Origin of the sequence: Streptomyces luteolifulvus, assembly GCF_008806595.1 — a bacterium.
In the GTDB taxonomy this organism is placed as follows: Bacteria; Actinomycetota; Actinomycetes; order Streptomycetales; family Streptomycetaceae; genus Streptomyces; species Streptomyces luteolifulvus.
This window is the reverse complement of the sequence record NZ_VZRB01000025.1, coordinates 1-115,343: the sequence shown is the minus strand read 5'-3', so window position 1 is coordinate 115,343 and position 115,343 is coordinate 1. Positions and strand designations below refer to the sequence as shown.

Sequence of the window (115,343 nt, the reverse complement as noted above, 5' to 3'; positions counted from 1 at the left end):
CCGTCTCAAGGACCTGATCGTCATCGACGGCCGCAACCACTACCCGCAGGACCTGGAACTGTCCGCCGAACTGTGCCACCCGGCGCTGCGGCCCGGCTGCACCGCCGCGTTCTCCGTGGACGGCGGAGTGGCGGGCGAACAGCCCGTCCTCGTCGCGGAAGCGGCCCCGGAGTCGGAGGACGAGGCCGAGCAGATCACCGATGTGATCCGCAGCGCCGTCGGCGAGGCCCACGGACTCGCCGTCCACGACGTCGTCCTGGTCCGCCCCGGCACGATCCCGAAGACGTCCAGCGGCAAGATCCAGCGCCACGCCACCCGCGCGGCCTACCTGAACGGCACCCTCGCCGCCGTCGCCGCCCCCGCCGCGAGCTGACCGGTCGCGCCGCCGGCCCACCGGCGCGCCGGCGGCCCACCGGCCGTACCCCCGGCCGCACGTTCGGACCCACGAGGCCGAATCCGCCGTACTCAGCCCGAGCCCGAGTTTCCCGAGGACACCTGCCCCGATGCCTGCGAACGAGTCCCCGAAGCAGTCTTCCGAACCGTCCGTCACCACACCGGAGAGCGTGCGGGCCTGGCTGACGTCGGCCGTCGCGGAGGCGACCGGGCTGGACCCGCTGACCGTCGACCCGGAACGGCCGATCGCCGAATTCGGTCTGGGGTCACGGCAGTTGGTGACGCTGGCCGCGCTGCTGGCCGAGCGCGTCGGCCGGCCCCTGAACCCGGCACTCGTCTTCAACCACCCCACCATCGCCGAGCTCGCCGAGGCGGTGCTCGACGACGGACCGGGCGGACGCGGCACCACGGCGCCGCAACCGTCGGCCACGCCGCCGCCACGGACCGACGACGACATCGCCATCGTCTCCATGGCCTGCCGCTTCCCCGGCGGCGCGGACGATCCCGACGCGCTGTGGCGGATGCTGGCCGACGGCGCGGAGGCCGTCACCGAGGTGCCCGCAGGCCGCTGGAACACCCACGGACTCCACGACCCCGACCCGGAGGCCACCGGCAAGGCCTACTCCCTGCGCGGCGGCTACCTCGACGGCATCGACCGCTTCGACGCCTCCTTCTTCGGCATCTCCCCGCGCGAGGCCGCCGCCATGGACCCGCAGCAGCGGCTGCTGCTGCAGACCGCCTGGGAGACGATCGAACGTGCCGGAATCGTCCCGGAAACGTTGAACGGCAGCTCCACCGGCGTGTACCTCGGCCTGTACGACAGCGGATACCTGGCCTCGGCCTCACTGGGGCAGCTCGACGGGCACGTCGGTACGGGCTCCGCGGCCAGTGTGGCCTCCGGGCGCATCGCCTACACGCTCGGCCTCCAGGGCCCCGCGGTGACCGTCGACACCGCCTGCTCCTCCTCCCTCGTCGCCCTGCACCTGGCGGCGCGGGCGCTGGCGGCCGGCGAGTGCGACCTCGCGCTGGCCGGCGGCGCGTCACTGCTGGTCACCCCGCGCGGGCATGTCGAGTTCAGCAGGCTGCGCGGGCTGTCCCCGTCCGGGCGGTGCAGCCCGTTCTCCGCCGACGCGGACGGTGTGGTGTGGGCCGAGGGCTGCGGTCTGGTGCTGCTCAAGCGGCTCGCCGACGCCCGCCGCGACGGCGACCGGGTCCTCGCGGTCGTCAAGGGGTCGGCGATCAACCAGGACGGCCGCAGCCAGGGTCTGAGCGCGCCCAACGGCCGGGCGCAGGAACGGGTGCTGCAGGCGGCCCTGGACGCCGCGGGGCTCGGGCCCGAGGACCTGGACTACGTCGAGACCCATGGCACAGGGACCCCGCTCGGCGACCCCATCGAGGGCCGGGCGCTGGCCGCCGTGTTCGGACCCGGCCGGCCGGACGGACGTCCGCTCGGCATCGGCTCGCTGAAGTCCAACCTCGGTCACACACAGGCCGCCGCGGGCATCGGCGGCGTCATCAAGACCGTGCTCGCTCTGCGGCACGAACGGCTCCCGGCGTCCCTGCACGCCGAGCACCCCACCGAGCACATCGACTGGACGCACAGCGGTCTGCGCCTGCTCACCGACGCCGAGGCCTGGCCGCGCGGCGGCGAGCGGACACGGCGGGCCGGCGTGAGCGCGTTCGGCATCAGCGGCACGAACGCGCACGTCGTCCTGGAGGAGGCGCCGCGTGACCTGACGGAGCCGGCCGTTCAGGACCTTCCCGTGCCGAGCCTCTTCCCGCTTTCCGCCCGTACCCTGCCGGCCCTCCAGGGACAGGCCGAGCGTCTTCGCCGGGCCTTCGAGGCGCGACCTGAGGTGCCGCCGGCCGCTGTGGCCGCGACGCTGGCCCACCACCGCACCCACTTCGAGCACCGGGCCGTCGTCCAGGCGGCCGACCGCGAGGAACTCCTCGCCGCGCTGCGCGGACTTGCCGAGGACCGGCCCGATCCCGACCTGACCGTCGGCCCTCAACAGGCGCTGCCCGCAGGCAAGGTGGCGTTCGTCTTCCCCGGTCAGGGCTCCCAGTGGACCGGTATGGCCCGCGATCTGCTCGACGGCGACCCCGTGTTCGCCGACGAACTCGACCGCTGCGACGCCGCGCTGCGCCCCTTCACGACCTGGTCGGCAACCGCGGTCCTGCGCGGCGACGCGGGCGCCCCGTCGCTGGACCGGGTCGACGTGGTCCAGCCCGTGCTGTTCGCCGTGATGGTGTCCCTGGCCGCCGTGTGGCGGGCCCGTGGCATACGGCCCGACGCCGTCGTCGGGCACAGCCAGGGCGAGGTCGCCGCGGCCTGCGTCGCCGGGGCACTCAGCCTCAACGACGCGGCGGCGGTCGTCGCGCTGCGCAGCCAGGCCCTGACCGGGCTGTCCGGCACCGGCACCATGGCCGTGATCGGCCTGCCGCACCCCGAGGTCGAGGCGCATCTGGCCGACCACGGCGGCCGGGTCGGTGTCGCCGCGGTCAACAGCGGCCGCTCCACCGTCGTGGCCGGTGAGGTGACGGCCGTGGACGCCCTGCTCGCCGACCTGGAGGCACGGCAGGTGTTCGTCCGCCGCCTCGACGTCGACTACGCCTCCCACAGCGCCCAGGTCGAGCCGGTCCGCGCGAGGATCCTCGACGAACTCGACGGCGTCAGCACCTTTCCGCCGTCTGTCGCCTGGTACTCCACGGTCACCGGCGAGCCCGTCACCGGGGAACTGGAAGCCGGCTACTGGTACAGCAACCTGCGCGAGCCCGTCCGTTTCGCCCCGGCCGTCGAGCGCATGGCCGCCGACGGCTACCGGTACTTCGTCGAACTCAGCCCCCACCCCTCCCTGCTCACGGCCCTGCGCACCGTCTCCGACGACAGCGGTCGCGACCTGGTCGCGGTCGGATCACTGCGCCGGGACGAGGACGGTCCCGCCTGCCTGGACCGGGCCGCCGCCGAACTCCACGTCCACGGACGGTCCCTCGACTGGCGCCGCCTGGTCGCCGACACCGGGATCGCGGACCTGCCGACGTACGCCTGGGACCAGCAGCGCCACTGGATCGAACCGGAGTCCGCCGCCGGCGCACCCGGCCTCTTCGACCGGGCCGCACACCCGCTGCTCGGCGTCCAGCTCCGCTCGGCGGACGAGACCCGCTGGACCTTCCGCAACGAGTGGTCCCCGGCCACCGCCGACTGGCTGTCCGACCACACGGTCTTCGGCCGGACGGTGGTGTCGGGCACCACGGTGATGGAGCTGTGCCGTGCCGCGCTCACCGTGGCCCGCCCGGCCGCCCCGGGCGACGTCACCGATCTGCTGCTGCTCGCGCCCCTGACCCTCCCTTCCTCCGGCACGGTCGAGGTGTCCGTCGAGGTGTCCGCCGCCGGTCCGGTGCCGGAGATCACCGTGCACAGCCGCCCGCGCGGCCGGGACGGCGCGGGCTGGACCCTGCACGCCACCGCGTCGGCGGCCGCCTCCGCTCCCGGCACGGGCGGTCGGCCGCCCGTATGGCCCCCTACGGCCGAGCAGGCGTGGAGCGAGGAGACGTACGAGCGGCTGACCGGCCTCGGACTCGATTACGGGCCGGCCTTCCGGGGCGTACGGCAGGCTGCCCTGACCGGCGACCGGGAACTGCTGGCCCGGCTGACGCTGCCGCGGTCCGCCCGCGACACGACCGACCCCTACCCGGTCCACCCCGCCCTGCTGGACGCCGCCCTGCACGTGGCCGCCGCGTTCGACGCCGCCGACCGCCGGGTGCTGCTGCCGGTCGCGGTCGGCCGCTGCGTCCTGCCGCCGGGCGGCGCCACCGATCTGATCGCCTCCGTACGGCAAACCGGCGGCTCCGGCACCGACCTGACGCTCGACGTGTTGTTGTGGGACACCGACGGCCTTCCGGCCGGCCGCCTGGAGGGCGTACGCCTGCGGGCCGTGGACCCGGCCGACCTGAGCGGCGGCTCGGAGAACGCCCGGCACCTGTACGAGGTGGCGTGGACCGCCGTGACCGCCGAACCGTCCGAGGGGCCGGGCACCAAGTGGACGGTGGTGGGCGACCCGCCCGCCCGGGACGTCGCCGAGGCGGCGGGGGCCCGGCTGGTCGAGTCGGGCGCCGACATCGTCGTACGGTTCTGGCCGCATCCCACGACGGACGCCGAACCGGCCGCAGCCGCACAGGAGTTGGCCGCCACCGCGCTGGCCGAGCTGAAGACGCTGATCGCGCTCCCGCCGGACGAGGCGCCCCCGCGGATCGTCTGGGTGACCCGCGGCGCGATCGCCGCCACCGGCACGGACACCGTCCCGGGCCTCGCCCAGTCGGCGCTGTGGGGCCTGGTCCGCAGCACCCGCAGCGAGCACCCGGACCTCGGGCTCGGCCTCCTCGACCTCGCCCCGGACCTCGACTCCCCGGATGCCGCGGCCGCGCTGACGGCGGCCCTCGTCCACACAAGCGAACCCGAACTCGCCGTGCGATCAGGTGAGTTGCTGGCCCCCCGGCTGGTGCGCGCCCGCACTCCGGACACGCTGCGGATTCCGGCAGGCGACCGTTACGAGCTGACCGGCCCGCCGGAGAACCCGGCACTGCGCCCCACGACGCCCCACCCCCTGGCAGCCGGCCAGGTGAGGATCGAGGTGCACGCCGTCGCCCTGCCCTCACCCGCGCCGGGTGACGAGCAGCCGCGTACGGTATGCGCCGGTGTGCTCAGCGAGGCCGGTCCCGGCGTCGACGGCCTCACGCCCGGCCTGCGGGTCGTCGCCCTCGCCGACACCGCGCCCGGCTCCGAGGCGATCGCCGACGCACACCGGGTGAGCGTGCTCGGGGACGAGACGCCGTTCACCGCCGCGGCGGGCGCCGCGTCCTTCGAAGGCCCGCAGACGTCCGAGATCCGCCCGCGGATCTTCCCGGTCGCCGCCGCACGCGAGGCGATGCGCTGCCGCAGCGCCTCGTCGGACCCGGTCGTCCTCGACCTGGTCGGCCGCCCCTCCCTGGCTCCCACCGACGGCACGGTGCTGATCACCGGCGGACTAGGCGCCGTCGGCCGCCACATCGCCCGGCTGCTGGCCGAACACGGCGTCCCTCGCCTTCTGCTGACATCCCGTCAGGGCGCGGCCGACCCGCGTGCCGCCGAAACCGTCACCGAACTCACGGCCCTCGGCACCCGGGCCGAAGTGGCCGCCTGCGACGTCGCCGACGAGGCGGCTCTCGCCGCCGTACTCACCGGTGTCGGGGACGAGTTGCCGCTGCGCGGAGTCGTGCACTGCGCCGGAATCCTCGCCGACCAGATGGTCGCCGAACTGACCCCCGACCGTCTGGCCCGGGTGCTGCGCCCCAAGGTGGACGGCGCCGCACATCTGCACCGGCTCACCGCCGGCCTGCCGCTCGACCTCTTCCTCCTGGTCTCCTCGGCCGCGGGAGTCGTCGGCAACGCGGGCCAGGCCAACTACGCGGCCGCCAACGTCTACCTCGACCAACTCGCCCACCACCGGCGGGCCCTGGGCCTGTCCGGCATCTCCGTCTCCTTCGGCGCATGGGCCGGCGAGGGGCTGGCCGCCGAGCACGCCGACCTGGACCGGATGGCCCGCCTCGGCCACCGCGCCCTCACCCCGGACCAGGGCCGCGACCTCGTCGAACTCGCCCTGCGGCGCGGCACCCCGCACCAGGTCGCCTGGGCCCTGGACCTGCCCCGTCTGCGCGAGACCGCGGCGGCCGGCGACAGCGCCACGACGGCACTGTGGCGCTCCCTGCTCCCCGCGGCCCCCACCGGCCCGGAGGCGGGCCGCGGTCTGGCGGACCGGCTCGCCCGGCTCGACGAGCCCGAACGTGCCACCCGCGTCCTCGCACTGGTCCGTGAGGAGGCCTCCCGGTCCCTCGGCCTCCGCTCGGCGGAGTCCGTCCCCGCCGACCGTCCGCTGCGCGACCTCGGCATGGACTCGGTGACAGCGGTCGACCTGCGCAACCGCATCAGCACCCGTATCGGCGCCAAGCTCCCCGCCACCCTGCTCTTCGACCACCCCACACCGGCCCGGCTCACCGACCACCTGCTGGCCACTGCGCTCGCGAAGGACGGGCGGCACACCGCCCCTGAGCGCGCCCGCACCACCGCGCCGGCCTCCGACGAGCCGGTGGCCCTGGTGGCCATGGCCTGCCGCCTGCCCGGCGGCGTCGGCGACCCCGAGTCCCTGTGGAACCTGGTCGCCGAGGGCCGCGACGCGGTGGGTCCCTTCCCGGCGGAGCGCTGGGACGTGGAGTCGCTCTACGACCCCGACCCGGACGCCCTCGGCAAGTCCTACGCCCGCGAAGGCGGCTTCCTCGACGACATCGAGTCCTTCGACGCGGGCTTCTTCGGGATCACCCCGAAGGAGGCGGCGGCCATGGACCCCCAGCAGCGGCTGCTCCTGGAGACGGCGTGGGAGTCGCTGGAGCGCGCCGGAATCGTGCCCGCCGACCTCGCGGGCAGCACGACCGGTGTGTACGTCGGCATGTTCGGCAGCGACTACCTGTCCGGCACCCGGCTCGACCAGCTCGACGGGTACGTCGGCACCGGTTCCGCACTGAGCGTGGCCTCCGGCCGGCTCGCCTACACGCTGGGTCTCAACGGACCGGCGCTCACCGTGGACACGGCCTGCTCGTCGTCCCTCGTGGCCGTGCACCTCGCGGCACAGGCGCTGCGCGCGGGCGAGTGCGACCTCGCCCTTGCCGGCGGTGTGACGCTGATGGTGACACCGCAGACCTTCGTCGAGTTCAGCCGGCTGCGGGGCCTGTCCCCGAGCGGCCGCTGCCGCTCGTTCTCCGACGCCGCCGACGGAGCCATCTGGGCCGAGGGCGCCGGCATGGTCGTACTGAAGCGGCTCGGTGACGCCCGGCGCGACGGGGACGAGGTGCTCGCCGTGCTGCGCGGCACCGCCGTCAACCAGGACGGCCGCAGTCAGGGCCTGTCCGCGCCGAACGGCCCCGCCCAGGAGCAGGTGATCCGGCGCGCCCTGGAGCTGTCCGGGCTGGAGCCCGCCGACATCGACCACGTGGAGGCGCACGGGACGGGCACGACGCTGGGCGACCCGATCGAGGCCAACGCCCTGGCCGAGGTGTTCGGCGCCTCCCGCCCCCAGGGCCGTCCGCTGCACCTGGGCTCGCTCAAGTCCAACGTCGGGCACACACAGGCCGCTTCGGGTGTGACCGGACTGATCAAGGTGGTGCAGTCGCTGCGTCACGAGGAGCTTCCCCGGACCCTGCACGCCGACACCCCGAGCAGTCATGTCGACTGGGCGGACAGCGGGCTGAACCTGCTGCGTGAGCCGGCCCCCTGGCCCAAGGACGGGCGCGTACGCCGTGCCGGAGTGAGCGCCTTCGGCATCAGCGGCACCAACGCCCATGTGATCGTGGAGGAGGCCCCCCGGACCGGGACCGCGTCCGCGGCACAGGACGAACCCGTCCCCGGGAAGCTGCTGTTCACCGTTTCCGGGCGCAGCGAGGAAGCCCTGCGCGGGCAGGCAGAGCGGCTGGCCGGGCATCTCTCCGAGGACACCGTGCTGACGGACCTCGCCCACAGCCTGGCCCGGCACCGCAGCCATTTCGAGTGGCGTGCCGGCGTGGTGGCCGACGGCAAGGACGAACTGCTGGCCGGGCTGGGCGCGTTGGCGAGCGGACGCACGCCCGCAGCCACGCCCCGCGAGGAGAACGCGGGCAAGGTGGCCTTCGTCTTCGCCGGACACGGCGGCCAATGGCCGGGCATGGGCGTCGAGTTGATGGCCGAGTCGGAGGCGTTCCGTGAGGAGCTGACCCGGATCGACGAGGCGGTGCTCCGGCACGCCGGCTGGTCCGTGCTCACCGCGCTGCGGGCGCCGGAGGAGATCGCCCCGCTCGGGCGGACCGAGTTCCTGCAACCGGTGCTCTTCGCGGTCAACGCGGCGCTCGCCGCCGCCTGGCGCTCGCTCGGCGTCGCCCCGGACGCCGTGATCGGACACAGCCTGGGCGAGATCGCCGCCGCGTACAGCGCGGGCGCCCTCACCCTGGACGAGGCCGTGACCGTGGTGACCGGGCGAGCCCTGGCCGTCGTACCGCTGGAGGGCAAGGGCGGCATGCTGTCCGTCGAGCTGCCGCGCGACGAGGCCGAGGACCTGCTCGCGCCGTACGCGGGCCGCCTGTTCGTCGCGGCGGTCAACAGCGCTCACTCCACGGCCGTCTCCGGTGACGCGGACGCGCTGGCCGAACTGCTTGCTCAGCTGGATCACCGCGAGATCCCCGCCCGCAGGCTGTCGACCCCGTTCGCCTCGCACACGCCTCTCATGGCTCCCGTCCGCGAGGACCTGGCCGAGCGTCTGTCCGGCCTTCGGGGCACGCGGACACCGACCCCGCTGTACTCGACGGTGCTGGCCGAGCCCGTGCCCGGGGACCGGCTGGACGCCGACTACTGGTACGCGAACCTGGGCGAGCCGGTCCGATTCGCCGACACCGTCCGGCGGATGCTCGACGACGGCTACCGCTATTTCGTGGAGATGAGCCCTCATCCCTCGCTCGGGGCGTCGATCGAGGCGGTCGCCGCGGAGGCCGGCGTCGACGCGGTGAGCGTGGCGTCGCTGCGCCGGCAGCAGGACGGCCGGGAGGTCCTGCTGCGCCGGCTGGGGGAGTTGTACACCGCCGGCCATACCCCGGACTGGACGGTCCTGTTCCCGCAGGGGCGGCGCACCGGCCTGCCCACATACGCCTTCGCCCGCGAACGCCACTGGCTGGCTCCCGCGCCCGCGACGGACGGCGGAAAGCCGCTCCTCGGCACACATGTCGAGGCCAGCGACGAGCCGGACCGGCACATCTTCCAGACCACCGTCGACCTGCGCGACAGCCGTTTCGGCTATCTCACCGACCACCGGGTCACCGGCGAGGTCTGGCTGCCCGGTGCCGCCTTCCTCGACATGGCGCTGGAGGCCGCGTCCGCGGTGCACGGCGGTGGCGAGGTGCGGCTGTCCGACGTCAGGTTCCTCCAGCCGCTGCGCCTGGACGCCGACACGCCGGTACGGCTGCAACTGGTCCTGCAGCCTGCCGAGGACGGACACCGGGACTTCATCATCGCCTCGGCGCCCGCCGGTGAACGGCGCGCTCCGTGGGAGCGCCACGTCACGGGTCGCGTCGCCACCACCGCGGCCGAGCCCGCGGTGCCCGATGCGGGCGAGAGCCTTGCGGCACTGCGCGAACTGTGTGTGCAGGAAGCCGACATGGCCGCCGTCTACGCAGGGCTCGCCGCCCTCGGTATCGACTACGGCCCCGCCTTCCGCGGTCTCCAGGAGAGTCACCGCACGCACACAGCGGCCCTCGGCCGGCTGACCGCCCGGCCCGCGGCCGGACATCTGCTGCACCCCGCGCTCCTCGACGCCGCCTTCCACACCGCCGCCCTGCCGGCCGACGCCCCCGAGGGCCGGGCGTTCGTGCCCGCCGGTGTCGGACGGCTGCGGTTCACCGCGTCGGGCTCCACGCCCGTGTGGGCGACCTGCCGACTGCGGTCGGTGGACGGCGACACCGCCACGCTGGACCTGCGGCTCTGGGACGAGAACGAGCAACTGGTGCTGGAAGCCCGGGAGTTCCGGCTCGCCGCGCTGTCCCCGCTCGACGGCGCGCTGTTCGAGACACGCTGGCAGCCACGCCCGATGGCCAAGGAGGCGCCCGGACAGGGCAGTTGGCTGATCCTCGCCGACCGGACCGGTGTGGCCGACGCCCTCGCAGAGCGGCTCGGCTTCGCGTCGGTGCCGCATGTCATCGCCCGCAGGGGCGAGACGTTCGCCGCCGAGGGCCGGGAACGAGCCGAGGGCCCGGAACGATACGTACTCGATCCTGCCGATCCGCGACAGCTGACCCGGCTGCTCGACGAGGCGTTCCCCGACTCGTTGCCCGAACGGGTCGTCCAGCTGTCGGCCCTCGACGCTCCGCCCATCGCGGACGCGGCCTCGTCCGAGGAGGCGGCCCGGCTGTGCTGCCTGAGCACCCTCCACCTGGTGCGCGCCCTCGCCGACCGCCGACAGGGCCGCTCGCCCCGTCTGTTCGTGGTGGCCAGGGGAAGCCAGGCCGCCGCGGACAGCACCCAGGTGGCCCATCCCGAGCAGGCGCTGGCCTGGGGCTTCGGACTCGCGGTGGCACAGGAGTACCCGGAACTGTCCACCACACTGATCGACCTGCCGCCCCTGGACGGCGTCGACGGTCTGTGGACGCAGCTGCACCACGCCGACGACGAACGCCTCGTCGCGGTGCGCGGGTCGGGCCGCCTCGTGCCGCGTCTGACCCGCACCCGCCCAGACGACGGCGGCCACGGCGACATCACGCCGGACGGCGTTCACCTGATCACCGGCGGCCTCGGCGGCCTCGGGCGGGTCGTCGCCGAACGGCTGGTGCGCCGAGGGTCCCGCCGGCTGGCCCTGATGAGCCGCGGCACGCCCACGCCCGAGGCCGCGCAGTGGATCGCGGCCCTGGAGGAGCGCGACGTCAGCGTGCGTCTGGTCCGCGCCGACGTCGCCGACCGCGCGGGGCTCACGACCGCCCTGGACTCCCTGCGACGCGAAGCGGGCCCCATCACCACCGTCGTCCACGCCGCCGGTGTCCTCGACGACGCCACCGTGGCGAACCTGACCGACGAGCGTGTCCTGCGCGTCCTCGCCCCCAAGGTGCTGGGCACCGCGCTGCTCACCGAACTCGTCCCCGAGGCACGTGACTTGGTCCTGTTCGCCTCGGTGGCCGGCCTGCTCGGCTCGGCCGGACAGAGCCCGTACTCGGCGGCGAACGCCTTCCTGGACGCCTGGGCCCACCACCTGTCCCGCACCGAACGCCGGGCGCTGAGCCTGGACTGGGGTGCCTGGGCGGGCGTCGGCATGGTCGCCGCCTCCGGAACCCGGGCCGCCGGGACCGCCCGGTCGGGCCTGGTCGCCTTCACCCCGCAGGAGGGCGGCGAACTGTTCGACCGGGTCCTCGCCACCTCCCGCCGCCAGCTCGCACCCGTCGCCCTGGACTGGTCGCTGCTGGCGCTCGACCCGGACGCGGCCCGCACCCGCCCGATGCTTGCCGACCTGGTCAGCGTCCCGGCGGCCGGCAGCGGCTCGGACGAACTGGTCAGGAGTGTGTTCGCGGCGACGACGGACGGAGACCGTGCCGAACGGCTCGAAGCGTATGTACGGGCCAGGGTCGGCGACGTGTCCGGCGGAGCGGTGGAGGTGTCCGCGAGCACGGCCCTGAAGGAACTGGGCCTCGACTCCCTCATGCTCGTGCGGCTGCGCAACGCCTTCTCCCGCGAGCTGGGTGTCGAACTGCCCGCCTCCGCGGTGTTCTCGGCCGCCGACATCCGCGGTCTGGCGAGGACCCTGGACCAGGCGCTGCCCGACCGTGCCGCGGCCTCGGAGGCCGCAGCGGAGCAGGGGCCGGCCGAGGTGCCCGACATCGCCGTGCGCCCCGCCACCCGCGATGTCGTACGGCTGTTGCGCAGCGCCCGCCCGGACATGCCGGACGCGGCACACGCCGTCGGGCTGGCCGTGCGGCTCAACTCGCCGACCACCCGCGAGGATCTGACCGCCATCCTCACCCGGCTTGCCGGACGCCATGCGGCCCTGCGTACCGCGATCGTCACCGGCATGGGCGATGGCACCGGCGATGGAACGGGCTCGCAGGGCGGCCGGCAGCTGCGGGTGCAGCGGGAGGTCCCTGAGCCGTTGCTGCGCTGGACGTCCGTGTCCGACGAGAACGGACCCGACGCTGACGACGGGCTGCGCCGCCTGCTGGAGCCGCCCTTCGACCTGACCCGGGCGCCGCTGTGGCGCTTCGAACTGCTGGACGGCGGTCCGCGCGGCCAGATCCTGGCGTTCGGCGCCCACCACGCGGTGAGCGATCTGCAGTCCCTGCTGCTCGTGGCGGGCGAGATCGACGCCGAGCTGTCCGGCACCCCGCTCGGCGACACCCTCACCAACCGCGATCTCGACCTGCTGGTCCAGGCCCAGGAGACGGGCGAGCCCGGGACCGTGGCGGCCGAGTGGCGCGAGGCCTTCCACGGCAGCGCCCGGCTGGATCTGACGCTCGCCCGACCGCGCCCCGACACACGGTCCTACCGGGCCGGCAGCGTCACGGTGGCCATCCCCGACGGGCTGATGGAGCGTGTCTCGCAGGCCGCGAGCCGGCTCGCCGTCACGCCCGCCGCGTTCTGCCTGGGCGCCCTGACCGTGCTGCTGGCACGGCGGCGGGAGCGGGAACGCTTTGTGCTCGCCGTCCCCGTGGACACCCGCATCCACGCCGACGCCTTCGACGCGGTGGGCTTCTTCGGCGTACCGGTGCCGTTCCCGGCCGAGGCACGGGCCGACGAGCCGGTCGCCGAGGTGCTGCGCCGCACCGACGGGCGGCTGGAGAGGATCCTCGCGAAGGGGGCCATGTTCTCCGACGTCCTGGCGACCCTCGCCAGGCAGGGGCTGTACCGGCCGAACGCGCCGCTGGTGGAGGTCTACTTCAACTACGTCCGCTTCGCGTCCGGCCGCCTGGACAACCTGGAAGTCCTGCCCGCCGGGACGGGCTGGTCCGACCTCGACCTGATGATCACCATGACCCCGGACGCGGGCCGCATCCGCCTCGACCACAACCTCGACATCCTGGACGCACGGACGGCCACCGAGCTGGGGGAGGAACTGGTGCGGCTGCTCGAGGACACGGCTGAGGATCCGACGGGACCCGTTCGTACGGTTCGCGGGGAACCAGTGCGGGCGGAACAGGTCCGTACGGACTCGCTCGCCCTCGCCGCCACCTTCGCCCTCGGCAACCTCCCCCAGCTGTGCGCCACGGCGGTCGACCACGAGATGGCGGACGGCGACGCGATGACGGTCGCGGAAGCCCCGTACCACCAGGTGCTCGCCGCCCTGCAGGACCCGTCCGGCGTGTTCGCCGACTCCTCCACGGCGGCCGGCGTGGTGCTGCTTCGGGCCGCCGACCTGCAGCGCTTCGGGCCGGTCGACGACGCGCTGTTCGCCGAACTGCGTACCGCGTACCCGGCCGCGCTACGGGCCTTGGCCGACCGCACCCGCAAGCCGCTGATCGTCGGCTTCCTGCCCACCGCCCGGCCGGAGGAGCGCTTCACGCGCTGGGAGCAGGAGATCGCCGCCGAACTCGACGAACTGCCCGGCATCGCGGTGCTGCGCCCCGACGACTGGACACGCCACCACACCGTCGAGGAACGCTTCGACGAGCGCACGGAACGCCTGGCCCACCTCCCCTTCACCCCGCACTTCCAGGCGGCCGTGGCCCTGCAACTGGCCGAGACCGTACGGGCGGTTCGCCGCCCCGCACCGAAGGTGATCGCCCTGGACGGCGACGAGACGCTGTGGGGCGGAGTCGCCGGAGAGATCGGTCCGGAGGCGGTCGACCTGACGGGCCCGCGCGCCCTGCTGGCGCGCAGGCTGCTCCAGTGGCGTGCCGCGGGCGCACTGCTCGTGCTGGTCAGCAACAACGACGAGGGCACGGTCCGGGCCGTCCTGGACCGCCAGGACAGCTCGCTGAAGGCCGAGCACTTCAGCGTGCTCTCCGCCGCCTGGGGCCCCAAGCCGACCCGGCTGGCCGAGGCGGCGCGCACCCTCAACCTCGGGCTGGACAGCTTCCTCTTCCTCGACGACAACCCGGCCGAGATCGCCAAGATGCGGTCCGCGCTGCCCCAGGTGCTGTCGGTGACCTGCCCGCCCACGGCCGGACTGGAGCCGTTCCTGGGCCGGTTGTGGCCCCTCGTGCCGGCAGCGGCCACGGCTGAGGACGCGCTGCGGGCACGGTTCTACGAGCAGGAGCGGGAACGGGACATCGCCCGTGAGCAGGCCGGGTTCGAGGAGTTCCTGGCCCAGCTGGAACTGTGCGTCGACATGCGCGCCCTGTCGGAGGCCGACGTCCAGCGTGCCGAGCAACTCGTGCGCCGCACCAACCAGTTCACCCTGCGCGCCCGCTCCGCGGACGGCGGGGACCTCGTCCGCTGGCGCGCACACGGCGAGGTGTGGACGGCCGCGGCCCGGGACCGCTTCGGCGACTACGGCCAGATCGGCCTGCTCGCCGTCCGCGCCGACGGCGGCCAACTCGACGTACTGGCCTGGCTGATGAGCTGCCGGGCACTGGGCCGGGGCGTCGAGGAACGTCTGCTCCAGTGGCTGGCCGACCGGGCCGACCAACTGGGCTGCACCAAGGTTCTGTTGACCGCGGAGCGCACTCCGCGCAACGTACCGGCACGACGCCTGCTGGCCGCGCTCGGCGGCGGTGAACAGGACGACGAGCGGCTGGAAGTCGTGGTCACGCCCGAACACCTGCGGGCGTTCCGCTCCTGGCGGCAGCAGTGACGAAAGGACCGTGCACATCGTGAAGGGCTCTCATGCGTGAGGTGAACGAGGACGCGTCGGCATACGCCCGACAGCGGGCCACCGCCGAGGCGATCGAACGGGGCGGAGGCGGCCTCGGTGTGAACGACCTGCTGGCGAAGGTCGCGCCGACCGCTCCGCCCGACCAGCCGCCTGCGGCCCCCTCCGGGGCACGCCGGCCGGACACGGCCGCCGAGGCGGCGCGTACGGCGGGCTCGGGTCCGGTTGCCGGCCCGTCGTCCGCGACCGGTTCCGGCGCGGGTGCCGCCGTTCTGCGGCCCACGGGCTCGGGTGGCGGCACGCAGTGGCCGGCCGGTCCCGACGGTGGTTTCGCTGAGCCGCCGCTGACCGGTGCCGGCGCGGATGCCGCTGTTCAGCTGCCCACGGGCTCGGGTGGCGGCACGCAGTGGCCGGCCGGTCCCGACGGTGGTTTCGCTGAGCCGCCGTCGACCGGTTCCGAGGCGGATGCGACCGTTCAGCTGCCCACCGGCTCCGGTGGCGGCACGCAGTGGCCGGCCGACTCTGACGTGGGTTCCGCCGCGCCGCCCCCGTCCGGCTCCCGTACCGCGTCGAGCGACGCTCGGCCCACCCGCTCCGATACGGCTTCCGCCCCGCCCCCGCCGACCGACCCCGCCGCGTACACCGGCGGCGGCACCCTCCCAATCCAGGACACCGGCGGCGGCACCCTCCCCATCCAGGGCACCCCCGGCCCGCTTCCCACCCAGAACGCGGAAGACCTCGCCGCCGTCATCGCCGCCATGGCCGGCCGGCATCTCCCCGAAGGCCACCTGTCGCCGGACGCGGACTTCTTCGACGCCGGAGGCAGCTCCGTCAACGCCGTCGAACTCGTCGCGGAGTTGGAGGACGAGCTGGGCATGGAGCTGGACCTCGACGAGGTCTTCGCCGACGCCCGCCCCCGCAGCCTCGCCCGGCGCTGGCTGCAGACCACCGGTGCAACAGCGCTTCCTGCGCCGCCGCTCAGGACTCCGCTTCCGCCCCCAACGGCGCCCGCAATCGTCCTCCCGCGCCCCCACGCCGCCGCTCCCCACACCACCGCCCGCCGCGAGGACCTCGACCAGATCCTGGCCGACCTGGCTCTCGCCGACCGACTGCCGTTCACCGGCTCGCCCGAACCCCTGCCCCCGCGCCGGATCCTGCTGACCGGCGCGACCGGGTTCCTCGGCAGCCATATGCTCCTGGACCTGCTGCGGCACAGCGACGCGCAGGTGTACTGCCTGGTCCGCGCGTCCGACCAGGCCGCGGCCGTGACCCGCCTCGGCGAGGCGCTGCGCAGCTACGAGCTGCCCTGGTCGTCGGAGGTCCGCCGCCGTATCACCGTGCTGCCCGGCGACATCCGCCGCCCGCACCTCGGCCTGTCGGACGACCTGTGGCACAGGCTCGCCCATGAGCTGGACAGCGTCGTGGGCGTCGCGGCGGCCGTGGACTTCCTGCGCGGCTATCCCTCGCTGCGTTCCAGCAACGTCCTCGGCGCCCTGACCCTCGCCGAGCTGGCGGCGACCGGCCGCCCGAAGCCGCTGCACCACATCTCGTCGATCGCCGTCTTCAACGAGGTCGGCATCACCTCCATGGGCGAGGAGGACCCGCTCGCGCACGTCGACCGGCTCATCGCGGGCTACGACCAGACCAAGTGGGCCGCCGAGGTCGCGCTGCGGCGGGCCCGCGACCACGGCCTCGTGGTCACGGCCCTGCGCCCGGGCGGCATCGGAGGGCACACGAAGACCGGCGCCTACAACCCCCAGGACCTCAGCAGCGGCCTGATCTCGGCCTTCGGCCGCTTCCGCACCGTACCGGCCTTCCGCTACCTCAACGCCGCCCCCGTGGACTGGGTGAGCCGTACCGCGGTGGGCGTCATCTGCGAACCGGACGCCTGGGGCTTCGACTACAACCTGACCGGCGTGCCCAACACCCTCGACGACGTCGTCCGGGACATGGCGCTCGGTGGCATGCACGTGCGCGTACAGGACTGGGACGAGTGGCGCGCCGACGCCCTGGCCCGCCTGGAGGCCGACCCGGTGCCCGAACTGACCTTCCTGGCGAGGGTGTTGCAGAGCCCCACCGCCCTCAAGCTGTGCGAGGCGACCCTCAAGGGCCCGGCGGCCACCATGGACCGCACCGCCGCGCTGACCGAGGCGCTCGGGCTCGCACCCGCGGCCCGCTACGACGCGCGGGCCCAGCTCAGGACGTTCGAGAAACTAGCCCACGACGGACTGGCCCGGCTCCCGCACAAGGACGACCAGCCCTATCTGTGGTTCTCCGAGACCACCGAGGGCGGCGTACGCCCCATCGGCACCGCGGCCCCGGCGTCTCCCTGCGCGACGGACCTCACCCTCTCCATCGCGAGCATGCACCAGCTGGTGACGGAGCGCCGGGTGGACGCGCGCGGCGAACTGCGCTGCCCGGCCGTGCACCCCGACCCGCTGACCGTGGAACGCGGTGACGTGTGGATCCGCCCCGAGGAGGGCATCCCGCAGCAGCACGGCCTGCGCCACCAACTCCTGTGCTACCGCCTGCAGTTGCGCGATGCGGACGGTGGCCGGTGGTGGCTGGAGGGCCGGAAGTACGCCCGCGCCCGCCGCGACCTGTGGCGGCAGACCCGCGCCCTGAGCATCGAGATCGGCCGCGCGGGCGAGGTGGCGAGCCTGGCGGGCGAGGTGGTCGTCCCGGCGGACTCCTACGTCCGCGACCAGATCGACGGCATCAAGGTCGACCCGCGTCTGACCAGCCAGGAGAAGCGGGCGGCCAAGCTGACCTGGCTCGCCTGGTTCGGCCTGGAGATGGGCCGAGGCCTGCTCGGCCCCTTCGCCCGGGCCGCCGCCGACCTGCTCGACCTGCGCCGCCCCCAGACCTCCACGGAGCACAACCGATGATCTTCAAGGCGACGAACTCCAGGCCCCGGCCGGCCCTGCGCAGGGTACGGACCACCACGGCCCTGCGCCCGCTGCGCCACCGCCTCCACCCGGCGGCCGTCGAGGAGATCCCGTTCCGCGCGGGCGACGGCGTGCGCCTCGGCCTGACCCGCATCGACACGGGAGAGCAGGACCGGCCCGCGGTGCTGCTCCTGCACGGCCACACGGCGTCCGCCGACATGTTCCTGCTGCCCGAGACCCGCAACCTCGTCGACGCCCTGCTCGACGGCGGCTACGAGCCCTGGCTGCTGGACTGGCGCGGCAGCTGCCGGCTGCCGTACAACGAGACCGGCCAGAAGTACACGTACGACGACGTCGCCCTGCACGACATCCCCGAAGCCGTCTCCCACATCCGCGCCCGCATCGGCGACCGGCCCCTGTTCGTCGTCGCCCACTGCATCGGCTCCCTCACCCTGTCGCTGAGCATGACGGCCGGGCTGGTGCCGGGCCTGGCCGGGGTCGTGTCGCAGGGCGTGTTCCTGACCCCGAAACTCGCCGGCCGCACCTCGCTGCGCATGTCCCTGGCCGGAGAGCTGCTGAAATCCCGCATCGACCACATCCCGGTCGACTTCCGCAAGGTCGGCCTGTGGTCGAGGTACACCCCGCTGTTCGCCCTGGCCTCCCGCAGGGCGAGCTGCCCGGACCCGACGTGCCAGATCCTGCACAACTCGGCCTGGGGAACGGGCGCCTCGCTCTTCGTGCACGAGCACCTGAGCGAGACCACCCACGGCCGGCTGGCCGAGCTCCTCGGTCCGGCCCCGCTGTGGATCCTGCCGCACCTGCGCCGTATCGAGCTGGCCCGCAGCGTGGTGCGCTGGCACGACACCGATCTGCGCTACCGCACCCTGCCGCCCAACGCGCTGGACGCGGCGGCCCGTATCGACACGCCCGTCCTGCTGCTGTCGGGCAGCGAGAACGGCCTGTGGCTGGACTCCCAGAAGCTCTGCCATCAGGTCCTGGCCCGCCGGCAGCCGCAGCTGGACGTGACGTACGCCGAGATTCCCGGCTACGGGCACCTCGACACGTTCCTCGGCCGGGGCGCCGCGCTCGATGTGTTCGGACACATCCTCGATTTCCTCGACGAACGACGGTGACGGCAGCCGGGGTGGCCGGTTAACGTACTCGGCAGTAACCGGACCGCACGCAGGAGGTCACCCATGCCGGAGCAGCTCGAAGTCGACGGCGCAGCACTGACGTACGACGACGAGGGCCCGCGCGACGGCGCCGGCGTACCCCTGGTGTTCGTCCACGGCTGGACGGCGAACCGGCACCGCTGGGACCACCAGATGGCGCACTTCGCGAACACACGTCGGGTGATCCGGCTCGATCTGCGCGGCCACGGCGACAGCAGCGGGGCGGGAGTGCGGACGATTGCGGAGCTGGCGGAGGACGTCCTCGCCCTCCTCGACCACCTGAAGGTCGAACGGTTCGTCCTGGTCGGCCACTCGATGGGCGGGATGATCTCGCAGACCATCGCCCTGGCCCACCCCGAGCGGGTCGAGCGCATGGTGCTGGTGGACTCGATCAGCCGCATGGTCTACAACCGGGGGAGAGGCCTGGTGATGGCGGCGTCGACGCTCGTCCCGTTCAAGCTCTTCGTCGCCGCCAACATCCAGCGGGCCTTCGCCCCGGGCTACCCGCGCGAGGAGATCCGCAAGTACATCCGCGCCTCCGCGGACACACCGAAGGAGGTCGTGATGACGCTGTACGGCGCCATGCGGGCCTTCGATGTCCTGGACCGGGTCGGCGAGATCCGTGTGCCCACCCTCCTGGTGCACGGCTACCACGACATCCAGCTTCCGGTCCCGCAGATGCTGCGCATGGCGAAGGCGTACCCCGACGCGGTCGTCCGCATCATCGACGCGGGCCACGAACTCCCGGTGGAGAAGCCGGCGGAGCTGACCGAGGCGCTCGACCGGTTCGTGTGAACCGGAGGCCGGTTCCGGCCACCGGCTCCGGGTCGAGAAGGGAGTCCGGGCTGCCGGAGTTCACCGCTCCGGACTGCCCGTTTCGCACACCTGCCGGGCCACCTCGCGCAGTTTGGTGTTCGTCTCCTGGGAGTGTGTGCGCAGGACGTCGAAGGCCTGCTCCTCGGTGATGTGGTGGCGGCCCATGAGGATGCCCATCGCCTCGCCGATGATGTGGCGCGTGGCGATCGCTTCCTTCATCTGGGCGTCGGTCCGGGCGCTGGACAGGGCGACCGCGGCATGGGAGGCCAGCAGCCAGCCGGCGGTCTCACTGGCGTCGGTGAAGGCGCCGGGCGCTCGCGAGTACAGGTTCAGGGCGCCGAGCTCCTCCTCCTCGGTGTAGAGCAGGAACCCCATCATGCTGCCGACCCCGAGTGCCCGTGCCTGTGGAACGAAGGCCTTCCAGCGCTCGGGGCGCTCGTTGAAGTCGTGGATGCGGAAGACCCGCTCACTGCTCTCGGGTCGCGCCGCGTCGAAGCAGGGGCCCTCCCTCAGCTGCCCCTGAAGGCGGTCGCTCTCGGTCACCATATGTTCGCTGGGTGCGAGCGACTTCACCTTGCCGCCGCGCAGGACGAGGATTCCGGCCGCATCGCAGCCCTCCACCAGCTCCACCGCGGAGCTCGTGATGCGCTCCAGCGTGTCACCGACGGTCTCCTGCGCCAGAAGATCCCGCGCCATGGAAGCCATCTGCTGCGCGAACGTCCGCCAGTCCACCGGTCCTCCTCACGCTGGCCCACCCCCACCCTTGCACACACCGCGCAGGTCGGAGCGGGAGACACTGGTTCGGTTGCGGCAGGCGGGGCACGCGGGAAGGACACGCGTCCCGTCGTACGACATCGAACCGAGGAGTGGTGTGCCGATGACCGAGTACGAACGCTCACGCACGATGCCCGCACAGCCGGAGCACGTCTTCGACCAGGCCGCCAATACCGGCCAGCTGAGCGCCTGGCTGCCGGAGGCGCTGCATGTGCGTGTGGAGGACCCGCCGGCCGTCACCGTGCACGAGGACCGCACCGACCAGGACATCCCGGCGCTGCTGCGGGCGCGCCCCGAAGAGATGCGCCTCGAATGGGGCACCCGTGAAGAGGACAGCTACACGGGCTGGCTGCAGGTCGCGGGCCTGGGCAGCGGAGCCAGCGAGGTGACGGTGCATCTGTCCTTCGTCGACGACAGCCATGACCCGGGCCGGCCGGCGGTCGACTCCGCCCTCGACAGCGGCCTGCGGCGCCTGGAGGAACAGGTGCGGCTGCGGTTCGACTCCGCGGCAGGATGACCGGCGAGTGACCGGTATTGTCTGCTGAGCCAGCGGGTTCCTACCAGGTTCCTATGAATTTCCGAGTCGGTTGAACACTGCGTCCCACGGCTCCGTATAGGGCGGGGGTATTGCATGCCCTCGCCGACCGAGACGCGCAGGAGTACTTCCGTGGGACGCAATAAGCGCAGACGCCCAACAGGCGCACGACGAGCGACCTTTGCAGCAGTGGCACTGATGCTGGGGGGCGGTGGTCTGGTGGCGGTGAACGTGTACGCCTCGGCCACCGAGGACGGTTGGGGACAAGAAGCCTCTCCCGTCTCGGGCACCGCCACGATCGACTGCCCGGACGTCGGCGCCCAGTTGACCACCGTCCCGGACGAGGCGCGGGAGGAGGTCGACAACGAACTCGCTCTTCTGGACAAGCAGATAGCCGAGGCCTACCAGCGGTTGCAGGATCCGGCGGAGGCCGGCAACCGGGACAGCAGCGCCACCGACAGCGAGATCATGAACCCGCTGAAGGAGGACCGCGCCGAGACGATCGAGCGTATAGCCGCCGCCATCGACCAGGTCGGCGACCGTCCCGAGGGCCTTGACCAACTGGCTCCCTGCACACTGCGCGAGTCGGCCGAGCAGCCCGGTGACGGCAGCGGCGGCGACGACGGTGCGCAGCCCGGCCAGGAGCAGCAGGGGGGCGGCCAGGACGGTGGACAGCAGCAGGGCAACGGCGGTCAGGCGGGCAACGGCCCCGTGGCCGCGGACTTCGCGGACATCACCGCTGTCCAGCCCAATGTGCAGTCCCCGGATCCGCAGGACGGCGCATCGACGGGCACGTTCACCACGCGCTGCGGGGTGAACGCGAACGGCCTGTTCAACTCGGACAACGTCATCGTCGCCCCGGGTGTGTCCAACGGCGCCCACCACTTCCACGACTACATCGGAAACCAGTCCAACAACGCCTTCGCGAGCGACGACGACCTGGCGAACGCGGAGACGACCTGCGAGGACCAGGGCGACAAGTCCACCTACTACTGGCCCGTGCTGCGGCTGCAGAACGGCACCCAGGAGCAGGACGCCAACTCCCCGGGCGGCGGCATCGAGGGAAACGCGGGTGAGATCGTCACGGCCAAGGACGTCACCCTCACCTTCGTGGGCAACCCGCGCAGCGAGGTCACGGCCATGCCGCGGCTGCTGCGCATCATCACCGGCGACGCCAAGGCGTTCGTCAACGGCCCGGCCAACGCCAACGCCTCATGGAGCTGCACCGGGTTCGAGGACCGGCAGCTGAAGGACAAGTACCCGCTGTGCCCGCAGGGCAGCGACGTGGTCCGTACCTTCAAGTTCCAGAGCTGCTGGGACGGTCGCAACATCGACAGCGCCAACCACCGCACCCATGTGGCGTTCGCCCAGGCCGACGGCAGCTGCGGGCAGGGTTTCACGGCCATCCCGCAGCTGGTCCAGCGCATCGTCTACGACGTGGACGCGCCCAGCCTCCAGGACGGCGGCCGGACGACCCCGCTGTTCGCGGTGGACTCCTTCCCCGAGCAGCTGCACAAGCCCGTCACCGACCACGGCGACTTCATCAACGTCTTCGACGAGAACCTGATGCAGGAGATGGCCGACTGCATCAACGAGGGCCGCGAGTGCGGGGCCGGCCAGGCGGAGGAACCGGGCGGCTCGGACGAGCCGACCGAGAACCCGGGGGAGCAGCCCACCGAGAACCCGAACGACCAGCCGACGTCTGCCCCCGAGACCCCGGGTGACGGGCAGGACGACACGGCGGGCAACGGCGGCGGCAACGACCAGGCCACCCAGGACCCGGCCGATACGCCGGGCTCCGTCCAGCCGGACGACTCCGCGAACGGCTCCGGGAGCGATTCCGCGAACGACTCCGCGAACGGTTCCGGGAACGGCTCCGGTGGCGACGAACCCAGGGTCCTCGCGACGTCGTCGCCCACCCAGCGTGCCGACGAGCCCAAGGCGGAGAACACCTCGGAGGAGATCGGCGACAGCTACACCACCAGCACCGAGACCCCGTCGACCGGTGACGGCACGCAGAACGTGGCCGCTCCCCAGGGCGGGCTGGCCGAGACCGGCGCGAACCTGTGGCCGGCGGCGGCCGGAGCCGTGCTGCTGATCTGCGGATTCGTGCTGCTGCGACGGACCAGGCGCAGCGGGAGGTAAACACGTCCCGAACGACGACAGGCGGCAGGCCCTGCTACCGGGCCTGCCGCCTTCGTCGTGCGGATTCACGCGAACGGCTCGTGCATCAGGACGGGGCTGCCGCGGTGCGGTGTGCTGGATGCATCGCCGCCAAGGGAGTCTCCTCGTGTACGAGGTGTGCGTAGGTCCGCAGACAGGAAGCACCGAGCTGGTGTGGCACGTGGTGGCCCGTCAGGGAGCCGGCAGCCTCTGCGGAATCGAGCTGTCCCCACCGGAACCCGGCGCAGCCGAGACGAACCGTCACTGTCTCCCCTGCATGAGCCGCTTTCAGCAGCTGCTGGACACCGGACGCGACGACTAGGAACCAAGTGGCCGCCGTGACCGAAAAGAGCGCTCATGTACGTCGTTTCCCGCCGCACCCGCCGCAGTGGATCCGTTGTCGCGGTGTGCGGGCTGTCGGTGCTGCTCACCGCTTCCTTGACCGCCCGCTCCGCTGCCGCCGGGCCGCCTGCCTCCGGAGGCGAGGGCACGGTCATCACGCTGACGACCGTCAAGGTCGGTGCGCCGGGCAATCCGTCGGTGGGCGTCGTCCCGTTCACGGATGCCGTGTACCGCTCGTGCGCCGACTCCCCCTCCCCGAGCACCTGTCAGACCGTCGGCGGCGTGCGCTATCCCTATGAGATCGGGCGACTCGAAGTCACCGTCGCGCAGTGGGTGGCCTTCCTGAACACGGCCGACCCCGAGGGACGCAACCGCCTCCGTCTCTACGACGAGACCGAGAGCTCGTCGGCCTGGCCGAAGTACGGCCAGATCAACTTCTCGTCGACCGCCGGCCGGGGCCGACACTACTCGGTGGCCTTCCCGGAATGGGCCGACAAGCCGTACGCCTTCTCGGACTTCCTGAGAGCGGCCCGCTTCGTCAACTCGTTGTACAACGGCCGGCTGATCTCCGAGCGGTCCAGCAGCGGCGACGGCTTCGCCTATGTCACGTACCAGGTCGCACTGTCGTCGCGGACCGAGCGCGGGATGTACGACCTGGCCCGGCCCAACACGACCCGGACCGCTCGCACGGGCTTCGTCCTGCCGAGCCAGGACGAATGGATCAAGGCGGCCTACTACGACCCGCGCGGCGGCGGCACGTACTCCTACTGGAAGTACCCGACCAACCCGGGAGTCTTCGGCGACGGCGACGCGACCGCCCCCAGCCCCACCGTTCTCAACCCGACCACCGGTGACGTCACCAACGCGGCCACCCAGCCCCTGGCCTCGTACCACGCGAGCGGAAAGCCGGCACCGAGCTGGTGCCCGGCACAGTTCCAGCCCGACGTCTGCTCCACCGTGAACCCGCTCGGACTCGACCCCATCCTCTATGCCGACGTCTACCAGGCAAGCGTGAGCACCGTCGGCGGGGCGAGGACCACCTCGCCGTGGGGCACCCTCGACCAGGGCGGCAACGCGGTCGAGTGGACCGACACGATCACCCCGCCCCCCTTCGGACAGAGCTCCCTGAGGGTCTGGCGGCGGCTGCACGGCGGAGTCTCCAACGCCCCGGCCTACCAGATGTGGCCCTCCGCGGTCGGGCTGCAACCGCAGGACAACGTGTTCTACAACCACACCTATCCCTGGCTGGGCATCCGGATCGGAGTGATCGGCGATCCGAGGCCCGGCAGCCGGCAGTGACGTTGGGCTGATTGCAGCAGCACAAAGCGCGGGCGTCAGTGCCGCCGGTGAGGCTTGACCCGCACTGACGCCCACCTTCAGGAGCCTTGATGTCCCTGCGCACCGTACGGTCCTTGCGTGCCGTGCTACGACCGCGACTGCGCACGGCGTTCGTCGTCGCGGCCGCTTCTGTGTCCGTGCTGGTCCCGGCCAGCGCGGGCACCGCCGCCACCCCCGGCCCGTCGGACGACCGTGCGCTGCAGCGTCAGATCGACCGGTTCGTCAGCGAGCCGGGCGGTCCGCCCGGAATCATCGCCCTGCTGCGCAACGGCTGGGAGAGCCGTGTCCTGCGGGCCGGGGTCGCCGACCTCGCGACGGGCCGCCGGCCCCATGTGACCGACCACATGCGGATCGCGAGCGTGGCCAAGGCCTTCAGCGGCGCGGTGGCACTGACCCTGGTCGACCGTGGTGCCCTGGATCTGGACGACACCCTCAGCGAGCGGCTGCCGAACCTTCCCGAGGACTGGGGCTCGGTCACGCTGCGGCAGCTGCTGAACCACACCAGCGGCCTGCCGGACTACACGCAGGACCCCGAGTTCATCGCCGTGTTCACGGCCGACCCGCGCCACCACTTCGACTCCCGCCGCCTGCTCGACTGGGTGGCCGACGAACCCCTGCGGTTCGCCCCGGGCAGCCGGTACGAGTACTCCAACTCCGACAACATCGCCGTCGCCCTGATGGCGGAAGCGGTCACCCGCACCCCGTACGAACAGCTGCTGCGCAGACTGGTCTACCGGCCGCTGGAGATGCGCGACACCAGCCTCCCGCAGGGCTTCCGCATTCCCGAGCCCTTCCTGCACGGGTACGACATGAGCGACCCCGACTCCCCGGAGGACATCAGCGAGGCCGTCAGCGCCTCCGGCGTGTGGGCGTCCGGAGGCATCATCTCCACCCCGGCCGACCTGACCCGCTTCATCCGCGGCTATGCCAAGGGCGCGCTCCACGGCAGGGCCGTGGTGCGGGAGCAGCGGCAGTGGATCCCGGGCGCCGCGTCCCAACCCGCCGGCCCGGGACGCAACAGCGGGGGACTGGCGATCTTCCGCTACGAGACCCGTTGCGGGGTCGTGCTGGGCCACACCGGCAACTTCCCGGGCTACACACAGCTGGCGGTGGCGACACCGGACGGCAGCCGTTCGATGACGTTCTCGGTCACCAGCCAGATCAACGAGGACACCGACCCCGCCCGGCTGGCGCGGCTGCGCGCCATCCAGGAGAACTTCGTCTGCTCCCTGCTGCGCGACGGACGGTGAGCGCCGGGCGTCCGGTGCTTCTGCAAACGCAAGATCACACCTAGGCTGGTGGGTGCCGCGCAATCAGGGGACATCGTATGGATTACTACGACCTCGGCGCCCACGGCCGCCCCGTGTCGACCGCCTCCCCGGAGGCCCAGCTGTGGTTCGACCGGGGACTGGTGTGGACGTACGCCTTCAACCACGAAGAAGCCGTCTCCTGCTTCGAAGCCGCCGCCGCGGCCGATCCCGAGTGCGCCATGGCGTACTGGGGCATCGCCTACGCGCTCGGCCCCAACTACAACAAACCCTGGGAGTTCTTCGACGAGCAGGACCTCGCCCGGACCGTCGAGCGCACCCATGCCGCCGTGGAACTCGCCCACGAGAAGGCGATGGCCGGCGCGACGCCCGTGGAACGGGCACTGATCGGCGCGCTGCGTGCCCGCTATCCGCAGTCGGAGGCCGTCGAGGACTGCTCGGTGTGGAACGCGCCTTACGCCGACAGCATGCGCGTCGTCCACGACCTGGACCCCGACGATCTCGACATCGCCACCCTGTACGCCGACGCCCTGATGAACCTCACCCCCTGGCAGCTGTGGGACCTGCGGACCGGCGAGCCGGCCGAGGGCGCCCGCACGCTCGAGGCCAAGACCGTCCTCGACCGCGCGCTCGCCACGGCTGCCGGGGAGGCTCACCCCGGCATCGTGCACCTGTACATCCATCTGATGGAGATGTCCCCGTCCCCCGAGTCGGCCCTGCCCGTCGCCGACCGGCTGCGCGGCCTGGTGCCCGACGCCGGCCACCTCCAGCACATGCCCTCCCACCTGGAGGTGCTGTGCGGCGACTACCGGCGCGTGGTGTCGGACAACAGCGCGGCGATCACCGCCGACGAGAAGTTCCACGCCCGGGCCGGGGCGATGAACTTCTACACCCTGTACCGGTCGCACAACTACCACTTCAAGATCTACGGCGCGATGTTCCTCGGCCAGTCCCGGACCGCCCTGGAGACCGCCGCCCGGCTGGAGGCGTCCATCCCGGAGGACCTGCTGCGCGTGGAGAGCCCGCCCATGGCGGACTGGCTGGAGGGCTTCCTCGCCATGCGGGTCCATGTCCTGATCCGCTTCGGCCGCTGGGACGACATCCTGCGCCTGCCCATGCCCGCGGACCCGGTCCTCCACAGCACGAGCACGGCCATGCTGCACTACGCCCGCGGCGTCGCCCTCTCCGCGACCGGCCGGATCACCGAGGCGGAGAACGAGCGCCTGCTGTTCCGGGAGGCGGTCGGCCGAGTGCCCGAGACGCGGATGCTGTTCAACAACACCTGCGCGGACATCCTCGCCGTCGCGTCCGCGATGCTCGACGGCGAACTCGAGTACCGCAAGGGCAACTACGACGCCGCCTTCGCCGCGCTGGAGCGGTCGATCGAACTGGACGACAACCTCCCCTACGACGAGCCGTGGGGATGGATGCAGCCCACCCGCCACGCATACGGAGCCCTGCTCCTGGAACGCGGGCGCGTCACTGAGGCCGAGGCCGTCTACCGGGCCGACCTGGGGCTCGACGGCACGCTGCCGCGTCCGCTGCAGCACCCGGGCAACGTCTGGTCCCTGCACGGACTGCACGAGTGTCTCGTCCGGCTCGGCAAGCCGGGGGAGGCACAGCTCCTCGCCCAGCAGCTCAAGCTCGCCACCGCCACGGCGGACGTACCGATCGAGGCCTCCTGCTTCTGCCGCCTCGAAGCAGTGTCGGGCGCCACCCACGGGGACGCCGCCGCGGACGACTGCTGCGACCCCGGTCACTGAGCCCCGCGCCGCTTGCGGAGGGCACCGGTCGCACGGCAGGGTTCGTGACGTGCCCACTTTGCTGATCGTGCATCACACGCCGTCGCCCAACTGCCAGGCGATGTTCGAAGCCGTCGTCTCCGGCGCGACGGCCCCGGAGATCGAGGACGTCCGCGTGGTGCGTCGCGCGGCCCTGGCCGCCACCGCGTCCGACGTGCTGGCCGCGGACGGATACCTGCTCGGCACACCCGCGAACCTCGGCTACATGTCCGGCGCCCTCAAACATTTCTTCGACCAGGTGTACTACCCCTGCCTGGACACGACACGCGGCCGGCCGTTCGGCTACTACGTGCACGGCGGGAGCGACGTCACCGGAGCCCTGCGCGGCATCGAGTCGATCACCACAGGCCTCGGCTGGCGCCGCACGGCCGAACCGGTCACGGTCACCGGCGAGCCGGGCAAGCCCGACCTCGAGGCGTGCTGGGAGCTGGGGGCGACGGTGGCGGCAGGCCTGACGGACTGACCACAGGGCGTCACCGAATCTCCAAGTGGCTGAAATTCCGGATGAGTTGTCGCCACTCTCGGTACCTCCTCGACCACTCGGCAAAGGGCTGCCGAACGGCACCCCCTAAGCCCCGCTCTCCGCCGCGCGGGCGAGCCTGCGGTGTGTGCGGGTCATCATCGTGCGGGCCATGAAGGGGTGGAACCACTTCACGACGCCCCAATAGAGCTTGGAGCGCAACGCCGTCGCCTTCACCGAGCTGCAGAGCGTGACGTGCTTCTCGTCGATGACGATCGAGGCCCACGCGTCCAGGCCTGCCGTGTCCACCTTCATGAGCGCCTCGCCGTCCTGCTGCGCCGCGATCGGGAAGGAGTCCCCGAGGATGCCCGTCCAGGCCGCCGGATCACGCGGCATTCCGGGCCGCAGTTCCATGGCGTAGGCGTCCTGGTAGTCGGGACGGGCCACCGCTGTCCTGATCAGCCGGGCGCCCTCGGGAAACCCCACCGCAACGGGCTTGTGCTTGTGCATCGCGTACCTCCATACGCTGGCGTATGGTCAACCGTACGGTAGCGTATGGACATGGTGCAACGGCGGCAGCAGACCAAGAAGGCCAGGCTCAGCGCGCGCGACTGGGCGGATGCCGCGCTTGCCGCCATCGGGGAGGGCGGCGGGCTCGCGGCGGTGGCGGTCGAGCCGCTCGCCGCCCGCCTCGGCGCCACCAAGGGCAGCTTCTACTGGCACTTCGGCAGCCGCGAGGCACTCATCGAGGCCGCACTCGCCCGCTGGGTGGAGACGGACACCGAGGAGATCATCGCGGCGGTGGAAGTCGAGCCGGACCCCGAGAAGCGACTGCGCAGACTGTTCACCCAGGTCACCAGGCCGGCCGGCGGCGACCCGCTCGAACTCTCCCTGCTCGCCAGCACCGACCACCCTCAGGTCGCCGCCGCCCTGCGGCAGGTCACCGAGCGCCGGATCGGCTACCTGGCCGGGCTGTTCACCGAACTCGGCTTCCCCGGCGACGAGGCGCGACGGCGCGGGCTGATGGCGTACAGCTTCTATCTGGGCCACACCCAACTCGGCCACGCCGCACCGTCGACGCTGCCCTCGCGCAAGGAGTTCCCCGCCTACTTGGAGGCGGCGATGGACGCACTGCTCCGGCGTGGGCCCCGTTCATCAGGTCATCCGTCCCGGACTATTGACTCGTAATCCACCAGTCGCGATCCTCGTCGCTAACATTGCGCCGGTCATGACAAGCCAGAGGGCTCAGGCCCCAGGACCGCCTGGCTCGTCGGCCGTGCCATCCCGCCGACCGAGGGACGTGGGTAGTGACCATGCCTGAACGCCCGTACCGCCGACGCAAACACGTCACCGTCGTGTCGCTGCTCCTCCTCGTGCTGGCCATGGCTCTCGGCCCCGCGCCGAGTTCGGCGGCCGGCACGGACTGGTGGACGCCGACCGCACGGCCCACGCCGGACTCCCAGATCAACGTCACGGGAGAGCCGTTCAAGGGCACCAACGCCAAGGGCGAGGTCCGCGGATTCGTCGACGCCCACGACCACCTGTTCTCCAACGAGGCCTTCGGCGGGCGACTCATCTGCGGCAAGGTGTTCTCCGACGCCGGGATCGCCGAGGCGCTCAAGGACTGCCCCGAGCACTACCCCGACGGCACGCTCGCGATCTTCGACTACATCACCAACGGCGGCGACGGCAAGCACGACCCGGTCGGCTGGCCCACCTTCAAGGACTGGCCCAGGCACAACTCGGTGACCCACCAGCAGAATTACTACGCCTGGGTCGAGCGGGCCTGGCGCGGCGGTCAGCGCGTGCTCGTCAACGACCTCGTCACCAACGGCGTGATCTGCTCGGTGTACTTCTTCAAGGACCGCAGCTGCGACGAGATGACGTCGATCCGGCTCCAGGCGAAGCTGACGTACGACCTGCAGGCGTACATCGACAAGATGTACGGCGGCACCGGCAAGGGCTGGTTCCGGATCGTCACCGACAGCGCGCAGGCCCGCGAGGTCATCAAACAGGGCAAACTGGCCGTCATCCTGGGAGTGGAGACCTCCGAGCCGTTCGGCTGCAAGCAGATCCTGGACATCTCGCAGTGCAGCAAGGCCGACATCGACGCCGGGCTGGACGAGCTCTACGCACTGGGTGTGCGCAGCATGTTCCTGTGCCACAAGTTCGACAACGCGCTGTGCGGGGTCCGCTTCGACTCGGGCAGCCTCGGAACGGCCATCAACGTCGGGCAGTTCCTGTCGACCGGCACCTTCTGGAAGACGGAGAAGTGCACGGGCCCCCAGCACGACAACCCCATCAACGGCGCCTCGGCAGCGAAGGCCGAGGACGATCTGCCGGCGGGCGTGGATGTTCCCTCGTACGCCGCCGACGCCCAGTGCAACGTTCGCGGGCTCACCGACCTCGGTGAGTACGCCGTGCGCGGCATGATGAAACGCAAGATGATGCTGGAGATCGACCACATGAGCGTCAAGGCCACCGGCCGGGTGCTCGACATCTTCGAGTCCGCGTCCTACCCCGGTGTGATCTCCTCGCACAGCTGGATGGACATGAACTGGACCGAGCGGGTCTACGGTCTCGGCGGCTTCATCACCCAGTACATGCACGGATCCGAAGGGTTCAGCGCGGAGGCGAAGCGCACGGACGCCCTGCGCGACAAGTACGGCGTGGGCTACGGCTTCGGCACCGACATGAACGGCGTCGGCGGCTGGCCGGCCCCGCGCGGCGCCGACGCCCCCAACAAGGTCACCTACCCCTTCAAGAGCGTCGACGGCGGCTCCCTCATCGACCGGCAGACCACGGGACAGCAGACCTGGGACCTCAACACCGACGGAGCCGCGCACTACGGCCTCGTCCCCGACTGGATCGAGGACGTCCGGCTCGTCGGCGGCCAGGACGTGGTGGACGACCTCTTCCGGGGCGCCGAGACCTACCTCGACACCTGGGGGGCCTCCGAGAGGCACCAGGCCGGAGTCAACCTCGCCAAGGGTGCCCCGGCCACGGCCAGTTCGACGGAGTGGAGCCTGTTCACGAGCTACGCGCCCGGCCGGGCCGCGGACGGCACCCGGGACACCCGCTGGGCCAGCGGCTGGAGCGACGACCAGTGGCTGCGCATCGACCTGGGCTCCACGAACCTGGTCAAGCGCGTCACGCTCGACTGGGAACGCGCGTACGGTGAGGCGTACCGCATCGAGCTCTCCACCGACGGCGTGAACTGGCAGACCGCCTGGACCACCACCTCCGGCGACGGCGGCCTCGACACCGCCCAGCTCACCGGCACACCCGCCCGTTACGTCCGCATCCACGGCGTCGACCGCGGCACGGATTGGGGATACTCGCTCTACGAGGTGGGCGTCTACAGCAGCTGACCTGCGGGTCCGCACCGGCACGAAGGACATACGGATGGCACGGATGCCGTCGGCCGAACGGCGCCGGCAGCTGACCGAAGCAGCGATCAGGGCGATGGCCCGGGACGGCGTCGCCAAGACGACGACCCGGTCCATCGCCACCGAGGCCGGGGTGTCCCTGAGCGTCTTCCACTACTGCTTCGACTCCAAGCAGGAGCTGGTCGAGTCGGTCATCACGACGATCACCGACCACTCCGTCTCCATGGTGAAGGAGGCCCTGCGGCCCAGGGCCTCACTTCAGGAGACCGTACGAGCCGGCTTCCAGGCGTACTGGGACCATGTCCGCGCCCACCCCGACGAGCACATGCTCACCTACGAACTCACCCAGTACGCCCTGCGCCAGCCAGGGTTCGAGCATCTGGCGCGACGCCAGTACGAGCTCTACGGCGAGGCTTACTCCGAGCTCATCGAAGAGCTGCGGGAGAAGATGGACCTGCGACTCCGCGTGCCCGTTTCCGTACTGGCCCGCTATCTGGGCGCCATGACCGACGGGCTGACCCTCAATTACCTCGTCCTCGGTGACGAAGCCGCCTGGTGCGCCATCCTCGACACGGTCACCACCCACATCGCAGGGCTCGTACACGAGGTCCCCCGGACGGGGAGCTGAGCGAACGCCACACCTGCCCCCTCGCCACTCTCCTGCCCGCTGCCCGGCGCGTCGCCTCGGGATCACTCGGCCGCTCTCGATAGTAATGAATGTCTCAAATGTCTATTTGTGTCGTTCGTTCGTGATCGAGGGTGCGCAGCCCGAGGAGCCCCATGCTCAACGTCAGCGTCGTCGTTCCCGTGTACAACGCCGGCCCCTACATCGACAAATGCGCGGATTCCCTGCTGAGGCAGACCATCGGACCGGACCGCTACGAGGTCATCTACGTCGACGACGGCTCCACCGACGGCTCGGCCGAGCGTCTCGACCGGCTCGCGGCGCTCCATCCTCATGTGCGGGTGCACCACCAGGAGAACTCCGGATGGCCGGGCAAGCCCAGGAACGTGGGCATGCTCATGAGCCGCGGCGAGTACGTGCAGTTCGTCGACCAGGACGACGAGCTGGGCCTGGAGGCCCTGGCCCGGCTCTACTCCCTCGCCCGGCGCAACACCTCCGACATCGTGCTCGGCAAGACGGCCGGCACCATGGCGGGCCCCAGCAATGTCTTCGCCCGCACGATCGAGAAGTGCACCGTCGGGACCCATCCGCTCTTCGAGAGCCTGACCCCTCACAAGATGTTCCGGCGGGCCTTCCTCATCGACAACGGGATCAGGTTCCCCGAAGGGCGCTGCCGGCTGGAGGACCAGCTCTTCATGGCCCACGCCTACTCGGTGGCCACGTGCGTGTCGGTCCTCGGGGACTACCCCTGCTACTACTGGATGCGCCGGGAGGACGGTAGGAACACCAGCGGCGGAAAGCTCGTCGTCGACGAGTACTTCGGCTATCTGCGCAAGGTGGTCCGGACCGTCAAGGCTCACACCCCGCCCGGCCCTGTGCAGGACAGGATGCTGCGCCGCACCTACCGCGTCGAGATTCTCCGGAACGTCGGCGAACCCTATGTCCTCAGCTCCCACCCGCAGATCAAGGAGCGTTTCGAGGCGGTACGCCGCCTTGTGCTGGAGGAGTTCCCCCCGTCCGTCCGTGACGGCCTGCCCGCGGTGACCCGCCTGCGGGCCCATCTGCTGGAGCGGGGAGACCACGACGCCCTGCGCCGGCTGGCCGGCCGCACCGGACAGCTGGCCTCGGCCGCCGTCCTCGGCAGACCTCGCTGGCGTGACGGTGCGCTCATCGCCCCCGTACGCATGCATCTAGTGCACCCCGACGGCCGTCCGCTGACCGTCCTGGAGCGCCGCGGGCGACTGCTGCTCGACCCTGCGCTGACCGAAGGAATCGACGGCGTGGAGGAATGGGAGACCGGAGATCTCCTCAATGCCGCCTACGGGGAGATCCGGCTCAGCCAGCGAAGCCGGCACACCGGCTGGCATCCCGAGTGCGAACTCTCGGTCGGGCTGGAGCGAGCGGGGCGCGGCCGGAAGAAGCCCGTCGTGTCCGGAACGATGCGGATCGATCCGCTGACCGCGGCCGGCGGCGGCCCTCTGGAACCGGGCGTGTACGACGTCACCGCGTACTTCCAGTTCCTCGGGGTCGGCCGCAATGCCGCGCTGCGCGGGGTCCTGAAGAGCCGGCCGCTCGCCGGGCAGGCGGTACGGGTGGGCTCGCCGTCCGTGGCGGTCATCCCGTACTGGACGGCGAGGCGCCAACTCGCCCTGGACGTGGGTGAGTTCCACTTCCGCTACAGCGACGTCCCGAGATGGGGCGCGCTGTGGCAGCATGCCCCCGTACCGCCGCGGGTCAGGCGACCGCTGGGGAAGGCGCTGCGCTACCTTCGACGCTGATTCAGCAGATGCGCGGCAGTTGCTCCCCCAGCGGCAGGTCCACGACCCGGGTGCCGCCGAGCCCGGTCCGGGCGACCACCATGCCGGGATGCTCGGACACACAGGTGCCGATGACGGCGGCTCCCGCGCCCTGCGGGTGGGCGTGCATGGCCGCGAGGACGGCGTCGGCGTGCTGTGGCGGTACGAAGGCCACCAGACGGCCCTCGTTGGCCACGTACAGCGGGTCGAGACCCAGGAAACCGCAGGCGGCGGCAACGGACTCGGGCACGGGGACGGCGCTCTCGGTGACGACGACACCGGTGCCGGAGGCGGCGGCGATCTCGCACAGGGACGTGGCGAGCCCGCCCCTGGTGGGGTCGCGCAGGACGTGCAGGTCCGGGGTGACCTCCAGCATCGAGGCCACGAGTCCGCCCAGCGGCGCGGTGTCGCTGACCACGTCGGAGCCGAACTCCAGCCCTTCGCGCACGCTGAGCACGGCGACGCCGTGTGCGCCGATCGGGCCGCTGACGACGACCACGTCTCCCGGAGTCGCCCGCTGCGGGCGGATGTCGACGCCCGGCGGGATCAGTCCGATGCCGGAGGTGTTCACATACACGCCGTCGCCGTGTCCCGACTCGACGACCTTGGTGTCACCGGTCGCCACGGTCACCCCGGCCGCGGAGGCGGCCGCCCCCATGGCCTGGGCGACGCGGCCCACCACGTCCAGGGCGACGCCCTCCTCCAGGATGAAGGCGGTCGACAGATATGCCGCCCGGGCGCCGCTCATCGCCAGGTCGTTGACCGTGCCGTTGACGGCGAGGTCGCCGATGCAGCCACCGGGGAAGAACAGCGGCCGTACGACGTAGGAGTCGGTGGAGAACGCCAGCCGGGCCCCGCCCAGTTCGACGGCGGCGGAGTCGGTGAGCGCGGCGAGCGTCTCGTTGCCGTACGCCGCCGCGAACAGATGCTCCGTCAGCTCGCCCGACAGGGCACCGCCGCCGCCGTGGCCCATGACGACCACCGGATGGTCGCGCAGGGGGACGGGGCAGGTCCAGTTCGCGGGATTCACGCGCGTCCCGTTCGTCTCGGTGTCAGCCAACGGGGGCCACCTCCAGTCGCCGGTACAGGTAGTACGCCGCGCAGGCACCCTCGCTGGAGACCATCGTCGCGCCCAGCGGGGTGCGCGGGGTGCAGGTCGTGCCGAAGGCGGCGCACTCGTTGGGCTTGATCAGCCCCTGCAGGACCTCGCCGCTGCGGCACTCGGGAGACTCGACGGTCCGTACGTCACCGACGTCGAAGCGGTACTCGGCGTCGTACGGCCGGAAGGCCTCGGACAGCCGCCAGCCGCTGTCCGGGATGGTGCCGATGCCGCGCCAGGCGCGGTCGGTGACCTCGAAGACCTCCTCGATCATGCGCAGCGCGGCCGGGTTGCCCGCCTCGCGCACCGCGCGCGGGTAAGCGTTCTCCACCCGGTGCTCCCCGCGCTCCAGCTGACGGACCGTACGGCGCACACCCTCCAGGATGTCGAGCGGCTCGAATCCGGTCACCACGATCGGCACCCGGTGACGCTCGGCGAGCCCTGGGTACTCGGCGGTGCCCATCACGCTGCACACATGCCCGGCCGCCAGGAAGGCCTGGACCCGGCAGTCGGGCGCCTGCATGATCGCCTCGACAGCGGGCGGGACGCGTACGTGCGACACCAGCAGACTGAAGTTGCGGATGCCGAGACGGCGGGCCTCGTGGACGGTCATCGCGTTGGCCGGAGCGGTGGTCTCGAAGCCGATGCCGAAGAACACCACCTCCTTGTCCGGCTCGCGCCGGGCGATGTGCAGGGCGTCGAGCGGCGAGTACACCACCCGTACGTCACCGCCCTCGCCCTTGACCCGGAAGAGGTCACGGTCGGTGCCGGGCACGCGCAGCATGTCGCCGAACGAGCAGAAGGCGACGTTCGGGCGGGACGCGATCTCCAGCGCCTTGTCAATCATCTCCAGCGGTGTCACACACACCGGACAGCCGGGGCCATGGATCAACTCCACCTCGTCGGGCAGGAGTTGGTCGATTCCATGACGGATGATGGAGTGGGTCTGGCCGCCGCAGACCTCCATCATCGCCCAGGGGCGGGTGACGGTGGCGTGGATCTCGTCCAGCAGCCGGCGGGCCAGCTCCGGGTCGTTGAACTCCTCGATGTACTTCATCGCGCGCCCTCCTGCTCGGTCGCCGTCCCCTCCGTCTCGGCGCGCGCCCATGCGTCGCCGAACTCCTCCTCCAGCAGCCCGAGCTGCTCGAACAGCTCCAGTGAGGCGCGGGCGGACTCCTCGTCCAGCCGCTGCAGCGCGAAGCCGACGTGGACGATGACGTACTCGCCCACCTCGGCGTCCGGGACATAGGCCAGACACACGTCCTTGACCACCCCGCCGAAGTCGACACGCGCCATGCGCGTGCCGTCCCGGTCCTCGATCCCGACCACGCGGCCGGGTACCGCCAGGCACATCAGCGTTCTCCTTGTCGTTCGCAGCGATTCGTCCGGGCCGCCACGACCAGCTGGCCGAGCGCGAGTCCGCCGTCGTTGGGTGGCACCCGCCGGTGGCGGAGCACCGTGAAGCCGTCCGCCGCCAGCAGCGCGGCGCACGCAGAGTCGAGCAGCGCGTTGGCGAACACCCCGCCCGACAGGGCGGCCACCTCCGCTCCGGTCTCCCGGCGGGCGGACCGGCAGACCTCCGCCACGGCCGCCGCGACCCCGCGGTGGAAGCGGGCGGCGATCACCGTGACCGGCACGCCGCGCCGCAGGTCGGTCACGATCGCGGCGAGCACCGGACCGGGCTCCAGAGCGCGGCCGAAGCGGTACGCCCCCGTCTTCTCCGCCCACGCGAGAACCGCCGCGGCCTCCAGCTCGATCGCGGCCTGAGCCTCGTAGCGGGCCCGATGGCAGATCCCGGCCAGGGAGGAGACCGCGTCGAAGAGCCGGCCCATGCTGGACGTCGGCACACAGGCGGTGCCGCGGTCCAACTGCCGGTGCAGCAGGCGCAGTTCATCCGCAGTGCAGGCGGTGACACAGGGCAGGTCCGCGTCCCAGGGCAGCCCGGCGGTGCGCAGCCGGGACAGTGCCGTGCGGCACGGGTTGGCCACGCCCGCGTCACCGCCCGGGAGCGGGGCGTACGGCAGATGCGCGAAGCGGTGGCAGCCGTCGTAGCCGGCGATCAGCACCTCGCCGCCCCAGACGGCCCCGTCGTCGCCGTAACCGGTGCCGTCGAAGGCGACGCCGATGACCCGCGCATTCCCGTGCACGCCGTGCTCGGCCATGACGGACGCGATATGGGCGTGGTGATGCTGGACCAGGCGCAGCGGCAGGCCGCCCGCCTCGGCGGCCCTCCGCGCCCAGCGCCCCGAGTGATAGCCCGGGTGCCGGTCGCCCGCCACCACCCCCGGGATGATCCCGGTCAGGGTGCGCAGCCGGCTCTCGGCGCGCTCGAAGGCCCGTACGGTGGCCAGGTCGCCCATGTCGCCGATGTGCGGGGAGAACCAGGCCCGGTCGTCCGCTCCCAGGCACAGGGCGTTCTTCAGGTCACCGCCCACGGCGAGCGCCGCGGCGACGGGCACCGGGAGCGCGACGGGCTCGGGGACATGGCCGCGCGACCGGCGCAGCACGACCTCGCCGCCCCCGTCCGGGCGGACCCGGACCACCGAGTCGTCACAGGGCACTTCGATGACCCGGTCGTGCCACAGCCAGGCGTCGGCGATCCCGGCGAGCCGCTCCAGCGCCTCGGCGTCGTCGGTGACGATCGGCTCCCCGGAACGGTTGCCACTGGTCATCACCAGCACCCGCGGGCCCGGCGGATCGTCCGGAAGACCGAACAGCAGGCGGTGCAGCGGGGTGTACGGCAGCATCACACCGACGTCCGGACTGCCCGGGCACACCGCGTCGGCGAGTCCGCCCGCTCCGGCCCGGCGGCGCAGCAGCACGATCGGCCGCCGACGGCCCGTCAGCACCGCCTCCTCCTCGGGGCCGATACGGGCCAGCCGCCCGGCCTCCGCCAGGTCGGCGCACATGACGGCGAACGGTTTGCCGCCGCGCTCCTTGCGCCCGCGCAGCGCCGAGACCGCCCGCTCGTCGGTGGCGTCACAGGCCAGGTGGTACCCACCGAGCCCCTTGACGGCCAGCACAGCTCCCCGCGCCAGCAGCCGCCGTGCCTCGGCGAGAGCCGGTCCTCCCTCGTTGGGACGCCCGCCGGGGACGGTCAGCCGCAGCCTCGGTCCGCAGTCGTGACAGGCCACCGGCTGGGCGTGGAAGCGTCGGTCGGTCGGGTCCGCGTACTCGGCGGCGCACTCCCGGCAGAGCTCGAACGCGGCCATGGTGGTCGTCGCCCGGTCATAGGGCAGGCCGGTGGAGATGGTGAAGCGGGGACCGCAGTGCGTGCACGTGATGAAGGGGTGACGGTGGCGGCGGTCCGCAGGGTCGGCCAGCTCCCTCAGACAGTCCCCGCAGGTCGCGGTGTCCGGCGGAATGAGCGTCTGTGCCGTGCCGTTGCCGTCGGACGCATGGATGACGAAACCGGCCGCGCCGAGCGCCGGGACGGTCTCGTACGCCACCTCGTGTACGTCCGCCAGGGGCGGCGGCCTCTCCGTCAGGGCCCGGCAGAACTCCGCCACGGACTCCGGGGCGCCCTCCACCTCGGCCACCACGCCCTCGCCGCCGTTGCGCACATGACCGGCGAGGTCCAGCTCCGCCGCGAGTCGGTGCACGAAGGGCCTGAACCCGACACCCTGCACGGTCCCGCGGACGACGACCCGGCGCCGTACCGCCGACGGGTCCGCCGTGTCCCGGTCCGCCGTCGTGGTGGTCACGCGGAGGCGGGCCGGGTCGAGCGGCCGTGCGCGTGTCCCGGGGCATGGGTGGCGCCGTGCTCGTGGCCGTCCGCACGGGCGTCGCCGTGGTGGTGTGCGGGAGCGTGGTCGTGGCCGTGGTGGCGCAGATGGTCCGCCGCGAGCAGGGGCGTGTGCGGTGCCGCTCCGTCCGCGACGGCGAGCACGCGGTCCAGCAGGATGTCCACGCCCCGCCCGTCACGGGCCGAAGTGGGCAGGATCTCCACGCCCGGATTGACGCGCTGCACGGCTGTCGTGAAGGCCGAGTCGTCGAAGCCGACGGCATCGGCGAGATCGGTCTTCGTCAGCACCACCAAATGGGCGCCGCCGAACGCGGTCGGGTACTTCAGCGGCTTGTCCTCGCCCTCCGTCACGGACATGAGCGTCACACGCAGCGTCTCGCCCAGGTCGTAGGAGGCGGGACAGACCAGATTCCCCACGTTCTCGACGAACAGCAGCCGGGTCGGCTCCGGAAGCCAGCCGTCGATGAGCCCGCGCAACTGGGCCGACTCCAGATGGCACAGACCACCCGTCAGCACCTGCTTCACCGGGGCTCCGGACCGGGCAAGCCGACGCGCGTCGTTCTCCGTGGCCAGATCCGCGGTGAGCGCGGCGACGGCCACGGCACGCTCCCGGGCCCGGCGCAGCACCAGTTCGAGGAGGGCGGTCTTGCCGCTGCCGGGGCTGGACAGCAGATTCACCGCCGTCACCCGCCGCTCCGCCAGTTCGGTGCGGAGCTGCGCCGCCAGAGAGTCGTTCTTGGCCAGCACGGCCGTTCGTACGTCGACGCTGCGGCACATCACGGGCTCCCTGCCATTCGTACCTCCGCCAGTTCCAGTTCCCGCCCGCTCAGCAACTCGGCCGCCGCGGTGTCGCAGTGCGGGCACCACAGCGCGGGCGGCGAGCCGACCGCGAAGCGGGCGTCGCAGCCGCCGCACCGGGCCCGGGCCGGTACCTCCTCGATGACCAACTCGGCGCTGTGCAGTGCGGTGCCCTCGGCGACCAGCGAGAACGAGAAGCGCAGTGCGTCCGGGACCACACCAGCGAGTTCACCGATCCGCAGTGTCACGCCCGCCACCGCGTCCGACCCGTGTTCGCGGGCGACGCCCTCGGCGCTCTCCACCACGGCGGCGGCGATCGACAGCTCGTGCATGGTCCGCCACGGTAGGCACGGCCGAAGTCCCGGCCCGGCACATGGCAGGGGACGGAGTGTGTTTTCCCCCGGGCGGCCCAAGCGCGCGGCCCCCGGGGCGCGCCTCGCGTTCCGTGCGGCGGTCGGCGGGCAGCATCGGCGCGTGATGCGGATTCTGCTCCTCGCCAGCGCGTTCAACAGCCTCACCCAGCGGGTCCACGCGGAGTTGCGCGACCTCGGACACCCGGTCGGCGTGGAGCTGGCCCTCGGCGACGACGAGGACCTGACCGCAGCGGTGCGCCGCCATGTGCCCGATCTGGTGATCGCGCCCATGCTGACGACCGCGGTCCCGGAAGAGGTCTGGTCGGCGTACCCCTGTCTGATCGTCCACCCGGGACCGCCCGGCGACCGTGGCCCCTCGTCACTCGACCGGGCGGTGCAGGCGGGCCTCGACCGATGGGGTGTGACGGTCCTTCAGGCGGTCGCCGAGATGGACGCGGGACCGGTGTGGGCGTCGGCGGACTTCGCCATTCCCCCGGACGTCGGCAAGAGCGACCTGTACCGGGGCGAGCTGTCCGACGCGGCCCTGCGGGCGGTGCTGCTCGCGGTAGAACGCTTCGCCTCGGGCACCTGCACCCCGCTCATGCCGGCCACCCACACCTGGCAGCCGTACCTGAGCCAGGAGGAACGCCGCATCGACTGGCACCGGGATCCGACAGAAACGGTGCTGCGCAAACTACGAGCCGCCGACTCCCAGCCCGGCGTGCTCGACACCTTCCTCGGCGAGGAGTGGTACCTCCACGGCGGCCACCCGGAGGACCAGCTGAGGGGAACTCCGGGCGAGATCCTGGCCACACACCATGGCGCCATCTGCCGCGCGACGACGGACGGCGCGGTCTGGATCCCGGAACTCCGCCCCCGCCGCAAACCAGGATCCCCGCCCACCTTCAAACTCCCGGCAACCGTGGCCTACCAGCAGCGCGGGGCTGTGACATGTGCGGCTCCGCCGCGTGGGCGCGAGCAACCACCCACAACCCGCACCCGACAACCGTCGTGCGGGACCTACTCCGACATCACCTACGAGGAAACAGGAACCGTCGGCTTCATCCGCTTCCGCTTCCCCGGCGGAGCCATGAGCACCGACCAGTGCCGACGCCTCCTCGAAACGTACCGCCACGCCCTCACGCGCCCGGTCGACGTCCTCGTCCTCGGCGGAAGCCGGGACTTCTTCTCCAACGGAATCCACCTCAACGTCATCGAAGCCGCAGCCGACCCCGCCGCCGAGTCGCTCGCCAACATCGAGGCGATCGACGACCTGGTTGCGGAGATCCTGACCACCACCGACCGCCTGGTCGTCGCCGCACTCCCCGGCAACGCGGCCGCGGGCGGCGCCATGCTGGCCCTCGCCGCGGACGAGGTGTGGTGCCGCCGCGGTGCCGTCCTCAATCCGCACTACCGCCTGATGGGCCTGTACGGTTCGGAGTTCTGGACCTACACGCTGCCGCGCCGGGTCGGTGCGGCCGTCGCCGCGCGGCTCACCGAGGACGCGCTGCCGCTCACCGCCCCCGCCGCCGAGGCCCTCGGTCTGGTGGACCGTGTCGTGGACTGCGCCCCGAGCGAATTCGCGGCGGAGATCACCCGAATGGCCGACAGGCTGGCCCGCTCACCGGGGCTGCCCGCCCGGCTGGGCGCGAAGAAGGCCGCACGCGAGCGCGACGAGGCCGTACGTCCACTCAGCGCCTACCGGGCCGACGAGCTGGCGCGCATGCGTGCCGTCTTCGACGACCCCGACGCTCCCTACCACGCGCTGCGTTCCGCCTTCGTACGCAAGAGACGGCCGAACGAGACGCCCCGGCATCTCCGAACGGAGTGTCCGAATGGTGACTGAATGACTGCTATGTCAGCCTGCTTCGGGGGACGCCGTCAGGAAGGGACTCCATGAGCACCGACACCCAGGCCCCCGCCGCCGTGGACGAGGTTCACATCCTGTGGACCTCCGAGGGCATGAGCTGCGACGGCGACACCGTCTCGGTCACGGCCGCATCGCTGCCCAGCATCGAGGACGTGGTCCTTGGGGCCATTCCGGGACTGCCGAAGGTCGTCCTGCACAACAAGGTGCTCGCCTACGAGACCGCCGACGACTTCACCCGCCCGTTCCACCAGGCCGCCGACGGCGAGCTGGGTGCCCCGTACGTCCTCGTCGTGGAGGGCTCGATCCCCAACGAGCGCATCAACGGCGAAGGGTACTGGACCTCGATGGGCAACGACCCGCGCACCGGTGAGCCCATCACCCTCAACACCTGGATCGACCGGCTCGCCCCCGGCGCCTTCGCCGTCGTCGCGATCGGCACCTGTGCCGCGTACGGCGGTATCCACGCGATGGCGGGCAACCCCACCGGCTGCATGGGCCTGGCCGACTACCTGGGCTGGGACTTCCGCTCGGCCGGCGGACTGCCGATCGTCAATGTGCCCGGCTGCCCCGTCCAGCCGGACAACTTCATGGAGACGGTGACCTGGCTGCTCTACCAGGCCGCCGGGATGGCCCCGCCGATTCCGCTCGACGAGCAGCTGCGCCCCACCTGGCTGTTCGGCAAGACCGTGCACGAGGGCTGCGACCGCGCCGCCTACTACGAGCAGGGCGACTTCGCCAAGGACTACAACTCGCCCAAGTGCCAGGTGAAGATCGGCTGCTGGGGCCCCGTGGTCAACTGCAACGTCACCAAGCGGGGCTGGATGGACGGCGTCGGCGGCTGCCCCAACGTCGGCGGCATCTGCATCGGCTGCACCATGCCCGGCTTCCCCGACAAGTTCATGCCGTTCATGGACGAGCCCCCCGGCGGCAGCGTCTCGTCGGGCATCCTCGCCTCCACCTACGGCCCGCTGGTGCGCACCCTGCGCGCCGTCACCAACCGCTCCGTCAACCGCGAGCCCAAGTGGCGGCACAACCGCCCCCAGCTGACGTCCGGCTTCTCGCCGCGATACCGGCCCGGCAAGTGACCCCCCGTACCCCGGATACGTTCTTCGTGCGAAAGGAAACCGTCCAGTGACGACGAGGCAGGCCGCCCCCGCCGAGCAGCGCACCCTCACCGATGTCGCGTTCGACCCCATCACCCGGATCGTCGGCAACCTGGGCATCTACACGAAGATCGACTTCGCTGCCCGCGAGGTCGTGGAGTGCAAGAGCACTTCGTCGATCTTCCGTGGGTACAGCGTCTTCATGAAGGGCAAGGACCCCCGCGACGCGCACTTCATCACCAGCCGGATCTGCGGCATCTGCGGGGACAACCACGCCACCTGCTCGGTGTACGCGCAGAACATGGCGTACGGCGTGAAGACACCGCCGCTCGGCGAGTGGATCGTCAACCTCGGCGAGGCCGCCGAGTACATGTTCGACCACACGATCTTCCAGGACAACATGGTCTTCGTCGACTACTGCGAACGCATGGTCAAGGAGACCAACCCGGGGGTGTGGGAGCGGGCCGAGCGCACCCCGGCCCCGCGCGGTGACCAGCACGGGCACCGCACGATCGGCGACATCATGCGGTCGTACAACCCCTTCGAGGGCGAGACGTACAAGGAGGCGCTCGTCATGAGCCGCCTCACCCGCGAGATGATCTGCCTGATGGAGGGCCGCCATGTGCACCCCTCCACGCTGTACCCGGGCGGTGTCGGCACGGTTGCCACCCCGCAGCTCTTCACGGACTACCTGGTCCGCCTCACCCGCTGCCTGGACTTCGTCAAGCGCGCCGTCGCCATGAACGACGACGTCTTCGACTTCTTCTACGAGGCCCTGCCCGGCTACGAGGAGGTCGGCCGCCGCCGTACGCTGCTCGGCTGCTGGGGCGCCTTCCAGGACCCCGAGGTCGTCGACTACAGCTACAAGCGGATGAACGAGTGGGGCAACCGCATGTTCGTCACGCCGGGCATCGTGGTCGACAACCAGCTCGTCACCACGGACCTGGTCGACATCAACCTCGGCATGCGCATCCTGCTCGGCAGCTCGTACTACGAGGACTGGACGGCCGAGGAGACGTTCGTCGACAAGGACCCGCTCGGCAACCCCGTCGACAAGCGCCACCCCTGGAACCAGACCACCCTGCCCGCTCCGCAGAAGCGTGACCTGGACGGCGGCAACTACAGCTGGGTGATGAGCCCCCGCTGGTTCGACAAGCGCACCAGCGACTTCCTCGCGCTGGACACCGGCGGCGGCCCCATCGCCCGTCTGTGGGCCACCGCACTCGCCGGGAAGGTCGAGACCCCGTATGTGCGCTCCACCGGGCACAGCGTGCAGATCGACCTGCCCAGGACCCCGTCCTCGCCCGAGGTCCGGCTGGAGTGGACGCCGCCGGCGTTCCCCAACACCATCGAGCGCAACCGGGCCCGCATGTACTTCGTCGCCTACGCGGCCGGCATGGCCCTGCACTTCGTCGACCAGGCCCTGAACGAGGTCCGCTCCGGCGTCACCAAGACGTTCCAGGACTTCAAGGTGCCCAAGGACGCCATCGGCTGCGGCTTCCACGAGGCCGTGCGCGGGGTGCTCAGCCATCACATGGTCATCCGCGACGGGAAGATCGCCAACTACCACCCGTACCCGCCGACTCCGTGGAACGCCAGCCCGCGCGACTTCTACGGCACTCCCGGACCGTACGAGGACGCGGTGCAGGGCTGCCCGATCTTCGAGGAGAACGGGCCGGAGAACTTCAAGGGCATCGACATCATGCGCACCGTCCGCAGCTTCGACCCCTGCCTGCCGTGCGGCGTCCACATGTACCTCGGCGGTGGCCGTACCCTCACTCAGTCCCACTCGCCGACCTTCGGCACCCTGGCGGACCAGGGCGGCCACGGATGAGCTGGGAACCCTGGGACGACGCGGTCGCCCGGAGCCAGGTGGCGCTCGCCGAGGAGCGGCTGTCCGGCCTGGACGCCCTGCCGGACGGCCTCGCCGCGGCGCGGGCCGCCCAGACCGTCGAGACACTCGTCGGGCTGTACGGGCAGTGCCTGGGACGGATCACGGCCCAACTGGAGGACCACCCCGATCTCCTGCGCCGGCTGGCCACCGACGACCTGGTCGGCCACCTCCTGCTCGTGCACGACCTGCACCCCGACCCGGTCGAGAGCCGAGTACGGGAGGCCCTGGCCGACCTGCCCGGCCCGCCCGAACTGGTCGAACTGTCCGAGACGGCCGTACGGGTCCGCGTCCCGGCAGGAGGCTGCGGCTCCGCCACGTCCGCCGAGCAGGCCGTACGGGAGACCCTGGCCGCGCGGGCGCCGGAGATCGAGGACGTACGCGTGGACGGCGGTGCTGCGCAGGAGACACTGATCCCCGTCGACGCGCTGTTCCGCGACCGTGCGCCCGTGTCCGGAGGTGCCCGCGGATGAGCGGACTGCGGCGGGTGGCCCGGCAGGCCGCCCGGGCCCAGGGACACGACACCCGCGAGGAGCGGTGCGACCTGTGCGCCGAGCCGCTGCCGCCGGGAGTCCCGCACCGCCATGTCCTCCAGCCCGCCACGGGCGCCGTGTCCTGTGCCTGCCGCGCCTGTGCCGTGCTCTTCGACCACGACGCCACCTCGGGCGGCGGCTACCGGCTGCTGCCCGAGGAGCGGCGGCGGCTCGACGGCTGCCGCATCGACGACGCCGTGTGGGCGGGCCTCCAAGTCCCCGTCTCCCTCGCCTTCTTCACCCGTTCCGGAGAGAGCGGGGAGGTCACCGCGGCCTACCCGAGCCCACTGGGCGCGCTGCGGGCGACCGTTCCCCCCGAGAGCTGGCGGGAGGTCGAGCAGGGCCATCCCGACCTGCCGGGCCTCGTTCCCGACGTACAGGCACTGCTGGTGAACCGGGCCCACGGGGCGAGCGAGCACTGGCTGCTCCCGCTCGACGACTGCTACCGCCTGGTCGCCGTCGTGCGCGCACACTGGAAGGGACTGGACGGCGGCCCTGAGGTGTGGCAGCGGGTCGAGGACTTCTTCCGAGGACTGACCGAACCCACCCCCTTCACCACCGAGGAGGCGTCATGGGCATCACCGTAGGCACACCCGACGTCGAGCCCGACAAGCCCGCGCACGTCGCCGGCGTACGGCGCGGCAACCACCGCGGTTTCTACAAGCGTCAGCCGGGCCACCGCCGCGACGACCGCTCCACGGCCCGCCGCTCCACCGGCATCAACGCCCGGCACCACAACCCGGTCCTGCCGGACATGCCCAACCTCTCCCCGGCATGACGGCGCCGCCCGCGCTGTCCGCTTCCGCGGCACCGGACCTGGCCTTCGCCGTCACCGGAGCGGAGGAGGAGCGCTTCGCCGCGCTGCCCACCCTCCGCTTCGGCCTGGACATCACCCGGACGGGCGGCGGACCCGTCAGCTCCGTCGCCCTGACCGCCGTCCTCCGCATCGACGTCGCCCGCCGCCGCTACGGCCCCGACTCCGAGGAGGCGCTCCGCGAGTTGTTCGGGGCGCCCGAGCAGTGGGCGACCGGCATGCGGCCGCTCACCTGGACGCGGACCACGGTCCATGTCCCGGCCTTCGACGAGCGTACGACGGTGCAGATCCCCGTCGAGTGCTCGTACGACACCGAACTGGCCGTCACCAAATATCTGCGAGCCGTCGGTGAGGGCGACGTGCCGCTGGACTTCCTCTTCAGCGGCACCGTTTTCCATCGAGCGCCGGGCTCGGGCGGCCTCACCGCCTCCCGGATCTCCTGGAGCGACGGCGACAGCCGCTACGCCCTCCCCGCCGCCCTCTGGCACTCCCTGACCGACCGCTACCACGCGGGCAGCCCCTGGCTGCGGCTGTCCCGCGAGACCTACGACCGCCTCGACGCCTACCGCGCCCGGCACGTCCTCGGCACCCCGGACGACGCCGTGCGCGCCCTGCTCGACGGCGCCGCCCTCCACCACTCGGGGACCACCACCACATGACCCGCACCGACCCTTCGGACCTCCCGGATCTCCCGGATCTCTCCGACCTCTCGGAGGTCGAGAAGATCACCCGGACCTGCCTCTACGAGGGCTATCTGCTGTGGCCCTACCGCCGGTCCGCGCTGAAGAACGCCAAACGCTGGACCTTCGGCGGTGTCTTCCCCGCCGCCTGCGCCGACGCGCTCGGCGAACCGGCCGCCATGACCACCCGCGTACTCCACGAGGGGCCCGCCGACGACCTCACGGTGCGGGTGCGTTTCCTTCAGGTGGTGAACCGCACCGTGACCCAGTACGGCCGTCCCGTCGACGCGCTGACCGTGGGCGGGGAACGCTACGTCAGCTGGCAGGAAGTGACCGAACGCGAGGTCGTGCTGACCGGCGCCGCCGGCCGGGCGGCCGTCGACCTCCCCGAGGGCACCGACACCGAGGAGCTGCCGGGCGGGGACGCCTGTCTCGTACGGGAGTGGCAGCGGCTCACCGGCACCGTCGAGGTCACGGCCGAACCGGTCGCGGACGGCGTACGCCGGCTGACCGTCCGGATCTCCAACAGCACCGCCTGCCCCGTCCCCGACCCCGGGACCCGGCACACGAGGGAGGAGGCGGCCTCGTACGCCTTCGTCTCCACCCACACCGTGCTGCACAGCGACCGTGGCCGCTTCGTCTCCCTCCTCGACCCGCCCGCCTCGCTGCGCGACCACGCCGCCGCCTGCCGCAACGAGGGCACCTGGCCGGTGCTCGTCGGCACCGACCAGGGCGACGGCCGGGCCCGCACCGTGCTGTCCTCACCGGTCACGCTGTACGACTTCCCGCGGGTCGCGCCCGAAAGCCCGGGCGACCTCTTCGACGGAACCGAGATCGACCAGCTGCTCGTGCTGAGCGTGCTGAGCCTGACCGAGGAGGAACGGGCCGAGGCACGGGCGAGCGACCCACGGGCGCGCGAGATCCTCGACCGCTGCGCCGGGCTCGGCACCGACGACCTGATGGCGCTGCACGGCACCATCCGCGAGTTCAACGCGGCCCCGCGGGAGGGAAAGTGAACGGCGTCTCCTACCGTCCCGGCACTCGGGTGCGGCTGCGGCCGTCCCGGCGGGCGGACATCATGGACCTGGCCCTGGACGGACGGATCGCCGAAGTCGCCGCCGTGGAGGAGGACTTCGAGGGACAGGTGCATGTCGCCGTCGTCCTCGAAGGAGACCCGGGCCGTGACCTCGGTGCCGCGAGCCAGATCGGCCACCGGTTCTTCTTCGCCCCCGACGAGCTCGAACCGCTCACCGGGCCCGCCGGCGGCCCGCCGGGCCACCGGGTACTGGTCGCGGGCGTCGGCAACATCTTCATGGCCGACGACGGCTTCGGGCCCGAGGCCGCGGCGGCGCTGGCCCGCCGCCCGCTGCCCGACGGCGTCCACGTCGCCGACTTCGGCATCCGCGGCATGGACCTCGCCTACCGCATGCTGGACGGCTACGACACCGTCGTCCTGCTGGACGCCACGCCGCACGGACAGCCGCCCGGGACGCTCAGCCTCATCGAGCCCGACCTCGCGCAACTCCCCGCAGGCGGCACGCCCGAGGCACATGCCATGGACCCCGTCAAGGTCCTCGCCCTCGCCCGGAGCCTCGGCGACGGGCAGCTGCCCCGTGTCCTCGTCGTCGGCTGCGAGCCGCAGATCCGCATGAACGGCGACGAGATCGATGTCGTCGTCGGCCTCAGCGGACCGGTCCGCGACGCGGTCGAGCGCTCCGTGCCCTTCGTCGAGTCCGTGGTCACGGACATTCTGGCCGACGCCGAGAGGAGGTGAACCCGCCATGAAGAACGGCATCTTCATCCCCGCCGGCGTAGTGAGAGCCGCGGTCGCAGCGGTCTCGGCGGTCGTGGCTCTGATCGCCCTGACCGAACTGCCGGAGGTCCGCCGCTACATGAAGCTGAAGAGCATGTGATCCCCGGCAGATGACGCGTGACAGCGGTGAGGCGATCCGTGCGCCTCACCGCGGGCGCTCACCGCAGGGGGTTCGCGCGTGCCACCGCCATCAGGTACCAGGCGGTGGCTCCCGTGTGCCGGTAGGGGTAGTAGCCGAACCCGAAACCGGTGTCGAGCGGGCTGCTCGCCGAGACGACTCCGGACTTCCCCGGCAGCGCCTTGCCCCCGACGGTCTGGTTGCCGCCGAGCCGGTCCTGTGCCCGCTCGATGGAGGCGATCAGCCGCCGGGCGCGTCCTTCGTCGCCGGGGGCGTGCCGGTTGCGCAGGGCGAGCGCAAGGTGGGCGGTTCCCTCGAACCAGACGCCGCTGCGATCGGGCTTGGGCTGGAACTGCGCGATCGGGGCGTCCTCGTTCGCGAGGAGACTGGCGGAGCTGAAGGTGACGCCTTCGTAGGACTGGCCCGCCGGCACCGTGCTGTTGCGTCGGTCGGCCGTGTCCAGCACGGCCAGTTCGGTCCTCGCCCAGTCCACCGACCGCGCATGGGCGGGGGAGGCGAGGGCGAGCTGGGTCCAGGTCTGGGTGTCCTCGGGAATGGGCGACTTGTTGATCGTCACGCCGTCGTCGGAACCGGTGTAGAAGAAGCCTCCGGACGGCTCCCACATCTTCCTGACGAAGGCCGCGGCACGCGCGCGCCGCTCCAGCCACACCCGGTCCCCGGTGAGCCGGGCGAGCTGTCCGAACAGGCCGACCAGGTCGGTGTTGTGCTCGGTCGCGGTGTAGGGCAGTTTCTTGCCGGCGCCGTCGACGCCGAACTTGTAGCCGCCGAGGGGTTCGTCGGTGCGCGCGACGCGGTCGATCCACTCGCCGATCCGTACGGCGCCGGTGAGGAAACGCCGTTCTCCGGTACGGCGGGCGAGTGCGCTCAGCGCGATGCCGGCCCAGGCCATGTCGCCCACTGCGGTGCCGGTGAAGCCGAACTGGGTTCCGACGTTGGCCGTGCCGTCCGGCCGTACGAAGCCGTCGGGCTGCGAGGAACCGTCGTAATAGGTGTACGGCCCGACGTTGTAGGCCTGGCGCAGTCTGCCGTCGTCGTACGCCGGGTCATGGGCCTGGGCGTAGAGGAGCGCGTCGCCGAGTGCCGTGGCCCGGGAGCGGGCGTTCTTGGTGCGGGACGCGAGGTTCGCCAGGATCACCAGGGCGTTGTCGTAGGTGAACGCCGTGCTGAACAGGCCGGCCTGGTCGGTGTAGCTCTGGGCCAGCCGGGTGGTGCCGTGATCCGGGTAGGCGTCCATGGCGGCGTCGAGGAACGCATACGCCCGGCGCGGGGCTGAGGCTTCGGCGGCGTACGGGGGCCGAGCCGCATGCGCCGCGCCGGAGCCGGCTGCGGCCAACGCCGCTGCGCCGACACCGAGTCCCGTTCCTATGAGCGCACGGCGGCTGAACACCGAGCCTTGGCTGCCGGTCATTGATCTCCTCGGAGGTCGCGGGTTCACGGTGCGGGACGTGGAGGCGGGGCGTGTTCTGAGAGCGCTCTCAGGGCATGCGCGCTCATTGTGCTGCCCTGTCAGTTTGGGGTCAACGGCTATGACACGCATCAGCTGAGGCGGGAGGGGCGTGAGGGGCACAGGGTGGCACCGTGCCCCTCTGGCGGCCGCGCCTGCCAGAACGGCGAAGGCCGGCTCGACGCCGATGGCGCCGCGCCGGCCTTCGCCGTGGGGTATCCCCGCGGGGGGCGGTCAGTCCGTCCCGAACTCCATCGCCGCGCGGTCCAGCAGCTCCTCGTCCTCGGAGACCTCGCCCCGGGAGGCGATGGCTTCGGCGCCGCCCTCCGGCATCTCCGGCATGGTGCCGATCAGTCCGGTGGCGGCCGCCTGGGCGGCACCGATGGCGGGGGAGCCGGTGCCGATCAGGCCGAGCCCGGCGTACTGCTCCAGCTTGGCGCGCGAGTCCGCGATGTCGAGGTTGCGCATGGTGAGCTGGCCGATCCGGTCCACCGGGCCGAAGGCCGAGTCCTCGGTGCGCTCCATGGACAGCTTGTCCGGGTGGTAGCTGAACGCCGGGCCCGTGGTGTCGAGGACCGAGTAGTCCTCACCGCGCCGCAGCCGCAGCGTCACCTCGCCGGTGACGGCCGAGCCGACCCAGCGCTGCAGCGATTCCCGGATCATCAGCGACTGCGGGTCCAGCCAGCGGCCCTCGTACATCAGCCGGCCGAGGCGCCGTCCCTCGGTGTGGTACTGGGCGAGGGTGTCCTCGTTGTGGATCGCGTTGACCAGGCGCTCGTAGGCCGCGTGCAGCAGGGCCATGCCGGGCGCCTCGTAGATGCCGCGGCTCTTGGCCTCGATGATCCGGTTCTCGATCTGGTCCGACATGCCGAGGCCGTGGCGGCCGCCGATGGCGTTGGCCTCCATCACCAGGTCGACGGGGGAGGCGAACTCCTTGCCGTTGATCGTCACGGGGCGGCCCTGGTCGAAGCCGACCGTCACGTCCTCGGCGGCGATCTCGACCGAGGGGTCCCAGAACCGCACGCCCATGATGGGCTGCACGGTCTCCACGCCGGTGTCCAGGTGCTCCAGGGTCTTGGCCTCGTGGGTGGCGCCCCAGATGTTGGCGTCGGTGGAGTACGCCTTCTCCGTGCTGTCGCGGTAGGGGAGACCGTGGGCGAGCAGCCACTCCGACATCTCCTTGCGGCCGCCGAGCTCGGTCACGAAGTCCGCGTCCAGCCAGGGTTTGTAGATCCGCAGGTGCGGGTTGGCGAGCAGGCCGTACCGGTAGAACCGCTCGATGTCGTTGCCCTTGAAGGTCGAGCCGTCGCCCCAGATCTGTACGTCGTCCTCGAGCATCGCCCGGACCAGGAGCGTGCCGGTGACGGCGCGGCCGAGCGGCGTGGTGTTGAAATAGGCGCGACCGCCCGAACGGATGTGGAACGCCCCGCAGGTGAGCGCCGCCAGGCCCTCCTCGACCAGCGCCGCACGGCAGTCGACGAGGCGCGCGATCTCGGCACCGTAGGTCTTGGCGCGACCGGGCACGGAGGCGATGTCGGGCTCGTCGTACTGGCCGATGTCGGCGGTGTAGGTGCACGGGACGGCGCCCTTGTCGCGCATCCACGCGACCGCGACCGAGGTGTCGAGGCCGCCCGAGAAGGCGATGCCGACGCGCTCGCCGACGGGAAGGGAGGTGAGGACCTTGGACATGGGAAGAGTATGCAGGATTTCGCATGACCATGCAACGCTCCCGTCGTGTCTCCTCGGATCGATTGATTTTCGATCGAAATCAATCGACAATCGATATATGCATCAGGCTTTCATCACCGCGCTCCGGGTCGGCATCGTCGCAGCGTTCCTGTTCGGTCTCTTCGGCCAGATCGTGGTCATACCGACGACTGCGGCGGACGAGGTCGACCGCTTCCCGCCGTACGCCCCGTTCGCCGCGCCCTATGTGACGGTCGCGATCGTCGGTGTCGTCTGCGTCCAGGTCGCGCTGGTCGCGGTGTGGATGCTGCTCACCATGGTCCAGCGGGATGCGATCTTCACACCGCGGGCGTTCCGGTGGGTCGACATCATCATCGGGGCCTCGGTCGTGGCTACGCTGCTGGCCCTCGGCGTCACGGGGCATCTGGCCCTGGCCGACATCCCCTCGCCCGGCGACGGTATGGATCTCATCAGCGCGCTGTTCGCGGCGGCCGCGAGCGTCGGCGTGGGGGCGTCGTTCGCGATGCTCGTCGTCGTCATGCGAAGCCTGCTGCGGAAGGCGACGGATCTGCAGACCGAGATGGCCGAGGTGGTCTGATGGCGATCATCGTGGACCTCGACGTCCACCTGGCCGGACGGGGCTTGTCCGTGGGCGAGTTCGCCGACGCTGTCGGTATCACGCCCGCCAATATCGCCGTACTGAAGAACGGTCGCGCGAAAGCGGTGCGGTTCACGACGCTCGACGCGATCTGCCGCACCCTCGGCTGTCAGCCCGGCGACGTACTGCGCTGGGTGCCCGACGACGGGACGGACGAAGCCTGAGCCCTGCAGCCCTCCGAGGTCCAGCAGGTCAGCGACGGGAAAAGCGCATGCTCGCCCGGCGCATACGTGATCATGACGCCGATGCTGGAGACCGCCCGGCCCAAGGAGCTGGCCCGAGCGGAACGGCAGGACGACGAGGCGGCGGCGGGGCGACTCGACATGGTGCTCGCCGCCCGCTCTTTCCTCGCCCCACCGGTTGACGGCTTGTCAGCCGAGCGGATCGGTCGTCTCGCGCAGGGTGGTCAAGGCGGGGGCGTACATGCGGGTCTTGATGGTGCCGAGCGTGTCGCCCGCCTTTGCCACCAGGGCAGTTGCGATCTCGAGTGCGGTGGTGCGGACGGCCGCCTCGTCCACCGCGTGGTCGACGATGCCCGCCGCGAGAGCGTCGTGGCCGCCGTAGCGCCGGGCGGTGACCATGGCCTCGTGCGCGGTCTGCGGGGTCAGCCGGGCCTGGATCAGCGCGGACATGGCCGGAGTGAAGGGGATGTTGATGTCCGCCTCGGGCAGGCACCAGAAACCGCGGTCGGCGCGCATCACCCGGAAGTCGTGCGCCAGGGAGAACATCGCGCCGGCGGCGAACGTGTGCCCCTGCAGCGCGGCCACGGTGATCACGGGCAGCCGCAGCATCCTCGCGAAGAGGGCGTGCACGGAGACGACGTACTCCTGGTACTGGTCGGCGTGGGCGAACAGCCAGTCCAGGTCGAGGCCGTTGGAGTAGATCTTCCCCGTGGCGGCGGTCACCAGGGCGCGCGGTCCTTCTGCCTTCTCCACCTCGTCCAGCGCGGCGTCGACGGAGCTGATCCAGTCGGGGTGGAAGCGGTTCTCGCCGTCTCCGAGATCGAGGACGAAGACGCTGTCCTGACGGTCGAGCGTGGGCACGGCGGCTCCTTCGGAGCTGGGGGAGGGGAGAGGAAGGGGAAGTCACTGGCTACTAAGCGGTAGCTTAGACTTCGCGGCGTGAACAGGCAAGGGGCGATGTCCCCTCACTTGGGCGGCAGGGTCCCCGCGAAGGCGTACCCGTCGTCGATCCACTGCGCGAGCGTGTCGTCCTCGGTGAGCGCGGTCCCCGCGACGAGGATCCAGCCGCGCATCGGGCGGCCGGTCATGTCGAACAGCCGGGTGCCCGGGCGGGCCAGCGCCGCTTCCGTGTTGTCGGGCCCGACCCGGACCATCAGGTCGTCGCCGGTCACACCGACGGCCATGTTGCCGGAGTGGAGGAAGGCGACGCCCCCGAACATGCGCTTCTCGGTGACGCCGGGGTGCGCGCTCAGGTGATCCCGGATCCGTCCGGCCAGTCCTTCGTCGTACGCCATGAATCCAGCATCCCCGCCATGGGCGGCCGGTGCGCGGCATGGGCCGGCCGCTTCGGGGGACTCGGAATCCGTGGTGGCGTACGGAGCGGAGCAGCGGGTCCTGGTTCCTGCGATCCAGGCGGAGTGGCTGACGCAGACGTTCGTCCACTGGCCCTACCGGCCCGACCAGGTGCAGTCGCTGCTGCCCGCCGAACTGACCGCCGACGAGTACGACGGTGCGGCGTGGGTGAGCCTGACACCCTTCGTGATGGCGGGCATGCGTCCTCCCGGCGTTTCCGCCGCGCGGCTTCCGCCGTTCCAGGAGACCAACCTGCGGACGTATGTCCGGCACCGGAACGGGCGGGACGGCCTCTGGTTCCTGTCCATCGACGTGTCCAGCCCGCTGATGCTGGCGGCCCGGGCCGTCGGCGCGCCGTACAGCCTCGCGAGGCTCAGAGTCTCCGCGGACGGGGACGGCATGACGTATGCCGGGTCGAGGTGGGGAGGCAGGGCTTCGTATCGCATGGTCGTCCGCCCCGGCGAACCGATCGCGCCCACGGAGCGGGACGTATGGCTGACGTCGCGCTGGCGGGCGTACACACGCCGGTTCGGCGTGCTCTGGGAGACACCGGTGGAGCACGAGCCCTGGCCTCTGGCCGGTGCCACGGTCGAGGTCTGTCACGAGACCCTGCTCGACGCGGTGGGCCTCCCCGCACCCGCCGGCGAGCCCGTCGTGCACTTCTCACCGGGGGTCAGGCATGTGCGGCTCGGCGTCTCCCGGCCCTGTGCCGCGCGACGGGACGGCGACGCCGACCGGTCCGGCAGGCGTCGCCTGCCGGACCGGGACCGGGCTGCCGGTCGGCTCCGCTGACGAACGCCTCCTCCTGCCCTGATCGGCTCAGACCAACGCGCCGACGGCTGTCCGTGATGGTCGACTGGCCGCAGGACGCTGTACCCGTGTGCAAGGGAGCTCAGCATGGCAATCGTCGCGGTTTTCGAGATGCCGGGGATGACCCAGGCCCAATACGAGCAGAGCGCGGACAAGGTGGCCGGCCGGCCCGGCGGGGTCAAGAGCCCCAGCGACTGGCCGGTGGCCGGTCTCATCTCCCACACCGCCGCCCCCACCGACAACGGCTGGATCGTCGTGGACGTCTGGGAGTCGGCGGAGGCGTTCCAGCAGTTCGGCGAGACCATCGTCCCGATCCTGAGAGAGCTCGGCGTTCCCGACCCGCAACCGAAGGTCTACCCCGTCTTCACCATGGTGACCAGCTAGCTGTACTGATCACCAGCCCGCTTCGTCAGGCGCCCACGTAGGTCGCCAGGTGCTCGCCGGTGAGGGTCGCGCGGGCGGCCACGAGGTCCGCGGGTGTGCCCTCGAAGACGATCCGGCCACCGTCGTGACCCGCTCCGGGACCGAGGTCGATGATCCAGTCGGCGTGCGCCATGACCGCCTGGTGGTGCTCGACCACGATGACCGACTTCCCGGAGTCCACGAGCCGGTCGAGCAGGCCGAGCAACTGCTCGACATCGGCGAGGTGCAGGCCGGCGGTCGGCTCGTCGAGGACGTAGACGCCGCCCTTGTCGGCCATGTGCGTGGCCAGCTTGAGCCGCTGCCGCTCACCGCCGGACAGCGTGGTGAGCGGCTGGCCGAGGCTGAGATAGCCGAGCCCGACATCGGCCAGCCGCTGCAGGATGCGGTGCGCGATCGGCGTACGTGCCTCGCCCGTGGCGAAGAACTCCTCCGCCTCGGTCACCGGCATCGCCAGCACCTCGCTGATGTCCCGGCCGCCGAGGTGGTACTCGAGCACCGATGCGTCGAACCGCTTTCCCTCGCAGTCCTCGCAGGTGGTGGAGACGCCGGCCATCATCGCCAGGTCGGTGTAGATCACGCCGGCGCCGTTGCAGGTGGGGCAGGCGCCCTCGGAATTGGCACTGAACAGGGCCGGCTTCACGCCGTTGGCCTTCGCGAACGCCTTGCGGATCGGGTCGAGCAGTCCGGTGTACGTCGCCGGATTGCTCCGCCGGGAGCCGCGGATCGCGCCCTGGTCGACCGAGACCACACCTTCTCCAGCGGGAATCGACCCGTGCACGAGCGAGCTCTTGCCGGAACCGGCGACTCCGGTGACGACGACCAGCACCCCGAGCGGGATGTCGACATCGACGCCCTGCAGGTTGTGCAGGTTCGCCCCGCGGATCTCCAGCGCACCGGCGGGCTTGCGCACCGACTTTTTGACGGCGGCCCGGTCGTCGAGATGGCGGCCCGTGACGGTACCGGCGCCCCGCAGCCCCTCGACGGTGCCCTCGAAGCAGACGGTGCCGCCCGCCGTCCCCGCGCCGGGACCGAGGTCGACGACATGGTCCGCGATCGCGATCAGCTCCGGCTTGTGCTCCACGACGAGCACCGTGTTGCCCTTGTCCCGCAGTTGCAGCAGCAGACCGTTCATCCGCTGGATGTCATGGGGGTGCAGGCCGATGGTGGGCTCGTCGAAGACGTACGTGACATCGGTGAGGGAGGAACCGAGATGGCGGATCATCTTGACGCGCTGCGCCTCCCCGCCCGACAGCGTGCCCGACGGCCGGTCGAGCGCGAGGTAGCCGAGGCCGATCTCCGCGAACGAGTCGAGCGTCTGCCCGAGCGCGGCGAGCAGCGGCGCCACCGACGGCTCGTCGACGTCGCGGACCCAGTCGGCCAGGTCGCTGATCTGCATCGCGCAGGCGTCGGCGATGCTGATCCCGTCGATCTTCGAGGCCCGGGCCCCCTCGCTGAGCCGCGTGCCTTCGCACTCGGGGCAGGTGCTGAACGTCGTCGCCCGCTCCACGAACGCCCGGACGTGCGGCTGCAGCGAGTCGATGTCCTTGGACAGCATCGACTTCTGGATCTTCGGGATCAGACCCTCGTACGTCAGGTTGATGCCCTCGACCTTGATCTTGGTCGGCTCCTTGTGGAGCAGGTCGTGCAGCTCCCGCTTGGTGTACTTGCTGATCGGCTTGCCCGGGTCGAAGAAGCCGCAGCCGCGGAAGATACGGCCGTACCAGCCATCCATGCTGTAGCCGGGGATCGTCAGCGCGCCCTCGTCGAGCGACTTGTTGTCGTCGTACAGCTGGGACAGATCGATGTCGGTGACCGAGCCGCGGCCCTCGCAGCGCGGACACATACCGCCGGTGCGGGTGAAGGTCGCCTTCTGTGCCTTCTGGGTCCCGCGCTCGACGGTGATCGCGCCGCTGGCCCGGACCGAGGGGACGTTGAAGGCGTACGCGCTGGGCGGGCCGATGTGGGGCCGGCCGAGCCGGCTGAAGAGGATGCGCAGCATCGCGTTGGCGTCGGTGGCGGTGCCGACCGTGGAGCGGGGGTCGCCGCCCATCCGCTGCTGGTCGACGGAGATCGCGGTCGTCAGTCCGTCGAGCACGTCGACCTCGGGCCGTGCCAGCGTCGGCATGAAGCCCTGCACGAAGGCGCTGTACGTCTCGTTGATCAGCCGCTGCGACTCCGCGGCGATCGTGTCGAACACCAGCGAGCTCTTGCCCGAGCCGGAGACACCGGTGAACACCGTCAGCCGGCGCTTCGGGATCTCGATGCTGACGTCCTTGAGGTTGTTCTCGCGCGCGCCGTGCACGCGGATCAGATCGTGGCTGTCGGCAGCGTGCGGCACAGGCGACTGCTTGCCCGTCCTCGGGGCGGTGGTCATCGTGTCTCCATCCGTCGGGTGGGGCCGCCTTCGCGGGCTCCGTCGGCGTCGCCCGGCTCGATCCAACCAGTTTCGAGCAGTACGTTCAGCGAGTTTTCGCTGAGGCCCAACGCCGTCACGCCAGCCGCGGCCCGGGGGCCGGCGCTTCTCGAATCCTGACCGGCTGGTCACCTCGATGATCACGACCAGAACCATGCGCTTCGACGGCTGGATCGCCGGCACCGGCACCACCTCCGGGACCCGCATCGTCCTCGGACACTGGCTGCGGTCGCCCTTCGGCGCGTTCAGCGACGTGATGCTGGAACGGGCGGACGGCGAACGGGTACTGCTCGCTCCGACGCGGCGGACGGCGCAGTTCATCCGCGGCACGTACTCCTTCGACAGGGTGCTCGTCGTGCCGGTCGACGTGCGGGTCACGAACGACCTCTGGACCGTCGTCGCCGGATCGCTCCGACTGCGCTTCACCACCGGCCGCCGAGGGCCACTGGGGCAGCTCCTGCGCGCCGTGCCCGGAGCGCTTGCCGCCCGTCCCGTCTGGGCCACGCTCACGGACTGGCCGGCCCGGGTGCTGCTGTCCGGCGTGCGCACCCGCGGGAGTGCCGGTGCGGGCCGCCGCGCATGGTACGGCGCGCGGGATCTGCGCCCGCTCGTCGAGGTATCGGCGGTCTTCGAAGGGCACGACCTCGGTGTGATGGCGCCCGTCGAGCCACCGGTGCGCTTCGGGTTCGGCTCGGTGCCCCGGAATCCCGCGCTCACACGGGTGACGACGACCGTGCAACTGCGCCACGGGCACTAAGGAAGGCGGCCGTGACCTGCCGGCGCATGGGGCGGAGGAGACTGGTTACCCCGGTGGTAGGGGACGGAACTCGAAACCCGATCACGGCAGCGGTGCGGTGACGGCGTCGGGTCGGCGCCAGGAACCGGGACCTGAGGGCCGGGTCGAGCGGCGGGCGCCGGACGAGCCCACGCAGCTGCCGAAACAGTCATGGTCGGCGGTGCTGAAAGGCACGCTCAAGGAGTTCAAGGGCGACGAGCTCACCGACCGGGCGGCGGCACTGACGTACTACGGAGTGCTCTCGCTGTTTCCCGCCCTGCTGGTGCTGGTCTCGCTGCTCGGCATCGTCGGCGAGTCCGCGGGCCAGCAGGTCCTGGACAACCTGCACAAGCTCGCGCCCGGTTCGGCGCGGGACATCATCAGCGACGCGGTACAGCAGTTGCAGGGCCGCGGCGGGATCGGGTCCCTCATGGCGATCGTGGGCCTGGTACTCGCGGTGTGGTCGGCCTCCGGATATGTCGCGGCCTTCATCCGCAGCGCGAATGCGGTGTACGACATGCCGGAAGGACGGCCGGTGTGGAAGCTGATGCCGGTCCGGGTGGCGGTGACGGTGGTGCTGCTGGTGCTGGCGGTGATCAGCGCACTGATCGTGGTCTTCACCGGCAGCCTGGCCCGTCAGGCCGGGACGGCGCTGGGAATCGGGGACACGGCGCTGACGGTGTGGTCGATCGCGAAGTGGCCGGTGCTGGTGCTCCTGGTCACGATCATGATCGCCATCCTGTACTGGGCGGCACCGAACGTGAAGGGCCGCGGCTTCAAGTGGGTCACCCCGGGCAGTGTCCTGGCCCTGGTGATCTGGCTGATCGCTTCGGCGGGATTCGCCTTCCACGAGGCCAACTTCGCCTCGTACAACAAGACGTACGGCACGCTCGCCGGCGTGATCGTCTTCCTCGTGTGGCTGTGGATCAGCAACATCGCGATCCTGCTGGGCCCGGAGTTCGACGCGGAGCTGGCGCGCCGGCGAGCGGTGGCCGGCGGACTGCCGGAGAGCGAAGAGCCGTATGTGCCGCCCCGCGACACCCGGGCCTGGAGCGAGGAGGACGAGCGCCGTATGACATGAGGGTCTTGGGCACGGCTCCCGGAGCCCTGCGTCTGATGCCGTGCCGATCGAGAACGGCATCTGAGACTGAGGGCCATCAGGCCGAACGCTCAACTCCTGCTCCGGACCATTCAGGAGCCGAGCGCCAGTACTGACCGCACCGCCTCGGTGGGGGATGTCCTCGGGGCCAGTACCAGCAGCCAGCGGGGAGAGCACAGCATGGCCGCCGTGATCGTGTCGGAGGGGGAGGAGGGCGTGCGGGAGGTGGTACGACGGGAGGAGTCGGTCGGGTTGCCGGGGGTGTTGGGGAGCAGCAGCAGGACGCCGTCCAGCGGTAAGTCAGCCGCGTCTGCGGCGAGGTCCAGACGGTGGCCGGGCGGGCGGACTGTCGCCTTCGCCCCCTTGGCGCCCAGTTCCGCTGCGACGGCGCGGGCCACAGCGCGTCGCCCCAGGACCGCGATGCGCTGCCCTGCCAGGGGCATCGACCCGGTGGGCGCCGGCAACGGCGGCGGGAGTACGGGAATCGGAACGGCCGGAACGACACCTCGCGTGTTCCACATGGGCGGTTACCTCCTGAGGTTCCGGGCGGCCGATGCTCGTCCCGGCATGGTGGTGCGGTGAGTGGGACGTGTTCCTGTGCCGTCCTGCCGTCCCCCCTGCCGTTCCGCCGTACGGAAACGCCTGTCCCCACCGCCGTGGGGACAGGCGTTCTCTGGGGGCGTGGGGGTCACCCGCGGTGAAGGCCGCCCTCGACGATGTGCAGCAGCGGCAGCGTGCCCGGCACGGTCTGCACGCTCAGCGTCTCGATCCCGGTCTCCGCGAACAGCTTGTCGAAGCCGGCCAGGCCGTGCTTCTGGCCGCCGACGTTCATCAGCAGGAACAGATCGAGGGTCGTGGTGATGCGCATCTCGTCGGGGTGAGCGTCCACGAGACTGTCGATGATGATCACCCGGGCGCCGCGCGGGGCACTTGCCGTGATGTTGCGGAGCACCGTGCGCGAGCTCTCGTCCGGCCAGTCCAGGAGGTTCTTGAGGATGTAGACGTCCGCCTCGACCGGCACCGACTCAAGGCAGTTGCCCGGCACGATGCCGGTCCGGGAGGCGAGCCGGCCGCCGTCCTTGAGGTCCTCGTGGGCACCGGCCACGACCTGCTCGAAGTCGAAGAGGGCGCCGCGCAGGTCCGGGAAACGGTCGAGCAGTGAGCGCAGGAGCAGGCCCTGGCCGCCACCGATGTCCACGACCCTGCCGACGCCGGACAGGTCGAGGGTCTGGGCGACCACATGGGAGCTGCGGGCGCTGGAGTCCGTCATGGCCCGGGCGAAGAGCTGCTCGTCGTCGGGGGCGTCCTCCCGCAGGTAGTCGTAGAACTCCTTGCCGTAGACACCCGGGATGACGGACTTGCCGGTGCGCAGGGCTTCCTCAAGGCGCGGCCACGCCTGCCAGGTCCACGGCGCGCCGATCCAGAGGATCAGATTGCGGATGCCGTCGGGGGAGTCCTCGCGCAGCGGCAGTGACACCTCGGTGTGCGCGAAGGTCCGCTCGCCGACCTCCTCGAAGACGCCGTACGTGGTGAGTGCGCGCAGCAGCCGGTAGAGCAGATGAGGGTCGAGTCCCGTTTTCTGTGCCAGCTCCTCGACCGGCACGGGCTTGTCGTCGATAAGGTCCGGGATCTTCAGGCGGGTCGCCGTCTGGATGGCAGCCGCGTTCCCGGCTGCGAAGGCCAGCTCACCAAGCCGCCGGATGCCGGCGTCGTCGGCCGGTCGAGAAACGCTCATGGGTTCCCTCGCGCTCGATGGGGTCGGAAGGCTCTGACGGCCGAGGCTCGCCGAGGGCGCTCGTAAGCCGCTGTCGGCGCGCTGGTGGCGCGGTCCCCGGTCGAGACCAGTGGGCCGCGAGGCGCACCGCCGACGATGCGCAGGTACGACATCTCGCACACAGCCGACACACAGGCCGACCTCTGTATCGACCCACAGCGACATGGCGATGGACCCGCAGACCGATACCCATATCGCCCCGCAGATCGACCCTCAGATCGACATACGGATCCACCTACAGATCGACATGCAGACATGAACCGCCGGGAGACCGAATGCACCGCACTTTGATCGTGGCGCGCATGAAACCCGAGGACGCCGACAAGGTCGCCGACCAGTTCCGCTGGTCGGACAGCACCGACCTGCCGCACATGATCGGCGCGCGACGACGCACACTCTTCCAGTTCCACGACCTGTACATGCACCTCGTCGAGGCCGACGAGGACCCCACGGCGAAGCTGTACGCGGCGAGGCGGCACCCGCTCTTCACCGAACTGCACGAGCGGCTGCTGCCGTTCATCGACCCCTACGACCCGAACTGGTCCGAGCCCAAGCACGCCATGGCGCAGCCCTTCTACACCTGGCAGGCCGGCTGATGGCGGCCCGGGAAGCGCGCGTCGGCCCCAGGACGGGAGCGGCGGAGCTGCCGGTGACGAAGGTCGCCGCAGCGGACGTCCCGTCCAGTCCCCGCCACGGCGGTGATCTGCGGATCGTGCTCGGTCCGACGACGACCGGCGTGGCCAGTGGATTCATGGGCACCGGCACGCTCGCGGCCGGCGAGCGGATCAGGGAGCACTACCACCCGTACTCGGACGAGTTCGTCTATGTGGTGCAGGGCGCTCTGGAGGTGACGACGGACGGTGCGGACGTCCACCGGGTGACGGCCGGTGAGGCCCTCCTCATCCCCCGTATGACCCGGCACAAGATGCTGAACAACGGCAGGGTGCCGGCCTTCGTGGTCTTCCACTCCTGCCCGCTCGCGCCGCGCCCCGAGCTCGGGCACGTCGACACGGAGGATCCCGATGGAGCATGAGCGACGCGCCGTCATCACCGGTATGGGCGTCATCGCCCCGGGCGGGGTGGGCACCCGCGCCTTCTGGTCGTCGGTGACCGTGGGCCGTACGGCCACGCGCCGGATCACTCACTTCGACCCGGAGCGGTTCCGCTGCCGGATCGCCGCCGAGTGCGACTTCGACCCGGCCGCGTTCGGGCTTTCGCCGCAGGAAGTCCGCCGCATGGACCGGGCCGTACAGATGGCGCTGGCCGCCACCGGTGAGGCACTCGCGGACGCGGGGGTCGGCGAGGGCAGCCTGGACCCGGCTCGTACCGGAGTCACCATCGGCAATGCGGTGGGCAGCACGATGATGATGGAGGAGGAGTACGTCGTCATCAGCGACGGCGGCCGCCAGTGGCTGTGCGACCAGGAGTACGGCGTACGGCATCTGTACGGTGCGGTGATCCCGAGCACCGCCGGAGTGGAGGTCGCCCGCCGGGTCGGTGCGGAGGGGCCGACGGCGGTGGTGTCGACGGGCTGTACGTCCGGGCTCGACGCGGTCGGCCACGCCGCGCAGTTGATCGAGGAGGGCTCCGCGGACGTCGTGATCGGCGGCGCCACCGACGCCCCGATCTCCCCGATCACGGTGGCCTGCTTCGACTCGCTGAAGGCCACCTCGACCCGCAACGACGACGCCGCTCGGGCCTGCCGTCCCTTCGACCGGGACCGCGACGGGCTGGTGCTGGGGGAGGGGTCCGCGGTCTTCGTGATGGAGAGCAGGGAGCGGGCGGTACGCCGTGGCGCGCGCGTCTACTGCGAGGTGGCCGGTTACGCCGGCCGCGCCAACGCGTACCACATGACCGGCCTGAAGCCGGACGGCCGGGAGCTGGCCGAGGCCATCGACCGGGCCATGGAGATGGCCGGCATCGCCGCCGAGGACATCGACTATGTGAACGCGCACGGGTCGGGCACCCGGCAGAACGACCGGCACGAGACCGCAGCGTTCAAGCGGAGCCTCGGGGATCACGCCCGTCGGGTACCGGTGAGCTCGATCAAGTCGATGGTGGGTCACTCCCTGGGTGCCATCGGCGCGATCGAGGTGGCCGCCTCCGCACTGGCCATCGAGCACGACGTGGTGCCGCCGACGGCCAACCTCACGACACCCGATCCCGAGTGCGATCTCGACTATGTGCCCCGTGAGGCGCGCGAGCACTCCACCGACGTGGTGCTCAGCGTCGGAAGCGGCTTCGGCGGCTTCCAGAGCGCGGTCGTACTGACCTCCCCGAGGAGCAGGCGATGACGGTGATCACCGGTCTGGGGGTGGTCGCGCCCACGGGAGTGGGCGTGGCGGACTACTGGGCCACCACGCTGGCGGGCAAGAGCGGCATCGACCGTATCCGCCGCTTCGATCCGTCCCCGTACTCCACTCAACTGGCGGGCGAGGTCGACGACTTCGAGTCCGGCGACCATGTCCCGGCCAAGCTGCTGGCCCAGACCGACCGGATGACGCACTTCGCGTTCGCCGGAGCGGACATGGCCCTCACGGACGCCGGCGCGGACCCCGCCGACTTCCCGGAGTACGACAGGGCCGTCGTCACGGCGAACTCCGCCGGAGGTGTCGAGTACGGCCAGCGCGAGCTGCAGAAGATGTGGAGCGGGGGCCCCATGCGGGTGAGCGCCTACATGTCGGTGGCCTGGTTCTACGCCGCCACCACCGGGCAGCTGTCGATCCATCACGGGCTGCGCGGTCCCTGCGGTCTGATCGCCACCGAGCAGGCCGGGGCGCTGGACGCGATCGGGCACGCCCGGCGGCAGCTGCGGCGCGGAGCCCGGCTCGCGGTGACCGGCGGCACCGACGCCCCGCTCTCCCCAGCCTGCATGGTCGCTCAGCTCGCGACCGGGATGCTGAGTTCCGGCGCGGACCCGACGGCCGCCTATCTGCCGTTCGACAGCCGTGCCGCGGGCTATGTGCCGGGCGAGGGCGGCGCAATCATGATCATGGAGCGGCGCGAGGACGCGGAGCGCCGCGGCGCAGAGCGGATCTACGGCGAAGTCGCCGGTTACGCCGCGACGTTCGACCCCGCGCCGGAATCCGGTCGCGGGCCGACGCTCGCCCGGGCGATCCGGAGTGCCCTCGACGACGCGCGGATCGCCCCGGGGGACGTCGACGCCGTCTTCGCTGACGGCTACGGCGTACCGGACCTGGACCGCCAGGAGGCCAGGGCCCTGACCGAGGTGTTCGGCCCGCGCGGGGTGCCGGTCACCGTGCCCAAGACCGCCACCGGGCGGATGTACTCCGGCGGTGCGGCGCTCGATGTCGCGGCCGCGTTGCTGGCCATGCGTGACGGCGTACTGCCGCCCACCCCGCATGTGAATGAACTCGCCGCGGACTGCCCGCTGGACCTGGTCCGCACCGAGCCCCGCGAGCTGACGGTGCGTCATGCGCTGGTCTGTGCACGGGGCGTGGGCGGATTCAACTCGGCTCTGGTGCTGCGCACCGCCGCCTGAAGCCCGAACGAACCCCGTGTCCCGTGTGCTGTGTCCCGCGGACGCAGGGACACGACACAGGGACCGGGCCCGGACACAGAGACAAACGAACCGACCTACCCGACGAGGGAGCGAACGTGAGCACACTCAGCGTGGACAAACTGATCGACATCATGCGGGCCACCCAGGGTGATTCCGGTGATGCGTCCGCCCTGACGGAGGAGGTCCTGGACACGCCGTTCACGAGCCTGAACGTCGACTCGCTGGCCGTGCTGGAGATCGTCACCCAGATCCAGGACGAGTTCCAGCTGCGCATCCCGGACGCCGCGATGGAGGGGATGAAGACCCCGCGGCAGATCCTCGACCACGTCAACGGCCTGCTGGCGGAGTCGTCCTGATGGCCGGCCGCACCGACAACTCCGTGGTCATCAACGCCCCCATGGACCTGGTCTGGGACATCACCAACGACGTCTCCGGGTGGGCCGGGCTCTTCGCCGAGTACGCCGAGTCGGAGGTGCTCGCCGTGGAGGGCGACACGGTCCGGTTCCGGCTGACCACGCAGCCGGACGAGAACGGCAAGCAGTGGAGCTGGGTCTCCGAGCGCACCCTGGACCGGGCCGGCCGTACGGTCGCCGCGCGGCGACTCGACAGCGGGCTGTTCGAGTACATGAACATCCGCTGGGAGTACACACCGGACCCGGGCGGCGTCCGGATGCGCTGGATCCAGGAGTTCACCATGAAGCCGTCCGCACCCGTGGACAACCAGGGTGCCGAAGCACATCTGAACCGGCAGACCGTCAGGGAAATGGCGCGTATCAAGCAACTGGTCGAACAGACCGCGCGCGCAGGCGCCGGCGCTGCCGGACGCGACGAGGGGGACCGGCGCATGACGGACAGTTCAGCAGACGACGGCGAGCACGGCCCGGTCTTCCGGGTGCTGCTGCGCGCCGAGATCGCCGAAGGCAGGGAGAAGGAGTTCGAGGAAACCTGGCGGGCGGTCGGCGGAGTCATCACTCGCGAACCCGCCAATCTCGGCCAATGGCTGATGCGCAGCAACGACGAACCGGGCGTGTACTACATCATCTCCGACTGGACGGACGAGAAGCGCTTTCGGGAGTTCGAGCGGAGCGACGCGCACATCGGGCATCGCGGCAGGTTCCAGCCGTTCCGGACGAAGGGCTCGATGGTGACCACCGACGTCGTCGCCGAGATGGTGAAGGAGCGCAGGCGGTGAGCGCCGCCGAGCGGGGCGCGGTGCGGGTCGTCCTGTACTTCCGGCTGGCGGAGGGGCAGGACGTGGACGAGCTGGTCCAGGCCTACCACGAGTCCAGCAAGGCCTTGCAGGGGACGCCGGGGATGCTCCGCAACGAACTCCTCCGCAGTTCCCAGGAGCCGGCCCGATTCGCGGTGCTGAGCGAGTGGCGGGATCGTCATGCGTTCCAGGAGTGGGAAAACGGTGCCCGGCACAAGGGTCAGACGGCCTCGATTCGCAGGTTCGCCGACCCTCATCCTTCCGGAGCCCCTTTCGCGATCTACGATGTGGTTGAATATTACGCATCGTAACCGGCGCGAAATGGTTTATTCGTACGACACCTTCACGAAATTTCCCAGGGCTTGAGGGGTCCTAGGATAGGATGGTCTCCGGAACGGAGTCTCTCTTCGGATCCAGGTCCCCATCCGGCGGAGTAAAGCGGACTCGCTTAATCCGCCGGATGGGGACGATTCGCCTTTGGATCACATTCCGGAGGGAAGCCGCAGATCGATTTATCGCGGCTGGAAGTGCGCTCAGTATGGGGGATCATGAAAACGAATCATGCAGCTGAGGTGCGGTTCCGGGTACTGGGACCTCTCGAAGTCCGATACGGGGAAGATCAGGATTTGACGCCGAGCGCGCCGAAGTTACGTCAGTTGGTGGCGCTGCTTCTGGTATCCGAGAATCATCTCGTGGGGATCCACGAGATGATCGATGAATTATGGGGAAGTAACCCCCCGGCGAGTGCGCTGGCCACCCTTCAGTCATATATCTACAAGATCCGCAAGAACGTATTCGAAGTGGACGGGAACGGGGGCGCCTCCCTCCACACCAAACCGAACGGTTACCGGCTGGATATTCCCGAGGGCGTTCTCGATGTGCACCGCTTCGACGCACTCATCGACCGGGGACAGAAGGCACTCGACGACGGAGACGCGGAGGCGGCCGCGGGTCTGCTCACGGACGCGCTCACCTTCTGGAGGGGTGCGCCCCTGGCCGATGTGGAGGCCGGCGGCCGGCTCGGCGTCCAGATCACCCGCTTCCGGGAACGCTGGAAGCGCGCCGTGGAACTGCGCCTGGAAGCCGAACTCCGGCTCGGCCGGCACCGCGAGCTCATCAGCGAGCTGAAGACGCTCTGCTCCACCCACCCCTTCGACGAGGGCCTGCACGTCAAGCTGATGATCGCGCTCTACCGCTCCGGCCGTCGGCACGAGGCCCTGGAGGTGTACCAGACCTTCCGCCGGGCCATGATCGACGAGCTGGGCCTGGAGCCGTCGCCCCTGCTCGCCCGGCTGCACAGTGCGGTCCTGACGGCCGGACCCGAACTGCACACCGAGGCGGACGACCACCCCGAACTGGAACTGCGCCCCGCACGACACCCGACGGGAGACATCCGTGCGGGCTCGGGACACATGCTCGGCGACGACGATGAGCCGTCCGAAGCGGCGGTGACCGGCGCGGACTCCGCCGCCACGGCCGGGCCACCGTCGGCCGCTCCGCCCTACCGGAGCCCGTCCGTCCCGTCCCCGGCCCAACTCCCGCCGGACATCGCCGACTTCACAGGCCGCGAGGACATTCTCCGCCGCCTGGAGAGCCGCCTCGCCGAGTGCCGTGCGCAGAACGCCCCGCTGCCCGTCCTGTGGATCACCGGTATGCCGGGCGTCGGCAAGACCACCGTGGCGACCCGGCTCGCCCACAGGGTGTCCGACAGGTTCCCCGACGGGCAGCTCTACGTCGACCTGCGCGGCGACAGCGCCGATCCGGTCCAGCCGCGTGCGGTGCTGCACCGCTTCCTGACCGCGCTCGGAGAGCACCGTTCCGCTCTCCCCTGTGACATCGACGAGGCCGGTGAGCTGTTCCGCAGCCTGTGCGCCTCCAGGTCGCTTCTCTTCCTCCTCGACGGCACCGCCTCCGCGGCCCAGGTCAAGTCGCTGCTGCCGGGCAGCGGCGACTGCGCCGTGATCGTCACCAGCCTCGCGCACGCACTGGCCGGCTCCGAGCCCGTACTGCTCAATCCGCTCCCCGACGACGAGGCCACCCGGCTCCTCACCTCGATCATCGGGATACCGCGGGCCTGTGAGGACCTGGCCGCCGTCGACCGGATCGTCACCCTCTGCGGGGGCCTCCCGCTCGCGTTGCGCGCGGTCGGCACCCGGCTCAGCCGGCTCCCGGACTGGCCGCTGGACAAGTTCGCCGAGCGGCTCGCCGACCCGCGCCGCCGCCTCGACGAATCCAGCCTCCCCGGCCTCGATCTGCGTGCCTCCTACGACGCCGGATTCCGGCAGCTGGACGACCGGGACCGGCTCGCCATGCAACTGTTCGCGATGCGCGCCACCGATCCGTTCACGGCGGAGGACGCCGCCGCGCAGCTCGGCTGCGAACTGGTGTCCGCCGAGGGCGTCCTCGCCAGGCTCGCCGAGCGCCATCTGCTGCAGGCGACCGGTACGCAGGACGGCCGGCTGGGCTACTCCGTACACGAACTGGCCAAGGTGTACGCCCTGCAACAACTGGCCGGGAACTGACGGAGACCCGCCGGTCCGCCCGCCCGACACGGAGCGTGACACACGGCAGGCGGCCGTGCCGTACCGGGAACGACCTTCGGTGCGACACGGCCGCATGGCGTCAGATCCCTCCGTCCACGTTGAGCGTCTGCCCGGTCATGTACGACGACAGATCGCTCGCGAGGAACACCGCGGCGCCGGCGACCTCCTCGGTCTCACCGAGCCGCCCGATCGCCGTCTTCTCGCTGTAGCGGGCCACCAGTTCGGCCCGCCGATCGGCCGGGATAGCCTTGATGTCGTCGCTGTCGATCACTCCGGGGGCGATCACATTGACCCGGACCCCCCGCCCGCCCAGCTCCTTGGCCGCCGACCGGGCGAAACCCTCCAGACCCGCCTTCGCCGCCGTGTAGTGGGCCCGCAGCGGAATCCCTCGGGCCGCGGCCCGGGAGCCGATCAGTACGACGGAGGCCCGCTGCCCGTACAGCGGCAGGGTCTTCTGCAGCACGGTGAACGCGGCGGTCAGGCTGGTGTCCAGCACCCGGTGCCATTCCGCCGCCGTCAGCTCCGGCAGCGGGACGTGACTGATCACGCCCGCGTTGTGCACGACGACGTCCAGTGAGCCGTACCTGGTCCTCGCCTCCTCCACCAGTCGGTCCACATCCACCGGGTCGGTCACATCGGCCTGGAGCAGATGGTGGTCGCCGTCCGTCCTCTTCAGCTCGGCGGCCAACTGGTCCGCCTGGGCACTCGGGTTCTGGTGGCAGGCCAGGACGTCGGCACCCGCCCGGGCGAGGGCGAGCACGATCGCCCTTCCTATGCCACGGCTGCCGCCCGTGACGAGCGCGTGCTTGCCGGTGAGAGTCGGATTCATGGAGGCTGCTCCAGGTTCGCTGTCGAAGCCGGGTGGTTGACGCTCGGATGTTCCCCGACGCCACTCGTCGGGGACTGGGAGCGCGGCACCAGCGGGGGGCCACCGGGAGACCACGACCGTCCGTGACGGGCCCGGCCTTCCGGGGCGCCTAGGGCAGCAGGACGACCTGTGCCGCGTGCACCAGTCCGGAGCCGAAGCCGATGAGCAGCGCCGGGTCCCCGGACCGGGCCGCGCCCGAGGCGAGCATCCGCTCCATCGCCATGGGGATCGAGGCACCGGAGGTGTTGCCGCTGTCGGCGATGTCCCGGGCGACGGCCGTGTCCGCGGACAGTCCGATGTCCTTGACCAGCGCGTCCGTGATGAGCCCGTTCGCCTGGTGCGGAATGAAGGCGGACAGCTCGCCCGGGGTGAGCCCGGCCCGTTCGATGGCCTCGCGCGCCGCCCGGCCCATGGTCTCGGTCGCCCACCGGAACACCTTCCATCCCGTCATGCACAAGTAGGGCCAGGGCAGTTCGGCGTCCTCACGCAGTCCGGGTGTCCAGTAGCCCGTCATGGTGATGGCGTCCATCCGTTCGCCGTCCGCGCCCCACGCCACCGGACCGATGCCCGGTTTCCCGGACGGGCCGATGACCACGGCGCCGGCGCCGTCGGCGAAGAGGAACGCCGTGGCGGGATCCTCGGGATCCACCACGTCCGTCATCCGGTCCGCCCCGATCATCAGCACATGACGCGCGGCGCCCGAGCGGACCAGGCTGTCCGCGATCGCCACGCCGTGGCAGAAGCCGGCGCAGGCCGCCGACAGGTCGAACGCCGCCGCCCGGTCGGCGCCGAGCCGGTGCGCGACGTCCACCGCGAGCGCCGGCATCTGGAGGAGATGGCTGATCGTGGCGACCAGAACGCAGTCCACCTCGTCGGCGGAAACGCCGGCCGCGGCCAGGGCGTGGTGCGAAGCCGCGGCGGCCATCACGGGCAGTGGCTCGTCGGGTCCGGCGAAGCGCCGGGTGCGGATGCCCGACCGGCGGGCGATCCAGCCGGGTTCCACCCCGATCCGTGGAGCGATCTCCTCGTTGGCGACGGCACGCACGGGCCGGTAGGCCCCGACGCCGAGAATGCGGCTGCCACCGACGGGAGTCGACTGCGACAACGACAACTGAGACATCTACCGAGCTCCTCCGGTAAGGGCACTGCGGGATCCGCAGGTGCAGCGATGCTCGCAGCGCCGGATCGCAGCCCGGTGGCGCGTCGTACGGCTGCGACCAGCAGCGGAGCCAGTCGTGCACCACCGGTTTCCCAGCGGGCTCAGGTGCGCGGTTGGGTCGGTGCGGGGGTGGCAGGGCTCTGCTTCCGGTCGGCTGCCGGGGCCGGAGTCGGCGGGTCGGCCGGCTCGACCGCGAGATGGGGCAGCCGCTTGTCGAGCCATCCGGGCAGCCACCAGTTGGCCGCGCCGAGCACACGCATGACGGCGGGCACCAGCATCGTGCGGATGACGAACGCGTCCAGGGCCACCGCCGCCGCGAGGCCCACTCCGAACTCGGAGATGATCCGCTCCTTGCGGAACACGAACGCGAAGAACACGCAGATCATGATGAGCGCCGCCGCGTTGATGACCCGGCTGGTGTTGGTCAGGCCCACCGTCACGGCCTTGGAGTTGTCGTGGGAGTGGACCCATTCCTCGTGCACCCGGCTCACCAGGAACACCTGATAGTCCATCGACAGGCCGAACAGCACCGCCAGCATGATCGTCGGCAGGAACGCCTCGACGGGACCGGCCCCGCCGACTCCCAGGGGCCCCGACAGCCGGCCCCACTGGAAGAGCGCCACCAGCACACCGAACGAGGCCCCCGCGGCAAGCAGGTTCATCACCGCCGCGGTCAACGGGATCACCAGGCTGCGAAAGGCCACCAGCAACAGCAGGAAGCCGAGCGCCACGACGATCAGCACGAACCACGGCAGTTTGCCGATCATGACGGTGGCGAAGTCGTCGAAGGTCGCGGTCTGTCCGCCCACGTACACGGCCAGCGTCGTGCCGCGTTCGGCGGCCGGAATCGTCGTGTCACGCAGCCGCGCGATGAGATCCGAGGTCGCCTCCTCCTGCGGTGCGGTCCTCGGAATCACCTGCACCACGGCCCTCGTGGCGTCCGGCCGCGCAGGCAGCGACACCACTGTCGCCACGTCCGGATCCTTGCGTACGGTGCCTGCGAGCCGTTGGAGAGCCGCCTGGTCGTCCGGCCCGCCGACCTTGGCGACCAACTGCAGCGGGCCGTTGAATCCCGGTCCGAAGCCCTCCTCCAGCATGTCGTAGGCCTGGCGGGTGGTGTTCGACTCCGGACGGTTGCCCTGGTCGGAGATGCCGAGCCGGAGCGAGAAGAACGGGATCGTCAGGACGGCGAGCACGACCGAGGCGGTGGTCAGGAGCGTCACCGGGCGGCGCTGGACGAGTGCCGCCCAGCGCACCGCCAGGCCACGCGGCTGCTCCGCCCGCGGTCCCTCGGCGGTTGGCCGCCGACGCTCGCGGCGGCTGAGCACCCGCATCCCGAACAGGCCGAGCAGCGCCGGCATGAACGTCACCGACGCGGCCATGGTGAGGACCACCATCAGGGTCGTGGCGATCGCGACACCGGTGAGGAACTCCAGCCGCAGCGCGAGCAGTCCCAGCAGCGCGATGCACACCGTGCCGCCGGCGAACAGCACCGCACGGCCGGAGGTGTTCAGCGCCCGGACCGCGGCCTCCTCCGGGGCCAGGCCGGACTTCAGGCACTGCCGGTGGCGGGTGATGATGAACAGCGCGTAGTCGATCCCGACCCCGAGGCCGATCAGCGTCGACAGGGTGGCGGCAAGTTCGGGGACGTCCGCGACATGCGACAGCAGCTTGATCGACATCACCCCGGTGCCGACGCTGAACAGCGCGCTGATCAGGGGCAGCAGCATGGCCGGCAGCGAACCGAAGGCGAGGTAGAGCACGATCGCCGCGGCCACCAGGCCGACCACCTCGGCGACACTCCCGGCCTCGCCCTCCTCCGTCTTCTCCGCGACCGGCCCGGAGACCTCCACCCGCAGGCCCTCGGTACGTGCCTCGGTTGCCGTGTCCACGACGCTGTCGGCCTCGTCCGTCGACAGTTCGTCAGCGGTCTTGTGGTAGGTGATCCTGGCGTAGGCGGTACGTCCGTCCCGGCTGATCTGCGTGGCGCCCGCCCGGGAGTACGGGCTGGTCACCGAGCCGACCGTGTCGAGCCGGTCGATCCTCTCGAGCGACGCGGACATGCGCTCGCGTACGGCGGCGTCCCGTACGGTTCCTTCGTCCACCCTCCAGACGACGGTGTCCATGTCCCCGGCACTCTCCGGGAAGGCGGCCTTGACGAGGTCCTGTGCCTTCCCCGATTCGGTGTCGGGCACGTGAAAGACGCTCGCATAGGCCGAGCCTGCCGACTGACTCGCCACGGCGACCCCGCCGAGCGTCACGAGCCACATCAGCAGGACCAGGAGGCGGTGCCGGAAGCACCAGCGGGCCAGCGTGGCCATGTCCCTCTCCCCAGAATTAATCGTCCGATCGATTAATACTTGTGAAGGTAGCATGCCGAGGTACAGCCCAGGTGACGGCACGACGCATGTGCGACACCTCCCGAGCCGCAGAACGGGAGCGGAAACACGGATGGCCCGGACCGCCGGAAGTACCGCCGAAGTGACCCGGCGGCGGATCCTCGAAGCCGCGAACACGCTGTTCGCGGAGCGTGGCTACGCCGGAACCTCGATGCGCGACATCGCGGAGCACCTGGGCATGACCAGCGCCGCCCTCTACTACCACTTTCCGGCCAAGGAAGAGCTGCTCTCGGCTCTGGTGGCGCCGGTGATCCAGACCCTGGACCGCTTCGTCGAGCAGGCCGAGCACGAGGAGAACGAGGAGAGCGGCGGGAGCGGCGGGAGCGACCAGGAGACGCTGATCCGCCGTTTCATCGCGGTCCTGGAGGACAGCGGCCGTACCCTCCAGGTCATCGCCACCGAACCCACCGCGCTGCGCATCCTCGTCGACCGCCACGATCTCGGGCGCCGGCTGGCCCGCCTGGAACACCTCATCGCCGGGACGGACGACCCGACGATGCTGCTGCGCTGCCGCTGCGCGCTGGGTGCGATCCGGATGGGCGTCATGTCCGGTCACGCGAGCCGACAGCTGTCCGGCGCGGCGGGGGCGGCGTCGCCCCGGCTCGCGGACGCCGAGCGTGAGCTTCTGGTGGCGATCGCGCTGGCGGTGCTCAACACCCCCATGCCTACCGGGGTTTCGTAGGGCGGACGGTCACGCGCAGCTCGGGGCCTCGGGAGCGTCCTTCGCGTGCCGCGTCAGTCCGCAGACGGTGCGCAGCGCGATCTTCCAGGTGTCCTCCTGGAGTACGGCGGCCCCTGGCCCGCCCGTGTCCAGCCGCCGGCCGTCGCGGGTGAGCGTGTAGTCGACGTCGGCGTGCAGGGAGGAGGTGTACGACACCGTGGTCACGTCGGCGCGCAACTTGCTGCCCAGGGGGTCGTCGAAGAGGTTGCTGATCATCAGCTCGTTCTCCGCCCCGTTCTCGACCACGTCCCTTCTGTCGTCGGAGGACGACTCCGGGTCGAAGAAGATCCGCCAGGCTTCCCTGATGTCCTGCTCGGCCTGCTCCGGATCCTCCGGTGCGGTCCCGGTCGGTGTGGGGGACTGGGAGGCCGGCCATGATGACGTGCTGACGCCTGTCGGCCCGGGCGGTCCGGGGGCGGACGGCACGGTCGTCCGAGGGGTGCCGCCGTCCCCGCTGCCGCTGTCGCAGGCACCGGTGAGGACGAGGAGGGCGGCAACTGCCACCGCCCAGGCTCCGCGTCGCGCCGTAGGGGTCGCACAGGACATGGGACTGCACCTCCGGATTCGCCGTGTGGCTGCACTACCCGGAGTGCGGGGATTCATCCGGCGGTCCTCAATCCCACCAGTTGAACAGCAGGTTGCCGAGGAGAGCAGCGCGCGAGTAGCGGATCTGGCCGAGTTCTGCCGGAGGCGCAGGAGTTGCGTGAGTTGATGACCGTCCCGGCCGGTGCCTACCTGACGCGCGCGGTCAGGCGGGCCACCTCCTGGGACGCCGTGCGGGCTTCCTGTTCGGCCTGGGCGAGGGCGTCGGCGGTCGCCTCGTGCCGCTCCTCGGCGGCCCGCTGGTCCTGTTCGGTGCGTCGGAGGTCCTCGCGTGCCTGGTGCAGTTGGTGCTCAACGGCGTCGACCTGCTGACGGGCCCGGTCGTGTTGGTCGCGTGTCCGTCGCAGCAGTGTGTCGGCGTCCGCGTGTGCCGCGCGCTTGGCGCGGAGCTGCCGCTCGGCCTCCTTGGCCGCCTTTGTGGCCTGGGCGAGCTGCTCCTGCCGTACGCGACGTCGCTCGGCGAGGTCGTTCTTCTGCGGTCGGCCCGCCGTCTTGGGAGCCGTCGGCCGAGTCGGCTTCCGTGGGACGGCGGCGGCCGGGCCGCTGTCGGAGGGGAAGGCCGACGGTGGGGTGAGGGCGCCGTGCAGGCGGCCGGTGGCCCACTGGTCGGCGGCCTCCTGATCGGCGAGTACGGCGCGCAGGGTGGCTTCGACGTCCTGCAGCACCGCGTCCGACAGCCGCTGCCCGGCCTCGCGAGCGAGCTGCGCGGCCTGCCGCGACATGGCGGAGACCACGCTTCGGCGCTGTGCGGACAGCTCTTTGACGCCGGCGGTGTCCAGGGTGCCGTACGCCTTGCGCAAAGCCTTGCCCAGCTCCAGGAACTGCCGGCTCTCCTTCGGCCGGGAGCGCAGCAGCAGGTTCGCGGCCCAGGCGGCCAGAGTGGGGCGGCGGGCGGCATGGATCCGGCGGGCGTCCTCCACGCGGCCGGCCTCCTTGGCGGCGGCGGCCAGCTCCTCGCGGTGGGAGACGAAGCCGGACGGCGGGGTGGTGTAGAGCTCGTCGAGAACGGCCTCCACGCCATCTCCGCCGCGCGTGCGGCGTGCGCCTTTACGCTGCATAAGCCCCAGACTCCACCGGGCCGGCCGATCACGCACACCGGATCACCCGGTCAGCAGCGCTGCCGGACCCACCGGGCCACCGGGCCTACCGACCAGCGGTCACGAGGGGCTCAGTGAACCGAAAGCCCGCCATCGACGAAGATCGACTGGCCCGTGATGTAGCCGGAGGCGGGGCCTGCCAGGAATACCGCCGCTCCGGCGAAGTCCTCGGCCAGGCCGTTGCGGCCGGCCATCGTGCGTGCGGCCAGTGCCGCAACCGTTTCCGGGTCGGACGACAACCGCGCGTTGAGCGGGGTCAGGACGAAGCCGGGCACCAGGGTGTTGGAGGTGACACCGTGTGGTGACCAGGCCTCGGCCTGGGAGCGGGCCAGCGATTCCAGCGCGCCCTTGGATACCCCGTAGGCGCCGCTCCGGACGAACGCCCGGTGCGCCTGCTGGGAGCTGATGTGGATGATCCGCCCGAAGCCACGCTGGGCCATACCGGGCCCGAACCGCTGTCCCAGCAGGTAGGGCGCCTCCAGGTTGACGGCCATCGTGACGTCCCACACCTCCTCGTCCAGCTCCTCCATCGGCGGACGCAGGTTGATCCCGGCGCTGTTGACGAGGATGTCGGGTTCCCCGAACACCTCCACCGCCTGCTCCGCCGCCGCGCGCACCGCCTCGCGGGTGCTCAGGTCGGCGCTCACCCAGGCCGCCCGGCAGCCGTCGGCCGCCAACTCGTCGACCGCGGCGGCCAGTTCCCGCTCCTTGCGCGCCACGATCACCACGCTCGCCCCCGCTCGTGCCAGAGCGCCGGCGATGGCCCCGCCGATGCCGGAACTGCCGCCCGTCACCACGGCGACCCGGCCGTCCAGGGAGAACAGTTCGGAGAGGTAGGTGTGTGAGGTCATGACCGCACCCTAGACAGCGTGCTGACGGCACCGGTGCATGACGGTGTGCTCCTCCGCTCGGCCCTTCCGTGGCCCACTGGGGGTGTGTTGCCGGGCCGCGCGGGACTGGCCGGGGCATGCTGGGGCGGCACCTCGTGTCGTCGGTGTGCTGGACGAATGGAGACCTGGGGTGCCCTCGGCCGTGACAGGGAGGACCGCGTGGCGGAGGACGCGCAGGCGGGGCTGCCGCCCGAGGCGGAGGCCGGAGCCCTGGCGGACCGTCTCAAGGAGCGCATCTACGCGACGATCACGATGATCGCCGTGGTCGTGGGACTGTCCGAGAGCGACGCCGGCCCCACCGGTGCAGCCGCCACGGTCCTGACGACGAGCCTGGCACTGTGGCTGGCCACGGTGGTCGCGGACCAGGAGGCACACCGCACGGTGCACCGCCGCCGCGCCACCGGTCGGGAACTGCGCCGGATGCTGTACGTGAGCAGTCCCCTGCTGTCCTGTGCGGTGGGCCCCGCCGTGATGATCGCCCTCGCCGCACTGGGGGCTCTGTCTCTGGACACCGCGCTGTTGATCGCGGCGGTCGTGGGGATCGTCCCGCTGTTCCTGTGGGGCTGCGTGGGGGGCTTGAGCATGGGAGCCGGAACCGTGGGCGCCTTGCTGGCGGGTGTGGTCGACGCGGTGATCGGTGTGGCCGTCGCGCCGGTGAAGAACGCCGCCGGACACTGACGGCCTCGCGCCGTTGTCCGCGGCCTACGCGTGCCGGTGTCCCCGGTGCCTGTCGAAGTCGCTCCAGGCACGCTCCCACTGCGAACGACGGTGCCCCTCCAGCCCCAGCCGGGCGATCCACCAGATGCCCAGGGCCAGCATGCACACACCCGCGCCGGCGGCCGTACCGAGCGCGACGCCCTGCGAGCTCGCCTGGGCCGCGGTGGGCGGCGCGGGGCGCATGCGGCCGGCGTCGTCGAGCCACACCGCGGTCGGAGCGCCCGCCTTGGTGCCCGCCTTCACCAGGGCGGTGTCGGTCCTCGGGGAGTCGTCGGCCGTCGTCCACCACACGGTCGCCCGTACGTGGTTGTTGATCGCCGAACCGGAGAATCTCACCGTCGTCGCGGGGGCGTCCTCGACGAGGCGTGCGGTGACACGGTGGAGATCCCGGGACTGATCGAGCGCGGCACGTTCGGCCACCGCCGCGGTCGCCCGCCCCACGATCGGCGCGGCGAGCAGCAGCATGGCCACCAGTGCCACGCCGATCCACGTTTCGACGGTGTCGGAGCGGCGTTTGAGCGGGTTGCGCCGCCAGCGCCACCACACCACCCGGCCGCGATGTCCCAGCATGCGCGCTCCCCTCCTCCGGCCGACCGGAATGGCCTCCGTGTCGCAAACCCACGGTTCCGCACCCTCGGCACGCGGGTGCAGAGCCCAGAGGTCGTCCGGGGCGGGGCCGTTCGGCCCTTTTCCACGAGCTGACGGGTCCACTTTCCGCGAGCCGACGGGTCCACGGCCGCTGAAGTGCCGTAGGCCACGGTGCCGTTCACGGACCCGGGGTCAGTCCTCGGAAGGGGTGTCCGATCCGGACGGCTCGGGCGCGGGAAGCATCGTCAGCAGCATGACGCTGGGCTCGATGGCCCGTACGGAGTGCGGCAGCCGGGCGGGCAGGTGGATCCAGCACCCGGGCACGGCCTCGGTCTTCTCCTCGCCCAGCACGAGGTCGAGGCGGCCCTTGACGACCTGGATGACGACGGGCAGGGCCGAAGTGTGCTCGGTCAGTTCCTGGCCGGTGGCGAAGGCGAAGCCGACCACGCGCAGGCGGTCGTCCCGGTACAGGACACGGCTGAGGGTGCCGTCCTCGGGAACGGCGAGGTCGGCGGTCAGGTCGGTGAATACGGTGGCGGTCATGGGGTGCCTCCTCAGGGCTGGTCGGGGGTGGGTACGGCGAGCATGCTGATCGCGCCGAGATGGGCGCTGTGGCGCTGGAAGACGCGCCGCATATGGGTCACGCGACGCAGCGCCACCGGGTCCCGCAGCGCCCGGCCGGCGATGCGCAGGGCGGGGAGCAGTCCCTCGTCGGCGATCAGCCGGCGTGGTTCGAGCAGCGCCATGGGCGCCGTCCTGCGGGCGGTGACGGTGAAGCCCTCCTCGGCGAGGAGTTCGCTCCACGCCCGGGGGGTCAGGGGGCGGGCGCCCACATGGATGGCGTCCCCCAGGTCCGCGTTGATCCGGTCGGCGAGCGCCGGGTCGAGGTCGTCGGGCAGCAGGCACAGTTCGTGGATGGCGTACCGGCCGGTGCCCTCGTCTAGGAGACGGCGTGCTTCCCGTACGACACGCCGCTTGGCGGGGTGGGGCTGCATGGTCAGCATCGCCTCGCCGTACACGACGGTGGCGCATCCGTCCGGCAGCCCGGTGTTCGCGGCGTCGGACCGCACGGCGTGAACCACGGTCGGGCCGGGGGCGTCGAGGACGCTCAGCGTGGCCACGGCGGCGGCGTCGCGGTCGACGGCGGTGTAGGTGGCCGGACGGCGGCCGAGGGTCAGCCGGGCGGTGGCCCCCAGGCCGGCGGCCAGCTCCACCACCCGGTCCCGCGGGTCCACGCCCAGGGCGTCCAGCATCCACCGGGTCAGCTCGATGCCACCGGGCCGCAGCACACGCTTGCCCAGACGGGCCAGCAGCCAGTGGCCGGGCATGCCGGCGGCGTCGAGTCCGTGGCCCGGGACGGGAACGTCCCTGTGCAGGGCCTGGCGGTCCGTCGATGCCATGGTCGTACCTCGCTCTCTGCCCGCAGGTTGCTACTTAGGCGAACCTAACTCGCGAGGTCGGTCGGAGACGGGGGCCGAACGTCCCGACTCCAGGGCCCAGTGGACCGGCCACAGCAGACTCCGCTGCCTCCCTACTCGTCCTGGAACAGGTCCGTGCTGAGGTAGCGCTCCCCGGTGTCGGGCAGGACCACGACGATCAGGGCGCCCTCGTGCTGCGGATGGCGGGCGAGGGTGGTGGCCGCATGGAGGGCGGCACCGCCGGAGACTCCGACGAGGATGCCCTCGGTGCGGGCCAGGAGACGCGACGCGGCACGGGCCTGGGACGCGGAGACGCGCTGGATCTCGTCGTAGACGTCGGTGTCGAGGACTTCGGGGACGAAGCCGGCGCCGAGGCCCTGGATGCGGTGCGGGCCGGGGGAGCCGCCGGACAGCACGGCCGACTCCGCCGGTTCCACGGCGACGACGGTGATGTCGGGCTTCTTCTCCTTGAGGACCTGACCGACTCCGGTGATGGTGCCGCCGGTGCCGACGCCGGCCACCAGGATGTCGATCTGGCCCGCCGTGTCCTGCCAGATCTCCTGGGCGGTGGTCCGGCGATGGGCGTCGGGATTGGCCGGGTTGCGGAACTGCTGCGGCATGAACCAGCCGTTCTCCTCGGCCAGTTCGGTCGCCCGGGCGACGGCGCCGGTCATGCCCTCCGCGGCCGGCGTCAGGACCAGTTCGGCGCCGTAGGCGCGCAGCAGGGCGCGCCGCTCGGTGGTCATGCTCTCGGGCATGGTGAAGGTGACCGGGTAGCCCTTGGCGGCGGCGACCATGGCCAGGCCGATGCCGGTGTTGCCGCTGGTCGGTTCGACGATCCGGGTGCCCGGCAGGAGCGCTCCGCTGTCCTGGGCGTCCTCGATCATCGCCAGGGCGATGCGGTCCTTGACGCTTCCGCCCGGGTTGGCGGCCTCCAGCTTGACGAGCAGACGCACCGGCAGGTCCGCTCCGTAGCGGCGCAGCGCCACCATGGGCGTGCGGCCTATCAGCGACGTGATCGAGGGGTGTATCGCCGTCATGGTCGTCCTTCTTGTTCGTGGCCGGGGGTGAGGATCCCGGCGTGGGGTGTCCTGGGTGTGACGTTCGGGCTGGTGGTGGAGTCCGCGTGGGCGGCGCGGACGGAGGAGTGGGCGGGGACGTCGCGCAGGACGAGGGCGTGCGCGCCGACGAGCGTGTCGTGGCCGATGTGGACCGGGCCGAGCACGGTGGCGCCGACGCCGAGGACGACCCGGTCGCCGATCGTGGGGTGCCGTTTCGCGGTCTTCGTGCCGTTCCACCAGCCGGTGCCGCCCAGGGTGACGCGGTGGTACAGCATCACGTCGTCACCCAGGACGGCGGTCTCGCCGATGACCACGCCCATGCCGTGGTCGATGAAGCAGCGTCGGCCGATGACGGCACCCGGGTGGATCTCGATGCCGGTGACGGCGCGGGAGAGCTGGGAGAGCAGCCTGGGCAGGAACGGCACACCGAGCCGGTGCAGCCGGTGTGTGATCCGGTGCGCCCAGATCGCCCACAGACCGGGATACAGCAGGACGTCGACGACGTGGACACCGTGCAGGGCGGGGTCCTTGCGGCAGGCCGTCCGGAGATCTTCGAAGATCATGCGCGTCTTTCTGTGGGGCTGGTCGCGGCGCGCGGCCGGCGGGATCGGGCCGAGTGGCACGCCTTGCTGCGCCACCAGGGCCTTTCTGACGGGCCTGGGCGCGGACCTGCCGTCGTCCGTGAAGGTGCACGCTACGGGCCGGTCCCGATGCGGCGCCGCGTCCGAAGCGCCCGGCATGGGTGGGCCGAACGGTCCGGATCGCCGCTTTCGGCATGGGACCAACAGCCCTCGACGGAGGGACTGTTCGGCCCGTGCGCGGACGGTCGTCGTCCGGCCACGCTTCATGCCTACCGAAACGGCAGGAGGCCACGGAACGCCGCCGCCGACTGCAGGCTGCGCGTTCTCCTACCCAGAGGCCGCAGTCGGAAGCGGTGTCCTGCCGGTTCGGTCGCTGTCCGGCCGTCTGCCACCCGTCTCAGGGCGGCCGGACAGCCTTCTGGCATGCCCTGCGGCGTGGACGGGTGCTCGTCCTCGCCCGGACCCTCGTGCCTCGACCCTCGGCCGGCCGGTCTGTTGAGGGCCCTGTGGTCCCGGCCGATGGGGCCGATGGTCCCAGGTCATAGGGCTGCATGCCCCGCCGATCTCCCACAGGGGTGAGGTTAGCCTCGCCTTACTGAACGATGCTCGTTCTGCGGGGCGGTGTCGCCCCTGGCGCGATGTGATGGAGACGCAGATGACTGCCTCTGGTGGGGTGCACGAGGAAGCAGGCGGCCGGGGGCCCACCGTCATGGACGCCGCGCCGCGCTCCCTGGCCGATCTGGTACCCGGTGCCCGTGCCGCGGTGGCACGGGTCGCCACGGACGCGGCACCCGCCGTGGTCCGCCGGCTGCACGACCTCGGCTTCACACCCGGAGCGGTGGTGGAGGCCGTACGCCGGGCGCCGCTGCGCGACCCGGTCCTCTACCGGGTCAAGGACTACGAGGTGTGCCTGCGACGGGCGCAGGCGGCGTGCGTGCACATCGTCGAGGTGGAGCGGTGAGCGCGGGCTGCCACGACACCGGCGGCACGGACGCGACCCTGATCGCGGCACCACGGATCGCCCTGGTCGGCGCCCCCAACTCGGGCAAGACCAGCGTCTTCAACGGCCTCACGGGCCTGCGTGCCAAGACCGGCAACTACCCCGGCGTGACCGTGTCCCGCTTCGTCGGGACCTCCCGCACGGGCAGTCACCGGCATGTGATCGAGGATCTGCCCGGCACCTACAGCCTGGAGCCGGTCAGCCCCGACGAGCGGATCACCGTCGACGTACTGGACGGTCGGCAGGAGGGCGCGGACCGTCCGGACGCACTGCTCGTCGTGGTGGACGCCACCACGCTGCGCCGGTCCCTGGGGTTCGTCGCCCAGGTCCTGGCCCGCGGGCTGCCGGCCTGTGTCGTGGTCACGTTCACCGACGAACTGGCCCGTCGCCAGGGCCGCCTGGACATCGACGCGTTCGCTCAGGCGCTCGGCGTGCCGGCGCTGCCCGTGGTCGGCCACCGTGGCCTGGGCATCGGGCAGCTGCGCGAGCAGCTCACCACCTGGCGCACCTGGCCGGCCCCGGCCGTGGCCCCGCCCACCGACCCGGACGAGCGGGAGGCGTGGGCGGAATCGATCCTGGCCTTCGCCGGCTACCGGCCCCCCGAGCGCCACCGCGTCACGCAGCGCGTCGACGCGGTGCTGCTGCATCCGGTGTGGGGGACGGCCGTGTTCTTCGCGGTCATGGCGGTGTTCTTCCAGACCGTGTTCACGGTGGCCGCCCCGTTGCAGGACTGGGTGGAGGCGCTGTTCGCGTGGCTGTCGGGCCTGGTGGACGCCCATGTCGGCAATCCGTGGGTGTCCGGGCTGCTCGCGGACGCCCTCATCGCGGGTGTCGGCGGCGTGCTGGTGTTCGTTCCGCAGATCGTGCTGCTGTTCCTGCTCCTGGCCCTGCTGGAGGGGGTGGGCTATCTGGCGCGGGCGGCGTTCCTGATGGACCGGGTGATGGCCCGCTTCGGTCTGGAGGGCCGGGCGTTCGTGGCGCTGCTGTCGTCGTTCGCCTGCGCGATCCCCGGCATCATGGCCACCCGTACGCTGCCCTCGGCCAGGGACCGCCTGGCCACGATGATGGCCGCACCCCTGATGACCTGCTCGGCGCGACTTCCGGTGTACGTGCTGCTGATCGGCCTGCTGGTCGACCCGTCGGCGAAGCTGGGCCCGTTCGGCGCGCAGGGCCTGGTCATGTTCGGCCTGTATCTGCTGGGTGCCGTGTCCGCGATGCTGGCCGCCTGGGTGTTCAAGAAGCTCGGCGACCGTCATGGACAGGCGGTGCCGTTCTTCATGGAGATGCCGCCCTACCGGCTGCCCGCCCCGCGCGCGGTGCTGGTGGCGATGGGGTCCTCCGCGCGTACCTTCCTGCGCAAGTGCTCGACCGTCATCGTCGCCACGAGCGTCGTTCTGTGGCTGCTGCTGAACCTGCCGCTGCACTCGGACGCGCAGCTGCGCGCGGCGGGCGTCGACACCACCGACTCCGTCGCGGTGTCCGCGTACACGGTCGACCATAGTTACGCCGCCGACCTGGGCCGTCTGGTCGCCCCGGTCTTCGACCCGCTGGGCTTCGACTGGCGCATCAACGTCGGCGTGCTGTCGGCGCAGGCCGCCCGGGAGACCTTCGTCGCCACGCTCGGGCAGGTCGCCGCCGCGGAAGACCCCGAAAAGCCCGAACAGGCGTTGCGGACCATGACATACCCCGACGGGCCGCGGGCCGGGGAGCCGGTGTTCACCGCGCCCACCATCGCCGCCCTGCTGGTCTACTTCGTCTACGCGCTGCAGTGCATGGCCACCGTGGCGGTCCTGCGCCGGGAGACCGGCACCTGGCGATGGCCGATGACCGCCTTCACGTATCTGACCGTACTGGCCTGGCTGATGGCCTACTTGGCCCGCACGGCCACCGTCCTGCTGGGCGGGTGAGCCCGCCGTGATCCCGGTACACCCGCAGCAGGTGCCCGGCCGGCCCGACCGGCTGCGCTGGATCGTCCCCGCCGGAACCCTCCCCGGCGCTGGTCCGCTCGCCGGGGTGCCCGCACCGCTGGCCGCCCTGCTGGCCGACGGCACCCTCGGGCAGATCACCCTGGAGGGCGAGGCCGTCGTCACCCGTCTCGGCGCGGACCGCACCTGGCCCCGCGAGGGCGCCAGGGTCCGCACCGCGCTGCACGCCGCCCTCGGCGACCCCGAGGGCTGGATCCGGGATACCGGCACCGCCCCTTGCGACGACGACGCACAGCTGTACGCCGCGGCACAAGAGGTTCTCGCCGGGGAGGTGGGCGACTTCGCCCGCTCCCACGGCGGCAGCATCGACCTCGTCGACGTGCACGAGGGCATCGTCACGGTCCGCCTCGGCGGCACCTGCCACGGCTGCCCCGCCTCCTGGTTCACCCTGCACCAACGCCTGGAACGCCGCCTGCGCCGACTCCACCCCGGCCTGCGGGAGGTCCGCAACACCGGCGGGCCGGTGAGCCGGTTCGGCAGGCGGTACGACGCCCGGGGAGTGTCTTCGTGAGGGCGTCGGCGCAGCCACGAGCGCACACAAATGGATGCCGCAAATGCAAGGTAAAAGCGACCTAATACTTCGCGTGAGCAGAATATGTGACCATGTAGGCTGGCATATGCGTTTGCGTAAGGTGCCGGTTCGGGTACGGTCGTCCCGGAGGTGGTAACCCGTGATTCAGTCCTTCGCAGCTGCCGGTACGGCCGCCCGTCCGGTGGCGGAACTCGTCCTCGCCGGCGATCTGAACCGTCCCGCCCGGCTGACCGTGCCCGACCTGCGGGCCTGGCCGCAGCACGCGGCAGACGTCAGCTTCGAGTGCGCCACCAGCGGTATCCAGCGCCACCGCTTCACCGGCCCGCTCCTGCACGACGTGCTCACGGACGCCCGCCCCGGCTTCGACCCGGCCCGCCGCAAGGACCGCCTGCGGTTCCTGATCGCCGTCTCCGGCACGGACGGCCATCACGCCCTGCTGTCCTGGGCGGAGATCGACCCCGACTTCGGCCGCGCGCCCGTTCTGCTCGCGGTCACGATCGACGACACCCCGCTGGAAAGCGCCGGAGCTCAGCTCGTCCTGCCCCAGGACCGCTGCGGCGGCCGGCACATCAGCGGCATCAACGCGATCCGTGTGGACGGGGGCTACCCCTCGTGGGCGTGACGTCGAGCGATCCACGTGCGGGCGTCCTGATCGTGCAACACCTTCCGCACGAGGGCCCGTACGCCATTGGTACGGCGCTGGAGGCGGCGGGACTTCCGGTGCGGGTGTGCCGGATCTGGGCGGGCGATCCGGTGCCGGAGTCGCCGAGCGAGCTGGCGGCGCTGGTGGTGATGGGCGGGCCCATGGCGGCGTACGACGACTCCCCGGTGCTTGTGACCCGCGCGTCCGAACTGGCCTTGCTGCGCGGCGCGCTGGGGGCGGAGGTCCCCGTGCTCGGGGTAGGCCTCGGCGCTCAGTTGCTGGCGGTGGCCGCGGGCGGTGCGGCCCGTCCGGGCGACGGTCGGCAGATCGGCTGGGAAGAGGTACGGACGACTGCGGCTGCGTCCGCCGACCCGCTGTTCGCCGGATTTCCTGAGCGCCTGCGCGTGCTGCACCGGCGCGGTGACACCCTCGACCTCCCGGCCGACGCGACCCAGCTGGCATCCTGCGACCGCTACCCGGTCCAGGCGTTCCGGATCGGCGGCTCGGCGTGGGGACTGCGCTTCCACCTGGAGGCGGACAAAGCGGCGGTCGACGCCTTCGCGGCCGCCTTCCCCGACGAGGCCGCGCCGGACCTCCAGGAATCCGCCCCCGCCGAACTGGCGGCTCTGGCCCCGCACCGCGACGACGTCTTCGAGCGCTTCGCCACCCTCGTGGCGTCCCGGGCGACGACGACCACGACCCGTGCCTTCTTCACACCCCGGGCGGCGACCTGGGAGGAGCGCTTCGCCGCCGACGGTCCCAGATACGCGGCGGCCGTTTCCCGTATGGAACTGCGCCCGGAACAACGGGTCCTGGATGCGGGCTGCGGCAGCGGCCGCGCCCTGCCCGCACTTCGCGCCCAGGTCGGCACCGAGGGTGTGGTGCTCGGCGCGGACCTCACCCCGGCGATGCTCACCGCCGCCGCGCGGGAGGGACGCACCGGGCTGTTGCTGGCGGACGCCTGCCGACTCCCGCTGCGGACAGGGTTGTTGGACGGAGTCTTCAGCGCGGGCCTGATCGACCACGTCCCCGACCCCACGGCCGCCCTGCGCGAATGGGCCCGGGTGACCGCCCCCGGCGGTGTGCTGCTGCTCTTCCACCCCTCCGGCCGGGCCGAACGCGCCGCCCGCCACGGCCGTTCCCTCGACCCCGCCGACCTGCTCGCCGAGGAGAATCTGCGACCGGCCCTGCACACCACGTGCTGGGATCTCACCTGCTACGAGGACGCGGCACACCACTTCCTGGCGCGGGCGGTACGCCGTACGGGCTGAAGGGTCAGGCGCTCCCTGAGCCGGACCCCTGCTCGCCCCCTGGGGCGGAGCCGTGCTCGGCCTCATCTGCCCACCGGGCGGCGAGTTCTCCCGCGCGCCAGGCCGCGTCGACCGCCGCGTCGGGTCCGCCGCCCGCACGTCCCACCGCATATCCGACCAGGAAGGTCGTCAGCGGTGCGGCGGGCCGGGCGACCGAATGCGCGGCATCGCCCGCGAGGGCGAGCAGCAGAGCCCGGCCGACTTCCAGGTTGATGCCCAGCTCGGCCTTCACCGCGGCCGTCCATTCCTTCAGTCCGTCGTCCATGACCATGTTTCCTTCGTCCATCCGACCTGAGGCATGCGTTCGTGTGCGGCTACAGGAGACTGCTCCAGTACGGCCAGAACCGGGTGAGGACCAGCAGTGCGATCACCCCGTACCAGGCCGCGAGCAGCATCCAGTGCGTGTCCCGGAGGACCGCCAGCACACCCCGGGACGCGGGGACGATGCCCCGTTCCAGGCAGTGCAGGGTCAGGTACCAGAACAGGGCGATGGTGACGACCCAGACGACGACGCAGTAGGGGCAGATCTTGTTGAGTTCGTAGAGCGACTGCACGATCAGCCAGTGCACGAACACCACGCCCGCCAGCGCCCCGGCGGCCAGCGCGAGCCACAGCCGGCGGTGCAGGCGCGCACCGCTCAGCACGGCGACGCCCAGGGCGGCCACGGCGGCGAAGGCACCCAGCCCGACCAGCATGTTGGGGAAGCCGAACAGGCTGCCCTGAGGGCTGGACATGACGCTGCCGCAACTCACCACGGGGCTGATGTTGCACGGCGGTTGGTAGGTGGGGTCGCGCAGCAGCCGCCAGTCGTCCACGGTGAGCTGGAAGGCGGCGAGCCAGCCGACGACTCCGGTCACCAGCATGACCAGGCCCGTCCGGCGGCTCGCGCTCACAGTGTGCTCGCGCCGGGCGGTGGTGGCGTCCGGCGCGAGCGCGGGCTGCTGACTCATGCGGCGCGGCGGGAGCCGGAGGCCGACTGCGGCCTGCCGCCGGCCGTCGGGGCCGCAGTCGGCGTGGCCCGCCGACGGTAGACCAGATAGGGCCGGGCCAGGTAGCCGATCGGGGCGCTCCAGACATGGACCAGCCGGGTGAACGGCCAGGCCGCGAAGAGCAGGAAGGCGGTCAGGGCGTGCAGCTGGAACAGCAGCGGGGCGTCGGCGATCGCCTCGGGCTGCGGCTGGAGGACGAACAGGCCGCGGAACCATACGGAGACGGTGGTGCGGTAGTCGTAGCCGGCGCCGAACACGTTGTGGGCGGCGGTCGCGGTGATGCCGAGCAGGACGGTGGCGGACAGCAGCGGGAAGAGGAGCTTGTCGCTGCGGTTGGTGCTCAGCCGGATCGTCCGGGTCAGCAGCCGTCGGGCGCACAGCATGCCGAGCCCGGTGACCATGGCGACGCCGGCGACGGAACCGCCCCAGACCGCCGTGGTGTGGTACGTGTGCTCGGAGATGCCCGCGGCCTCGGTCCACGAGTCGGGGATGGCGAGCCCCATCACGTGCCCGGCGATCACCATGAAGGCGCCCAGGTGGAACAGCGGGCTGCCCCAGCGCAGCCAGCGGTGTTCGAGGAGCTGGCTGGTGCGGGAGGTCCAGCCGAACTGGTCCTGCCGGAAGCGCCAGATGTGCCCGACGACGAAAACGGCGAGACAGACGTAGGGGACGGCGACCCACAGGAGGAGGTCCGCGCCGCCGGCGGACGCGGCGGCCAAGGGGGTGGGTACGGCGTTCATCGGGGGCCTTCCGTACGGCTGGTGGGAGCGGGGGGCACACGGGTCGGCGGGGCGGCCGGCGGCGGCACGAAGGTGCCCGGAGGAGCGAACTCCCCGTCCCCGTACGTCCCGTAGGGGTCGAGGCCGACGTCCTCGTTCGGCGGGCCCTCGGCGACGAGCTGGTCCACCGCCGCACGGTCCGCCTCGGTGGGCGGCGGCAGCAGGGTGAGCAGCGCGGCCAGGACGTGCCGGTAGGGCGAGTCGGCGTCGGTCAGGGCGCGGTGGATGAGCTCCAGCCCGCGGTGGTGCTGGCGCAGTGGTGCCTCACCGCCTCCCGGACCGGCCAGGGCGGCGAACTCCAGCACGACCGGGAGGTGGTCGGGCAGTTCTCCGTGGTCGGTCTCCCAGCCGGCCGCCCGGTATCGCTGGTTCAGGGTGAGCAGGGCCATGCCGCGGCGGCGGGTGTCGCCGTGCAGGTAGTAGGTGAGATAGAGGCTGCTCTTGCGGCGTAGGTCGAACATCTCGACGTAGTGGCGCTCCAGAGCCTCCAGCTCCTGCCCGGCGAACCAGGCCGTGAAGTCGGCCAGGTGCCCGGCGGCGGGCGAGGACGGCAGCGCCTTGACGGTCGACGTCAACACATCGCGGGCGGTGGCGAGTTCGGCGTCCGGATACTGAAGCAGCAGCGAGCACATCCGCAGCAGCAGGGTGCGTGCCTCGGCCTCTTCGGGGGTGAGCCGGGCCGGGCGGCGTACGGCCGCCCGGACGCGGGTGCGGACGAGGGCGGGGATTGATGGGGGTCCCCCCAGGCGTTTGGCACTGGGGGAGGGCAGGGGGCTCACATCAACCTCCGGAGGTGTTGCGGCGCAGGGTGGGGATGCCGAGCATCACCTTTCGGCCGGCGGCGTCCGTCGGGTCGCCGGACGTCTCGACCGGGCAGCGGTCCTCCATGGCGCTGAGCGCGGCCGCGTCCTCCTTGTGGGCGGCGGGGATGACGTACCGGTCCTGGTACTTGGCGACGGCGAGGAGCCGGTGCATGTCCTCCGCCTCGCGGATCGTGAGGCCGACGGCCTTGAGCACGGCCTCGTCCCCCTCCTCGCCGAGGGTGCGTTCGCGCATGTACGAGCGCAGCGCGGTGAGCTTCATCAGCACACCGGCGACCACCTCGGAGTCCCCGGCGGCGAACAGCTCCGCCAGGTACTCCAGCGGGATGCGCAGCCGGGTGACGGCGGCGAAGACATGGTCGGGGTCGTCCTGGTTGCCGCCCGCGGCGTCCACGGCGTCCAGCACCGGGGACAGCGGGGGCACGTACCAGACCATCGGCAGGGTGCGGTACTCCGGGTGCAGCGGCAGCGCCACCTTGTACGTCGAGATCAGCGCGTACACGGGGGAGCGGCGGGCGGCGTCCAGCCAGTCCTCGGGGATGCCGGACCGGCGTGCCGCGGCGATCACTTCGGGGTCGGACGGGTCGAGGAAGACGTTCCGCTGGGCGTCCAGCAGGTCCTTCTCGTCCGGGGTGGCCGCGGCCTCGCCGACGCGGTCGGCGTCGTAGAGGACCAGTCCGAGGTAGCGCAGGCGTCCCACGCAGGTCTCGGAGCAGACGGTGGGCTGTCCGGCCTCGATGCGCGGGAAGCAGAAGGTGCACTTCTCGGCCTTGCCGGTGGCGTGGTTGACGTACACCTTCTTGTACGGGCATGCCGTGACGCACATGCGCCAGCCGCGGCACTTGTCCTGGTCGACGAGGACGATGCCGTCCTCGACCCGCTTGTACATCGCGCCCGACGGGCAGGCGGAGACACAGGCCGGGTTGAGGCAGTGCTCGCACAGGCGGGGCAGGTGGAACAGGAAGGTCTGCTCGAACTCGAACTTGACCTTCTCGGCCCATTCACCGGTGAGGTTGGGGTCGCCGCCGGCATGCTCGGGCGCGCCGCCCAGGCCGTCCTCCCAGTTGGCACCCCACGTGATGGCGGTGGGCTTGCCGGTGAGCACGGAGCGCGGGCGGGCGACGGGGATGTCCTTGCCGGCCGGGGCGTTGACGAGGTTGTCGTAGTCGTAGGTGACCGGCTCGTAGTAGTCCTCGATGGACGGCAGGTCGGGGTTGGAGAACAGCGACAGCAGGCGCTTGACGCGTCCGCCCGAGCGCAGGACCAGGCGGCCGCGCTTGTCGAGCATCCAGCCGCCCTTCCAGTGCTCCTGGTCCTCGTAGCGGCGCGGGTAGCCGACGCCGGGCTTGGTCTCGACGTTGTTGAACCAGGCGTACTCGACACCGGTGCGGTTGGTCCACGTCTGCTTGCAGGTGACCGAGCAGGTGTGGCAGCCGATGCACTTGTCGAGGTTCATCACCATCGCCACTTGGGCCATGACGCGCATGTCAGTACTCCACATCCTGCGAGCGACGGCGGATGACGGTGACCTCGTCGCGCTGGTTTCCGGTCGGGCCGTAGTAGTTGAAGGCGTAGGTGAACTGTGCGTAACCGCCCGCGAGATGGGTGGGCTTGAGCAGCAGCCTGGTCAGGGAGTTGTGGATGCCGCCGCGCTTCCCGGTGACCTCGGTCTTCGGCACGTTCACGTTGCGGTCCTGGGCGTGGTACATGTACACCGTGCCCTCGGGCATGCGGTGGGTGACCACGGCGCGGGCGGCGACGACGCCGTTGCGGTTGTACGCCTCGATCCACTCGTTGTCCTTCACCCCGATCTTGTCGGCGTCGGTGGTCGACATCCAGATCGTGGGTCCGCCGCGGGACAGATCGAGCATGTACTTGTTGTCCTGGTAGTTCGAGTGGATGGACCACTTGGAGTGCGGGGTGAGATAGCGGACCGTCACCTCGGCCCGGCCGCTCTCGTTGAGGTGCTCGTCGCCGTAGTGCCGGGGCGAGTTCAACGGCGGCCGGTAGACCGGCAGTTGCTCGCCGAGCTCGGTCATCCAGTCGTGCTGGACGAAGAAGTGCTGGCGGCCGGTGAGGGTGTGCCAGGGCTTCTTGTGCTCGGTGTTGATGACGAACGGTGAGTAGCGGCGCCCGCCGGTCTCCGAGCCGGACCATTCGTACGACGTCATCACCGAGCGGGGCTGGGCGCGGGTGTCGGCGAAGGTGATCCGGTCGGCCTCGCGCTCGGCGGCGAGTTCGACGAGACCCTCGCTGCCGGTCTGCCGCTCCAGCTCCCGGAAGCCCTCGGTGGCCAGGCGTCCGTTGGTGGTGCCGGACAGGGCGAGGACTGCCTCACACATGTGGCTCGCGGTGGCGAGCGAGGGCCGGCCGGCGGCGATGCCGTCCCGGACCGTGCCGTTGCGGCGGCGGAGGTCGTCCAGCTCCTGGTTCGGGTGGACGGTGACGCCCTTGGTGGTGGTGCCCAGGGTGTCCAGCAGCGGGCCGACGGCGCGCATCTTCTGCCCGATGACGGCGTAGTCGCGCTCGATGACGGCCAGCTTCGGCATGGTCTTGCCGGGAACCGGTTCGCACTCGCCGGTCTTCCAGTCCCGTACCACTCCGCCCGGCTGGGCGAGTTCGTCCGGTGTGTCGTGCAGCAGCGGCACCGCGAGGACGTCGGTGCGGGTGCCGAGGTGCTCGGCGGCCAGCTCACTGAACCGGTCGGCGATGGTCAGGAAGGCGTCGTAGTCGGTGCGGGCCTGCCAGGGCGGGGCGATGGCCGGGGTGAAGGCGTGCACGAAGGGGTGCATGTCCGTGCTGGACAGATCGTCCTTCTCGTACCAGGTGGCGGCGGGGAGGACGACATCGGCGAGCAGGCCGGTCGAGGTCATCCGGAAGTCGATCGAGACCATCAGGTCGAGCTTGCCCTCGGGCGCCTCCTCCCGCCACACCACGTCCTTGGGACGGCCCTCGGGCGGGGTCTCCTCGGAGCGGACGGCCGCATCCGTGCCCAGCAGATGGCGCAGGAAGTACTCGTTGCCCTTGCCGGAGGAGCCGAGCAGGTTGGCCCGCCACACGGTCAGCACGCGAGGGAAGTTGGCCGGGTCGTCGGGGTCCTCGGCGGCGAACCGGAGCCGCCCGGACTTCAGCTCGTCGACGATGTGCTCGGACACCTGCTTGCCGCGGGCCGCCGCCTCGTCGGTGAGGTCGAGCGGGTTGCGGTTGAAGCCGGGGTGACCGGGCGTCCAGCCCAGGCGTACGGCCTGCGCCAGACAGTCGGCGAATCCCTTGCCCTGGAAGCGCCCTTCCCCGAGCGGGGAGGCCAGTTCGTCGGGCCCGAACGCCTCGTAGCGCCACTGGTCGGAGTTCAGGTACCAGTAGGAGGTGCCCGCCATGTGCCGGGTGGGGCGCTGCCAGTCGAAGGCGAACGACAGGTGCTGCTGCCCGGTGACCGGGCGGACCTTCTCCTGGCCGACGTAGTGGGCCCAGCCGCCGCCGTTGACGCCCTGGCAGCCGGTCATGGTGATCAGCGCCAGGAAGGCGCGGTAGATGGTGTCGGAGTGGAACCAGTGGTTGGTGCCGGCGCCCAGCGCGATCATGGACCGGCCGTTGGTGCGTTCGGCGTTGCGGGCGAACTCGCGGGCGATCCGGGCCGCCTGCTCGGCCGGCACGGAGGTGATCGTCTCCTGCCAGGCCGGGGTGTAGGGCTCGGACGCGTCCTCGTACGACGTCGGCCAGCTGCCCGGGAGACCGGGACGCTTGACCCCGTACTGGGCGAGCATCAGGTCGAAGACGGTGGTGACGAGGCGGCCGCCGATCCGGCGCACGGGCACCCCGCGCACCAGGACCGTGCCGCCCTCCGTCGTGCCCTCGTCGAAGCGGGGAAGCGCGATCTCGGCCGTCTGCTCGGCCCGCTCCAGCAGGCTCAGCTCGGGGACGGTGTCGCCCAGGTCGAGATTCCAGTGGCCCGGGTTCTCCTTGGCCCAGCGGAAGCCGAGCGAGCCGTTCGGCACGACCGCCTCGCCGGTGGCCGAGTCGATCAGGACGGTCTTGGACTCGGCGTTCTCCGTGTCGTGTCCGAGGTCGGCGGCGGTCAGGAACCCGTCCGGGACGAGACCGCGGTCGTGCTCGCGCAGGGTCACCAGGAACGGGGCGTCGGTGAACTTGCGCAGGTAGTCATGGAAGTACGGCACCTCGCGGTCGACGAGGAACTCGCGCAGGATCACATGGCCCATCGCCATCGCCAGCGCGCCGTCCGTGCCGGGGTGCGCGGCGAGCCACTCGTCGGCGTGCTTGACGTTGTCGGCGTAGTCGGGGCTGACCGCGACGATCTTGGTGCCGTTGTAGCGGGTCTCGGTCAGGAAGTGCGCGTCGGGCGTGCGGGTCACGGGGATGTTGGAGCCCCACATGATCAGATAGCCCGTGTTCCACCAGTCCGCGGCCTCGGGCACGTCGGTCTGGTCGCCGAAGACCTGCGGCGAGGCGATCGGCAGGTCCGCGTACCAGTCGTAGAACGACAGCAGGGTGCCGCCGATCAGCGAGTGGAACCGGGCACCGGCCGCGAACGACGCGATCGACATCGCCGGGATGGGCGAGAAACCGGCGACCCGGTCGGGGCCGTACGTCTTGACGGTGTGCACCTGGGCGGCGGCGATCAGCTCGCTGACCTCGTCCCAGTCGGCGCGCACCAGGCCGCCCTTGCCGCGGGCCCGCTTGTACGCCCGCGCCTTCGCCGGATCGCCGGTGATCTCGGCCCAGGCCGCCACCGGATCGCCGAGGCGCCGCCGCGCCTCACGCCACAGCTTCAGCAGCGCGCCCCGTACATAGGGGTAGCGGACGCGGCTGGGGGAGTAGGTGTACCAGGAGAACGAGGCTCCACGGGGGCAGCCGCGCGGCTCGTACTCGGGGCAGTCGGTGCCGATCGACGGGTAGTCGGTGGCCTGGTGCTCCCAGGTGATGATGCCGTCCTTGACGTACACCATCCACGAGCAGGACCCGGTGCAGTTCACACCGTGCGTGGAGCGCACCACCTTGTCGTGGGCCCAGCGGTCCCGGTAGAAGCCCTCCCACTTGCCTTCGGCCGCGCCGAACACCGCGCGACCGTCGGCCGACACCTCGCTGCGCGTCAGCAGCCTGCGGGCCGCCAGGGGCCAGCCCTCACCGGCTCGCGAGTCCCGCTGCCGTGCGTTCTGATCGTTCTCCATGGCCGGAAACCTAGGTGGCACAGGGTGTCGTCCACCTGGGGCTGGCGGTCCCCTGCCCGTTGGCCTACCGGCCCAATATGGCTGGTCGCAATAGGGACCAATGGTCCCGGTGCCGGGCCCGGTCGGCCGAGGAACCGAGGGTGCCGGGCGTTGCATGCTGGCAGGGATCGAACCGCAGATGCCCATCTGTCGACGGCAGCATCCGCGCCCGGGTGGCCATTCCCCCGTCCGGCCGCCGCGGGCACAGCGTGAACGCGCGTGTCGCCCGGTTCGGTCGTGCGTCCGGCCGCCCGCCCGCGGCCGGACGCGGCATCCGCCCGGAGTCGGCACCCGGAATGCCGCCCCCGCCCGTACCGGCCGGCCGAGCCGGCCACACCCGCTGGAGAGACCGTCATGAGCGTGCTCACCCTCGCCTCGGACCCTCAGGACGCCGCGGCCCTCGAACTGGCCGAGGCACATCACGCCCGACTGGCCGGGGAACTGGCCGGACGGGTGACGATGCTGCTCACCGCGGTGGACCGGGATCCGAGCGCCGCCGAGAAGATCCACGCCGGTCTCGTGGCCTTCTGCGGCAGCGCGCTGCTGCCGCACGCCGCGGCCGAGGAAGCCGCGCTCTACCCCGCCGCGCACCGTATGCCCGAGGCCCGTCTGCTCATCGAGGGCCTCATCGGTGAGCACCGCTGTCTCACCGCGCTCGTCGACGCCCTGCGCGCCGCGCCCGCCCCGGCGGACGCCGCGGCCGACGCCAGGGCCCTGCAGGTGCTCTTCGAGGAGCACCTGGCCAAGGAGAACGGCCTCGTGCTGCCGCTGCTCGCCATGAGCCCCGAGGTCTCCCTGACGGAGCTGCTCGCGGTCATGCACCAGCGGCTCGCGACCACTACGTCCGCCCAGGACGCCCAAGAAGATCAGGACAACGAGGAAAGGCACGACATGGAGGAAGAGTTCGAGGAGACCGGTGGCTGCGGCGGAGTGTGCGGCTGCGGTGCGCAGGACGAGGACGACCCCGAGCTGGACGTCAGGGAGGTTCCGCACGCCATTCGTCACGCCACGGTCTTCGGCGCCCTCGACGCCATCCCCGAGGGCACGGCATTGGTGCTGATCGCCCATCACGACCCGCTGCCGCTGCTCGCGCAGATCGAGCAGCGGCGCCCGGGGGTGTTCGGGGTGCAGTACCTGGAACGCGGCCCCGAGGCCTGGCGGCTGCGGTTCAGCCACCGCTGACCGAAACCGCCCACCCGCGGCGGCGCGCGAACGGTGCTTCGAGCCCGCGTACGCGCACCGCCGCACCCCCAGGCAGGACAGCTCTCGACAGCAAAGCTCTCGAGCAGCAAGCTCAAACAGAAAGAAGGACAGACACGTCATGGACGGATCGCACCGTCGGGCCGGCACCCTGCTCGGGACAGTCGGTACAGCCCTGGTAGTCGCCGGACCGGTCATGCTGCTGCGCGGCCGCAGCGGCAGGAACGAGATCCGTACCGAGCTGGCCGCCCAGAAGATCACCTTCCCGGATCACGGGCTGCCCGACGAACTCGCCGCCTACACCGGCCGCCGGGTGGAAACCGGCCCCGAGGCACACGCCTACGCCCAGTTCATCAAGGGCAATCTCGCCAAGGCCACCGGCGGCCGGGCCTACGCCGAGATCACCGCGGAGCTGCACGCCGCCGGAGGCGACGACGAGAAGCTCGCCAAGATGCGGCAGACCGCGTTCATGGCCCAGAGCCTGCGCGCCTCGCTGATGTCCGCCTACCAGGCCTGGCACCTCACCACCCTGGTCTCCGGCCTGGGCGTCGCGCTCACCGGTCTCGGAGCCGCGATGGTCGCCACCGCCGACGCCCTTTCCGCCCGCTCCTCGAACCGCACCTGACCTTCCTGCAGCTCCCGCGGCTCCCGCGGCCTCTGCGGCCTCTGCGGCCGACCGGCCCTGCCGCACCACGCGCGAAGAGGGACCGTCGGCCCTGTCCGAGAAGACCATCGGCCGCCGCGCCGAGCACCGCCGCCGGTGGATGCTGACGGCGACCGATCCGGAGGTATCCCGTGTACGACCACATCGACCGCATCCGAGGCCGATACCACCGCTGCCGCTCACGGTGGGTGCCGCGCACGGTCCGGGCCGGTCACCGTCCGGTCGCCCGCCCTGTCTGCCCTGATTCGAGGGCGGCCGGACACAGCGGCGGGGCGCTGGGAAGGACCGCGCGATGAGCGCCCCCTCCCGCGCCATCCGCCGCCAGCGGCACGACGCCGGCGAGCGACCGTTCATCGTCATCTGGGAGTCCACCCGCGCCTGCCCGCTGGCCTGCCTGCACTGCCGGGCCGAGGCCGTGCCGGGCCGCGACCCGCGGGAGCTGGACACCGGTGCGGCCAAGGACCTGCTGCGCCAGGTGGCCGCCTTCGGGCAGCCCGCCCCGCTGTTCGTGATCACCGGCGGAGACCCGTTCCAGCGTCCCGACCTGACGGACCTCGTCGCCTATGGCCAGGAGGTCGGGGTCCGGGTCGCCGTCTCCCCCTCAGGCACACCCACGCTCACCGAGGAGCGGCTGCGGGAGCTGCACGCGGCCGGCACGGTCGGCCTCTCGCTCAGCCTCGACGGGTCCACCGCCGAACTCCACGACGGCTTCCGCGGCGTACCCGGCGTGTTCCGCTGGACCCTGGACGCCTGGGACGCCGCCCGCGCCCTCGGCATGAAGGTGCAGATCAACACCACGGTCGCCCGGCACAACCTGCACGACCTGCCGGACATCGTCCGCCTGGTCGCGGAGCACGGCGCGATGCTGTGGAGCGCCTTCTTCCTGGTGCCGACCGGCCGCGGCAAGAGCCTGGGCGCACTGACCCCGGACGAGGTGGAGGACGTCCTCAACTTCGTCTACGACGTGGGCCTGACCGTGCCCGCCAAGACCACCGAGGCCCACCACTTCCGCCGCGTCGCCCTGCAGCGCCGGATCCTCGCCGACACGGGCGACGACCCCGTTGTCGTACTGGGGCTCGGCCCGCTGTACAAGGAACTGCGCGAGCGGGCCGCCGAGTTGGGCCTGGACGCCGCAGCCCGCCGGGTACGGCGCCCGCCGCTGGACGTCAACGCGGGCCGCGGCTTCGTCTTCATCTCGCACACCGGCACCGTGCATCCGAGCGGCTTTCTGCCGCTGGGCGCCGGCAGCGTCCGCAAGACACCGCTGACCGAGATCTACCGCACCTCCGAACTGTTCACCGGTCTGCGCGACGCCGACCGGCTGGGCGGCCGGTGCGGGGCGTGCGAGTTCCGCCGGGTCTGCGGCGGCTCGCGGTCCCGTGCGTACGGCGTCACCGGCGACCCCTACGCCGAGGAGCCGTGGTGCGGTTACCAGCCCGGATCCTTCCCCTACCAGCGGGAACTGGCCGTGCTGCTGCCCGGCGGCGACAGCGCGGACACACCCGTTCGTCCCCGTCCGAGCGCCGCCGAGGGCGGCAAGGAGCAGCGTGTACAGCAAGAACGATGACTCGGCCGCGGGCGGTGGCCGTCCGCCCAGCAGGTTCAAGGCGTCCGGACTCCGCAGCCGGCATCTGGCCGCCCATGCCCTGGTCGCGGCCTGGGCGGTGCTCGCGCTGCTGGCGGCGACCGCCCAGCAGGACCTGCCCGTGGTCCGCTGGCTGGCCATCCACCTGTTCCTGCTCGGCGCCGCCACCACCGCCATCGTCGTATGGAGCGAGCACTTCGCCGTCGCCATGCTCCACGCCCGCCTGCCCGACCGGCGGTGGAGCAACGCCCGCCTGGCCGGCGTCAACCTCGGAGTCGTCGGCGTCCTCACCGGCGTATGGTCCGACCTGCCCGTCCTGACCGGCGTCGGGTGCGCGCTGCTGATCACCGCCATGACCGCGCATCTCGTCGTGCTCATCCGCATGGGCCGCGGGGCGCTGGGCGGGCGGCTTGCGCCGATCGCCGACTACTACCGCGCCGCCGCGGCGGCACTCGTCCTCGGCGCCGTGCTGGGCTGGCTGCTGGCCACCGGCAAGGCCGGACCGCACCAATACAGCGGTCTGAAGCTGGCCCATGTGCACATCACCCTGCTCGGCTGGATCGGACTGCCCGTGCTGGGCACGCTGTTCATGCTGTGGCCCACCGTCCTGGGCGTACGCATGGCCGAGCACACCACCCGGCTGGCGCGCTGGGTGCTGGCACTGACCGGGGGCGGCCTGCTGACCGCCGTCGCCGGACTGTCGGCCGGCCTGCGCGCCGTCGCCGTACCCGGCGTCGCCCTTTACGCGGCCGGCGTCGTGGCCACGGCCTATCTGTTCGCCCGTACGCCGCGTCGGCGGCCCGCGGTCTCGGCCGCCGCCGCATGGCTGCTGGGCGCGGCCATGGGTTGGCTGCTCGTCGGTGTCGTCGTGGACCTGGTGCTGCTGTCCGTACAGCCGCTCGCCGAGGCGCGGGACGACTTCGGGGCCCTGGTCCCGGTCCTGCTCGTCGGCCTCGTCGCACAGGTGCTCATCGGGGCCCTCACCTATCTGCTGCCCATCGTGCTCGCCAGCGGTCCCAAGGAACGGGCGTCGCTGCGGGCGGTGTTGGAGCGGGGCTGGGTGCCTCGGCTGGTCGTGCTCAACCTGGGTGTCGCCCTGCTGGCGCTGCCGCTTCCCGACCCCGCCGGCACGGCCGGCACGGTGCTGGCCGGCGTCGCCGGGGCCGCGTTCCTCGCTCTGGCCGCACGCGTGATGATCCGCAGCGGACGGGGCCTTTTCCAGGGTGTTCGCCACGGCGGTGACAAGGCCGGTGTCTCGCGGCGTCCCGTCGTCTGGGGTACCGCCGCGGGTGCCGTCGTGACCGTGCTGGCCGTGCTCGTGGCCAACAGCGGCGGCGGCACGGGCGGCGGGACGAGCGCCAGTGGCACCGGAGGCCCCGGTGCAGGCACTACCCGCACGGTCGCCGTCACCCTGGCCGACATGCGCATCCGCCCGGGCCGGATCGAGGTCGCCGCGGGCACCACGCTGCGGCTGAAGGTCACCAACACCGACTCCCAGCGCCACGACCTCAAGGTCGAGGACGGTCCCGCCACACCGATGCTCGCCAAGGGCGAATCCCGCACCCTCGATCTCGGGCAGGTCACCGAGAGCCGCGAGGCGTGGTGCACCCTGCCGGGCCACCGGGCGGCCGGGATGAGCATGGACATCGTCGTCACCGGCGGCACCGGTTCGTCCGGCGACACCAGCGCCTCGGGCCACACCGGCCACGCGAGCGGACACGACGGCCACTCCACCACCACCAGCGGCGGCCTGGACCTGTCCGCCGACTTCTCCGCCGGCTGGAAGCCACGCGATGCCGACCTGACCCCCGCACCCGGCGCAACGCTGCACAAGGTCGAACTGCGCGCTGCGCACACCACCGTCGAGGTGGCCCCCGGAGTGAAACAGACGATGTGGACCTTCGGCGGCAGCGCGCCGGGCCCCACCCTGCACGGCAAGATCGGGGACGTCTTCGAGATCACCCTCGTCAACGACGACCAGGGTATGGGCCACGGCATCGACTTCCACGCCGGCTCCCTCGCCCCCGACCGCCCCATGCGCACCATCCAGCCCGGCGAGCGCCTGGTCTACCGGTTCCGCGCCGAGCGGGCCGGAGCATGGCTGTACCACTGCAGCACCGCACCGATGCTCCAGCACATGGGCAACGGCATGTACGGCGCCGTCGTCATCGACCCGCCCGGCCTGAAGAAGGTCGACCACGAATACGTACTGGTCTCCTCCTCGCTCTACCTCGGCACACCGGGCAGCACCGCCCAGGTGGCGAAGATGAACAACGGAACCCCGGACGCCTGGGTGTTCAACGGCATCGCCTCCCAGTACGCCAAGCGGCCCCTGAAGACGAAGACCGGTGAGCGGGCCCGCTTCTGGGTCGTCGCCGCCGGCCCCTCCGACGGCATCGCCTTCCACATCGTCGGCACCGTCTTCGACACCGCGTACAAGGAAGGCGCCTACCTGCTCAAGCCCGACCAGCCGGGCGGCGCACAGGTGTTGGACCTGTCCGCGGCGCAGGGCGGCTTCGTGGAGACGACGTTCCCCGAGGCCGGCCACTACTCCTTCGTCGACCACGACATGCGCCATGCCCAGGCCGGCGCCCACGGCACCGTCGAGGTGAGCGACTGATGGACACCGTCGGCCTGTGGTCCCTGGTGCGCTTCGTGCACGTGGCCGGCGCCGCCCTGTGGGTCGGCGGCCAACTCGCCCTGTCCCTGGTGGTCCTGCCGCTGGCACGCCATCTGCTGGCACCCGAGGCCAAGGACCGCTTCACCGCCGCCGCGGGCCGCCGGTTCGGGATCCTGACCGGCGTGGTGTTCCTGCCGGCCCAGCTGACCACCGGCCTGGCCCTCGCCTGGCACCGGGGCGTCACCTGGGCCTCGCTCGCCGAACCCGGCTACGGCCGCACCCTGGCCACCAAACTCGCCCTGTTCGTGGTGGTGATGCTCGCCGCGGCCGGCCACGGAATCGCCCACGCCAAGGGCCGCGCCGACCTGGCCCGCGCCCTCGCGGTCGTCTCCCTCGTCGGCTCGCTCGGCGTCGTCCTGCTCGCCACCGCCCTGCCCGCCTCATGAGCCGCCACCCTGCCGCCCCAAGGAAACAGGAGGCACCATGCGCAGTATCCAGGCCCTGCAACCCGACACCGTGGAGTCGCTGCTGACGGCGGCCGGGGCGGCCCCGTCGATCCACAACACACAACCCTGGCGCTTCCATCTGGACCGCGACAGCCAGGTCCTGGAGGTCCACTCGGTACCGGAACGAACCCTGCCGCAGACCGACCCGACACACCGCGCCCAGTACCTGTCCGTGGGCGCCGCGGTCTTCAACCTCCGCCTCGCCGCCGTACACCTGGGCCTCAGGCCGGAAGCGCGGCTACTGCCGGACCTGACCCGGCCCGGACTCCTCGCCACCGTACGACTCACCGAACACCTGGGCGCCGACGACCAGGACCAGGCCCCCGGCCTCTACGACGCCATCGCACAACGGCACACCAGCCGCAAACCATTCACCGGCCGTCCCGTGCCCGAGCCCATCGTGGCGGAAATGACGGCGGCCGCACACGCCGCGGGAGCACGCCTCTACATCCCGGACCACGCCGGAACACGACGTCTGCTCCGCCTGACCGCCGCCGCCGAGGCACGCAACCACGCCCACACCGCCCGCACCGCCGAGACCCGCAACTGGGTCCACGCCCCCGGAGCGGACTCCTCCTACGGCATCCCCGTCACCGCCCTCGGCCCGCCCGACGCGGCCGGACGCATGCCGATGCGCGACTTCACCGGCCTCCCGCCCGCCGGCCGCCGCCCCGCCGTATGGTTCGAACGACACGTCCAGATGGCCATGCTGTGGACCTCCCACGACCGCCGTGACGACTGGCTGCGCGCGGGCCAGGCCCTCCAGTACGTCCTGCTCACGGCGACCGCCCGCGGCCTGCGCACCTCACTCCTTCACCAGGCCATGGAGTGGCCCGACCTACGGGCCGCAACGGCCCTTCCCCGTCACAAACGCTGCCACCCGCAGATGCTGATCCGCTTCGGCTACGGCCCGGACGGCACGCCTACGCCGCGCGCGAGGGGTCGTACGGCTACGCAGCCCGGGACGTGAGAAGACAGCCGGCGCCGGTACTGCGCAACTGTCGCTGCGCAGGCGCAGCCGAAAAGGGAGTCACGGGGTCGCACGGGTGGGCGCTTGGTCGCCGAGGGCGTGCTCAGGAGCCTGTGACGACGGTGATCGTTGACGAGGGCGATGAGCTCCTGATCGGCGACCTCACTCGAAACGAGCCGCACCCCAACCGAATTGGCCTTTGGCCGTTCAGGGCGGGCACGTTGCTCTAAGGTCGGGTCCCGGGTCAATCAGCATGGGGGGCCAAGGTGGCGCGGGTTGTCGTCGTGCATGGCATCGGTAAAGAGTTCTTGGGCCCGGAGACGATGCGCACGATGCTCGGCCCGGCGCTCGAGGACGGGATAAGGCTGGCGGGAGGGCCGCGCCTTTCGGAACGGGACGTGGCGTGCGCCTTCTACGGTGATCTGTACTTCGAGGCCGGCACCCGGAGCACCGGACTCGACCTGCCCCCGTGGGACGAGTCGGACGTCGAGGACGGCATTGAGGTTGAACTGCTGGCCGCGTGGTGGAAGCAAGCCGCGCGGGTGGATGAGGCGGTGACTGGCCCTCACGAGGACGGCACACGGGGACTCGTCGGCTATGGCACCTCGCGGGTGCTGCTGTCACAGCGGGTGCGGGAAGCACTGGACGCGCTGGCCGGGTCGCAGTTCTTTGGCAGAGTCTCTGACCGGCTGCTCATCTTCGCCCTGAAGCAGGTCCGCCGCTATCTGACGGAGCCGGAGTTACGCGAGGCGGTACGCGGGCGGCTGGCCGACGAGATCACCGACGAGACCAGCGTGCTGGTCGCCCACTCCCTGGGCTCGGTGGTGGCCTATGAGGCCCTGCACGCCAACCCGGACTGGCCGGTGACGGACCTGGTGACGCTCGGCTCCCCGCTGGGCCTGCGCGGTGTTGTCCACGACCGTCTCGATCCGCCGCCCGTCGACGGGGTGGGGCCATGGCCGGGCGGCATCCGTCGCTGGACCAACATCGCCGACCGGGGTGACATCGTCGCCCTCCCAGACACCCTCGCCGACCACTTCGGCCCGCGAGAGGGTGAGCTACGCATCACCGATCTTCGGATCACCAACGGAACGCGGATGCATGACCTCACCCGCTATCTGACCGCCCGTAAGACGGGCGAGGCAATCACGAAGGGCCTCCTGGACCCGGGCAGCTCGAAGGGCGGGGAGAAGCGGTGAACGAGCACACCGTCAACCGCCGCCTGCTCATTGCGGTGGGGGCTTCCACCTACCAGGACGACGCCATCAAGGACCTGCCGGGGGTGGCGAACGACGTCCAGCAAGTGTGCGGGCTACTGGAACCGATGGGATACGAGCGGGTGCTCGTGGGGCTGTGCGAGAACCCCGACAGTCGTGACCTGCCCGAGGGCATCGAAGGCTGGGCGCTGGAAAACGATCTCGGCCCGCACGACGTCGTGGTCGTCTACTTCGCCGGCCACGGTACCAAGGCCGCAGACCGTCACTACCTGCTGTGCGGTAACACTCAATACGGCCGGTGGACCACGGCCTTGGCCACCGAGGACCTGTGCCGACCGCTGCTGACCAGCCCGGTGGGCCATCTGTTGGTGATGCTGGACACCTGCTATGCGGGCGCGGGGGCCGAGGACGTCTCTGTGCTGGCGGCGGAGCTGGCCGGGGCTCAGCGGAGGGCGGCGGGCCGCTGGCTCCTGGCCGCCGCCCGCAGCAAGGAGAGGGCCAAGGAGAACGTCTTCGTCGACGCCCTCAAGGATGTCCTCAAGCATCCCCGAGCCAGCGCCCACCAGGAATTCCTCGGGGTGCGGGAGGTCACCGAACGGATCAACGCCCACTTTCGCACCGCCAAAGCAGCCCAGCACGCCAGCCACTCAGCCGTCGACAGCGACGGCTACGCCCCGTTTTTCCGCAACACAGCCCATATCCCGAGCCTGCCTTGGAACGACCTCGACGTCGAGACCCTGACCCGCCTGCGCAAGCAAACCCGGGGGCATTTCGGTCCTCGCGGCCGTGGCCTGGAACACGCGGGGCAGCGCGGTGACTACTTCACAGGCCGCATCGCCGCACTCAGCGCCCTGGCGTCCTGGCTCCAATCCGACCGTCACGACCGCAAAGCCCAAGTGGTGACCGGTGACCCGGGATCCGGCAAGTCCGCGCTGCTCGGACGCCTGCTGACGCTGACCGATGCCGACCACCCGTCCCGTACGGGCACCCCGCGGAACGCCCTGCCCCCGCCCGGCCTGGACATCGTGCCTCTTCACGCCCGACGTACCACCGCTGAGGGGCTGGCTGTCGAGCTTGCCCAGGTGCTGAACCTGCCCAGCATGGACCGGGATGACCTCCTGCAGGCACTCGGCGAGCGCACTCAACCGGTCACCATTCTGTTGGACGCCCTCGACGAGGCTGGTACCGCGGGCAACACCAGCGAGGGTATGAGGGTCGCCCGTGAACTCCTCCAGCCGATGACCAGCCTGTCCGCGGTCCGGCTGATCATCGGCACCCGCCGACCCCTGATCCCCGCGCTGGGCCGAGCGGTGAACGTCATCAATCTGGACGACTCGAAGTACATCGACGAGAGCGACATCACCGACTACGCCCATAGCCTCCTGCTTGACGCCCAAGACCCGGACAGCCGCTCCCCTTACCGGAACTGGCCGGCACAAGCCGCCACGGTCGCCAGGGGAATCGCGGAGCGCGCGGGCAGGTCCTTCCTGGTCGCCCGGATGACCGCTCGGGCCATCGTCGACGGCCAAATCACTGTGGACACCACCCGGCCCGGATGGCAGAACGCCCTGCCCAGCGACGCGGGACAGGCCTTCGCCGCATATCTGGCCCGGTTCGGCAGCGACAGGGAGAAGGTCGAACGCCTGCTGCGCCCGCTCGCGTACGCCCAAGGCGCTGGGCTCCCGTGGTCCACCCAATGGTCAGCCATCGCCGAGGCCCTCTCCGGTAGGCCTTGTCCTGAGGAGGATTTGCGCTGGCTCCACGAGAATGCCGGCTCCTACATCGTCTCAACGGGTACCGCGGACACCTCCGCCTTTCGGCTCTTCCACGAGACCATGGCCGAGCACCTGCGCACCCCCCACCATGACAAGGAGGCCCACGCCGCCATCACCCAGGCGCTCCTCGCCCAGGTACCCCACGACCCTCGCAGCGGCGGCCGGGACTGGCCCGCCGCATGCCTCTACATCCGCGACCACCTCGCCACCCATGCCGCTGCCGCTGACGGCCTTGACCCGCTGCTCCACGACAGCAATTACCTGATCCACGCCACCCCCGGACCCCTGACGCACGCCCTCCCCAGCGCCCAGTCACCCGATGGCCGACTACGCTGCGCGATCTACCGGGCCTCCGCTGATCAGCACGCTCGCGCCACCTCAGAGGCACGCCGCGACATCCTGGCCATCGACGCGGCACGTTACGGCGAACGCAGTCTCGCCGATGAACTGGCACACGGACGCCCCTGGGGACCCCGCTGGGCCACTGGCACTCTGGTGCACCCCGCCCTCGTCCTCACCCTGTCCGGCCACACCGGCCCGGTGACAGCCGTCGCGTCCACCACTATGTATGGCCGACCTCACGCTGTCACTACCAGCGCCGACGACACTGTGCGCGTATGGGACCTCACCGATGGCACCACACGGACCACGCTCACCGGTCACACCAACTGCGTGAATGCCGTCGCCTGTACCACCCTCGGCGGCCGCCCTCACGCTGTCACCACCAGCGCGGACCACACTGTGCGCGTATGGGACCTCACCGATGGCACCACACGGACCACGCTCACCGGTCACACCAACTGCGTGAATGCCGTCGCCTGTACCACCCTCGGCGGCCGCCCTCACGCCGTCACCGGCAGCGCGGACCACACTGTGCGCGTATGGGACCTCACCGATGGCACCACACGGACCACGCTCACCGGTCACACCAACTCTGTGAATGCCGTCGCCTGTACCACCCTCGGCGGCCGCCCCCACGCTGTCACCACCAGCGCGGACCACACTGTGCGCGTATGGGACCTCACCGATGGCACCACACGGACCACGCTCACCGGCCACACTTGGGTGCGCGCCGTCGCCTGCACCACCCTCGGCGGTCGTCCCCACGCCGTCACCACCAGCGCCGACACCACCATCTGGATATGGGACCTGGTCAACGGCGCCAAGCATGCCACGCTCACCGGTCACACCAACTCTGTGAATGCCGTCGCCTGTACCACCCTCGGCGGCCGCCCTCACGCCATCACCGGCAGCGCCGACCATACTGTGCGCGTATGGGACCTCACTGACGGCACCACACGGACCACCGTCACCGGTCATACCAACTGGGTGAATGCCGTTGCCTGTACCACCATCGACGGCCGTCCTCACGCCGTCACCGGCAGCGCCGACTACACCGCCCGCGTATGGGACCTCACCGATGGCACCCAGCGAATCCTCACCGGACACACCAACTGGCTACGCGCCGTTGCCTGCACCACCATCGACAACCGAACGCACGCAGTCACCACCGGCGACGACCACACGGTCCGCGTATGGGACCTCACCGACCAGTCCCCGGTCATCACCCTGACCGGCCACACCAATTGGGTGTTGGCGGTCGCCTGCACCACCATCGACGGTGGTCCTCACGCCGTCACCGGCAGCGCCGACCACTCCGTTCGCGTATGGGACCTCACCAGCGGCACCACTCGAACTCTCCATGGCCACACCGCCTGGGTGAACGCCGTCTCCTGTACCACCATCGGCGGCCGCCCTCACGCCGTCACCGGCAGCGCCGACTACACCGCCCGCGTATGGGACCTCACCAACGGCACCACACGGGCCACCCTCACCGGCCACACTGCCCCTGTGCGCGCCGTCGCCTGCACCACCATCGACGGTCGTCCCCACGCCGTCACCGGCAGCGCCGACCACTCCGTTCGCGTATGGGACCTCACCGATGGCACCACACGGGCCACCCTCACCGGCCACACCAACTCGGTACGCGCCGTCGCCTGCACCGCCATCGACCACCGCCCCCACGCCATCAGCACCAGTGCCGACCACACCATGCGCATTTGGGAGCTGACGGGCAATCGGCTCACTGCCGCGCTCGCACTGCCACTGCCCAGTGATGCGGTAGCCGCCCTCGGGAGCGACATCGTGATCGGCCTGCGGAACGAAGTCATTGTCCTCACCCAGCGGCATTGAGCCCAGCATGCCGCTCAAACTGGGCTGGCTCTGCTGCCACAAGGGAATTCCTTCGCCAGGTGTGGGTGCCCCGGGTTCCAAGACACCTCGCGTCACATGCTGACCGCGCGGCTGTCCTCGGCCGCTCCCGGTGCGATTCGGGCCAGGGCGATCTGCAGCGGAAAGGCCGAATCCCCAGTGTTTGCGCCGATGGGCTTTGTGAATGATGAGGTCGACGGCCACTGGCTCGAGGGAGAGGGCAGGGGGAATGGTTCTGGGAGGGCCGTACCACCCGGGGGAGAGCCAGGGCAGCGGCGTCGCGGCAACGCCGGTCGTCGCCGTGAAACTCTCCGTCAACGACGTCCCGGTCAGCCTCTGGCTGAAGTTGGAGGGATACGCCCCGCACGGTTCCATCAAAGGACGCGTTGCACAGGGGCTATGGCAGGACATCAGCGGCAGAATCGGCCCCAGGACCGAGATCATCGAGTCCACCTCGGGAAACCTGGGACTGGCGCTCGCATCCTTGGCCGTCAGACACAGAGTGCCGTTCACAGCGGTCGTGGACCCCCGCAGCACCGCGGCCGTCGTCGCGGCCATCCAGTCGCTCGGCGGACGTACCATCACGGTCGACACCCCTGACGGCGCGGGCGGATACCTGCTGACCAGACTCGGCTACATCCAGGAGCGCCTGCGTGACCACCCCGGACTGTTGTGGCCCAACCAGTACGCCAATCCGGCAAATCCGCGAGCGCATGCCCTTGGCACCGCCCCCGAGCTGCGCGCGCAGCTCCCCCCGAGGCCGACGAGCGTCCTGGTGGCGGTCTCGACCGGCGGCACACTGGCCGGATTCCGCGACTATGTGACCGCTGCCCGCCCCGGCTGGGAACTGATCGGTGTGGACGTGGTCGGATCGGCGGCCCTGGGCGGGAGGCGCGGCCCTCGACTGCTGCCGGGGATCGGAGCCAGCCGGCAGTCGGCGTTTCTCCCTCAGGGGTACAGGCCGGCCCTACGAGTGTCTCCCGCGGAGGCGGTGAGCGCGTGCGTATGGCTGCGGGAGTCCACCGACATCGGCGTGGGGGCGAGTTCTGGTGCGCTGGTGGCGGTGGCGTTGCGCCTCTTCCGCGCAGTGCCCAGCCGTAGCAGCGTGACCTGTCTGTGCCCCGACGGTGCGGAGCACTATCTCGGCACCGTCTACTCCCCGCGCTGGCGTGAGCGGCTGCCCGTGGTGGATGTGGCACGCGGGGTCGAGGTCATCGCCGTCGAATCCCCGCGGTTCGACACCCTGCCCGGCCCGGTCAGCCTCCGCGAGGGGAGAGTGGCGCCATGAGCGAGCAGTTGCTGTTCCTCGACCGCGATGCGGTACGCGCCTGCCTCACCGAGGTGGACCCGTGCGCGGTCGTGACCCGCGTGCTGGAGCACCACGCCCGAGACCGCGTCACTTTGCCTCCCGAGGGCTATCTGCCGTGGGCCAACAGTGAGGGCGCCTACTGCCGTGCGCTCGCCATGCTGGGCGCCATCGACCAGGGCGAAGGACCCCCGTTGCTTGGCGTGAAGCTGATCAATGCGGCGGTCAGCAACCCCGCGCACGGCAGGGAACGTGCGGCCGGGCTGAGCATGGTCTTCGACCCGGAGACCGCACGGCCGCTGGCGCTGGCCGAGGCGGGGTGGCTGAGTGCGATCCGGACGGCTGCGTACACCATGGTGAGTCTCCGCCAACTCGGCCCGCATGACCTCCCTGCGGCGTCGGTGATCGGCTGCGGAACGCTGGCCCGAGCCCATCTCGGCCTGCTGGCCCGCGAATTCCCGCAGGTCGTGCACATCAGCCTGTACGACAGCATGCCGGCCCGGGCGGAGGCGCTCTGCGAGTGGACTCAGCGCCACCACCCGCAGCTGTCGGCACGGGTCCACGGCAGCGCACGGGCCGCGGTGGGCGCCTCCTCCGTCGTCGTGACCACAACCACCACGAGCAGTGGATATCTGGCTGCCGACTGGCTGGCGCCGGGCACCTTCGTCGCTCACGTCTCCCTGGCCGACCTGCTGCCGGACGCCTTCGCATCCGCGCAGGGCCTGTACGTCGACGATGTGGAGCTCGTCGCCGCCAACCCCCAGCGGATCCTCGGGCAGCTGATCCGCAACGGCCGGATCGGAGCAGACGCCGACAGTGCCGGGAGAGGGCTCAGACGGGTCCTTGACGGCACCCTCGGCCAGGTCCTGATCGGTGAGCGGCCGGCGATCCGCCCCTCGTCGGGACATGTGATCAGCAACCCGTTCGGGATGTCGGTCCTGGACGTGGGGCTGCTGAGCGCCGTGTACGAGATCGCGACGAGCCAAGGGATCGGCCAGGTCCTCACCCTCTACTGAATCCCGTTGTCCCTTCTGATTCCGACCTCGTCCCAGCACGAGCCCTGTCCCGGACGAACGTCCTCTCCAAAATGAGGTCTCATGGACACCCATCCTGTCTGGCCGGGCCCGGCTGCCGAGCGCGGACTGTTCTCGCTGGCCGACCTCGAGCCGGCGCCGATCAGGGAACTCGCAGTGCGCTCGGTGGAGTTGTTCCGCGACGGGAAAGCCCACGACAGTCCCTTGGAGAGCCGTGTTGTCGGCGTGCTGTTCACCAAGACCTCGACGCGGACGCGTACCGCCTTCACCGCCGGCGCCATTCGGCTGGGCGGTAACACCATCACCTACGGTCCGCACGATCTGCAGATCAACACCGGTGAGTCGCTGGAGGACACTGGGCGGGTCCTCGGGTCGATGCTCGACGTCCTGGTCGCCCGCACCGCGGGACCCTTGGAGGAGCTTCGGGTGCTCTCCCGCCAGGGGTGTCTCCCGGTGATCAACGCCATGGCGGCGCAGGAGCATCCCAGCCAGGGAGTGTGCGACCTGGCGACCCTCCATGCGGTGTTCGGTGACCCGGCGGGGGTGCGCCTCCTGTACGTGGGCGAGGGCAACAACACGGCGGTGGCCCTCGCGCATGGGCTGGCCGCCGTACCGGGGGCCCGTGTCACCTTCGCCACGCCCGCGGGATACGGCGTGCCGGACAGCCAGTTGCGGGTGGCGGCCCGGCGGGCGGATGCGGTCGGTGCGACCATCGCCCAGGTTCACGACGTGGCGCTGGCTCCGGACGAGGTGGACATCGTCTATACGACCCGATGGCAGACCACAGGCACGCACAAGGCAGACCCGGCCTGGCGCGAGGCGTTTCGACCGTTCCATGTGGACGGCGCCCTGCTGAAGCGCTGGCCGAAGGCGTTGTTCATGCACGATCTGCCCGCCCACCGGGGCGAGGAGGTCAGCGGCGGGGTCCTGGACGGTGACCGGTCCCTGGCGTGGACCCAGGCGGCGATGAAGCTGGCCAGCGCCATGGCGATCCTGGAATGGGCGGCCACGCCGTACAGCTGATCACATCCGTTGATGGATCGAGGTTGCCGTGTTCCCTGTCTTGCGAGTCCTGGCCTATGAGCACCTTCAGGAGGACGATCTCGTCAGACCCACGTGCGCGCAGGTCTTCTTCGACCCGGCTGATACGGAGACCGGGATCTGGGCTGCCCACGACCTCATCACCGCAGGGTGCGGTGTGCTCGACCTCGGCTCGGGCAGCGGCGCCGCGGCGGCAGCGATGGCCCGGTCCGGTGCCCGCGTCCACGGCGTGGACCAGGGAGTGGAATCGGTCGCGTGGGCGTCCCAGCGCTACAGATCCCCGCAGGTAACCTTCGCGACGGCCGACTTCTCCGTGCTCTCCGCCGAGGAACTGCTGGCCACCGCACCGCAGCCCCTTCCCCGTCCGCTGTTCATCACCAGCAACCCACCCTATGTCCCGTTCGCCACGCAGGTGGACAGGCCACTGCCGTCCATCGGCGGCGGGATGGACGGGCTGCGGCTGCTTCCCGCGATCATCGAGCACTGCCGTTCGCTGCACAGCGATCTCGCCCTCACCATCGGCAGCTACTCGACTCCGCGCAGGGCGGTTCGGCTGCTGGAGGCAGCCGGGCTGCGCATCCATGCCGTCACGCTCTGCTCGCTTCCGCTGAGCGAGTTCACGCTGAGCAACATGGAGCGAGTGTCGGCCCTCGAGAACCAGGACGAGGTGGTCCTCTGGCGGAGGACGCCACAGGAGCCGCCCGCGTACTTCGTGATCGGACTTGCCTGCCGGTGGAGCGGGGTGCCTGACACGGACGACGAGGTCCGCAAGAGGGGCCGCCTGAACGGAGAAGCCCTTATGCGGCTGCTGCATACGGCAGCCGCATCACGCACTGCCCAGCTCGAGGCGCTGGACGGGGCGCACGTGGACGGCTGGTCCGGTCCGGTGAGGGTGCTGGACCTTCCGGCATGCCCGGACCGACAGCACTGGTGACCGTGCCGCCTCGCCCTAAGGATGCCATCCGGTCTGCTTGTCCGCCGTGCCCTTCGCCTTCCCGCCGCTGGGGCAGCCGTTGGCATTCCGGGGCTGGCCCTTCTCGAACAGGTCGCCGATGAGGTAGACGCACCGGGGCTGGGACTTGAGGTCGTAGATGTTGTCGACTTCCAGGATGGCGAGGTTACGGTCCTCACCGACGCGTGAGTCGGCGAACGTGATTGCTCCGGTGGCTCCCTTGAACGTCATCTCCCGGAACTGCTGGGCCACCGCTGCCCGGTGTGGCTGGCCGCTGCCCGGCGGCAGCTTCAGGCGCCGCTGAATCTGGTCCATCGCCTCGACGAACAGTCCGGCCCCGTCGTAGGCGAGTCCGGAGAGCTCGGCCGGCCACAGCAGGGCCGGGTCCTCGTCCTCGCTCAACTGCTTGTCGAGTTCCTTGTGCAGTTCGCTGTAGCCGGCGCAGAAGGCATCGAGGGGCGTTCCGCCGCCCACCAGGGGTGCGGGTTTGCCGTCCAGGCACGGGCGGCCCGCCAGCGTGACCAGGCTTCCCATCCCCACGTACGACACCGGCAGTCCGGCGAGCTTGGTGTTCTTGCGGTTCTTCTCCTGCGCGATGAACCGGTAGATCGAGTCGTCGGCGACGATCCGGGGCAGGTAGGTGCGGTTGTAGCAGCGGGTCACCCCGCTGAGGAAGTCTCCGAAATAGTCCTCGCGCCCCGCATAGTAGATGATCTCGTCGCTGCGGTCTGCAGCCGTGCTGCACAGAGAGTCCAGATCCCTGGGCGAGTACTTCCAGTGTTCGTCCACCACGCTGACACCGGCTGAGCCGAGCTGCGCGTGCACCGCCTCGACCAGGGTGTCGACGTACGTGTCGCCCTGCTTCAGTTGGGGGTGGTAGATCGTCACCTTCGTCGCGTTCACATGCTGGGCGTACCTGGTCAGCAGCTCGGCCTGGCGGGGGTTGCCCGGGACCAGCTGGAAGTACAGCGGGGAACGGTCCGCGAGGCCGGTTCCGGTGAGGGTGGAACCAATGGTGGGAATGCCCGCGAGGCCGAGCTGCGTGATCGCCTCCTCGGTTTCGACGACGGTGCGGTCGAGACCGAGGACTCCGAGGACCGTGTGGTCGGCCTGGAAGAGCGGGCGCAGCATGTCACGGACGACCTGGGGAGCCTTCTTCATACCGACCCCGCCGTTGGCGATGATCACTCGCAGCACCGGCTCGGACTTGGACTTCACGTTCTGTTGGCGCTGCCGCAGCAACATGCCCTCCAGTTCCTCGGCGAACGCGTCGTCCGTGTCCGGGGCGGCCCCGCGGTGAGTCAGCCCGACGAAGTACACAATGCCGATGTACGGCCGCGCCGGGTCTTCCTCGTGCAGCCGCGCGGCCAGCCGGTTCTGCTCGAAGATCGCTTCCTGGGCGTTCCGCAGCCGCTCGTCGGCGCCGAAGATCTGGGAGTCATTGTCGCTGTAGCCGATGCACTGCAGGTCCCCCGGCGCGAACCGGACCAGCTTCACCGAGACCCCATCAGTGAACCGAGGGCGGAAGTAGGAGCAGTTGGCACCCCAGTAGTCCCGAACGTTTTGGAAGGCGGGCACCAGCGGCACCAACAGGGCGAGGACGAGGGCCAACTCGACGAGACCGCGCCGGGCCAGGACCGGAGCCGGGCGGGGCCGGAAGACCGCATCGGTCTCCCAGGCCGTCCGGTCGCCCCTGGGGAGCGAGCGGGCGTCACAGGGGTCGACGGGACGTGGCAGCCGGACCCGGAAGAACCGGGCGTCCTTGACGAGTTGCTGACGTCTGCCGGGCAGGGTGCGCCGCCATTCCGACAGAGCGAGGTCGGCTTCGGCCGGGTCGACGATCTCACAGTTGATGCCGGCCCCCGCTGGAGGCGCCTCGTCGCTCGCGGCGACGACGAACAGCGGATCGAGTTCGCCGGTCTCGTTGCGGACCTCGTTGATCAGCTGGAGGAGCTCCCAACCGCCGTTGTCTTCCGTGACATTGTCGAGCAGGACGGTCAGATAGGCGGTGCGGCGCCACCCCTTCCGCTTGGGAAGGATCATCCAGCGGCGCCGCCGGTAGGCAATACGCAGGTCCTCGAGGAAAGCGTGGACGTGCAGCTTTTTGATCTGGTCCAGGTTCTCCGAGTCGCGTCGGCTGAGGGTGAGCCGTTCCGCGAAGCCCAGGAAGCTCACCGAGTGCCGGGGGATCATGTAGTTCTGCCGGCGTGTGAACCACCGTGACTCCTGGCGCAGCCCCGGGACCCGCTTCTCCAGCCAACGGAAGCCGACACGACGACCGGCCCAGAGCGCCAGGCGCAGCCCGAACCTGGTCAGTCCGCCGGATGCCAGGTCCATCGCGCCGCTGGAAACTTCGGCGGTGTCCGGAGGCTGGCCCTGTCTGCCGCTCCACTGACGCAGGAGGCGGACGACGGGCTGATCGTTGCGGCCCTGTGGCGGAGGCAGTGGCTGACCGGTGAGCCAGTCCGCGAGGCGGTAGTAGTTGAACCGGGTCAGCCGTCCGGTACCGAACCGGTCGGCGGCGAGACTGAAGCTCAGAACGTCCAGGAGCGGCAGCAGCGGCATGGCTTCCCTGAGGGGCTGGACATCGGGGGAGTCCCCGGTGGTCCACCGCTCCCTGGACTGCTCCTGTGCGGTGTCTGCGTTGACGAAGGCGTACGGCACCTTGGGTGGTAACGCTTCGTCCAGGCGCTGCGCGAGGGCAGCGAGAAAGCCGTTGGCACCGGACTCGCGCTGCAGGCAGAGCAGGGGCAGCGGCTGGTCGCCTCGCAGTTCGTGTGCCGGCGGCCGGGCCAGGAAGCGCGGTCGTTCGGTCAGACCCTTGATCAGGGCCAACAGCGTATGGGCGCCGGCGAAGCCGGGACCTCCGCTGGGTTCTGTCGCCACCGTTTGTCCCCCTGCGTCACGGAGTCCGAGCCGAGCGGTGTTGCCCCATCGCCGCCCTTGGAGGGCGGTAATCGCATTAAATCGGCTTCAGCTGTTACATCGTTGGCTTTTCATCGATTTGGGGTCAACGAACTCTGGATCTGCCCTGGCACTCCAGAGGCACGTCGCCATCTGGCCTGGTCAGACGCGTCGTCCGGAGTGTAGTTGGCTGGTGGTGTGTCAGGGGCGGTCTTACCGGACAGCCCCTCAAACGGGTGGACTCCCAGTACGCAAGGGCCGATCGTGGAGCCTGACTCTGGAGGACCGGATCCTGCTGCTAGCGGCATACTGGCGTACGAACTTGACGCTGCGGCAGCTCGTCCGCTTCAGCCCCGTCAGCGGTTCCGTAAGGACGCCGTGCTGATCGTCGCCGGCACTCTGGTCCCCACGCGGGATCATACGGTTGCCGAGCAATTGAAGAACCACCAGTACTCGACCAGACCGAACTGCCAGCTCGGAAGGAGGAGCACAACACCTCCCACCAAAGGACCGGGCCCGCGTAGAGCACGTCTTCGCGCGGATGAAGGCATGGAAGATCCTTCACGACTGCCGTCTGAAAGGCGACGGCGTTCACACCGCCATACTCGGCGTCGCCGGACTGCACAAACTCGCCTTCACGGGATAACGCCCGCCCCATACGAGGCCAGAGAGGTCCAAGGGAGGCGGCCGCCACCTTTCCCGCTCGGAGAATACTCAGTCGATGCAGAACTCGTTGCCCTCGATGTCCAGCATCGGGATGCACGCATCATTGCCGTCATACAGCGTTCGCACGTGTACCGCGCCGAGCGGGACCAGTCGTGCGCATTCGGCCTCAAGGGCGGCGAGGCGCTCCTCACCCACGAGTCCGGTGCCGACGCGCACATCAAGATGCAGCCGGTTCTTGGCGGCCTTCCCTTCGGGGACGCGCTGGAAGTACAGACGGGGGCCCACACCTGAGGGATCACTGCAGGCGAACCATGAATCCCGCTGCTCAAGTGGCTGCGAGCGCTTGAAATCTGAGGCGCCCCGAAGTTCTCGGACAGCGGTCCCCATAGGATCGAAGTCCAGAACGGCGGAGAGAGCACGTGGCACAGAAGCGTAGGAAGTTCAGTCCTGAGTTTCGGGACGAGGCGGTGAAGATGGT

General features: G+C 71.0%; 92 protein-coding genes and 1 pseudogene (1 of these 93 running past the window's edge). 59 read left to right on the top strand and 34 right to left on the bottom strand.

What is annotated here, in order from left to right:
* The 5 genes from F7R91_RS29675 to F7R91_RS29655 form a co-directional block, all read left to right on the top strand.
* Positions 1-373: the 3' portion of a fatty acyl-AMP ligase gene (locus F7R91_RS29675; protein WP_150953598.1), read on the top strand. The gene continues 1,352 nt to the left of window position 1, outside the view; the window shows 373 of its 1,725 coding nt (coding positions 1,353-1,725); its start codon lies beyond the left edge, outside the window; its stop codon occupies positions 371-373.
* A 130-nt stretch (positions 374-503) separates the two neighbouring features.
* Complete coding sequence (locus tag F7R91_RS29670) at positions 504-14,711, top strand: type I polyketide synthase (protein WP_150953595.1); 14,208 nt, start codon at positions 504-506, stop codon at positions 14,709-14,711.
* Between the two features lie 32 nt (positions 14,712-14,743).
* Positions 14,744-17,617, top strand: coding sequence for a thioester reductase domain-containing protein (locus tag F7R91_RS29665; protein WP_225320856.1), 2,874 nt, complete (start codon positions 14,744-14,746; stop codon positions 17,615-17,617).
* Positions 17,614-18,750 (top strand): alpha/beta hydrolase, encoded by a 1,137-nt coding sequence (locus F7R91_RS29660; RefSeq protein WP_150953592.1) that lies wholly within the window; start codon positions 17,614-17,616, stop codon positions 18,748-18,750. Before F7R91_RS29665 ends, F7R91_RS29660 begins: the two co-directional genes overlap by 4 nt.
* 63 nt (positions 18,751-18,813) lie before the next feature.
* Entirely contained in the window at positions 18,814-19,584 is a 771-nt protein-coding gene (locus F7R91_RS29655; RefSeq protein ID WP_150953589.1) for an alpha/beta fold hydrolase, read from the top strand.
* Between the two features lie 60 nt (positions 19,585-19,644).
* Here F7R91_RS29655 and F7R91_RS29650 read toward each other — a convergent pair whose 3' ends face one another.
* Positions 19,645-20,337, bottom strand: a complete 693-nt coding sequence (locus F7R91_RS29650; protein ID WP_225320855.1) for a GAF and ANTAR domain-containing protein — start codon at positions 20,335-20,337, stop codon at positions 19,645-19,647.
* Between the two features lie 145 nt (positions 20,338-20,482).
* Between F7R91_RS29650 and F7R91_RS29645 the strand changes: the two genes are divergently transcribed.
* The 6 genes from F7R91_RS29645 to F7R91_RS29620 all read left to right on the top strand — a co-directional run bounded on the left by F7R91_RS29645 (position 20,483) and on the right by F7R91_RS29620 (position 28,290).
* The gene (locus F7R91_RS29645) at positions 20,483-20,896 is read left to right on the top strand and encodes an SRPBCC family protein (RefSeq protein WP_150953586.1); all 414 of its coding nucleotides are present in this window, start codon (positions 20,483-20,485) and stop codon (positions 20,894-20,896) included.
* Between the two features lie 216 nt (positions 20,897-21,112).
* Entirely contained in the window at positions 21,113-23,059 is a 1,947-nt protein-coding gene (locus tag F7R91_RS29640) for a DUF1996 domain-containing protein (protein WP_225320860.1), read from the top strand.
* 375 nt (positions 23,060-23,434) lie between these two features.
* Positions 23,435-24,718 (top strand): hypothetical protein, encoded by a 1,284-nt coding sequence (locus tag F7R91_RS29635; RefSeq protein WP_225320854.1) that lies wholly within the window; start codon positions 23,435-23,437, stop codon positions 24,716-24,718.
* A gap of 89 nt (positions 24,719-24,807) precedes the next feature.
* Positions 24,808-26,007, top strand: a complete 1,200-nt coding sequence (locus tag F7R91_RS29630) for a serine hydrolase domain-containing protein (RefSeq protein WP_150953580.1) — start codon at positions 24,808-24,810, stop codon at positions 26,005-26,007.
* A 77-nt stretch (positions 26,008-26,084) separates the two neighbouring features.
* The gene (locus F7R91_RS29625) at positions 26,085-27,788 is read left to right on the top strand and encodes a tetratricopeptide repeat protein (protein WP_150953577.1); all 1,704 of its coding nucleotides are present in this window, start codon (positions 26,085-26,087) and stop codon (positions 27,786-27,788) included.
* Positions 27,789-27,837: 49 nt separating this feature from the next.
* Positions 27,838-28,290: a flavodoxin family protein gene (locus F7R91_RS29620; protein WP_150953575.1), complete on the top strand. Its 453-nt coding sequence runs from the start codon at positions 27,838-27,840 to the stop codon at positions 28,288-28,290.
* A 105-nt stretch (positions 28,291-28,395) separates the two neighbouring features.
* On the opposite strand, the gene F7R91_RS29615 is transcribed toward F7R91_RS29620, so the two are convergent.
* Entirely contained in the window at positions 28,396-28,797 is a 402-nt protein-coding gene (locus tag F7R91_RS29615; RefSeq protein ID WP_150953572.1) for a DUF2867 domain-containing protein, read from the bottom strand.
* Between the two features lie 51 nt (positions 28,798-28,848).
* On the opposite strand from F7R91_RS29615, the gene F7R91_RS29610 reads away from it, so the two are divergent.
* The 4 genes from F7R91_RS29610 to F7R91_RS29595 all read left to right on the top strand — a co-directional run bounded on the left by F7R91_RS29610 (position 28,849) and on the right by F7R91_RS29595 (position 34,079).
* Complete coding sequence (locus tag F7R91_RS29610) at positions 28,849-29,475, top strand: TetR/AcrR family transcriptional regulator (protein WP_150953569.1); 627 nt, start codon at positions 28,849-28,851, stop codon at positions 29,473-29,475.
* A gap of 125 nt (positions 29,476-29,600) precedes the next feature.
* Positions 29,601-31,658, top strand: coding sequence for a galactose-binding domain-containing protein (locus F7R91_RS29605; protein ID WP_150953566.1), 2,058 nt, complete (start codon positions 29,601-29,603; stop codon positions 31,656-31,658).
* Positions 31,659-31,692: 34 nt separating this feature from the next.
* The gene (locus tag F7R91_RS29600; protein WP_150953563.1) at positions 31,693-32,304 is read left to right on the top strand and encodes a TetR/AcrR family transcriptional regulator; all 612 of its coding nucleotides are present in this window, start codon (positions 31,693-31,695) and stop codon (positions 32,302-32,304) included.
* A 152-nt stretch (positions 32,305-32,456) separates the two neighbouring features.
* The gene (locus tag F7R91_RS29595; RefSeq protein WP_150953560.1) at positions 32,457-34,079 is read left to right on the top strand and encodes a glycosyltransferase family 2 protein; all 1,623 of its coding nucleotides are present in this window, start codon (positions 32,457-32,459) and stop codon (positions 34,077-34,079) included.
* A 1-nt stretch (position 34,080) separates the two neighbouring features.
* Here the strand turns inward: F7R91_RS29595 and hypE are convergent, their stop codons facing one another.
* The 6 genes from hypE to hypA all read right to left on the bottom strand — a co-directional run bounded on the left by hypE (position 34,081) and on the right by hypA (position 40,071).
* A complete protein-coding gene (hypE, locus tag F7R91_RS29590; RefSeq protein ID WP_150953661.1) occupies positions 34,081-35,070 on the bottom strand; it encodes a hydrogenase expression/formation protein HypE in 990 nt (329 codons plus the stop codon).
* 79 nt (positions 35,071-35,149) lie between these two features.
* Positions 35,150-36,253: a hydrogenase formation protein HypD gene (hypD, locus tag F7R91_RS29585; protein ID WP_150953558.1), complete on the bottom strand. Its 1,104-nt coding sequence runs from the start codon at positions 36,251-36,253 to the stop codon at positions 35,150-35,152.
* Positions 36,250-36,549: a HypC/HybG/HupF family hydrogenase formation chaperone gene (locus F7R91_RS29580; RefSeq protein WP_150953555.1), complete on the bottom strand. Its 300-nt coding sequence runs from the start codon at positions 36,547-36,549 to the stop codon at positions 36,250-36,252. Before F7R91_RS29580 ends, hypD begins: the two co-directional genes overlap by 4 nt.
* Complete coding sequence (gene hypF / locus F7R91_RS29575; RefSeq protein ID WP_150953552.1) at positions 36,549-38,900, bottom strand: carbamoyltransferase HypF; 2,352 nt, start codon at positions 38,898-38,900, stop codon at positions 36,549-36,551. Before hypF ends, F7R91_RS29580 begins: the two co-directional genes overlap by 1 nt.
* Positions 38,897-39,718 (bottom strand): hydrogenase nickel incorporation protein HypB, encoded by an 822-nt coding sequence (gene hypB / locus F7R91_RS29570; RefSeq protein ID WP_150953549.1) that lies wholly within the window; start codon positions 39,716-39,718, stop codon positions 38,897-38,899. Before hypB ends, hypF begins: the two co-directional genes overlap by 4 nt.
* Positions 39,718-40,071 (bottom strand): hydrogenase maturation nickel metallochaperone HypA, encoded by a 354-nt coding sequence (hypA, locus tag F7R91_RS29565; RefSeq protein WP_150953546.1) that lies wholly within the window; start codon positions 40,069-40,071, stop codon positions 39,718-39,720. The genes hypB and hypA overlap by 1 nt, the downstream gene beginning before the upstream one ends.
* 145 nt (positions 40,072-40,216) lie before the next feature.
* Between hypA and F7R91_RS29560 the strand changes: the two genes are divergently transcribed.
* Genes F7R91_RS29560 through F7R91_RS43870 form a run of 10 tightly spaced genes read left to right on the top strand, consistent with a single transcriptional unit; the run spans position 40,217 to position 48,896 of the window.
* Positions 40,217-41,938, top strand: coding sequence for an enoyl-CoA hydratase-related protein (locus tag F7R91_RS29560; protein ID WP_150953658.1), 1,722 nt, complete (start codon positions 40,217-40,219; stop codon positions 41,936-41,938).
* A gap of 50 nt (positions 41,939-41,988) precedes the next feature.
* Positions 41,989-43,047 (top strand): NADH-quinone oxidoreductase subunit B family protein, encoded by a 1,059-nt coding sequence (locus tag F7R91_RS29555; RefSeq protein WP_150953543.1) that lies wholly within the window; start codon positions 41,989-41,991, stop codon positions 43,045-43,047.
* A gap of 46 nt (positions 43,048-43,093) precedes the next feature.
* Positions 43,094-44,899, top strand: a complete 1,806-nt coding sequence (locus tag F7R91_RS29550) for a nickel-dependent hydrogenase large subunit (protein WP_150953540.1) — start codon at positions 43,094-43,096, stop codon at positions 44,897-44,899.
* Complete coding sequence (locus F7R91_RS29545) at positions 44,896-45,429, top strand: nitrogen fixation protein NifU (RefSeq protein ID WP_150953537.1); 534 nt, start codon at positions 44,896-44,898, stop codon at positions 45,427-45,429. The genes F7R91_RS29550 and F7R91_RS29545 overlap by 4 nt, the downstream gene beginning before the upstream one ends.
* Positions 45,426-46,076: a DUF5947 family protein gene (locus F7R91_RS29540; protein ID WP_150953534.1), complete on the top strand. Its 651-nt coding sequence runs from the start codon at positions 45,426-45,428 to the stop codon at positions 46,074-46,076. The genes F7R91_RS29545 and F7R91_RS29540 overlap by 4 nt, the downstream gene beginning before the upstream one ends.
* Positions 46,061-46,267 carry a hypothetical protein gene (locus F7R91_RS29535; protein ID WP_150953531.1) on the top strand — a complete coding sequence of 69 codons (207 nt, stop codon included), beginning with the start codon at positions 46,061-46,063 and terminating at the stop codon, positions 46,265-46,267. Before F7R91_RS29540 ends, F7R91_RS29535 begins: the two co-directional genes overlap by 16 nt.
* Positions 46,264-46,962 (top strand): DUF6084 family protein, encoded by a 699-nt coding sequence (locus tag F7R91_RS29530; RefSeq protein WP_150953528.1) that lies wholly within the window; start codon positions 46,264-46,266, stop codon positions 46,960-46,962. Before F7R91_RS29535 ends, F7R91_RS29530 begins: the two co-directional genes overlap by 4 nt.
* A complete protein-coding gene (locus tag F7R91_RS29525; RefSeq protein ID WP_150953525.1) occupies positions 46,959-47,999 on the top strand; it encodes a hypothetical protein in 1,041 nt (346 codons plus the stop codon). The genes F7R91_RS29530 and F7R91_RS29525 overlap by 4 nt, the downstream gene beginning before the upstream one ends.
* Complete coding sequence (locus F7R91_RS44095; protein ID WP_331000646.1) at positions 47,996-48,757, top strand: hydrogenase maturation protease; 762 nt, start codon at positions 47,996-47,998, stop codon at positions 48,755-48,757. The genes F7R91_RS29525 and F7R91_RS44095 overlap by 4 nt, the downstream gene beginning before the upstream one ends.
* A gap of 7 nt (positions 48,758-48,764) precedes the next feature.
* The gene (locus F7R91_RS43870; protein WP_269144771.1) at positions 48,765-48,896 is read left to right on the top strand and encodes a DUF6893 family small protein; all 132 of its coding nucleotides are present in this window, start codon (positions 48,765-48,767) and stop codon (positions 48,894-48,896) included.
* 58 nt (positions 48,897-48,954) lie between these two features.
* Here F7R91_RS43870 and F7R91_RS29515 read toward each other — a convergent pair whose 3' ends face one another.
* Both F7R91_RS29515 and argG read right to left on the bottom strand, forming a co-directional pair.
* Complete coding sequence (locus F7R91_RS29515; protein ID WP_150953523.1) at positions 48,955-50,343, bottom strand: Tat pathway signal sequence domain protein; 1,389 nt, start codon at positions 50,341-50,343, stop codon at positions 48,955-48,957.
* 270 nt (positions 50,344-50,613) lie between these two features.
* Positions 50,614-52,068, bottom strand: a complete 1,455-nt coding sequence (argG, locus tag F7R91_RS29510) for an argininosuccinate synthase (RefSeq protein ID WP_150953519.1) — start codon at positions 52,066-52,068, stop codon at positions 50,614-50,616.
* Between the two features lie 97 nt (positions 52,069-52,165).
* On the opposite strand from argG, the gene F7R91_RS29505 reads away from it, so the two are divergent.
* Positions 52,166-52,663: a DUF2975 domain-containing protein gene (locus tag F7R91_RS29505; protein WP_150953516.1), complete on the top strand. Its 498-nt coding sequence runs from the start codon at positions 52,166-52,168 to the stop codon at positions 52,661-52,663.
* Entirely contained in the window at positions 52,663-52,887 is a 225-nt protein-coding gene (locus F7R91_RS29500; RefSeq protein ID WP_150953513.1) for a helix-turn-helix domain-containing protein, read from the top strand. The genes F7R91_RS29505 and F7R91_RS29500 overlap by 1 nt, the downstream gene beginning before the upstream one ends.
* 207 nt (positions 52,888-53,094) lie before the next feature.
* Here F7R91_RS29500 and F7R91_RS29495 read toward each other — a convergent pair whose 3' ends face one another.
* Positions 53,095-53,766 (bottom strand): enoyl-CoA hydratase-related protein, encoded by a 672-nt coding sequence (locus F7R91_RS29495; protein ID WP_150953510.1) that lies wholly within the window; start codon positions 53,764-53,766, stop codon positions 53,095-53,097.
* A gap of 104 nt (positions 53,767-53,870) precedes the next feature.
* A complete protein-coding gene (locus tag F7R91_RS29490; protein ID WP_150953508.1) occupies positions 53,871-54,200 on the bottom strand; it encodes a TfoX/Sxy family protein in 330 nt (109 codons plus the stop codon).
* A 70-nt stretch (positions 54,201-54,270) separates the two neighbouring features.
* Here F7R91_RS29490 and F7R91_RS29485 point away from each other — a divergent pair, with 70 nt between their 5' ends.
* Complete coding sequence (locus tag F7R91_RS29485; protein WP_150953505.1) at positions 54,271-55,050, top strand: YqjF family protein; 780 nt, start codon at positions 54,271-54,273, stop codon at positions 55,048-55,050.
* Between the two features lie 105 nt (positions 55,051-55,155).
* Positions 55,156-55,452 carry a hypothetical protein gene (locus F7R91_RS29480; RefSeq protein WP_150953503.1) on the top strand — a complete coding sequence of 99 codons (297 nt, stop codon included), beginning with the start codon at positions 55,156-55,158 and terminating at the stop codon, positions 55,450-55,452.
* A 25-nt stretch (positions 55,453-55,477) separates the two neighbouring features.
* Here the strand turns inward: F7R91_RS29480 and F7R91_RS29475 are convergent, their stop codons facing one another.
* Complete coding sequence (locus F7R91_RS29475) at positions 55,478-57,865, bottom strand: ATP-binding cassette domain-containing protein (RefSeq protein ID WP_150953500.1); 2,388 nt, start codon at positions 57,863-57,865, stop codon at positions 55,478-55,480.
* 175 nt (positions 57,866-58,040) lie between these two features.
* Here F7R91_RS29475 and F7R91_RS29470 point away from each other — a divergent pair, with 175 nt between their 5' ends.
* Positions 58,041-58,661, top strand: coding sequence for a hypothetical protein (locus F7R91_RS29470; protein WP_225320853.1), 621 nt, complete (start codon positions 58,041-58,043; stop codon positions 58,659-58,661).
* Between the two features lie 97 nt (positions 58,662-58,758).
* The gene (locus tag F7R91_RS29465) at positions 58,759-59,760 is read left to right on the top strand and encodes a YihY/virulence factor BrkB family protein (RefSeq protein WP_150953497.1); all 1,002 of its coding nucleotides are present in this window, start codon (positions 58,759-58,761) and stop codon (positions 59,758-59,760) included.
* A 110-nt stretch (positions 59,761-59,870) separates the two neighbouring features.
* On the opposite strand, the gene F7R91_RS29460 is transcribed toward F7R91_RS29465, so the two are convergent.
* Positions 59,871-60,299, bottom strand: a complete 429-nt coding sequence (locus tag F7R91_RS29460; protein ID WP_150953494.1) for a hypothetical protein — start codon at positions 60,297-60,299, stop codon at positions 59,871-59,873.
* Between the two features lie 167 nt (positions 60,300-60,466).
* Positions 60,467-61,513 carry a methyltransferase gene (locus F7R91_RS29455; protein WP_191971685.1) on the bottom strand — a complete coding sequence of 349 codons (1,047 nt, stop codon included), beginning with the start codon at positions 61,511-61,513 and terminating at the stop codon, positions 60,467-60,469.
* 314 nt (positions 61,514-61,827) lie between these two features.
* Here F7R91_RS29455 and F7R91_RS29450 point away from each other — a divergent pair, with 314 nt between their 5' ends.
* The 8 genes from F7R91_RS29450 (at position 61,828) to F7R91_RS29415 (ending at position 68,807) form a co-directional block, all read left to right on the top strand.
* A complete protein-coding gene (locus F7R91_RS29450) occupies positions 61,828-62,148 on the top strand; it encodes a TcmI family type II polyketide cyclase (protein ID WP_150953489.1) in 321 nt (106 codons plus the stop codon).
* Positions 62,148-62,585, top strand: coding sequence for a cupin domain-containing protein (locus F7R91_RS29445; RefSeq protein ID WP_150953485.1), 438 nt, complete (start codon positions 62,148-62,150; stop codon positions 62,583-62,585). The genes F7R91_RS29450 and F7R91_RS29445 overlap by 1 nt, the downstream gene beginning before the upstream one ends.
* Positions 62,575-63,846: a beta-ketoacyl-[acyl-carrier-protein] synthase family protein gene (locus F7R91_RS29440; RefSeq protein WP_150953482.1), complete on the top strand. Its 1,272-nt coding sequence runs from the start codon at positions 62,575-62,577 to the stop codon at positions 63,844-63,846. Before F7R91_RS29445 ends, F7R91_RS29440 begins: the two co-directional genes overlap by 11 nt.
* Positions 63,843-65,054: a ketosynthase chain-length factor gene (locus tag F7R91_RS29435; RefSeq protein ID WP_150953479.1), complete on the top strand. Its 1,212-nt coding sequence runs from the start codon at positions 63,843-63,845 to the stop codon at positions 65,052-65,054. Before F7R91_RS29440 ends, F7R91_RS29435 begins: the two co-directional genes overlap by 4 nt.
* Positions 65,055-65,170: 116 nt before the next feature.
* Positions 65,171-65,431, top strand: coding sequence for an acyl carrier protein (locus F7R91_RS29430; RefSeq protein WP_150953476.1), 261 nt, complete (start codon positions 65,171-65,173; stop codon positions 65,429-65,431).
* Entirely contained in the window at positions 65,431-66,267 is an 837-nt protein-coding gene (locus F7R91_RS44375) for an SRPBCC family protein (RefSeq protein WP_150953473.1), read from the top strand. The genes F7R91_RS29430 and F7R91_RS44375 overlap by 1 nt, the downstream gene beginning before the upstream one ends.
* Positions 66,264-66,596, top strand: coding sequence for an antibiotic biosynthesis monooxygenase family protein (locus F7R91_RS42205; protein ID WP_191971689.1), 333 nt, complete (start codon positions 66,264-66,266; stop codon positions 66,594-66,596). The genes F7R91_RS44375 and F7R91_RS42205 overlap by 4 nt, the downstream gene beginning before the upstream one ends.
* Before the next feature lie 381 nt (positions 66,597-66,977).
* Positions 66,978-68,807: an AfsR/SARP family transcriptional regulator gene (locus tag F7R91_RS29415; protein ID WP_191971684.1), complete on the top strand. Its 1,830-nt coding sequence runs from the start codon at positions 66,978-66,980 to the stop codon at positions 68,805-68,807.
* Positions 68,808-68,907: 100 nt separating this feature from the next.
* On the opposite strand, the gene F7R91_RS29410 is transcribed toward F7R91_RS29415, so the two are convergent.
* The 3 genes from F7R91_RS29410 to F7R91_RS29400 all read right to left on the bottom strand — a co-directional run bounded on the left by F7R91_RS29410 (position 68,908) and on the right by F7R91_RS29400 (position 73,176).
* Entirely contained in the window at positions 68,908-69,657 is a 750-nt protein-coding gene (locus tag F7R91_RS29410; RefSeq protein WP_150953464.1) for an SDR family NAD(P)-dependent oxidoreductase, read from the bottom strand.
* 148 nt (positions 69,658-69,805) lie between these two features.
* Positions 69,806-70,816, bottom strand: a complete 1,011-nt coding sequence (locus F7R91_RS29405; RefSeq protein WP_150953461.1) for a beta-ketoacyl-ACP synthase 3 — start codon at positions 70,814-70,816, stop codon at positions 69,806-69,808.
* 140 nt (positions 70,817-70,956) lie between these two features.
* The gene (locus tag F7R91_RS29400; protein ID WP_150953458.1) at positions 70,957-73,176 is read right to left on the bottom strand and encodes an MMPL family transporter; all 2,220 of its coding nucleotides are present in this window, start codon (positions 73,174-73,176) and stop codon (positions 70,957-70,959) included.
* A gap of 130 nt (positions 73,177-73,306) precedes the next feature.
* Here F7R91_RS29400 and F7R91_RS29395 point away from each other — a divergent pair, with 130 nt between their 5' ends.
* On the top strand, positions 73,307-73,936 hold the full coding sequence (locus tag F7R91_RS29395) for a TetR/AcrR family transcriptional regulator (RefSeq protein WP_191971683.1): 630 nt from the start codon (positions 73,307-73,309) through the stop codon (positions 73,934-73,936).
* A gap of 9 nt (positions 73,937-73,945) precedes the next feature.
* Here F7R91_RS29395 and F7R91_RS29390 read toward each other — a convergent pair whose 3' ends face one another.
* From F7R91_RS29390 to F7R91_RS29380, 3 genes are all read right to left on the bottom strand, one after another.
* Positions 73,946-74,479, bottom strand: a complete 534-nt coding sequence (locus F7R91_RS29390) for a hypothetical protein (RefSeq protein ID WP_225320852.1) — start codon at positions 74,477-74,479, stop codon at positions 73,946-73,948.
* 227 nt (positions 74,480-74,706) lie between these two features.
* Complete coding sequence (locus tag F7R91_RS29385; protein WP_150953450.1) at positions 74,707-75,636, bottom strand: hypothetical protein; 930 nt, start codon at positions 75,634-75,636, stop codon at positions 74,707-74,709.
* 110 nt (positions 75,637-75,746) lie between these two features.
* The gene (locus F7R91_RS29380) at positions 75,747-76,526 is read right to left on the bottom strand and encodes an SDR family NAD(P)-dependent oxidoreductase (RefSeq protein WP_150953447.1); all 780 of its coding nucleotides are present in this window, start codon (positions 76,524-76,526) and stop codon (positions 75,747-75,749) included.
* Positions 76,527-76,682: 156 nt separating this feature from the next.
* Between F7R91_RS29380 and F7R91_RS29375 the strand changes: the two genes are divergently transcribed.
* Positions 76,683-77,243: a hypothetical protein gene (locus F7R91_RS29375; RefSeq protein ID WP_225320851.1), complete on the top strand. Its 561-nt coding sequence runs from the start codon at positions 76,683-76,685 to the stop codon at positions 77,241-77,243.
* Positions 77,244-77,267: 24 nt separating this feature from the next.
* Here F7R91_RS29375 and F7R91_RS29370 read toward each other — a convergent pair whose 3' ends face one another.
* From F7R91_RS29370 to epsC, 5 genes are all read right to left on the bottom strand, one after another.
* Positions 77,268-77,852 (bottom strand): Rv1733c family protein, encoded by a 585-nt coding sequence (locus F7R91_RS29370; protein WP_150953444.1) that lies wholly within the window; start codon positions 77,850-77,852, stop codon positions 77,268-77,270.
* Between the two features lie 210 nt (positions 77,853-78,062).
* Positions 78,063-78,413 (bottom strand): cupin domain-containing protein, encoded by a 351-nt coding sequence (locus tag F7R91_RS29365; RefSeq protein ID WP_150953441.1) that lies wholly within the window; start codon positions 78,411-78,413, stop codon positions 78,063-78,065.
* Positions 78,414-78,424: 11 nt separating this feature from the next.
* Positions 78,425-79,270: a methyltransferase domain-containing protein gene (locus F7R91_RS29360; protein WP_150953438.1), complete on the bottom strand. Its 846-nt coding sequence runs from the start codon at positions 79,268-79,270 to the stop codon at positions 78,425-78,427.
* 131 nt (positions 79,271-79,401) lie between these two features.
* Positions 79,402-80,328 carry a cysteine synthase A gene (cysK, locus tag F7R91_RS29355; protein WP_150953435.1) on the bottom strand — a complete coding sequence of 309 codons (927 nt, stop codon included), beginning with the start codon at positions 80,326-80,328 and terminating at the stop codon, positions 79,402-79,404.
* Positions 80,325-80,912, bottom strand: coding sequence for a serine O-acetyltransferase EpsC (gene epsC, locus F7R91_RS29350; protein ID WP_150953432.1), 588 nt, complete (start codon positions 80,910-80,912; stop codon positions 80,325-80,327). The genes cysK and epsC overlap by 4 nt, the downstream gene beginning before the upstream one ends.
* A gap of 673 nt (positions 80,913-81,585) precedes the next feature.
* On the opposite strand from epsC, the gene F7R91_RS29345 reads away from it, so the two are divergent.
* The 5 genes from F7R91_RS29345 (at position 81,586) to F7R91_RS29325 (ending at position 86,361) form a co-directional block, all read left to right on the top strand.
* On the top strand, positions 81,586-81,891 hold the full coding sequence (locus tag F7R91_RS29345; RefSeq protein WP_225320850.1) for a FeoA family protein: 306 nt from the start codon (positions 81,586-81,588) through the stop codon (positions 81,889-81,891).
* Positions 81,888-83,837: a ferrous iron transporter B gene (gene feoB, locus F7R91_RS29340; protein WP_150953430.1), complete on the top strand. Its 1,950-nt coding sequence runs from the start codon at positions 81,888-81,890 to the stop codon at positions 83,835-83,837. Before F7R91_RS29345 ends, feoB begins: the two co-directional genes overlap by 4 nt.
* A 7-nt stretch (positions 83,838-83,844) precedes the next feature.
* Entirely contained in the window at positions 83,845-84,426 is a 582-nt protein-coding gene (locus tag F7R91_RS29335) for a NifU family protein (RefSeq protein ID WP_150953427.1), read from the top strand.
* Positions 84,427-84,586: 160 nt separating this feature from the next.
* Positions 84,587-85,069: a molybdopterin-dependent oxidoreductase gene (locus F7R91_RS29330; RefSeq protein WP_150953422.1), complete on the top strand. Its 483-nt coding sequence runs from the start codon at positions 84,587-84,589 to the stop codon at positions 85,067-85,069.
* A complete protein-coding gene (locus F7R91_RS29325; RefSeq protein ID WP_150953419.1) occupies positions 85,066-86,361 on the top strand; it encodes a methyltransferase domain-containing protein in 1,296 nt (431 codons plus the stop codon). Before F7R91_RS29330 ends, F7R91_RS29325 begins: the two co-directional genes overlap by 4 nt.
* Before the next feature lie 4 nt (positions 86,362-86,365).
* Here the strand turns inward: F7R91_RS29325 and F7R91_RS29320 are convergent, their stop codons facing one another.
* The 6 genes from F7R91_RS29320 to F7R91_RS29295 are packed head-to-tail and all read right to left on the bottom strand — an operon-like array spanning position 86,366 to position 94,175.
* Positions 86,366-86,665 carry a DUF6457 domain-containing protein gene (locus tag F7R91_RS29320; protein WP_191971682.1) on the bottom strand — a complete coding sequence of 100 codons (300 nt, stop codon included), beginning with the start codon at positions 86,663-86,665 and terminating at the stop codon, positions 86,366-86,368.
* Positions 86,666-86,714: 49 nt separating this feature from the next.
* Positions 86,715-87,350, bottom strand: a complete 636-nt coding sequence (locus F7R91_RS29315; RefSeq protein WP_225320849.1) for a vitamin K epoxide reductase family protein — start codon at positions 87,348-87,350, stop codon at positions 86,715-86,717.
* A complete protein-coding gene (gene narI, locus F7R91_RS29310) occupies positions 87,347-88,129 on the bottom strand; it encodes a respiratory nitrate reductase subunit gamma (protein WP_150953416.1) in 783 nt (260 codons plus the stop codon). Before narI ends, F7R91_RS29315 begins: the two co-directional genes overlap by 4 nt.
* Complete coding sequence (gene narJ, locus F7R91_RS29305; RefSeq protein ID WP_225320848.1) at positions 88,126-88,947, bottom strand: nitrate reductase molybdenum cofactor assembly chaperone; 822 nt, start codon at positions 88,945-88,947, stop codon at positions 88,126-88,128. The genes narI and narJ overlap by 4 nt, the downstream gene beginning before the upstream one ends.
* Position 88,948: 1 nt before the next feature.
* Positions 88,949-90,475, bottom strand: coding sequence for a nitrate reductase subunit beta (narH, locus tag F7R91_RS29300; RefSeq protein ID WP_191971681.1), 1,527 nt, complete (start codon positions 90,473-90,475; stop codon positions 88,949-88,951).
* A gap of 1 nt (position 90,476) precedes the next feature.
* Positions 90,477-94,175, bottom strand: a complete 3,699-nt coding sequence (locus tag F7R91_RS29295) for a nitrate reductase subunit alpha (RefSeq protein ID WP_150953409.1) — start codon at positions 94,173-94,175, stop codon at positions 90,477-90,479.
* Positions 94,176-94,568: 393 nt separating this feature from the next.
* Here F7R91_RS29295 and F7R91_RS29290 point away from each other — a divergent pair, with 393 nt between their 5' ends.
* The 12 genes from F7R91_RS29290 (at position 94,569) to F7R91_RS29235 (ending at position 111,277) form a co-directional block, all read left to right on the top strand.
* On the top strand, positions 94,569-95,396 hold the full coding sequence (locus tag F7R91_RS29290) for a DUF2249 domain-containing protein (protein WP_150953407.1): 828 nt from the start codon (positions 94,569-94,571) through the stop codon (positions 95,394-95,396).
* A 139-nt stretch (positions 95,397-95,535) separates the two neighbouring features.
* A complete protein-coding gene (locus tag F7R91_RS29285; RefSeq protein WP_150953404.1) occupies positions 95,536-96,039 on the top strand; it encodes a hypothetical protein in 504 nt (167 codons plus the stop codon).
* Positions 96,040-96,370: 331 nt separating this feature from the next.
* A complete protein-coding gene (locus tag F7R91_RS29280; protein ID WP_150953401.1) occupies positions 96,371-97,645 on the top strand; it encodes a TIGR04053 family radical SAM/SPASM domain-containing protein in 1,275 nt (424 codons plus the stop codon).
* Positions 97,626-100,283 carry a multicopper oxidase domain-containing protein gene (locus F7R91_RS29275; protein ID WP_225320847.1) on the top strand — a complete coding sequence of 886 codons (2,658 nt, stop codon included), beginning with the start codon at positions 97,626-97,628 and terminating at the stop codon, positions 100,281-100,283. Before F7R91_RS29280 ends, F7R91_RS29275 begins: the two co-directional genes overlap by 20 nt.
* Positions 100,283-100,729, top strand: a complete 447-nt coding sequence (locus F7R91_RS29270) for a hypothetical protein (protein WP_150953398.1) — start codon at positions 100,283-100,285, stop codon at positions 100,727-100,729. The genes F7R91_RS29275 and F7R91_RS29270 overlap by 1 nt, the downstream gene beginning before the upstream one ends.
* 37 nt (positions 100,730-100,766) lie before the next feature.
* Entirely contained in the window at positions 100,767-101,759 is a 993-nt protein-coding gene (locus F7R91_RS29265; protein ID WP_150953395.1) for an Acg family FMN-binding oxidoreductase, read from the top strand.
* Positions 101,760-102,082: 323 nt separating this feature from the next.
* Positions 102,083-102,958: an antibiotic ABC transporter ATP-binding protein gene (locus tag F7R91_RS29260; protein ID WP_225320846.1), complete on the top strand. Its 876-nt coding sequence runs from the start codon at positions 102,083-102,085 to the stop codon at positions 102,956-102,958.
* Positions 102,955-106,944, top strand: coding sequence for a caspase family protein (locus tag F7R91_RS43865; protein WP_150953389.1), 3,990 nt, complete (start codon positions 102,955-102,957; stop codon positions 106,942-106,944). Before F7R91_RS29260 ends, F7R91_RS43865 begins: the two co-directional genes overlap by 4 nt.
* A 247-nt stretch (positions 106,945-107,191) precedes the next feature.
* Entirely contained in the window at positions 107,192-108,250 is a 1,059-nt protein-coding gene (locus tag F7R91_RS29250) for a pyridoxal-phosphate dependent enzyme (protein WP_191971680.1), read from the top strand.
* Positions 108,247-109,284 carry an ornithine cyclodeaminase family protein gene (locus F7R91_RS29245; RefSeq protein WP_150953383.1) on the top strand — a complete coding sequence of 346 codons (1,038 nt, stop codon included), beginning with the start codon at positions 108,247-108,249 and terminating at the stop codon, positions 109,282-109,284. The genes F7R91_RS29250 and F7R91_RS29245 overlap by 4 nt, the downstream gene beginning before the upstream one ends.
* Before the next feature lie 81 nt (positions 109,285-109,365).
* Positions 109,366-110,325: an ornithine carbamoyltransferase gene (locus F7R91_RS29240; protein ID WP_150953380.1), complete on the top strand. Its 960-nt coding sequence runs from the start codon at positions 109,366-109,368 to the stop codon at positions 110,323-110,325.
* 28 nt (positions 110,326-110,353) lie between these two features.
* Positions 110,354-111,277 carry a methyltransferase domain-containing protein gene (locus F7R91_RS29235; RefSeq protein WP_191971679.1) on the top strand — a complete coding sequence of 308 codons (924 nt, stop codon included), beginning with the start codon at positions 110,354-110,356 and terminating at the stop codon, positions 111,275-111,277.
* 15 nt (positions 111,278-111,292) lie between these two features.
* On the opposite strand, the gene F7R91_RS29230 is transcribed toward F7R91_RS29235, so the two are convergent.
* Positions 111,293-114,181, bottom strand: a complete 2,889-nt coding sequence (locus F7R91_RS29230) for a type 1 periplasmic-binding domain-containing protein (protein ID WP_150953374.1) — start codon at positions 114,179-114,181, stop codon at positions 111,293-111,295.
* Between the two features lie 208 nt (positions 114,182-114,389).
* Here F7R91_RS29230 and F7R91_RS29225 point away from each other — a divergent pair.
* Positions 114,390-114,845 (top strand): annotated as a pseudogene (locus F7R91_RS29225) (transposase).
* A gap of 68 nt (positions 114,846-114,913) precedes the next feature.
* Here F7R91_RS29225 and F7R91_RS29220 read toward each other — a convergent pair.
* Positions 114,914-115,252: a VOC family protein gene (locus tag F7R91_RS29220; RefSeq protein ID WP_150953371.1), complete on the bottom strand. Its 339-nt coding sequence runs from the start codon at positions 115,250-115,252 to the stop codon at positions 114,914-114,916.
* Positions 115,253-115,343: the final 91 nt, after the last annotated feature.

Coding starts and splice junctions, on each gene's coding strand:
- F7R91_RS29505 (WP_150953516.1), top strand. CDS start 52,166: ATGCATCAGGCTTTCATCACCGCGCTCCGGGTCGGCATCGTCGCAGCG.
- F7R91_RS29515 (WP_150953523.1), bottom strand. CDS start 50,343: ATGACCGGCAGCCAAGGCTCGGTGTTCAGCCGCCGTGCGCTCATAGGA.
- F7R91_RS43870 (WP_269144771.1), top strand. CDS start 48,765: ATGAAGAACGGCATCTTCATCCCCGCCGGCGTAGTGAGAGCCGCGGTC.
- F7R91_RS29470 (WP_225320853.1), top strand. CDS start 58,041: ATGATCACGACCAGAACCATGCGCTTCGACGGCTGGATCGCCGGCACC.
- F7R91_RS29285 (WP_150953404.1), top strand. CDS start 95,536: ATGGACGGATCGCACCGTCGGGCCGGCACCCTGCTCGGGACAGTCGGT.
- F7R91_RS29665 (WP_225320856.1), top strand. CDS start 14,744: ATGCGTGAGGTGAACGAGGACGCGTCGGCATACGCCCGACAGCGGGCC.
- F7R91_RS29660 (WP_150953592.1), top strand. CDS start 17,614: ATGATCTTCAAGGCGACGAACTCCAGGCCCCGGCCGGCCCTGCGCAGG.
- F7R91_RS29635 (WP_225320854.1), top strand. CDS start 23,435: ATGTACGTCGTTTCCCGCCGCACCCGCCGCAGTGGATCCGTTGTCGCG.
- F7R91_RS29220 (WP_150953371.1), bottom strand. CDS start 115,252: ATGGGGACCGCTGTCCGAGAACTTCGGGGCGCCTCAGATTTCAAGCGC.
- F7R91_RS29560 (WP_150953658.1), top strand. CDS start 40,217: ATGCGGATTCTGCTCCTCGCCAGCGCGTTCAACAGCCTCACCCAGCGG.
- F7R91_RS29375 (WP_225320851.1), top strand. CDS start 76,683: ATGGAGACCTGGGGTGCCCTCGGCCGTGACAGGGAGGACCGCGTGGCG.
- hypD (WP_150953558.1), bottom strand. CDS start 36,253: ATGAAGTACATCGAGGAGTTCAACGACCCGGAGCTGGCCCGCCGGCTG.
- F7R91_RS29435 (WP_150953479.1), top strand. CDS start 63,843: ATGACGGTGATCACCGGTCTGGGGGTGGTCGCGCCCACGGGAGTGGGC.
- F7R91_RS29290 (WP_150953407.1), top strand. CDS start 94,569: ATGAGCGTGCTCACCCTCGCCTCGGACCCTCAGGACGCCGCGGCCCTC.
- F7R91_RS29245 (WP_150953383.1), top strand. CDS start 108,247: ATGAGCGAGCAGTTGCTGTTCCTCGACCGCGATGCGGTACGCGCCTGC.
- F7R91_RS29530 (WP_150953528.1), top strand. CDS start 46,264: ATGACGGCGCCGCCCGCGCTGTCCGCTTCCGCGGCACCGGACCTGGCC.
- F7R91_RS29580 (WP_150953555.1), bottom strand. CDS start 36,549: ATGTGCCTGGCGGTACCCGGCCGCGTGGTCGGGATCGAGGACCGGGAC.
- F7R91_RS29500 (WP_150953513.1), top strand. CDS start 52,663: ATGGCGATCATCGTGGACCTCGACGTCCACCTGGCCGGACGGGGCTTG.
- F7R91_RS29630 (WP_150953580.1), top strand. CDS start 24,808: ATGTCCCTGCGCACCGTACGGTCCTTGCGTGCCGTGCTACGACCGCGA.
- narH (WP_191971681.1), bottom strand. CDS start 90,475: ATGCGCGTCATGGCCCAAGTGGCGATGGTGATGAACCTCGACAAGTGC.
- epsC (WP_150953432.1), bottom strand. CDS start 80,912: ATGATCTTCGAAGATCTCCGGACGGCCTGCCGCAAGGACCCCGCCCTG.
- argG (WP_150953519.1), bottom strand. CDS start 52,068: ATGTCCAAGGTCCTCACCTCCCTTCCCGTCGGCGAGCGCGTCGGCATC.
- narI (WP_150953416.1), bottom strand. CDS start 88,129: ATGAACGCCGTACCCACCCCCTTGGCCGCCGCGTCCGCCGGCGGCGCG.
- F7R91_RS29400 (WP_150953458.1), bottom strand. CDS start 73,176: ATGGCCACGCTGGCCCGCTGGTGCTTCCGGCACCGCCTCCTGGTCCTG.
- F7R91_RS29440 (WP_150953482.1), top strand. CDS start 62,575: ATGGAGCATGAGCGACGCGCCGTCATCACCGGTATGGGCGTCATCGCC.
- F7R91_RS29405 (WP_150953461.1), bottom strand. CDS start 70,816: ATGTCTCAGTTGTCGTTGTCGCAGTCGACTCCCGTCGGTGGCAGCCGC.
- F7R91_RS29535 (WP_150953531.1), top strand. CDS start 46,061: ATGGGCATCACCGTAGGCACACCCGACGTCGAGCCCGACAAGCCCGCG.
- F7R91_RS29545 (WP_150953537.1), top strand. CDS start 44,896: ATGAGCTGGGAACCCTGGGACGACGCGGTCGCCCGGAGCCAGGTGGCG.
- F7R91_RS44375 (WP_150953473.1), top strand. CDS start 65,431: ATGGCCGGCCGCACCGACAACTCCGTGGTCATCAACGCCCCCATGGAC.
- F7R91_RS29475 (WP_150953500.1), bottom strand. CDS start 57,865: ATGACCACCGCCCCGAGGACGGGCAAGCAGTCGCCTGTGCCGCACGCT.
- F7R91_RS29395 (WP_191971683.1), top strand. CDS start 73,307: ATGGCCCGGACCGCCGGAAGTACCGCCGAAGTGACCCGGCGGCGGATC.
- F7R91_RS29360 (WP_150953438.1), bottom strand. CDS start 79,270: ATGGCATCGACGGACCGCCAGGCCCTGCACAGGGACGTTCCCGTCCCG.
- F7R91_RS29640 (WP_225320860.1), top strand. CDS start 21,113: ATGCTGGGGGGCGGTGGTCTGGTGGCGGTGAACGTGTACGCCTCGGCC.
- F7R91_RS29480 (WP_150953503.1), top strand. CDS start 55,156: ATGGCAATCGTCGCGGTTTTCGAGATGCCGGGGATGACCCAGGCCCAA.
- F7R91_RS29320 (WP_191971682.1), bottom strand. CDS start 86,665: ATGGACGACGGACTGAAGGAATGGACGGCCGCGGTGAAGGCCGAGCTG.
- F7R91_RS29270 (WP_150953398.1), top strand. CDS start 100,283: ATGGACACCGTCGGCCTGTGGTCCCTGGTGCGCTTCGTGCACGTGGCC.
- F7R91_RS29365 (WP_150953441.1), bottom strand. CDS start 78,413: ATGACCGCCACCGTATTCACCGACCTGACCGCCGACCTCGCCGTTCCC.
- F7R91_RS29555 (WP_150953543.1), top strand. CDS start 41,989: ATGAGCACCGACACCCAGGCCCCCGCCGCCGTGGACGAGGTTCACATC.
- F7R91_RS29605 (WP_150953566.1), top strand. CDS start 29,601: ATGCCTGAACGCCCGTACCGCCGACGCAAACACGTCACCGTCGTGTCG.
- F7R91_RS29410 (WP_150953464.1), bottom strand. CDS start 69,657: ATGAATCCGACTCTCACCGGCAAGCACGCGCTCGTCACGGGCGGCAGC.
- F7R91_RS29600 (WP_150953563.1), top strand. CDS start 31,693: ATGGCACGGATGCCGTCGGCCGAACGGCGCCGGCAGCTGACCGAAGCA.
- F7R91_RS29385 (WP_150953450.1), bottom strand. CDS start 75,636: ATGCAGCGTAAAGGCGCACGCCGCACGCGCGGCGGAGATGGCGTGGAG.
- F7R91_RS29525 (WP_150953525.1), top strand. CDS start 46,959: ATGACCCGCACCGACCCTTCGGACCTCCCGGATCTCCCGGATCTCTCC.
- F7R91_RS29615 (WP_150953572.1), bottom strand. CDS start 28,797: ATGCACAAGCACAAGCCCGTTGCGGTGGGGTTTCCCGAGGGCGCCCGG.
- F7R91_RS29610 (WP_150953569.1), top strand. CDS start 28,849: ATGGTGCAACGGCGGCAGCAGACCAAGAAGGCCAGGCTCAGCGCGCGC.
- F7R91_RS29455 (WP_191971685.1), bottom strand. CDS start 61,513: ATGAGCGTTTCTCGACCGGCCGACGACGCCGGCATCCGGCGGCTTGGT.
- F7R91_RS29625 (WP_150953577.1), top strand. CDS start 26,085: ATGGATTACTACGACCTCGGCGCCCACGGCCGCCCCGTGTCGACCGCC.
- F7R91_RS29240 (WP_150953380.1), top strand. CDS start 109,366: ATGGACACCCATCCTGTCTGGCCGGGCCCGGCTGCCGAGCGCGGACTG.
- F7R91_RS29380 (WP_150953447.1), bottom strand. CDS start 76,526: ATGACCTCACACACCTACCTCTCCGAACTGTTCTCCCTGGACGGCCGG.
- F7R91_RS29490 (WP_150953508.1), bottom strand. CDS start 54,200: ATGGCGTACGACGAAGGACTGGCCGGACGGATCCGGGATCACCTGAGC.
- F7R91_RS29260 (WP_225320846.1), top strand. CDS start 102,083: ATGCGCACGATGCTCGGCCCGGCGCTCGAGGACGGGATAAGGCTGGCG.
- F7R91_RS29670 (WP_150953595.1), top strand. CDS start 504: ATGCCTGCGAACGAGTCCCCGAAGCAGTCTTCCGAACCGTCCGTCACC.
- F7R91_RS29540 (WP_150953534.1), top strand. CDS start 45,426: ATGAGCGGACTGCGGCGGGTGGCCCGGCAGGCCGCCCGGGCCCAGGGA.
- F7R91_RS29250 (WP_191971680.1), top strand. CDS start 107,192: ATGGTTCTGGGAGGGCCGTACCACCCGGGGGAGAGCCAGGGCAGCGGC.
- F7R91_RS29645 (WP_150953586.1), top strand. CDS start 20,483: ATGACCGAGTACGAACGCTCACGCACGATGCCCGCACAGCCGGAGCAC.
- F7R91_RS29445 (WP_150953485.1), top strand. CDS start 62,148: ATGGCGGCCCGGGAAGCGCGCGTCGGCCCCAGGACGGGAGCGGCGGAG.
- hypB (WP_150953549.1), bottom strand. CDS start 39,718: ATGTGCCGCAGCGTCGACGTACGAACGGCCGTGCTGGCCAAGAACGAC.
- F7R91_RS29450 (WP_150953489.1), top strand. CDS start 61,828: ATGCACCGCACTTTGATCGTGGCGCGCATGAAACCCGAGGACGCCGAC.
- F7R91_RS29595 (WP_150953560.1), top strand. CDS start 32,457: ATGCTCAACGTCAGCGTCGTCGTTCCCGTGTACAACGCCGGCCCCTAC.
- F7R91_RS29370 (WP_150953444.1), bottom strand. CDS start 77,852: ATGCTGGGACATCGCGGCCGGGTGGTGTGGTGGCGCTGGCGGCGCAAC.
- F7R91_RS29265 (WP_150953395.1), top strand. CDS start 100,767: ATGCGCAGTATCCAGGCCCTGCAACCCGACACCGTGGAGTCGCTGCTG.
- F7R91_RS29280 (WP_150953401.1), top strand. CDS start 96,371: ATGAGCGCCCCCTCCCGCGCCATCCGCCGCCAGCGGCACGACGCCGGC.
- F7R91_RS29655 (WP_150953589.1), top strand. CDS start 18,814: ATGCCGGAGCAGCTCGAAGTCGACGGCGCAGCACTGACGTACGACGAC.
- F7R91_RS29295 (WP_150953409.1), bottom strand. CDS start 94,175: ATGGAGAACGATCAGAACGCACGGCAGCGGGACTCGCGAGCCGGTGAG.
- cysK (WP_150953435.1), bottom strand. CDS start 80,328: ATGACGGCGATACACCCCTCGATCACGTCGCTGATAGGCCGCACGCCC.
- hypE (WP_150953661.1), bottom strand. CDS start 35,070: ATGGGCCACGGCGGCGGCGGTGCCCTGTCGGGCGAGCTGACGGAGCAT.
- F7R91_RS29345 (WP_225320850.1), top strand. CDS start 81,586: ATGACTGCCTCTGGTGGGGTGCACGAGGAAGCAGGCGGCCGGGGGCCC.
- F7R91_RS29460 (WP_150953494.1), bottom strand. CDS start 60,299: ATGTGGAACACGCGAGGTGTCGTTCCGGCCGTTCCGATTCCCGTACTC.
- F7R91_RS29315 (WP_225320849.1), bottom strand. CDS start 87,350: ATGAGTCAGCAGCCCGCGCTCGCGCCGGACGCCACCACCGCCCGGCGC.
- hypA (WP_150953546.1), bottom strand. CDS start 40,071: ATGCACGAGCTGTCGATCGCCGCCGCCGTGGTGGAGAGCGCCGAGGGC.